This window comes from Streptomyces sp. NPDC088725 (assembly GCF_044751305.1).
Taxonomy (GTDB): domain Bacteria; phylum Actinomycetota; class Actinomycetes; order Streptomycetales; family Streptomycetaceae; genus Streptomyces.
Window position 1 is genome coordinate 170,279 of record NZ_JBIVLO010000002.1, and the last position, 115,343, is coordinate 285,621.

Annotated in this window: 96 protein-coding genes, 1 tRNA gene and 5 pseudogenes (2 of these 102 running past the window's edge); 36 read left to right on the top strand and 66 right to left on the bottom strand. The window is 70.6% G+C overall.

The genetic code is table 11. The features are described from left to right. The 4 genes from coaE to rpsA form a co-directional block, all read right to left on the bottom strand. Window positions 1-538: the 5' portion of a dephospho-CoA kinase gene (gene coaE, locus ACIP6N_RS04665; protein WP_401812873.1), read on the bottom strand. Its footprint begins 77 nt before the window's first position; 538 of the gene's 615 nt are visible here — the first part of the coding sequence; its start codon is at window positions 536-538; the stop codon falls past the left edge of the window. Window positions 539-642: 104 nt separating this feature from the next. Then, window positions 643-1,587, bottom strand: coding sequence for a PAC2 family protein (locus ACIP6N_RS04670; protein ID WP_401812875.1), 945 nt, complete (start codon window positions 1,585-1,587; stop codon window positions 643-645). An 88-nt stretch (window positions 1,588-1,675) separates the two neighbouring features. Continuing rightward, complete coding sequence (locus ACIP6N_RS04675) at window positions 1,676-3,199, bottom strand: flavin monoamine oxidase family protein (protein WP_401813491.1); 1,524 nt, start codon at window positions 3,197-3,199, stop codon at window positions 1,676-1,678. 391 nt (window positions 3,200-3,590) lie between these two features. Further along, window positions 3,591-5,108, bottom strand: a complete 1,518-nt coding sequence (rpsA, locus tag ACIP6N_RS04680; protein WP_401812877.1) for a 30S ribosomal protein S1 — start codon at window positions 5,106-5,108, stop codon at window positions 3,591-3,593. Between the two features lie 339 nt (window positions 5,109-5,447). Here rpsA and ACIP6N_RS04685 point away from each other — a divergent pair, with 339 nt between their 5' ends. Both ACIP6N_RS04685 and hrpB read left to right on the top strand, forming a co-directional pair. Continuing rightward, the gene (locus ACIP6N_RS04685; protein WP_401812878.1) at window positions 5,448-6,299 is read left to right on the top strand and encodes a class I SAM-dependent methyltransferase; all 852 of its coding nucleotides are present in this window, start codon (window positions 5,448-5,450) and stop codon (window positions 6,297-6,299) included. 78 nt (window positions 6,300-6,377) lie between these two features. Further along, on the top strand, window positions 6,378-8,891 hold the full coding sequence (gene hrpB, locus ACIP6N_RS04690) for an ATP-dependent helicase HrpB (protein WP_401812879.1): 2,514 nt from the start codon (window positions 6,378-6,380) through the stop codon (window positions 8,889-8,891). A 91-nt stretch (window positions 8,892-8,982) separates the two neighbouring features. Here the strand turns inward: hrpB and ACIP6N_RS04695 are convergent, their stop codons facing one another. Further along, window positions 8,983-10,737 carry a lytic transglycosylase gene (locus ACIP6N_RS04695; RefSeq protein ID WP_401812881.1) on the bottom strand — a complete coding sequence of 585 codons (1,755 nt, stop codon included), beginning with the start codon at window positions 10,735-10,737 and terminating at the stop codon, window positions 8,983-8,985. A gap of 287 nt (window positions 10,738-11,024) precedes the next feature. Beyond that, on the bottom strand, window positions 11,025-13,736 hold the full coding sequence (gene polA, locus ACIP6N_RS04700; protein ID WP_401812882.1) for a DNA polymerase I: 2,712 nt from the start codon (window positions 13,734-13,736) through the stop codon (window positions 11,025-11,027). Window positions 13,737-13,937: 201 nt separating this feature from the next. Between polA and ACIP6N_RS04705 the strand changes: the two genes are divergently transcribed. From ACIP6N_RS04705 to ACIP6N_RS04745, 9 genes are all read left to right on the top strand, one after another. After that, window positions 13,938-16,235 carry an FdhF/YdeP family oxidoreductase gene (locus ACIP6N_RS04705; protein ID WP_401812883.1) on the top strand — a complete coding sequence of 766 codons (2,298 nt, stop codon included), beginning with the start codon at window positions 13,938-13,940 and terminating at the stop codon, window positions 16,233-16,235. A 113-nt stretch (window positions 16,236-16,348) separates the two neighbouring features. Continuing rightward, window positions 16,349-16,813, top strand: coding sequence for a hotdog fold thioesterase (locus ACIP6N_RS04710; RefSeq protein WP_401812885.1), 465 nt, complete (start codon window positions 16,349-16,351; stop codon window positions 16,811-16,813). A 533-nt stretch (window positions 16,814-17,346) separates the two neighbouring features. Next, complete coding sequence (locus ACIP6N_RS04715; protein ID WP_401812886.1) at window positions 17,347-18,576, top strand: branched-chain amino acid ABC transporter substrate-binding protein; 1,230 nt, start codon at window positions 17,347-17,349, stop codon at window positions 18,574-18,576. A gap of 248 nt (window positions 18,577-18,824) precedes the next feature. After that, complete coding sequence (locus ACIP6N_RS04720) at window positions 18,825-19,754, top strand: branched-chain amino acid ABC transporter permease (RefSeq protein ID WP_401812888.1); 930 nt, start codon at window positions 18,825-18,827, stop codon at window positions 19,752-19,754. A gap of 5 nt (window positions 19,755-19,759) precedes the next feature. Beyond that, window positions 19,760-21,529: a branched-chain amino acid ABC transporter permease gene (locus ACIP6N_RS04725; RefSeq protein WP_401812889.1), complete on the top strand. Its 1,770-nt coding sequence runs from the start codon at window positions 19,760-19,762 to the stop codon at window positions 21,527-21,529. Between the two features lie 5 nt (window positions 21,530-21,534). After that, on the top strand, window positions 21,535-22,428 hold the full coding sequence (locus ACIP6N_RS04730; RefSeq protein WP_401812891.1) for an ABC transporter ATP-binding protein: 894 nt from the start codon (window positions 21,535-21,537) through the stop codon (window positions 22,426-22,428). Beyond that, window positions 22,425-23,141, top strand: coding sequence for an ABC transporter ATP-binding protein (locus tag ACIP6N_RS04735; RefSeq protein WP_401812893.1), 717 nt, complete (start codon window positions 22,425-22,427; stop codon window positions 23,139-23,141). The genes ACIP6N_RS04730 and ACIP6N_RS04735 overlap by 4 nt, the downstream gene beginning before the upstream one ends. A gap of 243 nt (window positions 23,142-23,384) precedes the next feature. After that, a complete protein-coding gene (locus ACIP6N_RS04740) occupies window positions 23,385-25,397 on the top strand; it encodes a GTP-binding protein (protein WP_401812894.1) in 2,013 nt (670 codons plus the stop codon). 119 nt (window positions 25,398-25,516) lie between these two features. Further along, window positions 25,517-26,770: an alpha/beta hydrolase family protein gene (locus ACIP6N_RS04745; RefSeq protein WP_401812896.1), complete on the top strand. Its 1,254-nt coding sequence runs from the start codon at window positions 25,517-25,519 to the stop codon at window positions 26,768-26,770. Between the two features lie 176 nt (window positions 26,771-26,946). On the opposite strand, the gene ACIP6N_RS04750 is transcribed toward ACIP6N_RS04745, so the two are convergent. Next, the gene (locus tag ACIP6N_RS04750) at window positions 26,947-27,600 is read right to left on the bottom strand and encodes an ANTAR domain-containing response regulator (protein WP_401812897.1); all 654 of its coding nucleotides are present in this window, start codon (window positions 27,598-27,600) and stop codon (window positions 26,947-26,949) included. Between the two features lie 100 nt (window positions 27,601-27,700). On the opposite strand from ACIP6N_RS04750, the gene ACIP6N_RS04755 reads away from it, so the two are divergent. Next, window positions 27,701-27,773, top strand: a tRNA-Leu gene (locus ACIP6N_RS04755). A 109-nt stretch (window positions 27,774-27,882) separates the two neighbouring features. Then, window positions 27,883-28,629, top strand: a complete 747-nt coding sequence (locus ACIP6N_RS04760) for a helix-turn-helix domain-containing protein (RefSeq protein WP_401812899.1) — start codon at window positions 27,883-27,885, stop codon at window positions 28,627-28,629. A 7-nt stretch (window positions 28,630-28,636) separates the two neighbouring features. Here the strand turns inward: ACIP6N_RS04760 and pyk are convergent, their stop codons facing one another. Both pyk and ACIP6N_RS04770 read right to left on the bottom strand, forming a co-directional pair. Then, window positions 28,637-30,070, bottom strand: coding sequence for a pyruvate kinase (pyk, locus tag ACIP6N_RS04765; RefSeq protein WP_401812900.1), 1,434 nt, complete (start codon window positions 30,068-30,070; stop codon window positions 28,637-28,639). A 185-nt stretch (window positions 30,071-30,255) separates the two neighbouring features. Next, window positions 30,256-31,023, bottom strand: a complete 768-nt coding sequence (locus ACIP6N_RS04770) for an SIMPL domain-containing protein (protein ID WP_401812901.1) — start codon at window positions 31,021-31,023, stop codon at window positions 30,256-30,258. A gap of 221 nt (window positions 31,024-31,244) precedes the next feature. Between ACIP6N_RS04770 and ACIP6N_RS04775 the strand changes: the two genes are divergently transcribed. Continuing rightward, complete coding sequence (locus ACIP6N_RS04775; protein WP_401812903.1) at window positions 31,245-33,068, top strand: bifunctional metallophosphatase/5'-nucleotidase; 1,824 nt, start codon at window positions 31,245-31,247, stop codon at window positions 33,066-33,068. 49 nt (window positions 33,069-33,117) lie between these two features. Here ACIP6N_RS04775 and ACIP6N_RS04780 read toward each other — a convergent pair whose 3' ends face one another. The 6 genes from ACIP6N_RS04780 to ACIP6N_RS04805 form a co-directional block, all read right to left on the bottom strand. Beyond that, window positions 33,118-34,563, bottom strand: a complete 1,446-nt coding sequence (locus ACIP6N_RS04780) for a lysine N(6)-hydroxylase/L-ornithine N(5)-oxygenase family protein (protein WP_401812904.1) — start codon at window positions 34,561-34,563, stop codon at window positions 33,118-33,120. Between the two features lie 335 nt (window positions 34,564-34,898). After that, on the bottom strand, window positions 34,899-37,403 hold the full coding sequence (gene pepN / locus ACIP6N_RS04785) for an aminopeptidase N (RefSeq protein WP_401812905.1): 2,505 nt from the start codon (window positions 37,401-37,403) through the stop codon (window positions 34,899-34,901). A 740-nt stretch (window positions 37,404-38,143) separates the two neighbouring features. Beyond that, the gene (locus tag ACIP6N_RS04790) at window positions 38,144-38,347 is read right to left on the bottom strand and encodes a hypothetical protein (RefSeq protein ID WP_401812906.1); all 204 of its coding nucleotides are present in this window, start codon (window positions 38,345-38,347) and stop codon (window positions 38,144-38,146) included. A 368-nt stretch (window positions 38,348-38,715) separates the two neighbouring features. After that, window positions 38,716-39,558 (bottom strand): helix-turn-helix domain-containing protein, encoded by an 843-nt coding sequence (locus tag ACIP6N_RS04795; protein ID WP_401812908.1) that lies wholly within the window; start codon window positions 39,556-39,558, stop codon window positions 38,716-38,718. After that, on the bottom strand, window positions 39,555-40,091 hold the full coding sequence (locus tag ACIP6N_RS04800; RefSeq protein ID WP_401812910.1) for a DUF6879 family protein: 537 nt from the start codon (window positions 40,089-40,091) through the stop codon (window positions 39,555-39,557). Before ACIP6N_RS04800 ends, ACIP6N_RS04795 begins: the two co-directional genes overlap by 4 nt. A 1-nt stretch (window position 40,092) precedes the next feature. After that, complete coding sequence (locus ACIP6N_RS04805; RefSeq protein WP_401812912.1) at window positions 40,093-40,296, bottom strand: hypothetical protein; 204 nt, start codon at window positions 40,294-40,296, stop codon at window positions 40,093-40,095. A gap of 211 nt (window positions 40,297-40,507) precedes the next feature. On the opposite strand from ACIP6N_RS04805, the gene ACIP6N_RS04810 reads away from it, so the two are divergent. Both ACIP6N_RS04810 and ACIP6N_RS04815 read left to right on the top strand, forming a co-directional pair. Continuing rightward, complete coding sequence (locus tag ACIP6N_RS04810; protein ID WP_401812914.1) at window positions 40,508-40,690, top strand: hypothetical protein; 183 nt, start codon at window positions 40,508-40,510, stop codon at window positions 40,688-40,690. After that, window positions 40,645-41,010 carry a GNAT family N-acetyltransferase gene (locus ACIP6N_RS04815; RefSeq protein WP_401812916.1) on the top strand — a complete coding sequence of 122 codons (366 nt, stop codon included), beginning with the start codon at window positions 40,645-40,647 and terminating at the stop codon, window positions 41,008-41,010. Before ACIP6N_RS04810 ends, ACIP6N_RS04815 begins: the two co-directional genes overlap by 46 nt. A 22-nt stretch (window positions 41,011-41,032) precedes the next feature. Here the strand turns inward: ACIP6N_RS04815 and ACIP6N_RS04820 are convergent, their stop codons facing one another. Beyond that, the gene (locus ACIP6N_RS04820) at window positions 41,033-41,377 is read right to left on the bottom strand and encodes a chorismate mutase (protein ID WP_401812918.1); all 345 of its coding nucleotides are present in this window, start codon (window positions 41,375-41,377) and stop codon (window positions 41,033-41,035) included. 241 nt (window positions 41,378-41,618) lie between these two features. Continuing rightward, complete coding sequence (locus ACIP6N_RS04825) at window positions 41,619-42,452, bottom strand: trypsin-like serine protease (RefSeq protein ID WP_401812919.1); 834 nt, start codon at window positions 42,450-42,452, stop codon at window positions 41,619-41,621. 320 nt (window positions 42,453-42,772) lie between these two features. On the opposite strand from ACIP6N_RS04825, the gene ACIP6N_RS04830 reads away from it, so the two are divergent. Further along, window positions 42,773-43,690 (top strand): hypothetical protein, encoded by a 918-nt coding sequence (locus ACIP6N_RS04830; protein ID WP_401812921.1) that lies wholly within the window; start codon window positions 42,773-42,775, stop codon window positions 43,688-43,690. A 53-nt stretch (window positions 43,691-43,743) separates the two neighbouring features. Here ACIP6N_RS04830 and ACIP6N_RS04835 read toward each other — a convergent pair whose 3' ends face one another. From ACIP6N_RS04835 to ACIP6N_RS04870, 8 genes are all read right to left on the bottom strand, one after another. Beyond that, a complete protein-coding gene (locus tag ACIP6N_RS04835) occupies window positions 43,744-44,130 on the bottom strand; it encodes a barstar family protein (protein ID WP_401812923.1) in 387 nt (128 codons plus the stop codon). Window positions 44,131-44,162: 32 nt separating this feature from the next. After that, window positions 44,163-44,558 carry a ribonuclease domain-containing protein gene (locus tag ACIP6N_RS04840; RefSeq protein WP_401812924.1) on the bottom strand — a complete coding sequence of 132 codons (396 nt, stop codon included), beginning with the start codon at window positions 44,556-44,558 and terminating at the stop codon, window positions 44,163-44,165. Window positions 44,559-44,762: 204 nt separating this feature from the next. Beyond that, window positions 44,763-46,301, bottom strand: a complete 1,539-nt coding sequence (locus ACIP6N_RS04845) for a DEAD/DEAH box helicase (protein ID WP_401812925.1) — start codon at window positions 46,299-46,301, stop codon at window positions 44,763-44,765. A 93-nt stretch (window positions 46,302-46,394) separates the two neighbouring features. After that, entirely contained in the window at window positions 46,395-46,598 is a 204-nt protein-coding gene (locus ACIP6N_RS04850; protein ID WP_015607926.1) for a cold-shock protein, read from the bottom strand. Between the two features lie 266 nt (window positions 46,599-46,864). Next, window positions 46,865-47,347 carry a pyridoxamine 5'-phosphate oxidase family protein gene (locus ACIP6N_RS04855; RefSeq protein ID WP_401812927.1) on the bottom strand — a complete coding sequence of 161 codons (483 nt, stop codon included), beginning with the start codon at window positions 47,345-47,347 and terminating at the stop codon, window positions 46,865-46,867. Between the two features lie 263 nt (window positions 47,348-47,610). Next, window positions 47,611-49,071 carry a glutamate synthase subunit beta gene (locus tag ACIP6N_RS04860; protein WP_401812929.1) on the bottom strand — a complete coding sequence of 487 codons (1,461 nt, stop codon included), beginning with the start codon at window positions 49,069-49,071 and terminating at the stop codon, window positions 47,611-47,613. Beyond that, the gene (gene gltB, locus ACIP6N_RS04865; RefSeq protein WP_401812931.1) at window positions 49,064-53,623 is read right to left on the bottom strand and encodes a glutamate synthase large subunit; all 4,560 of its coding nucleotides are present in this window, start codon (window positions 53,621-53,623) and stop codon (window positions 49,064-49,066) included. The genes ACIP6N_RS04860 and gltB overlap by 8 nt, the downstream gene beginning before the upstream one ends. A 518-nt stretch (window positions 53,624-54,141) precedes the next feature. Further along, window positions 54,142-54,870, bottom strand: a complete 729-nt coding sequence (locus ACIP6N_RS04870; RefSeq protein WP_401812933.1) for a VIT1/CCC1 transporter family protein — start codon at window positions 54,868-54,870, stop codon at window positions 54,142-54,144. Between the two features lie 402 nt (window positions 54,871-55,272). On the opposite strand from ACIP6N_RS04870, the pseudogene ACIP6N_RS04875 reads away from it, so the two are divergent. From ACIP6N_RS04875 to ACIP6N_RS04900, 6 genes and pseudogenes are all read left to right on the top strand, one after another. Then, window positions 55,273-55,548 (top strand): annotated as a pseudogene (locus ACIP6N_RS04875) (hypothetical protein); the annotation flags it as partial. After that, window positions 55,445-56,863: an ADP-ribosylglycohydrolase family protein gene (locus ACIP6N_RS04880; RefSeq protein ID WP_401812935.1), complete on the top strand. Its 1,419-nt coding sequence runs from the start codon at window positions 55,445-55,447 to the stop codon at window positions 56,861-56,863. The pseudogene ACIP6N_RS04875 and the gene ACIP6N_RS04880, both read left to right, overlap by 104 nt. Next, window positions 56,860-58,287: pseudogene (locus tag ACIP6N_RS04885) on the top strand (ADP-ribosylglycohydrolase family protein). Before ACIP6N_RS04880 ends, ACIP6N_RS04885 begins: the two are co-directional and overlap by 4 nt. Continuing rightward, window positions 58,284-59,168 carry a ribokinase gene (rbsK, locus tag ACIP6N_RS04890; protein ID WP_401812936.1) on the top strand — a complete coding sequence of 295 codons (885 nt, stop codon included), beginning with the start codon at window positions 58,284-58,286 and terminating at the stop codon, window positions 59,166-59,168. The pseudogene ACIP6N_RS04885 and the gene rbsK overlap by 4 nt, the downstream one beginning before the upstream one ends. Window positions 59,169-59,212: 44 nt before the next feature. After that, window positions 59,213-60,062: pseudogene (locus ACIP6N_RS04895) on the top strand (CaiB/BaiF CoA transferase family protein); the annotation flags it as partial. A 1-nt stretch (window position 60,063) separates the two neighbouring features. Then, window positions 60,064-60,497: pseudogene (locus tag ACIP6N_RS04900) on the top strand (aldolase/citrate lyase family protein); the annotation flags it as partial. 63 nt (window positions 60,498-60,560) lie between these two features. Here ACIP6N_RS04900 and lgt read toward each other — a convergent pair. The 11 genes from lgt to hisI all read right to left on the bottom strand — a co-directional run bounded on the left by lgt (window position 60,561) and on the right by hisI (window position 69,696). After that, complete coding sequence (gene lgt / locus ACIP6N_RS04905) at window positions 60,561-61,520, bottom strand: prolipoprotein diacylglyceryl transferase (protein WP_401812937.1); 960 nt, start codon at window positions 61,518-61,520, stop codon at window positions 60,561-60,563. 70 nt (window positions 61,521-61,590) lie between these two features. Continuing rightward, window positions 61,591-62,421 carry a DsbA family protein gene (locus ACIP6N_RS04910; protein ID WP_401812938.1) on the bottom strand — a complete coding sequence of 277 codons (831 nt, stop codon included), beginning with the start codon at window positions 62,419-62,421 and terminating at the stop codon, window positions 61,591-61,593. 76 nt (window positions 62,422-62,497) lie between these two features. Continuing rightward, window positions 62,498-63,310, bottom strand: coding sequence for a tryptophan synthase subunit alpha (trpA, locus tag ACIP6N_RS04915; RefSeq protein WP_401812939.1), 813 nt, complete (start codon window positions 63,308-63,310; stop codon window positions 62,498-62,500). Then, window positions 63,307-64,551: a tryptophan synthase subunit beta gene (gene trpB, locus ACIP6N_RS04920; RefSeq protein ID WP_401813492.1), complete on the bottom strand. Its 1,245-nt coding sequence runs from the start codon at window positions 64,549-64,551 to the stop codon at window positions 63,307-63,309. Before trpB ends, trpA begins: the two co-directional genes overlap by 4 nt. 131 nt (window positions 64,552-64,682) lie before the next feature. Further along, a complete protein-coding gene (trpM, locus tag ACIP6N_RS04925) occupies window positions 64,683-64,859 on the bottom strand; it encodes a tryptophan biosynthesis modulator TrpM (RefSeq protein WP_401812940.1) in 177 nt (58 codons plus the stop codon). A 7-nt stretch (window positions 64,860-64,866) separates the two neighbouring features. Continuing rightward, window positions 64,867-65,676 (bottom strand): indole-3-glycerol phosphate synthase TrpC, encoded by an 810-nt coding sequence (gene trpC / locus ACIP6N_RS04930; protein ID WP_401812941.1) that lies wholly within the window; start codon window positions 65,674-65,676, stop codon window positions 64,867-64,869. Window positions 65,677-65,889: 213 nt separating this feature from the next. Further along, window positions 65,890-66,435 carry a DUF2752 domain-containing protein gene (locus ACIP6N_RS04935; protein WP_401812942.1) on the bottom strand — a complete coding sequence of 182 codons (546 nt, stop codon included), beginning with the start codon at window positions 66,433-66,435 and terminating at the stop codon, window positions 65,890-65,892. Window positions 66,436-66,565: 130 nt separating this feature from the next. Further along, window positions 66,566-66,865: an HGxxPAAW family protein gene (locus ACIP6N_RS04940; RefSeq protein WP_401812944.1), complete on the bottom strand. Its 300-nt coding sequence runs from the start codon at window positions 66,863-66,865 to the stop codon at window positions 66,566-66,568. A 121-nt stretch (window positions 66,866-66,986) separates the two neighbouring features. Continuing rightward, a complete protein-coding gene (locus ACIP6N_RS04945) occupies window positions 66,987-67,664 on the bottom strand; it encodes a TIGR02234 family membrane protein (protein WP_401812946.1) in 678 nt (225 codons plus the stop codon). Window positions 67,665-67,774: 110 nt separating this feature from the next. Continuing rightward, a complete protein-coding gene (locus ACIP6N_RS04950; protein ID WP_401812947.1) occupies window positions 67,775-69,280 on the bottom strand; it encodes an anthranilate synthase component I in 1,506 nt (501 codons plus the stop codon). A gap of 11 nt (window positions 69,281-69,291) precedes the next feature. Next, window positions 69,292-69,696: a phosphoribosyl-AMP cyclohydrolase gene (hisI, locus tag ACIP6N_RS04955; RefSeq protein WP_401812948.1), complete on the bottom strand. Its 405-nt coding sequence runs from the start codon at window positions 69,694-69,696 to the stop codon at window positions 69,292-69,294. Between the two features lie 83 nt (window positions 69,697-69,779). Here hisI and ACIP6N_RS04960 point away from each other — a divergent pair, with 83 nt between their 5' ends. Continuing rightward, window positions 69,780-70,412, top strand: a complete 633-nt coding sequence (locus tag ACIP6N_RS04960) for a TIGR03085 family metal-binding protein (RefSeq protein ID WP_401812950.1) — start codon at window positions 69,780-69,782, stop codon at window positions 70,410-70,412. Between the two features lie 209 nt (window positions 70,413-70,621). On the opposite strand, the pseudogene ACIP6N_RS04965 reads toward ACIP6N_RS04960, so the two are convergent. Beyond that, window positions 70,622-71,318 (bottom strand): annotated as a pseudogene (locus ACIP6N_RS04965) (class I SAM-dependent methyltransferase). 234 nt (window positions 71,319-71,552) lie between these two features. Here ACIP6N_RS04965 and ACIP6N_RS04970 point away from each other — a divergent pair. After that, the gene (locus ACIP6N_RS04970) at window positions 71,553-72,644 is read left to right on the top strand and encodes a DUF3533 domain-containing protein (RefSeq protein WP_401812951.1); all 1,092 of its coding nucleotides are present in this window, start codon (window positions 71,553-71,555) and stop codon (window positions 72,642-72,644) included. An 82-nt stretch (window positions 72,645-72,726) separates the two neighbouring features. Here ACIP6N_RS04970 and hisF read toward each other — a convergent pair whose 3' ends face one another. Genes hisF through hisD form a run of 8 tightly spaced genes read right to left on the bottom strand, consistent with a single transcriptional unit; the run spans window position 72,727 to window position 78,500 of the window. After that, entirely contained in the window at window positions 72,727-73,482 is a 756-nt protein-coding gene (gene hisF, locus ACIP6N_RS04975; RefSeq protein ID WP_401812952.1) for an imidazole glycerol phosphate synthase subunit HisF, read from the bottom strand. Further along, entirely contained in the window at window positions 73,479-73,940 is a 462-nt protein-coding gene (locus ACIP6N_RS04980; RefSeq protein WP_401812953.1) for a RidA family protein, read from the bottom strand. The genes hisF and ACIP6N_RS04980 overlap by 4 nt, the downstream gene beginning before the upstream one ends. Then, on the bottom strand, window positions 73,937-74,662 hold the full coding sequence (gene priA, locus ACIP6N_RS04985; protein ID WP_401813493.1) for a bifunctional 1-(5-phosphoribosyl)-5-((5-phosphoribosylamino)methylideneamino)imidazole-4-carboxamide isomerase/phosphoribosylanthranilate isomerase PriA: 726 nt from the start codon (window positions 74,660-74,662) through the stop codon (window positions 73,937-73,939). The genes ACIP6N_RS04980 and priA overlap by 4 nt, the downstream gene beginning before the upstream one ends. 9 nt (window positions 74,663-74,671) lie before the next feature. After that, window positions 74,672-75,307, bottom strand: a complete 636-nt coding sequence (gene hisH, locus ACIP6N_RS04990; RefSeq protein WP_401812954.1) for an imidazole glycerol phosphate synthase subunit HisH — start codon at window positions 75,305-75,307, stop codon at window positions 74,672-74,674. A 4-nt stretch (window positions 75,308-75,311) separates the two neighbouring features. Further along, the gene (locus tag ACIP6N_RS04995; RefSeq protein WP_401812956.1) at window positions 75,312-75,479 is read right to left on the bottom strand and encodes a hypothetical protein; all 168 of its coding nucleotides are present in this window, start codon (window positions 75,477-75,479) and stop codon (window positions 75,312-75,314) included. After that, a complete protein-coding gene (hisB, locus tag ACIP6N_RS05000; protein ID WP_401812958.1) occupies window positions 75,476-76,069 on the bottom strand; it encodes an imidazoleglycerol-phosphate dehydratase HisB in 594 nt (197 codons plus the stop codon). Before hisB ends, ACIP6N_RS04995 begins: the two co-directional genes overlap by 4 nt. Then, the gene (locus ACIP6N_RS05005; RefSeq protein ID WP_401812960.1) at window positions 76,066-77,172 is read right to left on the bottom strand and encodes a histidinol-phosphate transaminase; all 1,107 of its coding nucleotides are present in this window, start codon (window positions 77,170-77,172) and stop codon (window positions 76,066-76,068) included. The genes hisB and ACIP6N_RS05005 overlap by 4 nt, the downstream gene beginning before the upstream one ends. Further along, window positions 77,169-78,500 (bottom strand): histidinol dehydrogenase, encoded by a 1,332-nt coding sequence (hisD, locus tag ACIP6N_RS05010; RefSeq protein ID WP_401812962.1) that lies wholly within the window; start codon window positions 78,498-78,500, stop codon window positions 77,169-77,171. The genes ACIP6N_RS05005 and hisD overlap by 4 nt, the downstream gene beginning before the upstream one ends. 225 nt (window positions 78,501-78,725) lie before the next feature. Here hisD and ACIP6N_RS05015 point away from each other — a divergent pair, with 225 nt between their 5' ends. The 4 genes from ACIP6N_RS05015 (at window position 78,726) to ybaK (ending at window position 82,846) form a co-directional block, all read left to right on the top strand. After that, window positions 78,726-80,327 (top strand): oxidoreductase, encoded by a 1,602-nt coding sequence (locus ACIP6N_RS05015; RefSeq protein ID WP_401812963.1) that lies wholly within the window; start codon window positions 78,726-78,728, stop codon window positions 80,325-80,327. A 135-nt stretch (window positions 80,328-80,462) separates the two neighbouring features. After that, a complete protein-coding gene (locus tag ACIP6N_RS05020; RefSeq protein ID WP_401812965.1) occupies window positions 80,463-81,491 on the top strand; it encodes a hypothetical protein in 1,029 nt (342 codons plus the stop codon). Between the two features lie 61 nt (window positions 81,492-81,552). Beyond that, on the top strand, window positions 81,553-82,293 hold the full coding sequence (locus tag ACIP6N_RS05025) for an LON peptidase substrate-binding domain-containing protein (RefSeq protein ID WP_401812966.1): 741 nt from the start codon (window positions 81,553-81,555) through the stop codon (window positions 82,291-82,293). A 52-nt stretch (window positions 82,294-82,345) separates the two neighbouring features. Next, entirely contained in the window at window positions 82,346-82,846 is a 501-nt protein-coding gene (gene ybaK / locus ACIP6N_RS05030) for a Cys-tRNA(Pro) deacylase (RefSeq protein WP_401812967.1), read from the top strand. Window positions 82,847-82,864: 18 nt separating this feature from the next. On the opposite strand, the gene ACIP6N_RS05035 is transcribed toward ybaK, so the two are convergent. The 4 genes from ACIP6N_RS05035 to ACIP6N_RS05050 form a co-directional block, all read right to left on the bottom strand. Continuing rightward, window positions 82,865-83,560, bottom strand: coding sequence for a DUF2567 domain-containing protein (locus ACIP6N_RS05035; RefSeq protein ID WP_401812969.1), 696 nt, complete (start codon window positions 83,558-83,560; stop codon window positions 82,865-82,867). Between the two features lie 34 nt (window positions 83,561-83,594). Continuing rightward, window positions 83,595-84,443, bottom strand: coding sequence for an ABC transporter permease (locus tag ACIP6N_RS05040; protein ID WP_401813494.1), 849 nt, complete (start codon window positions 84,441-84,443; stop codon window positions 83,595-83,597). A gap of 151 nt (window positions 84,444-84,594) precedes the next feature. Continuing rightward, window positions 84,595-85,575: an ABC transporter ATP-binding protein gene (locus ACIP6N_RS05045; RefSeq protein ID WP_401813495.1), complete on the bottom strand. Its 981-nt coding sequence runs from the start codon at window positions 85,573-85,575 to the stop codon at window positions 84,595-84,597. A 20-nt stretch (window positions 85,576-85,595) separates the two neighbouring features. Continuing rightward, entirely contained in the window at window positions 85,596-86,900 is a 1,305-nt protein-coding gene (locus ACIP6N_RS05050) for an NYN domain-containing protein (RefSeq protein WP_401812970.1), read from the bottom strand. Between the two features lie 234 nt (window positions 86,901-87,134). Between ACIP6N_RS05050 and ACIP6N_RS05055 the strand changes: the two genes are divergently transcribed. After that, window positions 87,135-87,314: a hypothetical protein gene (locus tag ACIP6N_RS05055; protein ID WP_401812971.1), complete on the top strand. Its 180-nt coding sequence runs from the start codon at window positions 87,135-87,137 to the stop codon at window positions 87,312-87,314. Between the two features lie 81 nt (window positions 87,315-87,395). On the opposite strand, the gene dnaE is transcribed toward ACIP6N_RS05055, so the two are convergent. After that, entirely contained in the window at window positions 87,396-90,935 is a 3,540-nt protein-coding gene (gene dnaE, locus ACIP6N_RS05060) for a DNA polymerase III subunit alpha (protein WP_401812972.1), read from the bottom strand. A gap of 209 nt (window positions 90,936-91,144) precedes the next feature. Between dnaE and ACIP6N_RS05065 the strand changes: the two genes are divergently transcribed. From ACIP6N_RS05065 to ACIP6N_RS05075, 3 genes are all read left to right on the top strand, one after another. Further along, complete coding sequence (locus ACIP6N_RS05065) at window positions 91,145-92,485, top strand: DUF2252 domain-containing protein (protein WP_401812973.1); 1,341 nt, start codon at window positions 91,145-91,147, stop codon at window positions 92,483-92,485. A gap of 140 nt (window positions 92,486-92,625) precedes the next feature. Beyond that, window positions 92,626-93,309, top strand: coding sequence for a hypothetical protein (locus ACIP6N_RS05070; RefSeq protein ID WP_401812974.1), 684 nt, complete (start codon window positions 92,626-92,628; stop codon window positions 93,307-93,309). 57 nt (window positions 93,310-93,366) lie between these two features. Next, the gene (locus ACIP6N_RS05075; protein WP_401812975.1) at window positions 93,367-94,182 is read left to right on the top strand and encodes a DsbA family protein; all 816 of its coding nucleotides are present in this window, start codon (window positions 93,367-93,369) and stop codon (window positions 94,180-94,182) included. Between the two features lie 116 nt (window positions 94,183-94,298). On the opposite strand, the gene ACIP6N_RS05080 is transcribed toward ACIP6N_RS05075, so the two are convergent. Beyond that, on the bottom strand, window positions 94,299-94,868 hold the full coding sequence (locus ACIP6N_RS05080; RefSeq protein WP_401812977.1) for a dienelactone hydrolase family protein: 570 nt from the start codon (window positions 94,866-94,868) through the stop codon (window positions 94,299-94,301). Between the two features lie 44 nt (window positions 94,869-94,912). Here ACIP6N_RS05080 and ACIP6N_RS05085 point away from each other — a divergent pair, with 44 nt between their 5' ends. Next, window positions 94,913-96,121: a mechanosensitive ion channel family protein gene (locus tag ACIP6N_RS05085; protein WP_401812978.1), complete on the top strand. Its 1,209-nt coding sequence runs from the start codon at window positions 94,913-94,915 to the stop codon at window positions 96,119-96,121. Between the two features lie 100 nt (window positions 96,122-96,221). On the opposite strand, the gene ACIP6N_RS05090 is transcribed toward ACIP6N_RS05085, so the two are convergent. Beyond that, a complete protein-coding gene (locus ACIP6N_RS05090) occupies window positions 96,222-96,917 on the bottom strand; it encodes an SDR family NAD(P)-dependent oxidoreductase (protein WP_401812979.1) in 696 nt (231 codons plus the stop codon). A gap of 102 nt (window positions 96,918-97,019) precedes the next feature. On the opposite strand from ACIP6N_RS05090, the gene ACIP6N_RS05095 reads away from it, so the two are divergent. After that, window positions 97,020-97,889 (top strand): helix-turn-helix transcriptional regulator, encoded by an 870-nt coding sequence (locus ACIP6N_RS05095; protein ID WP_401812981.1) that lies wholly within the window; start codon window positions 97,020-97,022, stop codon window positions 97,887-97,889. A 65-nt stretch (window positions 97,890-97,954) separates the two neighbouring features. On the opposite strand, the gene ACIP6N_RS05100 is transcribed toward ACIP6N_RS05095, so the two are convergent. From ACIP6N_RS05100 to ACIP6N_RS05120, 5 genes are all read right to left on the bottom strand, one after another. Further along, the gene (locus ACIP6N_RS05100; RefSeq protein ID WP_401812983.1) at window positions 97,955-99,541 is read right to left on the bottom strand and encodes a Na+/H+ antiporter; all 1,587 of its coding nucleotides are present in this window, start codon (window positions 99,539-99,541) and stop codon (window positions 97,955-97,957) included. A 151-nt stretch (window positions 99,542-99,692) separates the two neighbouring features. Further along, window positions 99,693-100,178 (bottom strand): GNAT family N-acetyltransferase, encoded by a 486-nt coding sequence (locus ACIP6N_RS05105; protein WP_401812984.1) that lies wholly within the window; start codon window positions 100,176-100,178, stop codon window positions 99,693-99,695. Continuing rightward, window positions 100,175-101,116 carry an RluA family pseudouridine synthase gene (locus tag ACIP6N_RS05110; protein WP_401812986.1) on the bottom strand — a complete coding sequence of 314 codons (942 nt, stop codon included), beginning with the start codon at window positions 101,114-101,116 and terminating at the stop codon, window positions 100,175-100,177. The genes ACIP6N_RS05105 and ACIP6N_RS05110 overlap by 4 nt, the downstream gene beginning before the upstream one ends. A 111-nt stretch (window positions 101,117-101,227) precedes the next feature. After that, the gene (lspA, locus tag ACIP6N_RS05115; protein ID WP_401812988.1) at window positions 101,228-101,788 is read right to left on the bottom strand and encodes a signal peptidase II; all 561 of its coding nucleotides are present in this window, start codon (window positions 101,786-101,788) and stop codon (window positions 101,228-101,230) included. Between the two features lie 71 nt (window positions 101,789-101,859). Next, window positions 101,860-102,582, bottom strand: a complete 723-nt coding sequence (locus tag ACIP6N_RS05120; RefSeq protein WP_401812990.1) for a TraR/DksA family transcriptional regulator — start codon at window positions 102,580-102,582, stop codon at window positions 101,860-101,862. A 591-nt stretch (window positions 102,583-103,173) separates the two neighbouring features. Here ACIP6N_RS05120 and ileS point away from each other — a divergent pair. Then, window positions 103,174-106,326, top strand: coding sequence for an isoleucine--tRNA ligase (ileS, locus tag ACIP6N_RS05125; protein WP_401813496.1), 3,153 nt, complete (start codon window positions 103,174-103,176; stop codon window positions 106,324-106,326). An 854-nt stretch (window positions 106,327-107,180) separates the two neighbouring features. Here the strand turns inward: ileS and ACIP6N_RS05130 are convergent. The 9 genes from ACIP6N_RS05130 to ftsW form a co-directional block, all read right to left on the bottom strand. Continuing rightward, window positions 107,181-108,485: a DivIVA domain-containing protein gene (locus ACIP6N_RS05130; RefSeq protein WP_401812991.1), complete on the bottom strand. Its 1,305-nt coding sequence runs from the start codon at window positions 108,483-108,485 to the stop codon at window positions 107,181-107,183. A gap of 49 nt (window positions 108,486-108,534) precedes the next feature. Beyond that, complete coding sequence (locus ACIP6N_RS05135) at window positions 108,535-108,831, bottom strand: YggT family protein (protein ID WP_401812992.1); 297 nt, start codon at window positions 108,829-108,831, stop codon at window positions 108,535-108,537. Between the two features lie 69 nt (window positions 108,832-108,900). Beyond that, entirely contained in the window at window positions 108,901-109,509 is a 609-nt protein-coding gene (locus ACIP6N_RS05140) for a cell division protein SepF (RefSeq protein WP_401812994.1), read from the bottom strand. Between the two features lie 124 nt (window positions 109,510-109,633). Beyond that, on the bottom strand, window positions 109,634-110,353 hold the full coding sequence (locus ACIP6N_RS05145) for a YggS family pyridoxal phosphate-dependent enzyme (RefSeq protein ID WP_401812996.1): 720 nt from the start codon (window positions 110,351-110,353) through the stop codon (window positions 109,634-109,636). A gap of 6 nt (window positions 110,354-110,359) precedes the next feature. After that, on the bottom strand, window positions 110,360-111,097 hold the full coding sequence (pgeF, locus tag ACIP6N_RS05150; RefSeq protein ID WP_401812997.1) for a peptidoglycan editing factor PgeF: 738 nt from the start codon (window positions 111,095-111,097) through the stop codon (window positions 110,360-110,362). Then, window positions 111,094-112,305, bottom strand: coding sequence for a cell division protein FtsZ (gene ftsZ, locus ACIP6N_RS05155; RefSeq protein ID WP_401812998.1), 1,212 nt, complete (start codon window positions 112,303-112,305; stop codon window positions 111,094-111,096). The genes pgeF and ftsZ overlap by 4 nt, the downstream gene beginning before the upstream one ends. A 276-nt stretch (window positions 112,306-112,581) precedes the next feature. Next, window positions 112,582-113,370 carry a cell division protein FtsQ/DivIB gene (locus tag ACIP6N_RS05160; protein ID WP_401812999.1) on the bottom strand — a complete coding sequence of 263 codons (789 nt, stop codon included), beginning with the start codon at window positions 113,368-113,370 and terminating at the stop codon, window positions 112,582-112,584. Between the two features lie 28 nt (window positions 113,371-113,398). Further along, entirely contained in the window at window positions 113,399-114,493 is a 1,095-nt protein-coding gene (murG, locus tag ACIP6N_RS05165) for an undecaprenyldiphospho-muramoylpentapeptide beta-N-acetylglucosaminyltransferase (RefSeq protein ID WP_401813000.1), read from the bottom strand. Window positions 114,494-114,499: 6 nt separating this feature from the next. Beyond that, a protein-coding gene (gene ftsW / locus ACIP6N_RS05170) for a putative lipid II flippase FtsW (protein ID WP_401813001.1) crosses the window boundary here: on the bottom strand, window positions 114,500-115,343 show its 3' portion. 635 nt of this gene lie beyond the right edge of the window; the window shows 844 of its 1,479 coding nt (coding positions 636-1,479); its start codon lies off the right edge, out of view; its stop codon occupies window positions 114,500-114,502.

Sequence of the window (115,343 nt, forward strand, 5' to 3'; positions counted from 1 at the left end):
CCAGTGGTCCGTCGTTGTCGATGACGAAGTCCGCGACCGCCAGCCGCTCCGCACGCTCCGCCTGCGCGGCCATCCGGCTGCGCGCCTCCTCCGGCGCCATGCCCCTGGTCCGTACGAGCCGGTCGAGCCGGGTCTCCGCCGACGCGTCGACGACCAGGACGAGGTCGTACAGGGAGGCCATGCCGTTCTCCACGAGCAGTGGTACGTCGTGGACGACGATCGCGTCCGGCTGCGCGCCCGCCTCCAGTTCGGCGGAGCGCGCGCGCACCAGCGGATGCACGATCCCGTTCAGCGCCCGAAGGCGCTCCTGGTCGCCGAAGACGATCCCGCCGAGCTTCGGGCGGTCCAGGGCGCCGTCCGCCGTCAGCACCCCGGGCCCGAACTCGGCCACCACCGCCGCCAGTCCCCGCGTGCCCGGCTCGACCACCTCGCGGGCGATCCGGTCGGAGTCGATGAGCACCGCTCCGTACGCCGTGAACAGGCGCGCCACCTCGCTCTTGCCCGCGCCGATTCCGCCTGTCAGTCCGAGCCTCACCATGGGCTCAGCCTAGAGGTCCGCCCCGCGCGGCGGAACGGAGCCCGGGAGCGGATCCCGGCATCCCGCACCTGCCGGCCGGGGCGGACCGGCCGTGCCCGGGGGGCTCAGGCGCCCGACTCGCCCTCGCGCTCGGCGAGGAACTTCTCGAATTCGAGCCCGATCTCGTCGGCCGACGGCAGTTCGGACGGCTCCGCGACCAGATTGCCGCGCGTCTCGGCGCCCGCGACCGCGTCGTACTGGTGCTCGAGCCCCTGCACCATCGAGACCAGCTCCTCGTCGCCCTCGCCGAGTTGCCGCTCGATCTCGGTCTGGGTGCGCTGGGCTTCCGTACGCAGCGAGTGCGCGACGCTCGGCAGCACCAGGCCCGTCGCCGCCGTGATCGCCTCCAGGGCGGTCAGCGCGGCGTCCGGGTACGAGGACCGCGCGACGTAGTGCGGGACGTGGGCGGCGACGCCGAGCACGTCGTGGCCGGACTCCATCAGCCGCAGTTCGACCAGCGATTCCGCGCTGCCGGGGATCTGCGCCTCGTCGAAGGGGCTGCTGTGACCCGGCATGAGGTCCGTGCGGTTGCCGTGCGGGGTAATGCCGACGGGACGGGTGTGCGGAACACCCATCGGGATGCCGTGGAAGTTCACCGAGAGCCGCACCCCGAGCCGGTCCACGATCTGCCCCACGGCCGCCGCGAAACGCTCCCACTCCACGTCCGGTTCGGGCCCGGACAGCAGCAGGAACGGCGCGCCCGTGGCGTCCTGGACGAGCCGGACCTCCAGGGTCGGCGTCTCGTACTCGGTGAAGCGATCGCGCCGGAAGGTCAGCAACGGGCGCCTCGCGCGGTAGTCGACCAGTCTGTCGTGGTCGAAACGGGCCACCACCTGGTGGGGCAGCGCCTCCAGGAGATTCTCGACGATCTGGTCGCCGGTCTCCCCCGCGTCGATGTAGCCGTCGAAGTGGTAAAGCATGACAAGGCCCGCCGACTCCTGCGCGAGCGCCACGTCGACGACTCCCAGGCCCTTCGGCTCCCATGCGTACAAACCCTGCGGATCAAGCACGATTTCCGCTCCTCCTCGTGTTCGTAGGGAAGAACGCACCGCGGGGCGCGGGCATTCCCCCGCCCGCGCCCCACCGAAGCGGCCCCCGTCAGGCGAGGACGCGCTCGTGCAGGGTGGTCACGGCCTTGCGGGCGGAGCTGAAGGCGCCATGCTGCCAGGCATCGGCGTACGAGAGGTAGTCGCCCGCGAAGTACACGTGCCCCGCAGCCTTGTTGAGGGGAGCGTACGCCGGAGCATCGGGGCCTCCCGACATGGTGTGCCAGGCGCCTTCCAGGTGCGGAATCTGCCGCCAGTGGTGCGAGAAGGACGAGGCCAGTTCCGTACGGTACTTCTCGCCGTGGATCTTCACGCCCTGGGCGACGGCCCGCCTCTCCCGCTCGGCGGGGCTGAGCAGCGCGTACGCGTCGGCGTTCGCACCGGTGTTGTAGTAGCCGACGATCAGACCGCGCTTGGCGTGGAAGCCGTACGACGGGTACCAGATGTGGCTGAGGTCCATATCGGTCTCGGTGATGCCCCCGTAGATCCGGTGGTCGCTCTCCCACCAGCGGTTGCGGTACTCCAGGCCGATCTTGCCCGCGGAGGACGGCTTGACCGCCTCCAGCGCGGTCTGGACCGCCGAACCCAGGTTGTGGGCGGTCTTCGCGAGGATGTGCGGTGGGAGCGCCGCGATGCAGTAGTCCGCGTCGATGGTGCGGGTACGGCCGTCCTGGGTGTACCGCACGGTGACGCCGTGCGCGGTGTCGGTGATCTCCTGCACGACCGCGCCGGTGCGTATCCTCCGCCCGCCGATCGCCTTCGTCAGCGCGGCGGGTATCCGGTCCATGCCGCCGACCGGCTGGAACATCAGCATCGCCTGGTCGTAGCCGAACTCGAACGAGAAGTACCTGCCCACTCCGCTGGCGAAGACCTCGGACGCGGAGGGCACTTCGCCCAGTTCGACGCCCGGGGTGCCCGCGGCGGCCGGATCGGTGGTGAAGCCGCGGTGCTCGCTGCCGGTGTACTTCAGCTCGCTGCCGATGTCCCCGAAGTCCTTGAGGAATTCGAGCAGCCGCTCCCTGTCGTCGGCGGTGAGATCCCCGTCGAGGGCACCCAAGTCCGTTGCTTTGGCCAGCAGTTCGGAGACATAGCCGTATGTGTCGGCCTTGGCGGTGCGGTAGCGCACCGGGGCTGTCATGCCGGCCTTCTCGTTGTAGATGTACGCGCTGGCGTTGCTGTTGGTGAACACCTCTATGGGTACGCCGAGTTCGCGACAGTAGTCCATGGTGATCATCCACTGCGGGATTCGGCCGGGCCCCGCGTTCATGTACTGGCCCTCACTGAAGCGTGCCGTCTGGCGGTTGCCGTACAGGTCGAGGGTGGTGTCACCGCCGCGTACGGTAAAGTTCCGGCCGCCGGTGCGGTCCCTGGCCTCCAGGATCGTGCAGTCGTAGCCGGCCTTGCCCAGCTCGTAGGCGGAGGCCAGGCCGGCGATGCCGCCACCCACGACGACGACCTTGGCCGCGCCCCGCCCCTTCAGCGTGAAGTCACCGGATCTGGGCGCGCGGAAGACCGGCTCGCGGCTCGCGGCCCCGGCGGTGGGAGCCAGTCCGAGCGCCCCCATGGTGGCGAGCATGGCGCCCGCACCTCCGGTGGCGCCTACCTGGCGGAGGAAGCGGCGGCGGCTGGTTCCCGTGGTGGTGTGCGGCGCATGGCTCATGTCCCGGTACCCCTTCTGAGCTTCAGGTGTGCCGGGATCCTGGCAAGGGCGTGTTACGGACTGGGGAATGCCCGTGTATCTCGCACGTTGCTCTCCCCTCACCGGCTGTCCTTCGGCCTCTCCCCTCCGAAGCTTGGCCGCGCAGCTCCAAAGCCGTTGACTCGCTTGGCCGCCGGCCCCAGCGAGCACCCCTGGACGAAGGGTTTCCCGCACGCGAAGGCCTCCGCATACGCGAAAGGCCCGCTCCCCCGAGGGGAAGCGGGCCTCACGTACACGCTATCTACGTACCACCTGCGAGGTCAGAGCGTCAGCTCTGGCCGCCCGCCAGCTTCTCGCGAAGCGCGGCAAGGGCCTCGTCCGACGCCAGGGCGCCGGAGTTGTCGTCGGACTCCGAGGAGTACGAACCGCCGCCACTGCCACCGGAGGCAGCCGGGGCGTTTCCACCGCCGGCGGGGGCGGCAGCGCCCTCGGCGGCAGCGGCCTCGTCGGCCTCGCGGGACTTGATGACCTGGGCCTGGTGCTGCTCGAAGCGCGTCTGCGCCTCGGCGTACTGCGTCTCCCAGACCTCACGCTGCGCTTCGAAGCCCTCGAGCCAGTCGTTGGTCTCGGGGTCGAAGCCCTCGGGGTAGATGTAGTTGCCCTGGTCGTCGTAGGACGCGGCCATGCCGTACAGCGTCGGGTCGAACTCGACCGCGGCCGGGTCGCCACCGAACGCCTCGTTGGCCTGCTTCAGCGAGAGGCTGATGCGACGGCGCTCGAGGTCGATGTCGATGACCTTGACGAAGATCTCGTCGTTGACCTGGACGACCTGCTCCGGGATCTCCACGTGGCGCTCGGCCAGCTCGGAGATGTGGACCAGGCCCTCGATGCCCTCGTCCACACGGACGAACGCACCGAACGGAACGAGCTTGGTGACCTTGCCGGGGACGACCTGACCGATCTGGTGCGTCCTGGCGAACTGCTGCCACGGGTCTTCCTGCGTCGCCTTGAGCGACAGGGAGACACGCTCGCGGTCCATGTCCACGTCGAGAACCTCGACGGTGACTTCCTGGCCGACCTCGACAACCTCGGAGGGGTGGTCGATGTGCTTCCAGGACAGCTCGGAGACGTGCACGAGACCGTCGACGCCGCCGAGGTCCACGAACGCACCGAAGTTGACGATCGAGGAAACGACGCCGGAGCGGACCTGGCCCTTCTGCAGGGTCGTGAGGAAGGTCTGGCGGACCTCGCTCTGGGTCTGCTCCAGCCAGGCACGGCGGGACAGGACCACGTTGTTGCGGTTCTTGTCCAGCTCGATGATCTTGGCTTCGAGCTCCTTGCCCACGTAGGGCTGGAGGTCGCGGACGCGGCGCATCTCGACGAGGGAAGCCGGCAGGAAGCCACGGAGGCCGATGTCGAGGATGAGACCACCCTTGACCACCTCGATGACGGTGCCGGTGACGATTCCGTCCTCTTCCTTGATCTTCTCGATGGTGCCCCAGGCGCGCTCGTACTGGGCGCGCTTCTTCGAGAGGATCAGGCGGCCTTCCTTGTCCTCCTTCTGGAGAACAAGGGCTTCGATCTCGTCGCCGACCTTGACGACCTCATTGGGGTCGACGTCGTGCTTGATCGAAAGCTCGCGAGACGGGATGACGCCTTCGGTCTTGTAACCGATGTCGAGCAGGACCTCGTCCCGGTCGACTTTCACGATGACGCCGTCGACGATGTCGCCGTCGTTGAAGTACTTGATCGTCTCGTCGATCGCGGCGAGGAAGGCTTCCTCGTTACCGATGTCGTTGACCGCAACCTGAGGGGTGGTGGCGGTGGTCTCGGTGCTGCTCGTCATGTGGGTTAGGGCTCCGGTGCGGACAGTGAGTCGTAGGTACTGCTACGCCGGGAGCCCTTATCGCTTCTGCCGAAGCCGGACAGCCTAGGAAGCGCCGATCCCCTACAACGGGATAAGCGCCTCGACAACCGAGGGGGCATACAACAGTCGCGAGCGCGGCTGCTACGTCTGAGGCGCGCAAGCCCGCAGCGCAACCTTTAGCATACGGGGGCAGCCGGGCACGGTCAATGCGCGAAGGCGCACACCCGGGGCGGAACGTCACAAAACCGGCACAACGAGCGTTCGATGAGGCCAGAAGAGCCCCATGGCGACTCCCCGCACACTACGACGACGGACACGATGATCCAAGAGATCCAAGACCAAGAGCCGGAAGCGACCCGTCGCGACACCGGTGACACGGAGAGCAGCCGGGCCAACCGGGGCTGGTGGGACCGCAACGCGGACGACTACCAGATCGAGCACGGCACCTTCCTCGGCGACGACCGGTTCGTCTGGTGCCCGGAAGGGCTCGACGAGGTGGAGGCCGAGCTGCTGGGCCCGCCGGATTCGCTGCGCGGCCTCGACATCCTGGAGATCGGGGCGGGCGCGGCGCAGTGCTCGCGCTGGCTGGCGGGACAGGGCGCGCGTCCGGTGGCGCTGGACCTCTCGCACCGCCAGCTCCAGCACGCGCTGCGGATCGGCCAGGACCGCAAGGCCGCCGCGGACGCGCCCGAGGGCTCGGCGGCCCTGCCGCTCGTGACGGCGGACGCCGGCGCGCTGCCCTTCCTGGACGGCTCGTTCGACATGGCGTGCTCCGCGTACGGCGCGATCCCCTTCGTGGCCGACCCGGTGAAGGTGTTCCGCGAGGTGCACCGCGTGCTGCGGCCGGGAGGACGCTGGGTCTTCAGCGTCACGCACCCCGTCCGCTGGGCGTTCCCGGACGAGCCGGGGCCCGAAGGGCTGACGGCGGCGTCCTCCTACTTCGACCGCACGCCGTACGTGGAGCAGGACGCGGAGGGCAACGCGGTCTACGTCGAGCACCACAGGACGCTCGGCGACCGGGTGCGCGACGTGATCGCGGGCGGCTTCCGGCTGGTCGACCTCGTCGAGCCGGAATGGCCCGCCTGGAACAGCCAGGAGTGGGGCGGCTGGTCCCCGCTGCGCGGCGCGCTGATCCCGGGAACGGCGATCTTCGTCTGCGAGCGGGACTGACGTAGCCGAACGGACCGGCGTACGGGACGGGGGCGTACCCGGACCGGCGTACGGGACGGGGCGTACGAGACTGAGGGGGTGATCCGAACCGACGCCCTCGACCGCCTTCCCGTACGTACCGCCGTGCCCGCGCTGGAGCGGGCCCTCGACGGCCCCGGCTGCGCGGTGCTGTGCGCGCCGCCGGGGACGGGCAAGACGACGCTCGTACCGCTGGCGCTCGCCGGACTGCTCGCCGCAGACGGCCGTCCCGTACGGCGGGTGGTCGTCGCCGAGCCGCGGCGGATCGCGGCCCGCGCGGCGGCCCGGCGGATGGCCTGGCTGCTCGGCGAGCAGGTCGGCGGGCGTGTCGGGTTCACCGTGCGCGGCGAGCGGGCGGCCGGGCCAGAGACCGTCGTGGAGGTCGTCACCACCGGTGTCCTCCTCCAGCGCCTGCAGCGCGATCAGGAGCTGGCCGGGGTCGATGTGGTGATCATCGACGAGTGCCACGAGCGCCATCTGGACGCGGACACGGTCGCGGCCTTCCTGCTGGACGTACGCGCGGCCCTGCGGCCCGGGCTGCGGCTCGTCGCTGCCTCGGCGACGACCGACGCGGAGGGCTGGGCGCGGCTGCTGGGGGACGCCCCGGTGGTCGAGGCGCAGGGCGTGTCCCATCCGGTGGAGGTGGTGTGGGCGCCGCCCGCGACAGCGGTGCGGCCCCCGCACGGGATGCGGGTCGATCCCGTCCTGCTCACGCATGTGGCGTCGGTGGTGCGGCGCGCGCTGGCCGAGCGGCCGGGCGATGTGCTCTGTTTCCTGCCCGGGGTGGGGGAGATCAGCAGGGTGGCGGGCCAGTTGGGGGACGTCGGCGCCGAGGTGCTCCAGGTCCACGGCCGGGCTCCGGCCGCCGTGCAGGACGCGGTTCTCGCCGGGTCTTCGGGCAACCGCAGGGTCGTCCTGGCCACGGCGGTCGCCGAATCGTCCCTGACGGTGCCGGGCGTGCGGACCGTGGTGGACGCGGGCCTCGCGCGCGAACCGCGTACCGACCACGCGCGCGGGCTGAGCGCGCTCACCACCGTACGGGTGTCCCAGGCGGGCTCCCGGCAGCGCGCGGGACGTGCGGGGCGTGAGGCGCCCGGTACGGTCTACCGCTGCTGGACGGAGGCCGAGGACACCCGGCTCGTACGGTTCCCCTCCCCGGAGATCAAGGTGGCGGACCTCGCCGCGTTCGCGCTCCAGGCCGCGTGCTGGGGCGATCCCGGCGCCTCCGGTCTCGCGCTGCTCGACGCGCCGCCCGCGGGGGCGCTGGCGGCCGCGCGTGCCGTCCTCGCCGCGATCGGCGCGGTGGACGCGGCGGGCAGGGCGACGGAGCGCGGTGTACGGATGGCGAGGCTCGGCCTGCACCCGCGGCTCGCGCGTGCCCTGCTCGACGGCGCCCGGCAGGTGGGCGCGCGCAGGGCCGCCGAGGTGGTGGCGCTGCTGAGCGAGGAGCCGCCCCGGTCGTACGGGGACGATCTGGCGGCGGCCTGGCGGACGGCGCGCCGGGGTGCGGACGCGTACGCCGCCCGCTGGAAGCAGGAGGCCCGGCGGCTGCACTCCGCGGCGGGCGGCGATTCGGCGGCCGGGAAGACTTCCGGCGGACAGCTCACGGACGACATGGCCGCCGGGCTCGTCGCCGCGCTGGCCTTTCCCGAGCGCGTGGCGCGGGCCCGCGCGGAGAGCACGTACCTGATGGTGTCCGGCACCGGTGCCGAGACGGCCGACGGTTCGGCTCTGCGCCGCGCGCCCTGGCTCGCGGTGGCGGTGGCGGACCGTCCCGCCACCGCGGTCGCCGCGCGCGTACGGCTGGCCGCCGTCATCGACGAGGACACGGCGCTGGCCGCGGCCGGCCCGCTGCGCTCGTCCGGCGAGGAGGTGCGCTGGGAGAACGGCGATGTCGTCGCGCGCCGGGTCGAACGGCTCGGCGCGGTCGAGCTGTCCGTTCGCCCGCTGAAGAAGCCCGACCCGTCGCTCGTGCGCGCGGCGCTGCTCGACGGGCTGCGCGCGGAGGGACCCGGGCTGCTGCACTGGAGCCGCGACGCACAGGGGCTGCGTGAGCGGATCGCCTTCCTGCACCGGGCAGTGGGCGGCGGCTGGCCGGAGGTGACGGACGCCGCGCTGCTGGAACGCGCCGGCGACTGGCTGGAGCCCGAACTGTCCAGGGCCGGGCGCAGGGCGGACCTGGCCCGGCTGGACGCGGGGCAGGCGCTGCGCCGGCTGCTGCCCTGGGCGACCGGCGAGGCGGGGCGGCTCGACGAGCTGGCCCCGGAGCGCGTCGAGGTGCCGACGGGGTCGCGGATACGGGTGGACTACAGCGGCGAGCAGCCCGTACTGGCCGTGAAACTGCAGGAGTTGTTCGGGCTGCGGGAGACTCCGAGGGTGGCGGGCGTGCCGGTGCTCGTGCATCTCCTCTCCCCGGCCGGGCGCCCCGCGGCGGTCACGGCGGACCTGGCGTCGTTCTGGCGGGAGGGGTACCGCGCGGTGCGTGCGGAGCTGCGCGGCCGCTATCCGCGCCACCCCTGGCCGGAGGATCCGTCGACGGCGGAGCCGACCAGGCGGCTGAACAACCGCCGCTGAAATAGGTGGACTTACGCGACAGAGCCCTTCCCGCCGATGGCCGGCGGGAAGGGCTCTGTCGTGGTGCTCGCATGCGGAGCCGGGGTGCGCGTTACTGCTGCGGCGCCGGTGCCTCGACGGTGAGTTCCACGGTCAGCGTCGCGCCGCCCGCGGTTTCGAGGCGGAGCAGGAAGGTGCCGGTCGCGTCGTCCGCGAAGATCTTCGGGAGGCGCAGCACACCGTTGGCGTCGGTCGTGAGACCCGTCAGGCTGCGGGTCCGGTTGCCGAACAGGTCGGTGAAGTAGGGCCCCTTGCCGGGCACGGTGGTGTCGGTGGCCGACGTGACCATGGAGGCGGTCACGGCGACGTCCGGCGCGATCGCGCCCCGGAAGGTGGCCTGGACCTCGACGCGTTGGGCGAACCGCGCGCCCGGCGCGGCCGTCAGCGGGGTGCCGGAGGTCCTGACGATTCCATCGGCCTGACGTTCCGTCACGGTCGCCGCGTAGTCGACGGCCGCGACGCCCTCGGCGCCGGTGGTGGCACGGACGGTGAAGTCGCCCGTCCGCTCACCCGCCTGGACGGCCGGGGCGCTCGCCGTGCCGTCGTCTCCGGTGACGACGGTGACCACGGACGCTCCGCCTTCGAAGCGGGCGTCGGTCGCGCCGACGATCTGGAAGCGCACCTTCACCCCGGCGACGGGCTTGCCGTCGGCGTCCTCGGCCCGTACGACGGCGTGGTCCTCGAACAGGGCGCCCGCGACGGCGGTGAGGAGGTCCCCGCCGGCCTTCGTGAGCTGCTTGACGACCGGGGGCGCCGGAGGCGCCGGCGTACCGGGCTCGTCACCGCCCGGCGGGGGTGAGGTGGGGCCGCCCGGCTGGGACGGGGGCGTGGCCGGATCGGAGGGCTTCGTCGGCTTGGACGGCTTCGACGGGTCGTCCGGCTTGGGCGTCGACGGGGCGCCGCCCGTGCTGGGCGAACCGCTCGGCTTCGGGGAGGGCGTGGTGCCGGGGCCCGGGGTGGGGCGGGGCGACGGGCTCGGGTTCACGGCGCCGGGGCTGGTGGGCAGTACACCGCTGCCGTTCGGGACCTCGTGCGTGCCGTTGCGGTAGAACTCCAGCCAGGACAGGACCGTGTCCAGGTATTCCTGGGAGTGGTTGTAGCCGAGGATCGACTGGTGGAGGTCCGCCTCGACCGACAGGTCACGGTCGCCCGCGCAGAGGTACATCCCGGCGGCCAGCGCCGCGTCGTAGATGTTGTTGGGGTCCTTAGCGCCGTCACCGTTGGCGTCCTGGCCCCAGGTGGCCCACGTCGACGGGATGAACTGCATCGGGCCGATCGCCCGGTCGTGGATCGCGTCACCGTCGTACTGGCCGCCGTCGGTGTCCGAGATGTCGGCGAAACCGACACCGTTGAGGACCGGGCCGAGGATCGGGGCGATGGTGGTGCCGTTCGCGTCGACGTTGCCGCCGCGCGCCTGGCCCGACTCGACCTTGCCGATGGCGGCGAGCAGCTCCCACGGGAGGTTGCAGCCGGGCTTGGTATCGGCGAGTGTCCGCTCGGCCTGCTTGTACGCGGCGAGTACCGACGCGGGTATGCCCGCTTCCGGGGTGCCCTCCTCGGGCAGACCTATCGAAGTCCCGGGCTTGTCCGGGGTTTTCAGCGGCGGCAGCTCCGTGTGGTACGGAGAATCGCCGCTGACCGCGGTGTCGGACGACGGCGGTACGGTCGTGTCCGCCGACTGGCCGCCCGCGGCCGTGCTGGGTACGACGGCGGGTGCTCCCGAGGCGGAGAGCGCCGCGATGGCGGCGGCGGCCACCGCGGTGGTGGTCGCTCCTCTGCGCAGTCGACGGCCGAATCGCGCTGCCATACGCTGGTCCCTCCCCATAAACAGACACCGCGCTCCCCGCGCGAAGACTCAGCGACCCTACGTCAAGTCCCCCGCCCGGCAAACCAGTAGGTGCCGGTTTTCACCAATTCGCCACCTGCCGGCCCCCCGGCCTTCGGACCGCCGCTTCCCGGCGGGGAAGGGCGGGCCGGTGGACGGAGGACCAAGGGAGGCCCGGGTCCCGGCACTTCGGGCTGCCGGGCGGTGTCGCCCGAGCAGCGGGCCGCCCGGTCGGTGAACCGCCGGGCCGGTGGGCCCGGTCCGCCCGGTCAGTGCGCCGCCGACTCCCAGTCCGAGCCCACTCCCACCGAGACGTCCAGCGGAGCGCGCAGCTCGGCCGCGCCCGCCATCTCGCGCCGGAGCAGCTCCTCCACCCGCTCGCGCTCGCCCGAAGCGATCTCCAGGACGATTTCGTCGTGGACCTGGAGGAGCATCCGGGAGGTGAGACCCGCCTGCTTGAGCGCACGGTCGACGTTGAGCATCGCGACCTTGACGATGTCGGCGGCGGTGCCCTGGATGGGGGCGTTGAGCGCCATCCGCTCCGCCATCTCCCGGCGCTGCCGGTTGTCGCTGTTGAGGTCGGGGAGATAGCGTCGGCGGCCGAGCATCGTCTCCGTGTAGCCCGTGGCCCTGGCTTCCACGACGGCCCGCTGGAGGTAGTCGCGGACGCCGCCGAAGCGCTCGAAGAAGGTGTCCATCAGCCCGCGCGCCTCGGCGGCCTCGATGTTCAGCTGCTGGGAGAGGCCGAACGCGGAAAGCCCGTAGGCCAGGCCGTACGACATCGCCTTGATCTTGCGGCGCATCTCCGGATCGACCGCGGACTTCTCCACGCCGAACACCTGAGAGGCGACCGTCGTGTGCAGGTCCTCGCCGGAGGTGAACGCCTCGATGAGACCGGCGTCCTCGGAGAGGTGGGCCATCACGCGCAGCTCGATCTGGCTGTAGTCGGCGGTCATCAGTGACTCGTAGCCCTCACCGACGACGAAGCCGCGGCGGATCGCGCGGCCCTCGTCGGTGCGGACCGGGATGTTCTGCAGGTTGGGCTCGGTGGACGAGAGCCGTCCCGTCGCCGCCACCGTCTGGTTGAAGGTGGTGTGGATCCGGCCGTCGGCGGCGATCGACTTGATCAGCCCTTCGACCGTGACCCGGAGCTTCGCCTGCTCGCGGTGGCGCAGCATGATGACCGGCAGTTCGTGCTCGGTCTGCGCGGCGAGCCAGGCCAGCGCGTCGGCGTCCGTCGTAAAACCGGTCTTGGTCTTCTTCGTCCTGGGCAGACCCAGCTCGCCGAAGAGGACTTCCTGGAGTTGCTTGGGCGAGCCGAGGTTGAACTCGTGGCCCACCGCGGCATGGGCCTCCTTCACCGCCTGCTGCACGGCGCCCGCGAACTGCGCCTCCATGGCCTCCAGATGAGCGCGGTCGGCGGCGATGCCGTGCCGCTCCAGCCGGGCCAGCAGCTCCGAGGTGGGCAGCTCGACGTCGTCGAGCAGGCCGACGGCGCCGACCTCGCCCAGCCGCTGGGTGAACGCGTCGCCCAGATCGAGGACGGCGCGGGCCTGCGTCATCAGCGCGTCCGCCTCCGCCTGTTCGTCGCCGCCGAACGCGAGCTGCCCGTCGGCGGCGGCCGCGGGCGCCAGCTCGCGGCCCAGATACTCGATGGCCAGCGCGTCCAGCGCGAAGGAGCGGCGGCCCGGCTTGACCAGATACGCGGCGAGCGCGGTGTCCATCGTGACGCCGCCGACCCGCCAGCCGTGCTCCGGCGCCACCCGCATCGCACCCTTGGCGTTGTGCATGACCTTGGGGCGCTCGGCGTCGGCGAGCCAGGCCGCGAACGCCTGCTCGTCGGGCTCGTCCAGCTGCGTCGTGTCGAACCAGGCAGCAGCGCCTCCGGCGGCGGCGAGCGCGATCTCCGTGATGCTTCCGGTGCCCAGCGCCCAGGTGTCGACCGTGGCGACACCGAGCGGCCGCACGCCGTGCTCGGCCAGCCAGGGAGCCAGCTCGCCCGGTCCCAGGACCGTGCCGTCCAGCTCCACGCCGGCGGCGGGCGCCGGCGCCTCGTCCTCCACCGCGCCCGGATCGACGGCGAGCAGCCGCTCGCGCAGGCTCGGATTGCGGATCTCCAGGACGTCGAGCACGCCCTTCACCGCCGCACGGTCGTACGCGGCGCGCTCCAGCTCCTGGGGCGTCTTGGGCAGCTCGACGTCACGCACCATCTCCGTGAGCCGGCGGTTGAGCTTCACCGACTCCAGATGGTCGCGGAAATTCTGCCCGGCCTTGCCCTTGACCTCCTCGGCGCGCGCGATCAGCTCGTCGAAGGACCCGAACTGATTGATCCACTTCGTGGCGGTCTTCTCACCGACCCCGGGGATGCCGGGGAGATTGTCGGACGGGTCGCCGCGCAGGGCCGCGAAGTCCGGATACTGCGCCGGGGTCAGTCCGTACTTCTCCTGGACCTTCTCCGGGGTGAATCGGGTCAGCTCGGAGACGCCCTTGGTCGGATACAGGACCGTGGTGTGCTCGCTGACCAGCTGGAACGAGTCACGGTCGCCGGTGACGATCAACACCTCGAAGCCGGCGGCCTCCGCCTGGGTGGCGAGCGTCGCGATGATGTCGTCCGCCTCGAACCCGTCGACCGCGAACCGGTCGGCGTGCATCGCGTCCAGCAGCTCGCCGATCAGCTCGACCTGCCCCTTGAACTCGTCGGGGGTCTTGGAGCGGTTCGCCTTGTACTCGGGGAACTCCTCCGCGCGCCATGTCTTGCGGGACACGTCGAAGGCGACGGCGAAATGCGTGGGCGCCTCGTCGCGCAGCGTGTTGGCCAGCATCGACGCGAAGCCGTAGATGGCGTTCGTCGGCTGCCCTGTCGCGGTCGTGAAATTCTCCGCGGGCAGCGCGAAGAACGCACGGTACGCCAGGGAGTGCCCGTCCATGAGGAGCAGGCGGGGACGGATGTCTGCGGTCTTCTTCGATGCTGTCTCAGCCACATCCACGATCCTGCCACGTCGCACTGACAATCCCCGACGCGCGGACAGCTCCCGCCGTCCCGCCGGACCGTCTCCCGCCGTCCCGCCGCTACGCGCGGCACGCGGAGCGCGGCCCCGGGACGGGTGGCGGCCGTACCGTAGCCACCAGCCCCAGTTCCAGTTCCAGCCCAGAGGTTCGCCCCCGTACCGAAGGAGAGCGCGATGGCCGGCAACCCGCCCGCAGGTGATCCCGCCCAGGACGACCCGCACGTCACCGCACCCCTGCACAGCGCGGCCGGCATCCCCGCCGTCGCGCATTCTCTCCTCGTCTCGCAGCGGCAGATGGGGGTGGCACGCACCGCGAGAACCCTCCTCAAGGTCAACCAGAAGAACGGCTTCGACTGCCCCGGCTGCGCCTGGCCGGAAGGGGACCACCGGCACACCGCGGAATTCTGCGAGAACGGCGCGAAGGCCGTCGCGGAGGAGGCGACCGTACGCCGGGTGACTCCCGCCTTCTTCGCCGAGCACTCGGTCTCCGACCTGGCGGACCGCAGCGGCTACTGGCTCGGCCAGCAGGGCCGGATCACCGAGCCCATGCTGCTGGAGGCCGGCGCGTCACCGGACGGCGAGGACCACTACCGGGCCGTGAGCTGGGAAAAGGCGTTCGCGATCATCGCGGAGGAGCTGACCGCGCTCGGCTCCCCCGACGAAGCCCTCTTCTACACCTCGGGACGCACCAGCAACGAGGCCGCGTTCCTGCTCCAGCTCTTCGCCCGTGAATTCGGCACGAACAACCTGCCCGACTGCTCCAACATGTGCCACGAGTCGTCGGGTTCCGCGCTCACCGAGACGCTGGGCGTCGGCAAGGGCAGCGTCTCCCTGGAGGACCTGCACCAGGCGGATCTGATCATCGTGGCCGGCCAGAACCCGGGCACCAACCACCCCCGGATGCTCTCCGCCCTGGAGAAGGCCAAGTCCGCCGGCGCGAAGATCATCTCGGTCAACCCACTGCCCGAAGCCGGTCTCGAACGGTTCAAGAACCCGCAGTCTCCCCTGGGCATGGTCAAGGGCGTCCCGCTCACCGACCTCTTCCTCCAGATCCGCATCGGCGGCGACCAGGCCCTCTTCCGCCTGCTGAACAAACTGATCCTGGAGACGCCCGGCGCCGTCGACGAGGCCTTCGTGGCCGAACACACCCACGGGTACGAGGAGTTCACGGCGGCCGCGCGCGCCGCCGACTGGGACGAGACGCTCACCGCCACCGGTCTCGAACGCGCCGGGATCGAAGAGGCCCTGGCCATGGCCCTCGCCTCGAAACGCACCATCGTCTGCTGGGCGATGGGCCTGACCCAGCACAAGCACTCCGTGCCCACCATTCGTGAGGTCGTCAACTTCCTTCTGCTGCGCGGCAATGTGGGCCGCCCGGGGGCCGGCGTCTGTCCCGTGCGCGGTCACTCCAACGTGCAGGGCGACCGCACGATGGGTATCTTCGAACGGCCTGCCCCGGCCTTCCTCGACGCCCTGGACCGCGAGTTCGGCATCACCTCGCCCCGCCGTCACGGCTATGACGTGGTGCGGTCCATCGAAGCGCTGCGCGACGGCAGGGCCTCGGTGTTCTTCGCGATGGGCGGCAACTTCGTCGGCGCGAGCCCCGACACCGCCGTCACCGAGGCGGCGATGCGCAACGCCCGTCTCACCGTCCACGTATCGACCAAACTCAACCGCTCGCACGCCGTGCACGGCGCGCGCGCCCTGATCCTGCCCACCCTCGGCCGCACCGACAAGGACGTCCAGGACAGCGTCAGGCAGGTCGTCACCGTCGAGGACTCCATGGGCATGGTGCACGCCTCCCGCGGCAACCTCGCCCCGGCGAGCCCGCACCTGCTCTCCGAGCCGGCCATCATCGCCCGCCTGGCACGCGCCGTACTCGGCCCGGCGTCCCGCACACCCTGGGAGCGGTTCGAGCGGGACTACGCGCGGATCCGCGACAGCATCGCGCGGGTCGTCCCCGGCTTCGAGAACTTCAACGAGCGCGTGGCGCGCCCCGGCGGCTTCACGCTCCCGCACGCCCCACGCGACGAACGCCGCTTCCCCACCGCCACCGGAAAGGCCAACTTCACCGCCGCGCCGGTGGAGTTCCCGCAACTGCCGCCGGGACGGCTGCTGTTGCAGACCATGCGCTCGCACGACCAGTACAACACCACCATCTACGGCCTCGACGACCGTTATCGCGGCATCAAGGGCGGCCGCCGCGTCGTCATGGTCAACCCGGACGACGCACGTGAACTGGGCCTCGCCGACGGCGCGTACACCGACCTGGTCAGCGAATGGAAGGACGGCGCCGAACGCCGCGCCCCGGGCTTCCGCGTGGTCCATTACCCCACCGCGCGCGGCTGCGCGGCCGCCTACTACCCGGAGACCAACGTCCTGGTCCCCCTCGGCGCCACGGCCGACACCAGCAACACCCCGGCGAGCAAGTCCGTCGTGGTGCGCTTCGAACCGGCCACGTCCGACTCCTGATCCCACCCCTGGAAGACACACGCGCTAAGCGTTCGCTCAGGCATCTGGTAAGTAAGAGGTGCGCGGCCGCGCACGCGCCGCGCGCCACACGCAGACGATCGGAGCCGGGTTCCATGGGTGAACAGTCCACAGTGAAGCTGCCGCAGGACATCGTCGACGAGTACGCGGCCCTCGGCACCGACCTGCCCGCCCTCTTCTCCGCCGGACACCTCGGCGAGCGCATGGGCGTGCAGCTGGTCGAGGCGACCGTGGAGCGGGTCGTCGGCACCATGCCTGTCGAGGGCAACACCCAGCCGTACGGGCTGCTGCACGGCGGTGCCTCCGCCGTGCTCGCCGAAACCCTCGGTTCCGTCGGCGCGATGCTGCACGGCCGCAGCACCAGACTCGCCGTCGGTGTCGACCTCAACTGCACCCACCACCGGGGCGTCAGGGACGGGTCGGTGACCGGTGTGGCGACTCCGGTCCATCTCGGACGCTCCACCGCCACGTACGAGATCGTCATCACCGACGAGGCCGGCAAGCGCGTCTGCACCGCACGGCTGACCTGCCTGCTGCGCGACGCCCCGGCGCAGAACTGACGCGCTCTCACGAGCACCACGAACGACAAGCAGGGCCCGGACCGTTGAGCTGCTGTTGAGCTGTCCGGGCCCTTCGCCGTGTCACCGATGGTGACGGTCCGGCTTTCCCGTTCGTAACACCGCGTAACAAGTACGCAATACGGAAAGGGCCTTTCGCCCCGAGTTGCGCCCGCGCCCATCCCTACCGGAAAAAGTCACAGGTTCCGTGGAAGGCGTCGGCATGTTTCGCAGGCCGTCAGGAGCATGATCGGCCCAAGCCCCTTAGCGGAACTGGGAGTTCTCACTATGTGGGCATGTGGAGGGCGGACATAAACACCCCATCTGTCCACACTGCGACCGCCGGTTCTCCTCATTGGCATAACAAGACAGTCACATCCTGTCCCTCTCCGGTCCTCCATCGCGTCAACTCGCTTAGAGTCACGCCCAGTCACCGCGCCGCCGGGCGCGTCCACTGCATGGCCAGCAGCATCCGTACGGCCCGGCGAGACACACGGCACCTCAGCAGAGGGGCCGCGCCAGGGAGAGGACCCATCGTGCGACAGCGTTCGTTGCTCATACTCACCACAGTGCTGACCACCGGAGCACTGACACTCACCGCGTGCGGTTCGCGCGACGACAAGGGTGGCAGCGACAGCGGCGGCGGCAACGCCACCGTGATCATCGGTGTCGACGCCCCCCTCACCGGCCCCAACTCCGCGACCGGTCTCGGCCTCCAGTACGGCGTCCAGATAGCCGTCGACGACGCCAACGAGAAGAAGACCGTCCCCGGCGTCACCTTCAAGGTCCAGGCCCTCGACGACAAGGCGCTGCCGGCCACCGGCCAGCAGAACGCCAGTGCGTTCGTCGCCAACGACGACGTGCTCGGTGTCGTCGGACCGCTCAACTCCGGTGTCGCGACGTCCATGCAGAAGACGTTCGCCAGCGCCGACCTGGTGGAGATCTCCCCGGCCAACACCGCGCCGGAACTCACCCAGGGCAAGAACTGGAACAGCGGCACCAAGAAGCGCGACTACGACACGTACTTCCGCACCGCCACCACCGACGCCCTCCAGGGCGGTTTCGCGTCGCAGTACGCGTACCAGACCCTGAAGAAGAAGAACGTCTTCGTCGTCGACGACAAGCAGACCTACGGCGCCGGTCTCGCCAAGCTCTTCAAGGCGGGCTTCCTCAAGGAAGGCGGCAAGGTCGCGGGCGAGGACCACGTCAACACCGGCGACAAGGACTTCTCCACCCTCGTCACCAAGATCAAGAGCTCCGGCGCCGACATCCTCTACTACGGCGGCCAGTACGACGAGTCCGAGATCCTCACCAAGCAGCTCAAGGACGCGGGCGCCAAGATCCCCCTCATGGGCGGCGACGGCATGTTCACCCCGACCTACATCCAGACCGCCGGCAAGGCCTCGGAGGGCGACCTCGCCACCTCCGTCGGCACGCCCGTCGACACCCTGCCCGCCGCCAAGGACTTCATCGCCAAGTACAAGGCCAAGAAGTACCCCGGTGACTACGGCACTTACGGTGGCTACTCCTACGACGCCGCGACCGCCATCATCAAGGCCGTCGGCAACGTCGTGAAGGACGGCAAGGTTCCCGACGACGCGCGCAAGCAGATCGTCGCCGAGGTCCAGAAGTCCAACTTCGAGGGCATCGCGGGTCCCGTCTCGTTCGACGAGTACGGCGACACCACCAACAAGCAGCTCACCGTCTACCAGGTCGTCAACGGCGCCTGGAAGGCCGTCAAGAGCGGTACGTACGACGCCGGCTGAGCCACCGGCCGCACCGCACGACCCGCGACCCCGCACGACCGCTCGACCCGCACCACGCAGCACCCGCAGCGCCCGTCCGGCAGCGCGTCCGACCGCGCTGCCGGACAACACCGGCCCTCAGACACCGGTACGAGAGCGACCCGTCGCCGTCCGCAGCCGCACAGCACCACCGTGACACCGGCAGCCACCGCGGCGGGTCGCCCGCTTTCCTCCCCCGTTCACCACCCCGACCACATGGAGGCCATGCGGTGAACACCCTGCCGCAGCAGCTGGCCAACGGGCTGTTCCTCGGCTCGATGTACGGGCTGATCGCCATCGGATACACGATGGTGTACGGCATCGTCCAGCTCATCAACTTCGCCCACGGCGAGATCTTCATGACCGGCGGCTTCGGAGCCCTCACGGTCTATCTCGTCCTGCCCGACGGCATATCCATGTGGATAGCCCTACCCGCGATGCTGATAGGCGGCGCGCTCGTCGCCGTCCTCATCGCCGTCGGAGCGGAGCGCTTCGCGTACAGACCCCTGCGCGGCGCGCCACGCCTGGCGCCCCTCATCACCGCAATCGGGCTGTCCCTCGCGCTCCAGCAGGTCGTCTTCAACCTCTACCCGGACGCCAGGACATCGCGGGTCTTCCCGCAGCTGCCCTTCGGTCCGTTCCACCTGGGGTCGGTCAACATCCAGAGCGGCGACGTCTTCCTCGTCATCGCGGCCTTCCTCTGCATGACGGCCCTCGCCTTCTTCATCCGGACCTCGCGCACCGGCCGCGCCATGCAGGCCACCGCGCAGGACCCGGACACCGCGCAGCTCATGGGCATCGACACCAACCGCATCATCGTGATCGCCTTCGCCATCGGCGGTCTCTTCGCGGCCGTCGCCGGTGTCGCCTACGGCCTCAAGTACGGCAGCATCGACTACTCCATGGGCTTCCAGGCCGGCCTCAAGGCGTTCACCGCCGCCGTCCTCGGCGGTATCGGCAACATCTACGGCGCCATGCTCGGCGGCATCGTCCTCGGCCTCGCCGAGGCCATGGCGACCGCCTACATCGCCGACATCCCCGGTATGGAGCAGTTCGGCGGCCAGGGCTGGGCGTCCGTGTGGGCCTTCATCCTCCTCATCCTCGTACTGCTGCTGAGGCCACAAGGCCTGCTCGGCGAACGCGTCGCGGACAGGGCGTGAGCACCATGACCACCACCACACAGCACACCGACCGCGGCATCGTCCCGCTTCCCGGCGCCACCGCCCGACTCCTCGTCGTCATCGGCGCCGTCGTCACCATCGCCAGCGCCTTCATGTCCTGGACCTGGACCTCGGAGTTCCCCGGCGACCTCACGGTCTACGGCTATCCGGCCGGGCTCCAGATCCTCGCGCTCATCGCCGGCCTGCTCACCCTGCTCCTCGGCCTCACCCGCTGGGAGATCCGCGGACTGCGCTGGCTGAACCCGGCCGGCGCCACCAACCCCGTACTCCTCGCGGCTCTCTCGGCGTTCGCGGTCACCTGGTTCACCGCGATCGCCATCGCGATCGACCTCGGCGGCCTCGCGAACCTCGACCCCGGCGCGTACGTCGCGGTCGTCGGCGGAGCGCTGCCCGTCCTCGGCGCGCTCGCCCTGCCGCACTCCGGTTCCTCCGTACGGGAGTACCTCGCGAAGCCGGAGCGGCTGCCCCGGGCGGCCGAACAGCCCGCCTGGGTCCAGCGGATCGTCATCACCCTGGTCACCGCCGTCGGCCTCGCCGCCTTCAGCTACGGCATCGGCATCGACAACGAGGAGAGCGAGACCTTCGTCGGGTTCATCCTCCTCGTCGTCCTCGGCGCCATGGCGTTCTTCAGCGCGGGACTCGTCGAGCGGTTCTCCGAACTCAACGGCCGGCACAAGGGATTCGCCACCTCCATGGCGTTCCTCGCGGCGGCGCTCTTCCCGTTCACCCAGAGCAACGACCACAACGCCAACCTCGGCGTGAACATCCTGATCTTCGGCACCGTCGCCCTCGGCCTCAACATCGTCGTCGGCCTCACCGGGCTCCTCGACCTCGGGTACGTCGCCTTCCTCGGCGTCGGTGCCTACGCGGCCGCCCTGGTCTCGGGATCCGAGTTCTCCCGCTTCTCCGGCGTCCAGTTCCCGTTCTGGGCCGCCGCGCTGACCGGCATGGCCGCCTCGCTCGTCTTCGGCGTCCTGATCGGCGCACCCACCCTGCGGCTGCGCGGCGACTACCTCGCCATCGTGACCCTCGGGTTCGGAGAGATCTTCCGTATCGCCGTCAACAACCTCGACGGCTCCTCAGGCCCCAACGTCACCAACGGTCCCAACGGTATCCCGAGCATCCCCGACCTCAATCTCTTCGGGTTCGACTTCGGTAATCCGCACGACATCGGCGGCTTCACGATCGGCCGTTTCGCCAACTACTTCTTCCTGATGCTGCTGATCACCGGCTTGGTCGTGCTGGTGTTCAACCGCGCGGCGGACTCCCGTATCGGCCGTTCCTGGATCGCCATCCGTGAGGACGAGACCGCCGCGACCGCCATGGGCATCAACGGCTTCCGGGTCAAGCTCATCGCCTTCGCGCTCGGCGCCACCCTGGCCGGTCTCGCGGGCACCGTCAGCGCCCACGTCACGTACAGCGTCGTGCCGAGCCCGTACCAGTTCGCCGGCGCGGCGCCGCCCAACTCGGCCTTCCTGCTCGCCGCGGTCGTCCTCGGCGGCATGGGCACCGTCGGCGGTCCCATCCTCGGCGCGACCCTGCTCTACCTCATCCCCGAGAAGCTGGGCTTCCTCAAGGAGTACGAACTCCTCGCCTTCGGCATCGCGCTCATCGTCCTGATGCGCTTCCGCCCCGAGGGCATCATCGCCAACCGGCGGAGCCAGCTCGAATTCCACGAAACCGGCCAGCTCGACGTACCACCGGACGACGGCCTGTCCGCCGCCACCGTCGGCGTCACCAAGGCGGGGGCGTAACCACGATGACGACCGCGACCACCACCGCGACCACCACCTCCGCCGTCCTCGAAGCGTCCGGCGTCACCATGCGCTTCGGCGGACTCACCGCCGTACGCTCCGTCGACCTCACCGTCAACAGCGGTGAGATCGTCGGGCTCATCGGCCCCAACGGCGCCGGCAAGACCACCTTCTTCAACTGCCTCACCGGCCTGTACGTGCCCACCGAGGGCCAGGTCAGCTACAAGGGCACGGTCCTGCCGCCCAAGCCCCACCTCGTCACCAGCGCGGGGATCGCCCGTACCTTCCAGAACATCAGGCTCTTCGCCAACATGACCGTCCTGGAGAACGTCCTCGTCGGACGCCACACCAGGACCAAGGAAGGCCTCTGGTCCGCCATCCTGCGCGGCCCCGGCTTCCGGAAGGCCGAGGCGGCCTCCCGGGAACGCGCCATGGAACTCCTCGCGTTCATCGGCCTGGACCACAAGGCGGACCACCTCTCGCGCAACCTCCCCTACGGCGAACAGCGCAAGCTGGAGATCGCCAGGGCCCTCGCCAGCGAACCGGGCCTGCTCCTCCTGGACGAGCCCACCGCGGGCATGAATCCGCAGGAGACCCGCGCCACCGAAGAACTGGTCTTCGCCATCCGTGACCAGGGCATCGCCGTTCTCGTCATCGAGCACGACATGCGCTTCATCTTCAACCTCTCCGACCGCGTCGCCTGCCTCGTCCAGGGCGAGAAGCTCGTCGAAGGCACCGCCGAGGTCGTCCAGAGCGACGAACGCGTCATCGCCGCCTACCTCGGAACACCCTTCGAGGGCGCACCCGGTGGCGAAGAAGTCGCCGAAGTCGAGGCGGCGGAAGCCGCAGGCAACACCAGCACCACCGGCACCACGGGTCCGGAAGGGGAAGCGAAGTGACCGCACTCCTCGAGGTCGAGGACCTCAAGGTCGCCTACGGCAAGATCGAGGCCGTCAAGGGCATCTCCTTCAGCGTCGAAGCCGGCCAGGTCGTCACTCTCATCGGCACCAACGGCGCGGGCAAGACCACCACCCTGCGCACCCTCTCCGGGCTCCTCAAGCCGGTGTCGGGGCGCGTCACCTTCGACGGGAAGCCGCTGAGCGGAGTCCCCGCGCACAAGATCGTGTCGCTGGGCCTCGCCCACTCCCCCGAAGGCCGCCACATCTTTCCCCGGCTCACCATCGAGGAGAACCTCCAGCTCGGAGCGTTCCTCCGCAGCGACAAGGCCGGCATCGAGAAGGACATCCAGCGCGCCTACGACCTGTTCCCCATCCTGGGCGAACGCCGGAAGCAGGCGGCAGGCACCCTCTCGGGCGGCGAGCAGCAGATGCTCGCCATGGGACGCGCCCTGATGTCGCAGCCCAAGCTGCTCATGCTGGACGAACCGTCGATGGGCCTCTCCCCGATCATGATGCAGAAGATCATGGAGACCATCGTCGAGCTGAAGGCGGCGGGAACCACCATCCTGCTGGTCGAGCAGAACGCACAGGCAGCGCTGTCGCTCGCCGACCAGGGCCATGTGATGGAAATCGGCAAAATCGTGCTGTCGGGTACGGGTCAAGACCTGCTGCACGACGAGTCCGTACGGAAGGCGTACCTGGGCGAGGACTGAGCCCCTTACGCGCCTTTACCCATATGGGCGTACGCACACGGAAAAGGCCCGCACCCCGCAATGCCGGGGTGCGGGCCATTTCCTTGTGCCACGTCCCTTTTAATCGGTTGTCCGCGAAACGGCTCTCTGATCCACTGTCCGACGACAGCGACAGCCGAACAGTCAGGAGCGGGAACATGCGCGAAGCGTTCATGCACACCACGAAGGTAATCACCATCACCTGTTCGAGGGACATGACGCTCTGTGCACACGCTGAACCTGGGAATCCTGGCACACGTCGACGCCGGTAAGACAAGCCTGACCGAACGGCTTCTGCACACCGCGGGAGCCATCGACACCATCGGCAGCGTCGACGACGGCAACACGCTGACCGACTCCATGGCATTGGAACGGCAACGCGGCATCACCATCAAATCCGCCGTCGTCTCCTTCGCCGTCGACGACATCACCGTCAACCTGATCGACACCCCCGGCCACCCGGACTTCATCGCCGAAGTGGAACGGGTCCTCGGCGTGCTCGACGGCGCCGTACTCGTCATCTCCGCCGTCGAAGGCGTCCAGGCGCAGACCCGCGTACTGATGCGCACGCTCCAGCGGCTGCGCATCCCCACCCTCGTCTTCGTCAACAAGATCGACCGGCGCGGCGCGCGCCACGCGTCCCTCCTGCGGGACATCGCGGAAAAACTCACCCCGGCCGTGCTCCCCATGGGATCCACCGGCGGCCTGGGCACCCGCGACGCCCACAGCACCCCGTACGCCGCGGCCGACACCGAGTTCACCGCGCGCATGACCGACCTGCTCACCGCGCACGACGACGCACTCCTCGCCACGTACGTGCACGACGAGAAAGCCCTCACGTACGGCCGCCTCCACGACGAACTCGCGGCCCAGACCGGCCGGGCCCGCGTCCACCCGGTGTTCTTCGGCTCCGCCATCACGGGCGCGGGCATCGACGCCCTGACCACCGGCATCCGCGAACTGCTGCCCGCCACCGAAGGCGCTCCCGAAGGGCCCGTCTCCGGCACCGTGTTCAAGATCGAACGAGGCCCGGCGGGAGAGAAGATCGCCTACGTCCGGATGTTCTCCGGCACGGTACGCACCCGGGACCTGCTGCCGTTCGGTACCGGCGGAGGAAAAACCGACGGAGGAAAGGCCGACGAAGGAAAAGTCACCGCCATCAGCGTCTTCGACAACGGCTCGTCCGACCGGCGCGACCACGTCGGCGCAGGACAGATCGCCCGGCTCTGGGGACTCGGCGACATCCGCGTCGGCGACCCGGTGGGCACCCCGCGCGACACGGCGGACACCCACCACTTCTCACCGCCGACCCTGGAAACCGTCATCTCCCCCTGCCGCCCCGCCGACAGAGGGGCGTTGCACAGCGCACTCGTCCAACTCGCCGAACAAGACCCGCTGATCAACCTCCGCCAGGACGAAATCCGGCAGGAAACCGCCGTATCGCTCTACGGCGAAGTACAGAAAGAAGTCATCGAAGCAACACTGGCGGACGAATACGGCCTCGACGTCACCTTCCGCGAAACCACGACCATCTGCGTCGAACGACCCCAAGGCAGCGGCGCGGCCGTGGAATTCATGGGCAAAGACCCCAACCCCTTCCTCGCCACCATCGGACTGCGCATCGATCCCGCACCCGTCGGCACCGGCGTGGAATTCCGGCTGGAAGTCGAACTCGGATCCATGCCGTACGCGTTCTTCGCTGCCGTCGAGGACACCGTGAAGGAAACACTGACCCAAGGCCTCCACGGCTGGCAGGTCACCGACTGCACGGTCACGATGACGCACTCCGGCTACGCGCCGCGCCAGAGCAGCGCCCACGGCGGCTTCGACAAGAACATGTCCAGCACCGGCGCCGACTTCCGCCTGCTGACGCCCCTGGTCCTGATGAACGCGCTGGAACAGGCCGGCAGCCAGGTCCACGAGCCGATGCACCGCTTCCGCCTCGACATCCCGGCAGACACCTACGGCTCCGTACTGCCCGTCCTGTCCCGGCTGCGCGGCGTCGCACACACGGCGGTGCCGCAGGGCGCCTCGTACCTGCTGGAAGGCGACATCCCGGCGGCCGAGGTACACGCGCTGGAACAGCGCCTGCCCACTCTCACCAGCGGCGAAGGCGTACTGGAAGCCGCCTTCGACCACTACCAACCGGTCCGCGACGCCTTCCCCACCCGCCCCCGCACGAACCACAACCCACTCAACCGCAAGGAGTACCTGCTGCACGTCGTACGCCGCGTGTAAGGCCGCGACCGGCCGCTCGCGGCGAAAATGTCCGGAGCATCTTCCATCCTCTTTGACATGATGACGCCATGACCTCAACTACCCATGAAAGCAAAGGCGTTGGCCCAATCTCCCGCCGCTTGGTCCTCGGGGCTCTCACCGCCACGGCTGCCGGTCTCGCGCTGCCCGTCGCGGCCCGGGCCGCGACGGGCACCGATGCCGGGCTCTTCCGCTGCGACCTGGCCGAGCCCACCGGGCCGAACCCCGTGAGCACCGTCGACCTGCACCTCGTCGACCACGAACGAAGAGACCCCTGGGCCGAGGGAGAGCTCCGGCCCAGAGAATTGATGATCACCATCTGGTATCCGGCAGACCGGAACGACGAAACGCAGGTCGCGCCGTACGCCACACCGGGTCTCGGCCCGGCCCTCGACACCTTCGCCGCTTCCCTCGGCGTCCCCGGCCGCTCCGTCGACTGGACCGGCATCGGCACGCATGCGACCGTCGGCGCTCCCGTAGCGGCCCGGCCCGGCGGACTGCCCGTCGTCCTGTACACGCCCGGTCGGCTCAGCCCGCGCTTCCTCGACACCACCATGGCCACCGACCTGGCCAGTCACGGGTACGCCGTCGTGGCCGTCGACCACACCTACGAAGCGCTCGCTGTCGAGTTCCCGGACGGCCGCGTCCTCACTCCCGTCGCCTCCCTGGCCGGCGGCGTGCTCCCACCGCAGGTCATGAAGGCGGCGGTGGACTGCAGGGTGGCCGACCTGCGCTTCGTACTGGACCAGTTGCGGCTGCTCGCGGGCGGCGGTAACCCCGACGCCGCCGGCCGCGCCCTTCCTGCCGGACTCGGCGCGGCGCTCGACCTGTCGTCAGTCGGCGTGTTCGGGCACTCGCTGGGCGGTACGGCCGCCGCGGAGGCGATGCGACTGGACCACCGTATCGGCGCCGGCGCGGTCCTGGAGGGGCCCCTCGGCTACGGTCCTGACGACCCGGAACTGTTCGCACCGGTCACACGTACGGGGCTGCGGAAACCCTTCCTGCTGGCAGGTAGCTGGTACGCGCCCGACATCCCGTTCACCCACACCGACGTACCCACCTGGCAGGCTCTGTGGGAGAACTCCTCCGGCTGGAAGCGCGACCTGTGGATCACCGGAGCACGTCACCAGTCCTACTGCGATTACCAGACGCTCCTGCCCGCACTCGCCGCCCGCTTCGGGACCCCGCCGCCCGCTGACGTGGCGGCCCTGATCGGGGACATCGACCCGGTCCGCTTCACCGGCGCCCGCCGCGTCTATCTCACTGCTTTCTTCGACCACGCACTGAAAAACCGCCGACGCCCTCTCCTCGACGGACCCTCACCGCGCTTTCCCGAGGTCGCCTTCATCGACTGAGCCGTGTCCGAGGGAACAGACGGACGCCGGGCCCTGCCGCATGACGACCCGGACATGACGACCCGGACTTCGTCGCGGCCGGCCCGACGGCCTCGGCGAAGAACCACGTCCACCGCGCGGCCGGCGGTGAGCGGGGACCGATGAACAGGAGAACGGGAGTCGATGAGCGGAGGCCGCTACTGCCCCTTCGCGGCCTTCTTCTCGTCGGCGTCCTGGATGACGGCCTCCGCCACCTGCTGCATCGACAGCCGGCGGTCCATCGACGTCTTCTGAATCCACCGGAACGCGGCGGGCTCGGTCAGGCCGTACTGCGTCTGGAGCACCGACTTCGCGCGGTCGACCAGCTTTCGTGTCTCCAGGCGCTGCGTCAGGTCGGCGACCTCGCCCTCCAGCGTCTTCAGCTCCGAGAAACGCGACACCGCCATCTCGATGGCCGGCACCACGTCGCTCTTGCTGAACGGCTTCACGAGATACGCCATGGCCCCGGCGTCCCTCGCACGCTCGACGAGATCGCGCTGCGAGAAGGCGGTGAGCATGAGGACGGGGGCGATGGACTCGGCGGCGATCTGTTCGGCGGCGGAGATCCCGTCCAGGACGGGCATCTTCACATCGAGGATCACCAGATCGGGCTGGTGCTCCCGAGCCAGCTCGACGGCCCGCTGCCCGTCGCCGGCCTCGCCGACTACGGAGTAGCCCTCTTCTTCGAGCATCTCTTTGAGATCGAGACGGATCAGCGCCTCGTCCTCGGCGATGACGACGCGGGTCGTCAGCGGCGGGACGTGCGACTTGTCGTCGTCTTCGGCGGGCTGGGGTGACTCGGGGGTGGTCACGGGGCTCCTCGTTCCAGGCAGGGTGCTGCTTCCCAAGAGCCTACCTAGCTACGGTATGGTTGGAGCACGGAGGGTCCTTGCCTTCCTTCGTTTCGAAGGAGCCCCGGTAGCCCAGCGGAAGAGGCCATGGATTCAAAACCCATACAGCGTCGGTTCGAATCCGACTCGGGGCACTCTCCCTTCATTTCCATGGTTGATCACTAGCCACTGATCTTCACCCGCAACGGTGAACATGAGCGCGATGATGCACATGGCTTCAGAGCTGCGGCCAGGCTCGCAGTCATGTACGACCTCGAGACGCGCCGACAGGCTCTCGCCCTCGTTGAACAAGGCCGCAGCCTCAACGCCGTGAGCAAGCAGACCGGTGTATCGCGGGCGACGATCCGCCAGTGGCAGATCCGTATCGAGCCGCTGCCCCGCGTGGCGCTCCGCTCCTGCCCCGGTGTACCGGCCGACTCCGCTTCGTACGCGTACCTCCTTGGCCTTTACCTGGGCGACGGCTGTGTCAGTCCGCACCCCCATGGCGGTTTCTACCTGCGTATCGCGTGCGCAGACAGCTGGCCGGGACTCATCGAGTTGTGCCGCGCGGCCGTCACAGCCGTCCGGCCCGAAGCCGCGCTGTCAGTCCTCAAGAAGGAGGGGTGCGTGATGGTGAGCAGTCACGATCGCCACTGGCCATGCCTGTTCCCGCAGCACGGCCCTGGCAAGAAGCACGAGCGGACCATCGAACTCACCACCTGGCAGCAGGAGATCGTCGCCGACCACCCCTGGGAGCTCATCCGTGGGTTCATCCATTCCGACGGCTGCCGGACCATCAACTGGACCACACGCGTCGTCGCGGGCGAGAAGAAGCGGTACGAGTACCCCCGGTATTTCTTCACCAACATGTCCGCCGACATCATGCGCCTCTATACGGACACTCTGGACAGGCTCGGCGTCGCTTGGCGGCGGAGTAATGCGCGCACCGTCTCCGTCGCCAAGCGCGCGTCCGTCGCGCTGATGGACGCCCACGTCGGCCCGAAGTACTGACCCGCGGCTACTTCGGGCTGTCGTCCTCGCCGACGTGGTGCACGCGCACCAGGTTCGTGGAACCCGGTACTCCCGGCGGGGAGCCCGCCGTGATCACCACGACGTCGCCCTTCCGGCAGCGTCCGGTCCGCAGCAGGATTTCGTCGACCTGGTCGACCATCGCGTCCGTCGAGTCGACGTACGGCCCGAGGAACGTCTCCACGCCCCAGGTCAGGTTCAGCTGTGAGCGCGTCGACGCGTCCGGGGTGAACGCCAGGAGCGGTATCGGGGAGCGGTAGCGGGAGAGGCGTTTGGCGGTGTCGCCGGACTGGGTGAAGGCGACCAGGAACTTCGCCGCCAGGAAGTCGCCCATCTCGGCCGCGGCGCGGGCCACCGCGCCGCCCTGGGTGCGGGGCTTGCTGCTCTCCGTCAGTTCCGGGAGGCCCTTCGCGAGGAGGTCCTCCTCCGCGGCCTCTACGATGCGGCCCATCGTGGTGACGGTCTCGACGGGGTATTTGCCGACGCTCGTCTCACCGGACAGCATCACCGCGTCCGTGCCGTCGATGACGGCGTTGGCGACGTCGGATGCTTCGGCGCGGGTGGGACGGGAGTTCTCGATCATCGAGTCGAGCATCTGCGTGGCGACGATGACCGGTTTGGCGTTGCGCCTGGCGAGCTTGACGGCGCGTTTCTGCACCATCGGCACCTGTTCGAGGGGCATTTCCACACCGAGGTCGCCGCGCGCGACCATGACGCCGTCGAATGCGGCGACGATGTCGGCGAGGTTCTCGACGGCCTGCGGCTTCTCGATCTTGGCGATGACGGGGAGCCTGACGCCCTCCTCGTCCATGACCCGGTGGATGTCCTCGATGTCGTTCCCGCTGCGTACGAAGGACGCGGCGATGACGTCGGCGCCGGTGCGCAGGGCCCAGCGGAGGTCTTCGACGTCCTTCTCGGAGAGGGCGGGGACGGAGACCGCGACGCCGGGGAGGTTGAGGCCCTTGTGGTCGGAGACCATGCCGCCCTCAAGGACGATCGTGCGGACGCGGGGGCCTTCGACCGAGGTGACTTCGAGGGCCACCTTGCCGTCGTCCACGAGGATGCGCTCGCCGATGGTGACGTCGTCCGCGAGCCCTTCGTAGGTCGTGCCGCAGATGTCGCGGTCGCCTTCGAGGGGTTCGACGGTGATGGTGAAGGTGTCGCCGCGTTCAAGCAGTACGGGGCCTTCGCGGAAGCGGCCGAGCCGGATCTTCGGGCCTTGAAGATCTGCCAGGATTCCGACGCTGCGGCCCGACTCGTCGGCGGCTTTGCGCACCCGCCGGTAGCGTTCCTCGTGTTCGGCGTGGGTGCCGTGGCTGAGGTTGAGTCGGGCGACGTCCATTCCGGCTTCGACCAGGGCTTTGATCTGGTCGTAGGAGTCGGTGGCAGGCCCCAGGGTGCAGACGATTTTGGCTCGGCGCATAATTCGAGCGTAGACCTTACCGACCGGTAGAGAATTGGTCGTGCATGACCGCTCAACAACCTTTGCGTGAAGGGTTGTTGTCACCCGTCGAATTGTGCGCGGGGGCGCTCCTATGAGCGTCCGGCATTCCATGACGGCCCCCTTCCGTGAGCCTGTTCCGGGTCTTTTCCTGGCAGCTGGTCCGGTTACGCGGTGAGGTCGGGCGGTGTCATGGTGAAGCGGGCGTTGACGTGTGCGCAGACCGTCTGGCGCTGCGGTTCGAGATCGAGGGCGGGTGCCTCCTCGCCAGGTCCGTTTCCGTACGCGACCCGGCTGCGCATGGCGCCCGGGGGCACGGGTGCGGGGTATCCGCCGGCGTTCTCCGCGCCGCTGTCCGCCAGCTCGACCAGGGCGGCGAGGTCCGCGCCGAGCGCCCCGGCGTATTCGCGGGCGCGCTTGACCGCTTCCCGTACGGCTTGACGGCGGGCTTCGCCGTGCGCGGGCGAGTGGGGGCGCAGCGCCCACCAGGGTCCTGTGACGTCGGTGAGTTCGAGGTCGGCGAGGCGGGTGGTGAGTTCTCCGAGGGCGGTGAAGTCGGAGAGTTCGGCGGTGATGTGGACGCGGCCGTGATAGGCGCGGATCCGTTCGCCGCGGCCGCGTTTGGTGAGTTCCGGGCTGATGGAGAAGGCGCCGGTTTCCAGTTTTTCGACGGCGTCGCCGTAGCTTTTGATCAGGGCGAGGACGTCCGCGTTGCGGCGGGTGAGGTCGTCGAGCGCGGTGCGCCTGTCGGTGCCCCGGGCGTTGACGGCGACGGAGATCCTGGCGATTTCGGGGTCGACTTCGAGGCGCGCTTCGCCCCGGACGGCGACCCTGGGGATTTCGGGGGTGCCGTAGGGCGCGGCGTGGGTGGACGCGGCGTGGGCGGGTCCGGTGTCGGCGGATGCCGCGGCGGCGGGTGCGTCGGCGTTGGTCATGGGGCGTCGGCTCCTTCGTGGGACAGGCGGCGTGCGGGCGCCGTTCCGTCGCGTACGCCACCGCGACCGCGGCGGTGTCGCGTCGTACGAACACTGTCGCATTCGGGTCTGACAGTCGGCGGTCACCTGATCGCAACCTGGCGGGGGTGTTGCCGCGGGGTGGCTCCGAGCCAGAATCTACGCGCGTTGTTCGAGGATCGAGATGGACAGAAGGAGCACAAATGCCGCTGGACAGAAGGACGTTCCTGGGCACCTCCGCGGCGGCCGGCGCGAGCGCCGCGCTGGTGGGCGGGCTCGCGGTGCCGGCCGAGGCGACGGGTCACGGCCACGGGGGTCACGGCCAGGGAGACCACGGGCGTCCGCCGCAGCGGTACTCGTTCACCGTGATGGGCACGACCGACATGCACGGGAATGTCTTCAACTGGGACTATTTCACGGACAAGGAGTACGACGACGCCGCGCACAACGACGTCGGGCTCGCGAAGATCTCGACGCTGGTCGACCAGGTCCGCCGGGAGAAGGGCCGTCACAACACGCTGCTGATAGACGCGGGTGACACGATCCAGGGCACGCAGTTGTCGTACTACTACGCGAAGATCGACCCGATCACGGCGAAGCGCGGCCCTGTGCACCCGATGGCGCAGGCGATGAACGCGATCGGTTATGACGCGGCGGCCCTCGGCAATCACGAGTTCAACTACGGCATTCCGCTGCTGCGGAAGTTCGAGGAGCAGCTGCGTTTCCCGTTGCTGGGCGCGAACGCGCTGGACGCGAAGACGCTGAAGCCCGCCTTCCAGCCCTACGTCATCAAGAAGCTGCGTACGCCGCACGGGCATGAGGTGCGGGTCGCGGTTCTGGGGCTGACGAATCCGGGCATCGCGATCTGGGACAGGGCGAATGTCCAGGGGAAGATGACCTTCCCGGGCCTGGAGGAGCAGGCGGCCACGTGGGTGCCGAAGCTGCGCTCGATGGGCGCGGACGTGGTGATCGTGTCGGCGCATTCGGGTACGGACGGCACGTCTTCGTACGGGGATCAGGTGCCGTACGTGGAGAACGCGGCGACGCTGGTGGCGGAGCGGGTGCCGGGCATCGACGCGATCCTGGTCGGGCACGCGCATGTGGAGATTCCCGAGCGCCGGGTCGTCAACAAGAAGACCGGCAAGGACGTGGTGCTGTCCGAGCCGCTGCTGTGGGGCCAGCGGCTGACGCTGTTCGACATCGATCTGGTGTGGGAGCGGGGTTCCTGGCAGGTCGCGCGGGTCGGTTCGCGGCTTCTGAACTCGAACACGGTGGCCGAGGACCCGAAGATCACGCGCATGCTCGCGGACGAGCACCGCAAGGTCGTGGCGTATGTGAATCAGGTCATCGGTACGGCGACGGTCGCCATGACCACGGTGGACGCGCCGTGGAAGGACGAGCCGATCATCGATCTGATCAACCACGTCCAGACGGAGACGGTGAAGGCCGCGCTGGCGGGCGGCGAGTGGGCGGCGCTGCCCGTGCTGTCGCAGGCGTCGTGTTTCTCGCGTACGGCGAAGATCCCGGCGGGCGAGGTGACGCTCAAGGACGCGGCGGGGCTCTATCCGTTCGAGAACACCCTGGAGGCGCGTCTGGTGACCGGTGCGCAGCTCAAGGAGTATCTGGAGTTCTCGGCGGCGTACTACGTGCAGACGGCGGCGGGTGCGCCGGTGGACACGTCGAAGCTGACGAACGCGGGCAACACTCCGGACTACAACTATGACGTGGTGTCGGGTGTGACGTACGAGATCGACATCGCGAAGCCCGTGGGTGCGCGGATCACGGATCTGCGCTTCGAGGGTGCGGCAGTCGATCCCGCGGCCCGGTTCGTGCTGGCGGTGAACAACTACCGCGCGAGCGGCGGCGGCAACTTCCCGCATGTCGCCACCGCTCAGCAGCTGTGGGCCAATTCGGACGAGATCCGCAACACGATCATCGAGTGGGTGCGGTCGGCGGGGACGGTGGATCCTGCACAGTTCGCGTCGGTGGACTGGAAGCTGACGCGCGAGGGCACGCCGGTCTTCTAGGTCCTGTCTTCGGGCGGCCCGGAGTGAGCCGCCCGGAATCCGGCCGCTCTCAGCGGACTTCGGTGAGGGGGACCAGGCCCGTCGGTGCGGGTGCCCGATGGGCCTGGTTCTGGTTGTCGAGGCCGAAGCTGGTGAAGGCGGTGCGCCGGGGCAGCGGGTAGACGTCGGTGCCCGTGAGGTGGTTGAGGATGGAGGCGCTGCGCCAGGCGGCGAGGCCGAGGTCGGGTGCGCCGACGCCGTGGGTGTGCCGTTCGGCGTTCTGTACGTAGACGGAGCCGGTGACGGACGGGTCGAGGACGAGCCGGTGGTGTACGTCGATACGGGGGCGTTCGGCGCTGTCGCGGCGGACGTACGGTTCGAGGCCGGCGAGGATCCGGTCGACGGGGCGTTCACGGTAGCCGGTGGCGAGGACGACGGCGTCGGTGGTGAGCCGGCTGCGGCCGGCCTGCTGGGCGTGTTCCAGGTGCAGTTCGACTCTGGTGGTGGCGACGCGTCCCGCCGTTCGTACGGTGACGCCGGGGGTGAGGACGGCGTCGGGCCAGCCGCCCCGCAGGCTGCGGCGGTACAGCTCGTCGTGGATGGCGGAGATGGTGCCGGCGTCGATGCCTTTGTGGAGCTGCCACTGGCGGGGCAGGAGATCGCCGCGTACGTGTTCCGGCAGGGCGTGGAAGTAGTGGGCGTAGTCGGGGGTGAAGTGTTCGAGGCCGAGCTTGGAGTACTCCATGGGCGCGAAGGCCTCGGTGCGGGCGAGCCAGTGGATTTTCTCGGCTCCGGCGGGGCGGGCGCGGAGCAGGTCGAGGAAGATCTCGGCGCCCGACTGCCCTGAGCCGATGACGGTGATGTGCCCCGCGTCGAGGAGCTGTTCGCGGTGGTGGAGGTAGTCCGCGGAGTGGATGACGGGGGCGCCGGGTGCTTCGGCGAGGGGTTTGAGCGGGTCGGGGACGTAGGGCTCGGTGCCGACGCCAAGGACGATGTTGCGGGCGTGGGCGCGGCCGAGTGCCTGGGCTTCGCCGTCGGCGTCGAGCTGGGTGAAGTCGACCTCGAACAGCGCGCGTTCGGGGTTCCAGCGGACGGCGTCGATCTGGTGGCCGAAGTGGAGTCCGGGGAGTTGTTCGCTGACCCAGCGGCAGTAGGCGTCGTATTCGGTGCGCTGGATGTGGAAACGCTCGGCGATGTAGAAGGGGTAGAGGCGGTCGCGGGCTCTGAGGTAGTTCAGGAAGGACCAGGGGCTGGCGGGGTCGGCGAGGGTCACCAGGTCTGCCAGGAAGGGGACTTGGAGGGTGGTGCCTTCGATGAGCAGTCCGGGGTGCCAGTGGAAGGCGGGGCGCTGCTCGTAGAAGGCGGTGGCGAGGCCGCCATGGCCCGCACGGTCGCCGTGGCCCGCACGATCGTCGGGGATGCCGTCGGCGAGCGCGGCCAGGGAGAGGTTGAACGGGCCGATGCCGATGCCCACCAGGTCGTGGGGAGTGTCGAAGTCGGTTGGCTGGGCGGTCATCGGCGGGGCTGCCTTCCACGAAAGTGAGGAGTGTGTCGCGGCACGCGGAGCCCGTACGGATCACCTGTACGGGCGGTGTGCGCCGCGGCATGCTCGCAGGGTCCTTCTGATCCGCGCGGGCAGAAGCGCACAGGTGCACGCGGACACACCGGAGGGTCCCGGGGCTCGGTCCCGGCGCCCGTGCAGCACAACGACGGGGACACGGAAGCGGCACTGCGGTGCGGTGGCGGACAGATGGTTTCGCGCCGATGTGGAAGACGGCTCGGCCCGGGGCGATCGTACGTACAGACGTACGGGCCCCGGGCCCCGGAACAACGGGCGGCCGGCCCGGCGGATCAGGCCGCGCGGCTCCTCAACACCCGCCGCAGGTCGTCCAGTTGGTCAATGAGCCTGCGGCGCAGGGCGGGGAGGAGTTCGGTGCCGTCCAGACATTCCTCGCCGAGCGCCAGCGCGTGCTGGTCGATCGCGTACACGGGGAAGGCGTAACGCCCCGCGGCGGCGGCGATGGCCGGTCCCCGGCGGGCTGCCAGGGCCACCGCCTCGGGGTAGTAGCGGACGACGTACTCGTTGACGAGATCGGCTTGTTCCGGCTGCCAGAAGCCCTGGGCAGTGGCGGTGAAGAGGTAGTTGGAGAGGGTTTCGGAGGCGAAGAGGCTGTCCCACGCGGCGGCTTTCGCCGCGGGGTCGGGCAGGGCCGCCCGGCAGCGAGCGGCGCCCTCCTGGCCGGTGGCGCTGGGGTCGCGGCGCAGTTCGGCGGCGATGGCGGGCTCGTCGGCCGCGCCGAGGACGGCGAGGCGGGTGAGGATGCGCCAGCGCAGTTCCGGGTCGACTTCGGGCCCGCCGGGGATGTCGCCCGAGGTCAGCCAGTCCTGGATGCCGTCGGGCTGGGTGGCCGCGTCGATGTAGTGGCGTACGGCGGTGAGGCGCAGGCCGGGGTTGCTGCCGTCCTCGGTGCGGCGGATGAGGTCGCGGCAGATCGCGGCGAGGGTGGCGAGCGCCGCGGGCCTCTCGTCGGCGGGCAGGTACCGGTCGGCGATCTCTCCCGCCGCGAAGGCGAGGACGCCCTGGGCGACGGCGAGGTCCTGTTCGTACGGCAGGTGGGCGCGGGCCGCGTCGAGGTAGACACCGGGGGCCAGTTCACCGTCGCGGACCATGTCGCGTGCGGCGTTCCAGAGGACGGCGCGGGTGAGGGCGTCGGGGACCCCGGAGAGCGAGTCGAGGACGGTTTTCCAGGACTCGGCGTCCAGGCGGGTCTTGGCGTACGTCAGGTCCTGGTCGTTGATGACGACGAGGGCGGGCCTGCTGCCCGGGCGTGCCAGGGCGTCGCCGGTCCCCGGCAGGTCGAGTTCGAGCAGGTCGCGCCGTACGAGCCGGGTCGGGTCGACCACGTCGCGGTCGTATGTCCCGACGGCGATACGGTGCGGACGGCTGCCTTCGCGGGCGACGTCGAGGGTCCAGCCGCGCCCGGTCTCCGTGACGGTGCCGGTGACCTCGGCGGTGAGAGTGTCGACGCCGGAGGTGCTCAGCCACTGTGCGGCCCAGGCGTGTACGTCGCGGTCGGTGGCCTGGGCGAGGGAGTCGAGGAAGTCGGCGAGGGTGGCGTTGGCGAATTTGTGCCGGGCGAAGTGGACGTTGATACCCGCCAGGAAGTCCTTCTCGCCGAGCCACGCGACGAGTTGGCGCAGGGCCGAGGCGCCCTTGGCGTAGGAGATGCCGTCGAAGTTGAGCATCGCCGCCTCGGCGTCGGGGACGTCCTCGGGGGCGGGCGCGACGGGGTGGGTGGAGGGCCGCTGGTCGGCGTCGTATCCCCAGGCTTTGCGTCCGATGGCGAAGTCGACCCAGGTCTCGGTGAAGCGGGTGGCTTCGGTGAGGGTCTGGTAGCCCATGTACTCGGCGAAGGACTCGTTCAGCCAGATGTCGTCCCACCAGGCGAGGGTGACGAGGTCGCCGAACCACATGTGGGCCATCTCATGGGCGATGACCATGGCGCGGGTCTGCCGCTCGGTGTCGGTGACGGCGGAGCGGTAGACGAATTCGTCGCGGAAGGTGACGAGCCCGGGGTTCTCCATGGCGCCCGCGTTGAACTCGGGGACGAACGCCTGGTCGTAGGAGTCGAAGGGGTACGGTTCCTCGAACTTCTCGTGGTAACGGTCGTAGCAGGCGCGGGTGATGCCGAGAATCTCTTCCGCGTCGGTGTCCAGGTAGGGGGCGAGGGAGCGCCGGCAGTGGATTCCGAAGGGAATGCCGGCGTGTTCGGTGCGTACGGAGTGCCAGGGGCCCGCCGCGACGGCGACGAGGTAGGTCGAGATGGGCGGGGTGGGGGCGAAGGTCCAGTGTCCTTCACCGGTGTGGGTGGCGATGCCGTTGCCGAGGACGGTCCAGGCTTCGGGGGCGGCGACAGCCAGTTCGAAGACGGACTTGAGGTCGGGCTGGTCGAAGGCGGGGAAGACGCGCTGGACGTCTTCCATGGACAGCTGGGTGTAGAGGTACGTCTCGCCGTCGGCGGGGTCGGTGAAGCGGTGCATGCCTTCGCCGGTACGGGAGTAGCGCATGTCGGCCTCGACCCGCAGCTCGTGCTCCCCGGCGCCGAGGCCGGTGAGCGCGAGCCGGTTGTCGTCGAGCGCGGCGGGGTCGAGGGGGCGGCCGTCGAGGGTGACGGAGCGCAGCGTCGCGGGCTTCAGCTCGACGAAGGTGTCTCCGGCCGCCCGGGTGGTGAAGTGGATGACGGTGCGGGAGTCGAAGGTGTCCTCGCCGGTGGTCAGATCGAGAGCGACCGTGTAGCGGTGAACGTCGAGGAGCTGGGCTCGGGTCTGCGCTTCGTCGCGCGTCAGTACGGACATGGTGGCCATGCTGCCTGATGGACGGGGCCCGGCGCAGGGGGGTACGGCGCCTGTACGCCCGGCGGGCCCGGATCCGGACGGCTGGGGCGGGGCGGCGGGCGGGCCGGAGCCCGGCCGGGGCGGTCGGCCGAGCGATCGGCCCGGGCGGTCGGCCGGGGCCGTCGGTCGGGGCCGTCGGTCGGGGCCGTCGGTCGGGGCCGTCGGTCGGGGCGATCAGCCGAAGCGGGCGGCCGAGGCGATCGGCCGAAGCGGGCGGCCGAGGCGATCGGCCGAAGCGGGCGACAGGGGCCGTTGGCCGAGGTAGTCATCCGGAGCGACCAGCCGGGCGATGAGCCGGGGCGGTCGGCCGAGGTGGTCGGCCGAAGCGGTCGGCCGGAGCAGTCAGCCGGAACCCGGCCGAAGCGGTCGGCCGGAGCAGTCAGCCGGAACCCGGCCGGAGCGGTCAGCCGGGGTGATCAGCCGGGACAGGGCTCCGGGCGCCCGAACCGGCGGTTCAGGCGCGGGGGGGGGGAGGGCGTCGGGCCGCCCGGGTCGGGGTGGTGCCGGGCACGTACGTGTGTGGACTCCGGTCGGCGGCCCGCAGGTTGCGGCGCGTGCGCGTATGCCCCCGGTCGGCGGTCCGCAACGGGGACGGTGCGTACGGCGCCGGTCGGGCGGACGCCCGCTCCCCCGGCCACGTGGTCACTCCGGTCACGCGGTCGCTCCGCCCCCGCGGCACTCCGATCACGCGGTCACTCCGGTCACGACCCGCCGCCCTCGGCGCAGCGCGGGTGCGCGCGGGGGAACCAGGACACCTGGAGGCCGAATACCCGCCTCTTCCGCTGTCCGAGGTCCCTGACTTCTTCCCGCGACACGGCGAGACCGCAGAACACACAGTCGGCGCCGCGCAGTTGACGCTCGCTCAACGTCTCGACGGCCGGCATCCGGCTGATTTCCGTGGTCATCCGGGGACCTCCGCGGAACCTCCGGCCCGACCGCCCGGACGCCGGGCGTCACAGCACCGGCGGGCGTCGCACGACCGGCCGTCATCGCAGGCACGGCCGTCATCGCAGGCACGGCCGTCATCCCACGAGCGGCGGACATCGCACGGCCGGCCGGTGCCCCACGACCCGCGGACACCGCACGCGCGGGCTCTTCGCCCCGGGCTCTGCGCTCTGAGCGCGAGCCGTTCCTCCCCGGCTGAGGCTATGTGCGCGGTACCCGTGGCGTGTGTCCCGTTGGCCATGGCCAGCACGTTAACCGCGCCGGCCGCGCGATCGCCGGGCGATTGCGCCGGATTGCGCGTGCCGCCCGGGCGCGTGGGAGCAGTCGTTCAGGGAACGGCGAGCGCGGCTCGCGCGCGGCCGATGAGCCGGCGCGCCTGGGGCCCCTGAACCGCTGATTCGAGGAGCCAGTCCCAGGCACGGCCGTACGTTTCCACGCTGTCGGTGTCCTCCAGCCACATCTCCGTGTCGATCGTCTCGACGATGACGAGCCGCTGGTCGTATATCCAGAAGCCGTGAGCCGGTGTACGGCGCAGCTGCGTGCCGAACGGGATGACGCGGAGATCGACGGTGTCCAGGGCGATGAGGCCGGCGAGCCGGTCGAGTTGAGCCGCCATCACGTCCCGGGGGCACACCATCATGTGCAGCGCGCCCTCCCATATCAGGAACCGGAACTGGCGGCCCGGTTCGTTCAGCGCGTCCTGGCGGCGCATCCTGGCCCGTACCGCTTCGTCGATGTCCCGGGGCATCTGCCGGAATTCGGCGTTCACCGAGAACATGTACCGCGCGTAGTCCGCCGTCTGGAACAGGCCCGGGACACGGGAGACTTCCAGGCCGCGGATGACGCGCGTGGCGGCGGTCTCGACGAGCGCCAGTTCCTGCCGGGCCCGGTGGCCGCTCGCGAGCTGCCTGCGCCAGGACCGGTAGCGCGTCTCCAGTCCCGCGAGCCGCCCGGTCAGCTCCGCGGCGACATCCGGTCGTCCGACCGCCTCGGCCCAGGCGGTCAGGTCCGCGGTGGTCGGGGTCTGTTTGCCTGTCTCGAGACGGCTGACCTTCGAGCGCTGCCAGTCCAGTGCCCGCGCGATTCCCTTTCCGTCGAGGCCCGCTTCGGTACGCAGTTCACGCAGCCGCGCACCGAGGGCGATTCGGGCGCTCTGGAAGTCTGTGCTCACACCGTCGAACGTACCCGGGCCCACACCTGGGCCGTGGGTGTGGCCCGGCACCAGGCGGCGTCGCGGGCCCGGCGGATGCGCAGGACCCTCGCCGGATCGTCGGTCACCTCGACACCGAGCGTCGCGTCCGCGCCGTCGTGGTGGATGCGGACCAGGATCCGTGAGTCGAAGAGCCACACGTCATGTCCGGGCAGGCCGAGACGGCGGGCCTCGTCCCGCGCCAGGATCCGGATGTCCTCGCCCGCCTCGACGTTGGCGGCGGCCGTGGCGAGGAGGAACCGCTGGCCGTCCGTGGGCGGATCGTCGATGATCCGTACGCGTGCGAACCGTTTGCCCAGCCGGGTCTGCGCCCTGACGTTGACGTTCCACGGATGATCCGGCTCCGGTCGTGGCTGAACGCCGCGCAGGAACATCTGGAACCGGGCCCCTTGCCGGTCGGAGGCGTAGCCCTGACGGGTCTCCAGTCGCCAGGCGGTGTGCTCGAACTCGGTGAACAGGTGCCCGACCTCGGCGAACGGGATCAGGTGCGGCACGTCACCCCTTGGGCGCGAAGCGAGTGAGCAGTTCCCGGGGGATGACGACGAAGGTCTCGGACTCCTTTACGTCACGGAGTTGTTCAAGATGCTCGGGATCGGTGAGCCGGTCACCCTGGACGACGATGTCGCCTGTCTCTTCCACCTCGTACAGGGTGGGGCAGTCGCCGTGCTCGGAGGTGGTACCGATGAAGCGCAGCGTCATGGTGTCGCCCTCTCTGGATGGTTGGAGATCCAGGATGCGCCGGGCCGCAGCAATCCGTCCGGGGAATGCGGCAGATCACTCTCCGTGGCACGGGCGGCCGGGCGCCCGCACAGGTCCCCGACCGCGTGATGCGACGCAACTCACGGCCGGTGCGGGCACGCCACACCCCGCAATGGACGGGGCGCGCGGCCCGCGCCCCTATCCTGGCTGTATGTCCCTCACCCCCAACACGCCTGGTTCCGTGCGGTCACCGGCCGCCGTGAACGCGGACATCCGCGCGCTCTGGACACGCGCCGGGGGAACGCTCTCACTCGCCGAGCAGGAGCGGTACCACCAGCTCCTGGTGGAATGGGCGACGGCGATACAGACCGAGATCACCGCGGCGGCGGCCTGAGGGAACGGCGTTCGGCAAGCACCTCCAGGGACACCTGGGGCGGCCCCCGACGCCCCGTCAACGCCCCCGCTCCCGTGACTCGTCAGCCGGACGACCCGTCATGCGGGGCGCTCAGAAAAGAGCTGTACGCAAGGGAGTTCGTTCGGCGTCGTGGCGTCGCGCGGGCATTCATGGGTGAGTTGGAGACGGTGGCGGCCGGGGCCGGGTGCTCGCGTATCGAGTGGACCGCGGACACGGACAATCCTCCCGCCCTCGCGTTCTACGAGGCCCTTGGAGCGGCGCCGCGTGGCGGGAAGGTCCTTTACCGGCTCGGGCCGTAGCCGGCGCCGTGGCCGGGTGAGTTCAGGCGTTCTCGGTTCCGGTGTCCGGCGCCGTGCCGTCGGCGATCTGCTCGTGGTGGCGGATCACTTCGGCGATGATGAAGTTGAGGAGCTTCTCGGCGAAGGCCGGGTCCAGTTTGGCGTTCTCCGCGAGCTGGCGCAGGCGGGTGATCTGGTTGGCCTCGCGGGCCGGGTCTGCCGGGGGCAGCTGGTGTTCGGCCTTGAGGAGGCCGACCTGCTGGGTGCATTTGAAGCGTTCGGCGAGCATGTGGACAACGGCGGCATCGATGTTGTCGATGCTGTCGCGGAGGCGGTTCAACTCGGCGCGTACGGGCTCGTCGATGCCCTGACTGTTGCTCGTGGTCATGGTCGGGCAGCTTAGACGGCGCCGGTCAGGAAGGTCGGCCGGTGATCAGGATGCGGGATCCCGATGCGGGGTGCGGAAACAGCGCGAGCGGGCGCCGGGCCCGGACCACCGGGAGAGGCGGCACGCGGGGCCCCGCGAACCCCGCAGGGCCCCCGTGTCCCGAAGGGCCGGGCTCAGGGCGTGGAATGCGGAAGGGGCAGGCGCCGGTTCGTACGGCGCCTGCCCCTCCTCCGGGCTCACGTCACAGCGACGCCGCCGCCGACGCGATGTCCGAGGCGAAGGTCGAGACCTCGGTGTAGACGCCGGGGTAGCCGGGCCGCGCGCAGCCGTTGCCCCAGCTGACTATGCCGACCTGGATGAACTCGCCGGCGTTGTCCTTGCGGAACATCGGGCCGCCGGAGTCGCCCTGGCAGGTGTCCGTGCCGCCCTCGTCGAAGCCGGCGCAGATCTCCTCGTCGGCGATGACCTCACCGTCGTACGCCGTGTTGCAGGCACTGTCGGAGACGAACGGGACGGTCGCCTTGAGCAGGTAGCGCTCCTGGCCGCCGCCCTCGGTCGCCGCGCCCCAGCCGGCGATGGTGAAGTCGCCGGAGTTGTACGCCGTGGTGGTGGCGATCTTCAGGGTGGGCTGGTCGATGGGCTCGGCGAGCTTGATGAGCGCCCAGTCCTTGCCCGCTCCGTCGTAGCCGGGAGCCTGGAGCACCTCGGTGGACTTGACGGTGACGGCGTCCGGGCTGTTGAGGTCGACGACGCCCGCGGTGGCGGTGATGCTGGTGTCGCTGCCGGATCCGTCCACGCAGTGCGCGGCGGTCAGGACGATGTCCTCGGCGTAGAGCGCGCCGCCGCAGCCCATGGAGAGCCGGACCATGAAGGGGAACTCGCCCTGCGTGGCACGGGAACCGCCGACGACCGGCGGTGCGACCGGAGCGGCGTCGCGGACCGCGGAGGTCACCGGGGAGGGGGCTCGGTCCTGGGCGGGTGCGGCGGAGGCGGACGAGGGCTGGAGGCTGATGGCGGCGAGCAGGACCGCGCTGGTGGCGGCGCCCCTCTTGAGGGCGCGCAGAAGCTGGCTCATGGGTCTGGCCTTTCACGGCGGGGGGGGGTGGCCATGTGTGGGGGGGACGCGCACGCGGACCGGAAGCTGTCCGACGGGCGCGGTGTACGAAGTCGACCCGTACAGACACGTTTTTGTCATGCGCTCGACAAAACGTGATCAGGATTATGCGGAGGCATTCGGCCACGCCACAAGTGGCTACTTTTCGCCACGCGCGCCGGTGTTTTCCGGCCATCGGGCCACACGTACCCGTCGCGACCTGCTCGTATTACCGCCCCGATCAGATCCCGACCGCCGTAGAGTTGACTCCGGCTGACCGTCCTTTCAGGGGGTGTCCGGACGTGACGAACGGCAGCGAGGTCGTCCACGGCTATCCACAGCTGGACACCGTGCGGGCGGCCGTCACCGCGCTCTACAGACGGCTGACGCCCGACGGCATCCGCTCATACGCACCCAGCGTCGCTCCGGCCGACGTCGCGTTCAGCGATCTGGACGATCTTCATCTCGGCGCGCAGCGGGTCGCACACGCGCTGGTCCGGCAACTGCGCCTGCCGGACGCGCACATGATCATCAGCTTCCGCGAGATGGAGCACGCGGCGAACGTCGAACTGGCCGCGGGCCCGGAGTACTTCATCGAGCTGAACAACCGATTCCGCACCCACCGGCGGGACATCGGCGCCGCCCTCGCCCACGAGATCACCCACGTCCTGCTGCACCGGCTCGGCCTGAGCTTCCCCGGCACCCGCGCCAACGAGATCCTGACCGACACCGCGACGACCTACCTCGGCGCCGGCTGGCTGCTGCTCGACGCGTACCGCGAGGACCGCGACTCCAGTCAGAAGCTCGGCTATCTCACGCCCGAGGAGTTCGGTTACGTACTCGCCAAGCGGGCGCTCGTCTTCGACGAGGACCCTCGGATCTGGTTCACCAGCCCGCAGGGCTACACCGCGTACACCAAGGGCCGGGCGCAGGCGCTGCGCGACGAGCAGCAGCCGCCGCTGACCACCGCGGGCCGACTGGGCCGGCTCCGGTACGCCAAGGACCGCCGCTACGCACTCGACCACGCGGACACGCCCACCGGCTCCGACGCCGACCACGCCCCCGGCCCCGGCTCTCCGTACGTCTTCGAGCGGATGCCGGACGGTCTGCGCGTCGCCTTCGCCTGCCCGACCTGCCACCAGCGCATCCGGATACCCGTCCGAGGGCGCGTGCGGGCCCGGTGCGGGCTGTGCGGCACGGTGCTGGAGTGCGACACCTGACCGAACGGGACCGACAACCCCCGGAGGCCTCGGCCGGACCCCGGCACGCCCGGTCACCTCAGCCGCAGTACCCCCGGGGCTTCTTCCTCGAAGAGGCCCGTCAGTTCGTCGAAGATCGTGGGGCCCAGGCCGGCCTCCGCCTCCGCCAGTCGCGTGCTCAGCGCGGCCCTGTTGCCGGGGTGGGCTCGGGCCAGCCTCCGGCGGAGTTCGCGGGCGGTCTCCTCGTGTCCGAGTGCCTGGCGGGAGAGGTCGTGGGCGCGCCACTCGATGACGTAGTCGCCGTCGTCCGGGGTGCCGAATCCGCCGTGCAGGCAGTCCGCGAGCGCGTCGAGGTTGCGGCCGAAATAGCCGTCGGGGCCGTTCACGGCGGCGCCGATCACCTGCCAGAAGCGGTCGAGGCCGGTGACCTCCGCCCCGTCGATCACATACGTCATCGTCATGGGGCGGAGGTTACCCTCCTGCTGAGCGGGTCTCAGCAGCCGAAGTCGACGAGCGAGAACGACTCGTAGTGGTCGGCCGTGTAGTAGTCCTCGTCGGTCTTGCTGCCGGTGATGATGCGGCGGGCGCCGCGGTCCGGGGAGCCCGGGGTCACGACGGTGTACTCGTGGTAGTAGCTGCTGGACTGGATCGGCAGCAGCTGCTCCCGGTTCTGGAAGACGACGCCGTCCTGGTCGTACGGGAACGGGCCGCCCGCGTCGATCAGGTCGAGCGTGTCGTGGGCCTGGGACGGCAGGCTTCCGTAGCAGATGCTGCCGACGGCGGTGGGGGCGGCCGTGGCGGTGGCGGTGACTCCGCCGACGAGGAGCGTGGAGACGAGGGCGGCCAGGCCGCCGAGCGCGGCGATGCGCGTACGTGGGGGAATTCGCATGCCTCATGATGACGCGCGTAGACAGGGACACGTCAATCCCAACTCCATGGAATTTCCCGGAAGTTAACCGGTCGGGCCGAGACCTTCCCCTGCCGTGCACGGACGCGACAGCCCCCGTACGCGCACACAGAAACGCCCGGTCCCGCGCTCAGTGCGCGGGGCCGGGCGTTGCCGTACAAGCGGGCGTTTCCGCCGGTCGGAGCCTCAGGCCGCGGTGCGGCGGCCGCCCTGGGCGCCACTGCCGCCCGGGCGTCCGCGCCGGCCGCGGCTGCCGCGTGAGGGGGCACCGCCGATGCGGGCGCCGCCACCGTTCGCGTTGCCGCCCGAGCCGCCGCGCGCGGGCCGCGCCGTACGCGGCTTCTGCTTCGGCGGTACCGCCTGCTGCGGCACCTCGATGGTGACGGCGACGCCGGAGGGCTCCCGCGCACCGGTGAGCTGCGTCAGTTCCTCGTCGGTCGACTTGATCCTGGCGGACCTGGGGTCGATGCCGGCGTCCGACATCAGCCGGGTCATCTCGCGCCGCTGCTCGGGCAGCACCAGCGTCACCACACTGCCGGACTCCCCCGCGCGTGCGGTGCGTCCGCCGCGGTGCAGGTAGTCCTTGTGGTCGACGGGCGGATCGACGTTGACCACGAGGTCGAGGTCGTCGACGTGAATGCCGCGCGCCGCGACGTTGGTCGCGACGAGCGCGGTGACCTGCCCGGTCTTGAACTGCTCAAGGGTCCTGTTGCGCTGCGGCTGGGAGCGGCCGCCGTGCAGGCCCGCCGCCCGTACGCCGCTGGCGAGCAGCCGCTTGACCAGCCGGTCCACGGACCGCTTGGTGTCGAGGAAGAGCAGCACCCGGCCGTCGCGGGCCGCGATGCGGATGGTGACGGCCTTCTTGTCGGTCTCGTCCAGCACGTACAGCACGTGGTGTTCCATCGTGGTGACCGCGCCCTGGGACGGGTCGACGGAGTGGACCACGGGGTCCGTCAGGTACTGGCGGACGAGCCGGTCGATGTTCTTGTCCAGGGTCGCCGAGAACAGCATCCGCTGGCCGTCGGCGCGCACCTGCTTGAGGAGCGCGGTGACCTGCGGCATGAAGCCCATGTCGGCCATCTGGTCGGCCTCGTCGAGCACGGTGATCTCGACCTGGTCGAGGCGGCAGTCGCCGCGCTCGATGAGGTCCTTCAGCCGTCCCGGTGTGGCGACCAGGACCTCGGCGCCGCGGCGGAGCTGGGCCGCCTGCTTGCTGATGGAGAGGCCGCCGACGACCGTCGCGAGCTTGAGGTTCACGGCGGTGGCGTACGGGGTGAGCGCGTCGGTCACCTGCTGCGCCAGCTCGCGCGTCGGGACCAGCACCATGACGAGGGGTGCGCGGGGCTCGGCGCGGCGGCCCGCGGTGCGGGCGAGGAGCGCGAGGCCGAAGGCGAGGGTCTTGCCGGAGCCGGTACGGCCGCGGCCGAGGATGTCGCGGCCCGCGAGCGAGTTCGGCAGGGTCGCGCCCTGGATGGGGAAAGGTTCTGTCACACCCTGGGCGGTGAGGGTCTTCAGCAGCCCTGCGGGCATGTCCAGCTCGTCGAACGCCTCGACGGCGGGCAGTGCGGGGGTGATGGTCTCCGGCAGCGTGAATTCCTGCGGACGTGCGGCGGAGCGGCGGGCGGGTGCCTTCGCCGAGCCCCTCGAAGATCCGTTGGAACGGGAATTCACCGGGCGCTTACCGGCTGATCTGACAGCACGGTCCTGGCGTTCGGGTCGAGTCATGACGGGAAATGCCTTCCTGGGCCTGAGGACAGCGCGAGCCGGGACCCGCACCGTGCAGGTGCGGGCCCCGGCTGCGAGGTACGCGTCCGGAAATTAGGCCGGGACGATGTTCTCCGCCTGCGGGCCCTTCTGGCCCTGCGTGACGTCGAACGAGACCTTCTGGCCCTCCTGGAGCTCACGGAAGCCCTGGGTGGCGATGTTCGAGTAGTGGGCGAAGACGTCGGCGCCGCCGCCGTCCTGCTCAATGAAGCCGAAGCCCTTTTCCGAGTTGAACCACTTCACGGTGCCAGTTGCCATGTCATTCTCCTAAAACAGGTGCAGAGCCGGAAATCCGCACTTCACGGATTCCTCGTCGCCGCATTGAGCCCCATCCGGAGAAGCCGGCAAAAACATATGTGCGCCTGAGGAAGCATTCCCGTCAGGCGCACATAAAGTTCATGGGTACCAAAACTGCAACACAGTCAGCCTAGCATGCCCTCGCGGCGAACCCGGAGCCGGACACGCCCATGATCGAGGGATGTGCGAGCGGGCCGGCTCACACGTCCCGGCAGGCGGGGCCTGCCCTAGCTGCCCCGCCGTACGGTGCGGGCCGGACGTCCCGGGGACCAGCGCCGCAGGACCAGCTCCACCCCGTCCACCTGGGTTTCCACCACCTCGGTCAGCTCGGCGCGGAAGAGGTCGAAGCGGAGCGTGGTGCCGGTGGCCTCGGCGTAGCGCGCGATCACCGCCGCGTCGGTCACCGCGACCGCCCGTCCGGCGATACGGACGTCTCCGTCGGCCATCCGGTCGTCGCCGCCGGGGTTCGCGTGCAGTGCGAAACGCGGGTCGCGCAGCAGATCCCGGCCTTTGCGTGAGTTCGGCATCATTCCGCACCAGAGTTCGCCGTCGACGAAAGCGACTCCCAGTCCTGAGAGCCTCGGGGAGCCGTCCCCGCGTACGGTCGCGAGGACGTGGTGGGCGTACTTCTCGAAGCGCCGCCGCGCGAAAGCGGCGAAGGCCGGTTCGGCCGCGTGGAAATCCGTCCAGGTGGACGTGATGGCTGTCATGGCATCCATCCAACGGGCAATACCGGACATCCTCTGTCACCGGCGGAACACGGGATGCGGAACCCAGGAGCCGGACGCGCCGGATTCCGGAACGCGTTGGCGGCCCGAACGCGCCGGATGCCGGACGCGGCCACATGCCACGGCGCCCGCCAACGGTCCGGTCGGGGACTGGGGGCAGGCGCCGTGTCTTGCGGAGGGTCCGGGGGCACGCCCCCGGACCGACACCGCCCGTACGCCGTTGTACGGGACGTCTATGGGGTTGTTCAGACCGTCAGTGCGCGGTCCGTCGGCCGGATCGGGGCGTGCAGTTCGCTCGCACCCGTCAGGTGACGGTCCACACCGCGCGCCGCCGAGCGGCCCTCGGCGATCGCCCAGACGATCAGGGACTGGCCGCGGCCCGCGTCCCCGGCGACGTACACGCCGGGCACATTGGTCGCGAAGTCCTCGTCGCGGGCGATGTTGCCACGCTCGTCGAGTTCGAGGCCGAACTGCTCGACCAGACCGTTCGCCTGGTCGGTGCCGGTGAAGCCCATGGCGAGCGTCACCAGCTGAGCCGGGATCTTACGCTCGGTCCCGGGCTTCGACTCCAGCTTGCCGTCCTTGAACTCCACCTCGGTGAGGTGCAGGAACTGTACGTTGCCGTCCTCGTCGCCCTCGAAGTGGGTGGTGGAAACAGCGTAGACGCGCTCCCCGCCCTCCTCGTGCGCGGTGGTGACCTTGTAGAGCATCGGGAACGTCGGCCACGGCTGGTGCTCCGCGCGTTCGTCGCCGGGCCTCGGCATGATCTCCAGCTGGGTGACGGACGCGGCGCCCTGCCGGTGGGCCGTACCGACGCAGTCCGCGCCGGTGTCGCCGCCGCCGATGACCACGACGTGCTTGCCCGCGGCGGAGATCGGGGAGACCGTGAGGTCGCCCTCCTGCACCTTGTTGGACAGCGGCAGGTACTCCATCGCGAAGTGCACGCCGTTCAGCTCACGGCCGGGGACGGGCAGGTCGCGCGAGACGGTGGCGCCGGCGGCGATGACGACAGCGTCGTAGCGCTTGCGCAGCTTCTTCGCGTCGAGGTCGCGGCCGACCTCCACCTCGGTGCGGAACTTGGTCCCCTCCGCGCGCATCTGCTCGATGCGGCGGTTGATGTGGACCTTCTCCATCTTGAAGGCGGGGATGCCGTAGCGCAGGAGGCCACCGATGCGGTCGGCGCGCTCGAACACCACGACGGTGTGGCCCGCCCGGGTCAGCTGCTGGGCCGCGGCCAGGCCCGCCGGGCCCGAGCCGATGACGGCGACGGTCTTGCCGGACAGCCGCTCGGGCGGCTGCGGGGTGACGTCGCCGCTGTCCCACGCCTTGTCGATGATGGTGACTTCGACGTTCTTGATGGTGACGGGCGGCTGGTTGATGCCGAGCACGCACGAGGCCTCGCACGGGGCGGGGCACAGCCGCCCGGTGAACTCCGGGAAGTTGTTCGTGGCGTGCAGCCGCTCGATCGCGGCCTTCCAGTCGTCGCGGTACGCGTAGTCGTTCCACTCGGGGATGAGGTTTCCGAGCGGACAGCCGCTGTGGCAGAACGGGATGCCGCAGTCCATGCAGCGTCCGGCCTGCTTGCTGATGATCGGGAGCAGCGAACCGGGAACGTAGACCTCGTTCCAGTCCTTGACGCGCTCCTCCACCGGCCGGGTTTCGGCGACCTCGCGCCCGGTGGTGAGAAAGCCCTTCGGGTCAGCCATTGGTCGCCGCCTCCATCATCTTCTCGGTGGTCTCGGTCTCGGAGAGTCCGGCCAGCTCGGCGGCGTCCTTGGCGGCGAGCACTGCCTTGTACGTGGTGGGGATGATCTTGCTGAAGCGGTCCGCTGCGGTGTCCCACTCGGCGAGCAGCTTGGCGGCGACGGTGGAGCCCGTCTCCTCCTGGTGGCGGCGCACGGCGCCGTGCAGCCACTTCCTGTCGGTGTCGTCGAGGGGTTCGACGGCGGACAGGTTCCCGGCGTTGACGTTGTCCGGGTCGAGGTCGAGGACGTAGGCGATGCCGCCGGACATGCCGGCCGCGAAGTTGCGTCCCGTCTCGCCGAGGACGACGGCGTGGCCGCCGGTCATGTACTCGCAGCCGTGGTCGCCGACGCCTTCGGAGACGACGGTCGCGCCGGAGTTGCGCACGCAGAAGCGTTCGCCGGTGCGGCCGCGCAGGTACAGCTCGCCGGCGGTGGCGCCGTAGGCGATGGTGTTGCCCGCGATGGTGGAGTACTCCGCGAGGTGTTCGGCGCCGCGGTCGGGCCGTACGACGAGGCGTCCGCCGGAGAGGCCCTTGCCGACGTAGTCGTTGGCGTCGCCCTCCAGGCGCAGGGTCACACCGCGCGGCAGGAACGCGCCGAAGGACTGGCCCGCGGAGCCGGTGAAGGTGATGTCGACGGTGTCGTCGGGCAGTCCTTCGCCACCGAACTTCTTCGTCACCTCGTTGCCGAGCATGGTGCCGACGGTGCGGTTGATGTTGCGGATGCCGATCTGGGCACGCACCGGCTGGGCGCTCTCGGCGCTCTCGGCCTTCAGGGCGTCGGCGGCGAGCTTGATCAGCTCGTTGTCGAGCGCCTTGGCGAGGCCGTGGTCCTGCTCGACGACGCGGTGCCGTGCGGCGCCTTCCGGCAGGTCGGGTACGTGGAACAGCGGCTGGAGGTCGAGGCCTTGGGCCTTCCAGTGGTTCACGGCCCGCTCGGTGTCGAGCAGTTCGGCGTGGCCGACGGCCTCTTCGAGCGTACGGAAGCCCAGTTCGGCGAGGAGTTCGCGGACTTCTTCCGCGATGAACTGGAAGAAGTTGACGACGTATTCGGCCTTGCCGGAGAACCGTTCGCGCAGCACCGGGTTCTGGGTGGCGATGCCGACCGGACAGGTGTCGAGGTGACAGACGCGCATCATGACGCAGCCCGAGACGACGAGCGGCGCGGTCGCGAAACCGAACTCCTCGGCGCCGAGCAGCGCGGCGATGACGACGTCACGGCCGGTCTTGAGCTGTCCGTCGGTCTGGACGACGATGCGGTCGCGCAGCCCGTTGAGCAGCAGCGTCTGCTGGGTCTCGGCGAGGCCCAGCTCCCAGGGGCCGCCCGCGTGCTTGAGCGAGGTGAGCGGCGAGGCGCCCGTACCGCCGTCGTGTCCCGAGATCAGGACGACATCGGCGTGGGCCTTGGAGACGCCCGCGGCGACGGTGCCGACGCCGACCTCGGAGACCAGCTTCACGTGGATGCGGGCCTTCGGGTTGGCGTTCTTCAGATCGTGGATCAGCTGGGCGAGATCCTCGATGGAGTAGATGTCGTGGTGCGGCGGCGGGGAGATCAGGCCGACGCCCGGGGTGGAGTGCCGGGTCTTGGCGACCCACGGGTAGACCTTGTGGCCGGGCAGCTGGCCGCCCTCGCCGGGCTTGGCGCCCTGGGCCATCTTGATCTGGATGTCGTCGGCGTTGACGAGGTATTCGCTGGTGACGCCGAAGCGGCCGGAGGCGACCTGCTTGATCGAGGAGCGCAGCGCCGGGTCGTACAGCCTGCGCGCGTCCTCGCCGCCCTCGCCGGTGTTGGACTTGCCGCCGAGCTGGTTCATGGCGACGGCGAGCGTTTCGTGCGCTTCGAGGGAGATCGAGCCGTACGACATGGCGCCGGTGGAGAAGCGCTTGACGATCTCGGAGGCGGGCTCGACCTCGTCGATGGAGATCGGGTCGCGTCCGGAGGCGAAGTTGAACAGGCCGCGCAGCGTCATCAGGCGCTCGGACTGCTCGTTCACCCGGCTCGTGTACTTCTTGAAGATGTCGTAGCGGCGGGAGCGCGTGGCGTGCTGGAGCCGGAAGACGGTCTCCGGGTCGAAGAGGTGCGGCTCGCCCTCGCGGCGCCACTGGTACTCGCCGCCGATCTCCAGCTTGCGGTGGCTCGCGGAGATCCCGGAGGCGGGGTAGCCCTTGGCGTGCCGGGCCGCGACCTCCTGGGCGACGATGTCGAGTCCGGCGCCGCCGATCTTGGTGGCGGTGCCGCTGAAGTACTTCTCGACGAAGGCCTCGTCCAGGCCGACGGCCTCGAAGACCTGGGCGCCCCGGTAGGAGGCGACGGTGGAGATGCCCATCTTGGACATCACCTTGAGGACGCCCTTGCCGAGCGCGTAGATCAGGTTGCGGATCGCCTGCTCGGGCTCCAGGCCCTCGATGAACGTGCCCGCGCGGACCAGGTCCTCGACGGACTCCATCGCGAGGTACGGGTTGACGGCGGCGGCGCCGTAGCCGATGAGCAGTGCGACGTGGTGCACCTCGCGTACGTCGCCGGCCTCGACCAGCAGGCCCACCTGGGTGCGCTGCTTGGTGCGGATGAGGTGGTGGTGGACGGCCGCGGTGAGCAGCAGCGAGGGGATCGGGGCCTGCTCGGCGTCGGAGTGCCGGTCGGAGAGCACGATGATCCGGGCGCCGCTCTCCAGAGCGGCGTCGGTCTCGGCGCAGATCTCTTCGATCCGGGCGGCCAGCGCCTCGCCGCCGCCGCTGACACGGTAGAGGCCGGAGAGCGTGGCGGCCTTCATGCCGGGCATGTCGCCGTCCGCGTTTATGTGGACGAGCTTGGCCAGTTCATCGTTGTCGATGACCGGGAAGGGCAGGGTGACGCTGCGGCAGGACGCGGCGGTCGGCTCCAGCAGGTTGCCCTGCGGGCCGAGCGAGGAGCGCAGCGAGGTGACCAGTTCTTCCCGGATGGCGTCCAGCGGCGGGTTGGTGACCTGCGCGAACAGCTGGGTGAAGTAGTCGAAGAGCAGCCGGGGCCGGGCGGAGAGCGCGGCGATCGGGGAGTCGGTGCCCATGGAGCCGATGGGCTCCGTGCCGGCGCGGGCCATGGGCGCGAGCAGGACGCGCAGCTCTTCCTCGGTGTAGCCGAAGGTCTGCTGGCGGCGGGTGACCGAGGCGTGGGTGTGCACGATGTGCTCACGCTCGGGCAGGTCCTCCAGCTCGATCTCGCCGGTCTCCAGCCATTCCTGGTACGGCTGTTCGGCGGCGAGGGACGCCTTGATCTCGTCGTCCTCGATGATGCGGTGTTCGGCGGTGTCGACGAGGAACATCCGGCCGGGCTGGAGGCGTCCCTTGCGGACGACCTTGGCCGGGTCGATGTCGAGGACGCCGACCTCGGAGGAGAGGACGACGAGGCCGTCGTCGGTCACCCAGTAGCGGCCGGGGCGCAGGCCGTTGCGGTCGAGGACCGCGCCGACCTGGGTGCCGTCGGTGAAGGTGACGCAGGCCGGGCCGTCCCAGGGCTCCATCATCGTGGCGTGGAACTGGTAGAAGGCGCGGCGCTCCGGGTCCATCGAGTCGTGGTTCTCCCACGCCTCGGGGACCATCATCAGCACGGAGTGCGGCAGCGAGCGGCCGCCGAGGTGCAGCAGTTCGAGGACTTCGTCGAAGGACGCGGAGTCGGAGGCGTCCGGCGTGCAGAGCGGGAAGATCCGCTCCAGCTTGTCGGCGCCGAAGAGGTCGGAGCCGAGCTGGGACTCGCGGGCCTTCATCCAGTTGCGGTTGCCCTTGACCGTGTTGATCTCGCCGTTGTGCGCGACGAAGCGGTACGGGTGGGCGAGCGGCCAGCTCGGGAACGTGTTGGTGGAGAACCGCGAGTGGACCAGCGCGACGGCGGTCGCGAAACGGGGGTCGGAGAGGTCGGGGAAGAACGGCTCCAGCTGGCCGGTGGTGAGCATTCCCTTGTAGACGATCGTGCGCGCGGAGAGGGACGGGAAGTAGATCCCGGCCTCGCGCTCGGCGCGCTTGCGCAGCAAAAAGGCTTTACGGTCGAGAGCGATGCCCGTGCTCGTACCGTCCGCGACGAACAGCTGGCGGAAGGCCGGCATCGTGCCGCGCGCGGTGGCACCGAGCAGTTCGGGGGCGACGGGGACGTCGCGCCAGCCGAGAACGGTCAGGCCTTCCTCGGCGGCGATGGCCTCGATGCGCGAGACCGCGCCGGTGGCTTCCCCGGCGGGCAGGAAGCCGGTGCCGACGGCGTACGAGCCGGCTTCCGGAAGGGTGAAATCGGTGACCTCGCGGAGGAAGGCGTCCGGAACCTGGAGCAGGATCCCGGCGCCGTCGCCGGAGTCGGGCTCGGAACCGGTGGCGCCTCGGTGTTCGAGATTGCGCAGTACGGTCAGCGCCTGCTCCACCAGCGCGTGGCTGGGTACACCGGTGAGGGTGGCCACGAACCCGACACCACAGGCGTCGTGTTCGTTACGGGGGTCGTACAGCCCCTGGGGGGCGGGGCGACCGTCCATGGGCGACCAGGCGTGGATGCGCATCGGCTCTCCCGTCGTCGTCGTGGCATATGCGATAACCGAGGGACGACGTTGGCCCTCCGAAAAATTTCGAGCAGATTACATGATGGGGTGCTTCTCACAAAGCGGATAGTTCATTTCAACATGCGGACACCACTCGTACGGTGCATGCGGGTCACAGGAGGACAGATCAACGTCCGCCCGGCCGTAGAAGGTGATGCGGCGAGAGGCTTCGTTGCCGACGGCGCCTACGGCTCATGCCCGGTCGTTAAGCGCTCGAAACCGCCGGGTAACGGGGGACATGCGGCGGCGTCTTCTGAAGTCTCTCACCCTGGGTACGGAATCAGCCAGGGTGGGGCCGAAAATCGTGTTACAGCAGGTGGCGGGCGGACGGCTGCCACGTCACCGGCCGCCGGAGCGGTGTCAGCGGCCGGTCGGACCGGGGCCAGCGGGCCGTCCGCGCAGCGTCAGCGGCCCGTCAGACCGGAGTCAGCGGCCCGACCGCGCGGAGCCGGACGGCCCGCCGGAGCAAGGCCGGCGGCTCAGATCGTCGCGCCGAACAGTGCGCCCAGTCCGTAGGTGAGCGCGGCGGCGACCCCGCCGAGCACCAGCTGCCGCAGCCCGCTGTACCACCAGCTGCGGGCCGTCACCCTGGCCACCAGCGCCCCGCAGGCGAAGAGTCCGGCCAGCGCGAGCATCAGGGCGGGCCACAGCGTGGTGGCGCCGAGCAGGTAGGGCAGGACGGGCAGCAGGGCGCCCAGCGCGAAGGAGACGAACGACGATCCGGCGGCGACGGTCGGGGACGGCAGATCATCCGGGTCGATGCCCAGTTCCTCGCGCGCGTGAATCTCCAGCGCCTGCTCCGGGTCCCTCGACAACTGCATGGCCACTTCGCGGGCGAGCGCGGGCTCGACGCCGCGTGACACGTAGAGAGCGGCCAGCTCCTCCATCTCGTCCGCGGGGTGTTTACGCAGCTCAGCGCGTTCCACATCCAGCTCGGCCTCGACCAGCTCGCGCTGTGAGGCCACCGAGGTGTACTCACCGGCAGCCATCGAGAAGGCGCCCGCCGCGAGGCCGGCGAGCCCGGTGATCACGATGGTGTGCTGGGAGACCGCGCCGCCCGCGACTCCCGTCATCAGCGCGAGGTTGGAGACAAGGCCGTCCATCGCACCGAACACGGCCGGGCGCAGCCAGCCGCCGTTCACATCGCGGTGCGTGTGGTTGTCCCGGTGCGAATCGTGCAGTGTCGCTTCGGTCTCGATGATGGCCACGGTGCTCACTCCCCTTGTGCGGCAGCCGCTCCCAGCCCGTGTGCGAGCCGGCGGCCACCCTTCCCAGGACTCGAAAATACGCACGAAAAAGCGCTCCCGCCAGCAAGGCAGGCCGTACTTACCAGCGCTCTTGTACGGCGTAAGAGAGTGCTTTGGGACGTCCACCCGGGCGCCCCGGACCTCCACCCGGGTGTCCGGAGCGCCACCCCGGTGACAGGAAGGTTTCACAGGCTCCGCAGGTGTTCCGCGTGGCACAGATGGCAGGAACAGGCTCGTTGGGCACGGAAGGGCGGCCGGCCGATGGCGTTGATCGCATGCGATCCACCTCCCGAAGAGAGCGCGGTGCTGCGCGACCGCGCCTCGGGCGCGCCGCTCGGCCCCGCGGCCGGTGACGCGCTCGGAGCGCCCGCGCTGACCGGCGCACTCGGCGGCGACACCGTACCGGCCACCTGGCGGGACGCCTGCCGCGTCCTCGCGGGGTGCGCGCTGCCCCGGCTCCCCGGTACCGATCTGGTGGAACTCGCCGGGCTGCTCGCAGACACGGAACTGGCCACCCTGGGTGGACAATTCCGACATGACGACGCTCAGTGTCCCCTCGACGCCCGGCAGCCATCCGACGCCCGGCACGCCTCTGACGCCCCGTACGCCCCTGACGTCCGGCGCGCTCACGCTCGATGACCGGATCAACGGCTGTCTGATCGGCGCCGCCGTCGGTGACGCGCTCGGCGGCCCGGTCGAGGGCTACTCCCCCGAGCAGATCGTGGAGCGGCACGGCGGCCGCGTGTCCGGCGTCGTCGGCCCGTGGCACGAGGACTGGCGCACCGCCCGCCCGCTCGCCCCGTACCACAAGGGTGACGGGCACGTCACCGACGACACCCTGATGACGCACGCGCTGATCCGGGTGTACGAAGCCGTACGCGGCCACCTCGACGCGTACGCGGTCGCCGACCACCTGGTCCCCGAGCTGATCTCGCACCCGCGCTGGATCCCCGAGCTGGAGGCCGAGGCGCTGCCGCTCCAGCGGATCTTCCTGGCGGAGAAGTGGATCGTCGCCCGGCTGCACTACGGGCATGTCGACCCGCGCGAGGCGGGCACCGGGAACATCGTCAACTGCGGCGCCGCGATGTACATGGCGCCGGTGGGGCTGGTCAACGCGGCGCATCCGCAGGCCGCTTACGCCGAGGCCATCGATGTCGCGGGCGCGCACCAGTCGTCGTACGGACGTGAGGCGGCCGGGGTGTTCGCGGCCGCGGTCGCGGCGGCGTGCCTCCCGGACGCCACGCCCGCCTCGGTGATCGAGACGTGTCTCGGCCTCGCCAAGGACGGCACGCGCGCCGCGATCAAGGCAGTGTGCGAGGTGGCGTCCCGGCACCGCGACGCGGAGTCGGCGGTACGCGGACTGCGCGAGGCGGTCGCCCCGTTCGACACGGTGGGCCCGGACTACCGCGCTCCTTCGCTCGGCGCCCGGCGCCCCTCCCGGCTGCACGCGATCGAGGAACTGCCGGTGGCGCTGGGCATGTTGCTGATCGGCGGGGGTGACTTCCGCCGTACGGTGCTCGGTTCGGTCAACTACGGCAGGGACTGCGACTCGATCGCCACGATGAGCGGCGCGCTCGCGGGAGCGCTGGGCGGCGAGGCCGCCGTGCCGGCCGAATGGGCGGACCGCGTGGCCGAGGCGAGCCGCCTCGACCTGCACGCGCCGGCGCGGGCGCTGACGCGGGTGGCGTACGAGGTCTTCGCCCGCGACACGGAACGGCGCCGCGCACACGAGAACGCGTTCGCCTCACTGATGGCGGGAGCTTCCCCGGCCGCCGGGGCTTCCCTCTCTGCCGGGGCTTCCCTCTCTGCCGGGGCTTCCACCGTGGCCACGCATTCCCCGACGGCCGAACCCGCCCCCGCAGCCAGGGCTTCCAGGGCTGCCGAAGTCTCCCCAACGCCCGGGACTTCCACCACCGCAGCCCCCACCGCAACCTCCGCCCCCTCCGCACGATGACAGCGGCGCTGCGGCTCAGCCGGGTCCAGCCCGAGGACCTGCTCGGCCACGAGCTGCGCCAGGCGTCCGAGGACGGCGGCGACGCCACGGACCTCGCCCGCCGCCGGCACGCCGCAGGCGGCCACCCGGCCCCGGCACGCGCGGGTGCATCGCCGGGCCCGGTGTGCCCGGAGCTGCGCGCGCTCGCGGAGACCCCGCTCGGCGAACTCGCCGCGCGGCCCTCCCCGTTGGCCGCGGACGAGCCGACGGACCTGCCCGCGATCGCCGCCGCGTGCGCCAACCGGCCGCCCGCCAAAGGCCCGGCGGACCCGACGCGCTCGAAAGGCCCGGCGGACCCGACCCGCTCGACGGGACTCGGCGGGCTGCCCGCTCACCGTCGATCAGCTGCACGCCGCCTCGCTCGGCCGGGCCGTCGGGTGCCTGCTCGGGAAGCCCGTCGAGAAGCTTCCGCTCGCCGGGATCGGGGCCCTCGCGCGCGCCACCGGCAACTGGCCGTTGCGCGGCTGGTTCACCGCCCGGGAACTGCCTCAGGACCTCGCCCGCGCCCACCCCTGGAACCGCCGCTCCGCGCCGGCCTCGCTCGCCGAGAACATCGACGGCATGCCCGAGGACGACGACCTCGACTACCCGCTGCTGAACCTGCTTCTGCTCCAGCGGCACGGCCGGCACTTCACCACCGCGCAGGTCGCCGGTGTCTGGCTGAACCAGCTGCCCGCGGGGCGTACGTTCACCGCCGAGCGGATCGCGTACCGCAATCTGCTGTCGGGCATCGAGCCGCCGGACACCGCCCGCCACCACAACCCGTTCCGGGAGTGGATCGGCGCGGCGATCCGCGCCGACGTGCACGGCTGGACGCACCCCGGCGACCCCGCCTGCGCCGCCCGGCAGGCGCACCGCGACGCCGGGCTCACGCACACCGCCAACGGTGTGCGGCGCGATGTTCGTCGCGGCCACCATCGCCGCGGCGGCCGGAGCGGGCACCGGCGTGCACCGCTGTCCGCGCGCCGGTCTCGCGGTCGCCCCGCCACGCTCCCGGCTGGCCGAGGCCGTCCGTACCGGCGTCAGGACCGCCCGCGCCCACGCGCGATTCGAGACCGTGGCCGATGTCCTGCACGCGTCCCCCCGGGCACCACCACTGGGTCCACGCCGTCCCCAACGCCGCGCTGCTCGCCGCCGCCCTCACCCATGCAGACGGCGACTTCAGCGGCTCCATCTGCCGTGCCGTGTCCGGAGGTTGGGACACCGACTCGAACGGCGCGAGCGCCGGTTCCGTCGCCGGACTGCTCGCCGGGCATCCGGCAAGGATCCCCGGGGAGTGGACCGCGCCGCTCAAGAACCGGCCGGCCACGTCCGTCGGCGGTTTCGACGGCGTCGGCTTCGGCACACTCGCGGAACTGACTCACAGAGAGGCGTCGCGCCCATGACAGACATCGTCGTGCTCGGCAGTACCAACATGGATCTCGTCGCCTATGTCGCACGGGCCCCGCACCGCGGGGAGACCGTCACGGGCCGGGAGTTCCGTACGGTTCCCGGCGGCAAGGGCGCCAACCAGGCCATCGCCGCCGCCCGCGCGGGAGGCACCGTGGCGATGATCGGGGCGGTCGGCTCCGACGACTTCGGGGCGCGGCTGCGGAGCACGCTCGCCGCCTCGGGGGTCGACACCGATCTGCTGCGCACGGCGGACGGCGCTTCAGGTACCGCCCATATCGTCGTCGACGACGAGGGCGGCAACGCCATCGTCGTGATTCCCGGCGCCAACGGCCAGGTCACGGACCTCGTTCCGGGCGACGAGGCCGTCATCGCGGCGGCCGACGCGCTGCTCCTTCAGCTCGAACTCCCGCTGAGCGCCGTGCTCGCCGGCGCGGAGGCGGCCCGCCGCCACGGCGTACGTACGGTACTGACCCCGGCCCCCGCCCAGCCCCTTCCGCCCGAGCTGCTCGCCGCCGTAGACCTGTTGGTACCCAACGAACACGAAGCGGCGGCCCTCTCCGGGATCGCCGACCCGTACGCGGCCGCCGAGTCCCTGCTCCGGCAGGTCCCGGAGGTCGTGATCACGCTCGGCGCCGCCGGAAGCCTCTACGCGGCCCGGGACACCAAGCCCTTCACCGTCCCCGCCCCCCGGGTCAGGGCCGTGGACACGACCGCGGCGGGCGACACCTTCGTGGGCGCGCTCGCCGTCGCGTTCGGTGAGGGCCGCCCGATGGAAGAGGCGATGAGCTGGGCATCGGCGGCGGCCTCGCTCTGTGTGCAGCGCACCGGGGCGTCCAGCTCCATGCCGTGCCGCTCCGAGATCGAGGACGCGTGAACACACCTGCCCCACCGGAACAGCCGGCCCCGGCGCTCACCGGAATGCGTCCTCGACCTCGCGGCTCTCTTCGCCGGTCCCCTCGCGGCCACCATGCTCGGTGACTTCGGCGCGGAGGTCATCAAGGTCGAGCACCCCACCCGCCCGGGTCCCTCACGCGGCCACGGCCCCGCCCAGGACGGCGTCGGCCTCTGGTGGAAGCTGCTCGGCCGCGACAAGCGCGCCATCACCCTCGATCTCTCCTCCCCCGGCGGCCGGGACGTCCTGCTCCGCCTCGCCGCGGGCGCCAATGTGATCATCGAGAACTTCCGGCCGGGCACCCTGGAGAAGTGGGGCCCCGGCTGGGACGAACTGTTTCTCGCCAATCCCGGTCTGGTCCTCACGAGGGTCACCGGCTTCGGCCAGTTCGGCCCGTACTCGCACCGTCCCGGCTTCGGCACGCTCGCCGAGGCGATGAGCGGTTTCGCCGCCGTCACGGGCGAACCGGACGGCCCGCCCACGCTCCCGCCGTTCGGCCTCGCCGACCCGATCGCCGCGCTGGCCACCGCGTACGCCGTGATGACCGCGCCGCACGGCCGCCGGGCGACGGGCCGGGGCCAGGTGGTGGACCTGGCGATCATCGAGCCGATCCTGACGGTCCTCGGGGCGCAGCCGCTCTGGTACGACCAGCTCGGTTACGTCCAGCCCCGTACCGGCAACCGGTCCAGGAACAACGCCCCGCGCCACACCTACCGCACCGCCGACGGCTCCTGGCTCGCCGTGTCCACCTCCGCGCAGTCCGTCGCCGAACGCGTGATGCGGCTGGTCGGCCGCCCCGAGCTGATCGCCGAGCCGTGGTTCGCGACCGGCGGCGGCCGGGCCTGCCACGCGGACGTGCTGGACGAGGCCGTGGGCGGCTGAAGCGACGGCACATCCCGCCGTCCGGGGCATCGCGCTCGGCGAGGCGGACCTGCGCGCCGATCTGGGGGTACGGGACGACGCGGGCCTCGACTGGCCGCGCAGCCGGGTCGTGGTGGCCGCCCGCGCGGCGGGCCTCGCACCGCCCGTCCAGTCGGTGTTCCCCGACGTGCGGGACCTGGACGGGCTCCCCGCGTCCTGTGCGCACGGCCGGTCGCTCGGATTCCTCGGCCGTACGGCGATCCACCCGCGCCAGCTGCCGGTCATCGAGACGCGTACCGGCCCACCGCGCAGGAGGTCGGGGCGGCCGAGGAGATCGTGGTGGCCGCCGCCGGGGAGGAAGGGGCGCTCGCGCTGCCCGACGGCCGCTTCGTGGACGCGGCGATCGTGGCGGCGGCCCGCCGCACGCTCGCGCTGGCGGCCCGGCGCTGAGAACGGCGGAGCCGCCGGACCCTCACAGGGATCCGGCGGCTCCACACGTCTTCGCGGGCGCGGTCAGCTCTTTCCCGCGGCCTCGGTGTCGGGCGCGGTGTCGCTCTTCTCACTCTCCGCGGACTTCCCGTCCGCGGCGCCGTCCGTGACCTTCGTCAGGCCGACGGCGGCAGTCTTCTCAGCCGTCGCCTTCTCTGCCGTCGTCCCGGCCGTCTCCGGCTCCACGATCTCCTCGCGTCCCGGCCGTACCCGCGACGAGACGACGATGTAGGTGACCGCGAGGACGAAGACGATGCCCGCCGTCCAGTCGTTCAGGCGCAGCCCCGCGATGTGGTGGGCCTCGTCGACCCGCAGGTACTCGATCCAGCCCCGGCCGACGCAGTACGCGGCGACGTACAGCGCGAAGGCGCGCCCGTGTCCGAGCTTGAAGCGGCGGTCGGCCCAGATGACGAGCAGCGCCACCAGCACGCACCACAGCGACTCGTACAGGAACGTCGGGTGGTAGAGACCAGCGGCTCTGTTCGGCCCCTCGCTGATCTTCACCGCCCACGGCAGGGTCGTCTCCTTGCCGTACAGCTCCTGGTTGAACCAGTTGCCCCAGCGGCCGATGGCCTGGGCGAAGGCGATGGCGGGCGCGAGGGCGTCCGCCCAGGCGGGCAGCGGGATCCCCCGGCGGCGGCAGCCGATCCAGGCGCCGACCGCGCCGAAGGCGATCGCACCCCAGATGCCGAGACCGCCCTGCCAGATCTTGAAGGCGTCGACCCAGTTCTCGCCGTCGCTGAAGTACAGCTGGTAGTCGGTGATCACGTGGTAGAGCCGGCCACCGACCAGGCCGAAGGGCACGGCCCAGACGGCGATGTCGGCCACGGTGCCGGCTTTGCCGCCCCGGGCGACCCAGCGCTTGCCGCCGTACCAGACGGCGACGAAGACACCGATGATGATGCAGAACGCGTAGCCGCGCAGCGGAAGTGGTCCGAGATGGAGCACTCCGGTCGACGGGCTCGGAATGTAGGCAAGTTCCATGGCAGAACCGACGCTACCGCGCCGGGCGCGGCCCGCGGCGGCCTACCCGGCAACGTGTGCGTAACGAGACTTAGCTCACAGGGGCGGTCTCGGGCGGTGCGGTGCCCGGTTTCTTACCCTTGTTCGCCTCCATGACCCACTTCTTCAGGTTCGCCGGGGTGATGTTCTCCGTGCCCTTCTGGGGCAGCACCGACTCGCCGTTGAGCAGGATCGTCGGCGTGCCGCTGAAGCCGCCCGTCTTGAACTTGTCCGCCGACTTGGCCACCCACTCGTTGTGCAGCCCGCTCTGCACGCACTGGCTGAAGCCGGGGGCCGACTTCAGCCCGGGGACCTTGTCCGCCAGCTCCAGCAGCCTGCTGTCCTTGGCGAAGGCGTCGTCGGTCTCCTGCGGCTGGTTGTCGTACAGCGCGTCGTGGTACGCGGCGAACTTGCCGACGTCCTGGGCGCAGGCCGCCGCGTTGGCCGCGTGCCGGGATCCGCTGCCGCTCATGTTGCCGTCGATGATGGTGGCCAGGTGGTACTCGACCTTGATCTGGCCGGCTTTCTCCAGCCCCTGGATGGCCGAGCGGTAGTTGCTTTCGAACAGGCCGCAGGACGGACAGCGGAAGTCCTCCCACACCGTGAGCGTGGACGGCGCGTCGGGCGCGCCGACCGGGATCGCCAGCTCGTCCTTGCCCTGCGCGCCGGACGGCGCGAGCACGGGCCCCGCCGCGTCCGCCGCCTTGTCCTTGCCGATGCCGGCGGCGATCATCCCGATGCCCGCGGCCGCGGCGAGCACGCCCGCCACCACCCCGGACACGATCAGGACGCGCTTGCGCTTCTCACGTGACTGGTGCGCTTCACGTTCTTGCTGGAGCCGCTCTCTCGCGCTCCGGTTTGCCTCACGGATCTTCTCGCTCACGCCCACAGCAACGAACCGGGGAGGCGACTGCGCACCTCCCCGGTCCCAGGTCCACCCGTACGAGTTACCTCGTGCCTCAGCGCTTACGCACGCCCGCGGCCAGCTCTCCGGCCAGCGCGCGCACGGCGTCGAGCCCCGCGGCCTCGTCCGGCGCGTCCAGCAGCCGCTGGACGAAGGCGGAGCCGACGATGACCCCGTCGGCGAACCCGGCGACCTCGGCCGCCTGCTCGGCGTTGGAGACGCCGAGCCCGACGCACACCGGCAGTTCGGTGGTCGCGCGGGTCCTGTTGACGAGGTCCTGGGCCTGGAGGCCCACCGACTGGCGCGTACCGGTCACGCCCATCAGGGAGGCCGCGTAGACGAATCCGCTGCCGGCCGCCGTGATCGTGGCCAGCCGTGCGTCCTTGCTGCTGGGCGCCACCACGAAGACGGTCGCCAGACCGTGCTTCCCGGCGTGTTCGCGCCATACGGCGGACTCCTGCACCGGCAGGTCGGGCAGGATGCACCCGGCGCCGCCCGCCTCGGCCAGTTCGGCGGTGAACCGCTCGATCCCGTAGCGGTCGATGGGGTTCCAGTACGTCATGACCAGCACCGGCTTGCCGGTCGCCTCGTACGCCTCGCGGACCGTGCGCATCACGTCGGCGATCTTCACGCCGCCCTTGAGCGCGATGTCGTCGGCGGTCTGGATGACGGGCCCGTCGAGCACCGGGTCGCTGTGCGGCAGGCCGACCTCCACCACGTCGGCGCCTCCGTCGAAGGCGGCCTTGACGGCCGCGATGCCGCCGTCGACGGTCGGGAAACCGGCGGGCAGGTACGCGATCAGCGCGGCCCGGTTCTCGCTCCTGGCGCCGGCCAGCGTGTCACTCAACAGCTGGATGTTGCCGCTCACTTGGTGCCCTCGCCGTCGTACAGCCCGAAGTAGCGGGCGGCTGTGTCCATGTCCTTGTCGCCGCGTCCTGAGAGATTGACGAGGATGAGCCCGTCCTTCCCCAGTTCCCGTCCCAGCTCCAGCGCACCGGCCAGCGCGTGCGCGCTCTCGATGGCCGGGATGATGCCCTCCGTGCGCGACAGGAGCAGCAGCGACTGCATCGCCGCGTCGTCCGTGACGGCGCGGTACTCGCCGCGTCCGCTGTCCTTGAGGTGCGCGTGCTCGGGGCCGATGCCCGGGTAGTCGAGGCCGGCCGAGATCGAGTAGGGCTCGGTGATCTGGCCCTCCTCGTCCTGGAGTACGTACGAACGAGAGCCGTGCAGGATGCCGGGTTCGCCCGCGGTCAGGGTGGCCGCGTGCTCCCCGCTCTCGATCCCGTGTCCGGCGGGCTCGCAGCCCACCAGCCGTACGCCGTCGTCGGGGATGAACGCGTGGAAGAGGCCGATCGCGTTGGACCCGCCGCCCACGCACGCGACAGCGGCGTCGGGGAGCCGTCCCGCGCGCTCCAGGATCTGCCGCCTGGCCTCGACCCCGATCACCCGGTGGAAGTCCCGGACCATGGCGGGGAAGGGGTGCGGTCCCGCGACCGTCCCGAACAGGTAGTGCGTACGGTCCACGTTGGCGACCCAGTCGCGGAACGCCTCGTTGATGGCGTCCTTGAGCGTGCGGCTGCCGGACGCGACCGGTACGACTTCGGCGCCGAGCATCCGCATCCTGGCGACGTTCAGGGCCTGGCGCTCGGTGTCGATCTCGCCCATGTAGATGGTGCATTCGAGGCCGAACAGGGCGCAGGCGGTCGCGGTCGCGACCCCGTGCTGTCCCGCGCCGGTCTCGGCGATGACGCGGGTCTTGCCCATCCGCTTGGTCAGCAGCGCCTGCCCCAGCACGTTGTTGATCTTGTGGGAACCGGTGTGGTTCAGGTCTTCCCGCTTGAGGAAGATCCGGGCACCCCCGGCATGCTCGGCGAAGCGCGGAACTTCGGTCAACGCACTCGGCCGGCCGGTGTAGTTGACCATCAGTTCGTTCAGTTCGGCGGCGAAGGCGGGATCACCCTTCGCCTTCTCGTACTCGACGGCCACCTCGTCGACCGCGGCGACGAGCGCCTCGGGGATGAACTTGCCGCCGAAGGCGCCGAAGTACCCCTCCGCGCTGGGCGAGAGGCCTTCGGGATCAGGAACAAAGAATTTCGACACGTCGGACACATCGGACACAGAAGAACGACTCCTCCGGAAGCAACGGAACAGAGAGCACCGTATGCGCCATGAACGAGGCAGCCCCGCACCCGGCGCCGTACGCGCGAACGCGCGGGCACCGCGGACGGTTCATGACGCGGTCAGGCGCGCCATCGCATTCCGTTGACCTGACCGGGCTCGTCGCCGATCACGTACCGGACCCGCCGGCCGTGCACCCGCCTCGCCGGCGCCCGGCAGCCGCGCGGCCGGCACCCGCGCGCCAGCGGCGCGTGGGGCAGCGGCAGCACACGGGTGCGGGCGGCGACGGCGAGGGTCATGGTGGGGTCAGTCCCGTCCGTGGCGCAGCGCGGGGTGGGCTCCGGCGGCCACCAGGTCCGCCACCGCGGTCCTGGGGTCCCGGCCGGTCACGAGCGTTTCGCCGACCAGCACCGCGTCGGCGCCGGCGTTGGCGTACGCGATCAGGTCGTGCGGACCGCGCACCCCCGACTCGGCGATCTTCACGATGCCCGCCGGGATCTCCGGGGCGACCCGCTCGAACGTGTCGCGGTCCACCTCCAGGGTCTTCAGGTTGCGCGCGTTGACGCCGATGATCTTCGCTCCGGCGTCCACCGCGCGCGCGACCTCGACCTCGTCGTGCACCTCGACGAGCGGCGTGAGACCGATCGACTCGGCCCGCTCGATCAGCGAGACGAGCGCGGACTGCTCCAGCGCCGAGACGATCAGCAGGACGACGTCGGCGCCGTACGCGCGGGCCTCCCACAGCTGGTACGACGTGACGATGAAGTCCTTGCGCAGCACCGGGATGTCGACGGCGGCGCGGACGGCCTCCAGGTCGGCCAGCGAGCCGCCGAAGCGCCGCTGCTCGGTCAGTACGGAGATGATGGCGGCGCCGCCCGCCTCGTAGTCGGCCGCGAGGGCGGCGGGGTCGGCGATCGTGGCGAGCGCGCCCTTCGACGGGCTGGAGCGCTTGACCTCGCAGATCACGCTGACGCCCTCGCCGCGCAGCGCGGCGAGGCCGTTCTTGGCCTCCGGCGCCCTGGCCGCGCGCTGCTTCAGCTCGTCGAGGCCGACGCGCGCCTGCCGCTCTGCGAGGTCGGCGCGTACGCCGTCGATGATCTCGTCGAGCACACTCACGCGAGCGGCCCCCTTCCGGGACATTGATGGTGCGTGCTTCGGGGTGGTACGTGGTTCATGGTGGTGCGTGGATCAGGGATGGTACTCAGATCAGGACCAGCCACATCGATGCTATCCGGAAGTGCCCGCGGGATTCGCATCCGGCCTGCCGTGCGTCCAGGGACTGGACGGCGGGTCCTGCCACGGTCCCGCTCCGGGTCCCGCCGCACGCCGTCAGGGCGCGAGCGAGCCTCCGAAAGGCAGGTTCCGCGCCACGGTGAAGGCCAGGACGAGCGCGCCGAGCGCCCACCACCACGGACGGGCCAGAGTGATGCGCCCCGGCCGTCCCTGCCAGGCCCGTAGCACCCACACCGCCCACACCACGGCGAAGAGCGCGTATCCGGCGACGGCGAGCGCGTTGGCACCGAAGGCGCCCGCCAGGTCGCCGTGGGCGACTGCGTGGGCGCTGCGCAGCCCGCCGCAGCCGGGGCAGTACACGCCGGTGATGCCGTAGAGCGGACAGACGGGGTAGTGGCCGTTTTCGTTCGGGTCGACCAGGCCCACGTAGGTGAAGGCGGCAGCGACGCCCGCGAGCGCGGTGAGCGGCGGAAGGAGCCGCCGGACGGGCGGAACCCCGGGCGCGGGCTCCCCGGGACCGTGAGGCACGGCGGGGCTGGTCCTGACCGTCTCCGTGACGACAGCACCCGGCTCGGCGGGGCTGGGTTCGGCGGTGTTCGGCCTGACGGTGTCCGGCCTGACGGTGTTCGGTTCTGCGTCCACGCGGTGATTCTCCCTGCCGCCGGGAAAGGCCGCAGCCGATGACGCGATAATACGGAAAGACGCAGCCGGCCCGAGAGCCTGGCTGCGTCTGCGATCGGAGCGGGGTCCGGTCGGTCGGAGCGGAGTCCGGTCAGGACTGCGTCTGCTTCTCCCGCACGCGCTCCTCTTCCACCTGCGTGTACGGCCGGCCCTGCGCGCGCCCGGCCTCGGCCCGCGCCAGCGCCAGCTCCGAGGACTCCTTGGGCATGCCCTTGCCCATGGCCTTCATGCCGAGGCCGACGAGACCGCCCAGCAGGACGACGCCGATACCGGCCCAGAAACCGGCCGTGTTCGCCGCCACCACAAAGACTCCGCCGATGCAGAACCCGATGAAGGCGATGGTGACACCGGTCCAGGCCGCCGGGGTGTGTCCGTGGCTGCTGCCCGCCATGAGTTGCTCCTCGTTGCTGTGGCGCCGTGTAGATGCTGGTGCGCGGTGTGCGTCCTGGTCACGCGTGAGCCGGACGCTCACTCATATTGTCCCGCATGCGAGGCAGGCGCGCGCCACGGGGTCAGACCTCACGCGTCGGATCCTCGCCGCGGTCCAGGGCCTTCCACAGATCCTCGGGACGGTTCGGGTCCACGACGGGCGCCCGCCGCGCCTGGCGTCCCCGCACCGGGCCGCGCGGGCCCTGGGCACCGGTCCGCTCGTAGCGTCCCGACATCGCGGGCCAGCGCCTGCCGTAACCGAGGGCGAGCAGCCCCGCGAGCAGGATCAGCACACTGCCCACGGCGGTCACGTACGGCCAGGCGGTGTGCGTCAGGGCGTCGACGGTGGCGGCCGCGTCGCCGGTGGTCGTCGCGGCCTTCTCGTCCAGGGCCGCGCTGTCGGCGGCACCGAGGAAGGCGGCCGCCGCCGCGCCCGCGCCGCTGAGCGCGAGCAGCAGGGAGACCAGCAGCCGGCCCGCCCTGCGGACGGCGAACACGGCGACAAGCGCGGCGAGTCCGACGACCGCGAGGGCCGCGGGCACGCCGGTGACGTCACGTCCGCCCGCTTCGAGCGGTACGGAGCCGCCGCCGACCGCGGCGGTGCCCTCGGCCCAGGTCTGGCCGGAGGCGATCAGCACCACGGCGGCGCCGACGGCGCCCAGCAGCAGGGCCGCGCCGAGGCTGCGGCGGCTGCTGGGGGCGTCCGGCGCGAGGGCGGCGGCACGGGGCTGGGGTACGGGTACGGCACTCACGTACCCCACTATCCCCTACGGCGCCACCCGGCGTTCAGGCGGTGCGCCACGCGGCGTTCAAGTGGTCCGCCCCGCGCGGCGCGGACGCGTGAGGCCGGTGCGCCGCGCGGATCCGTACCTCAGGCTTCCGCGCCGAGCCGGTTGGCGGTGTGCACGGCGCGGAGCACGGCCGCCGCCTTGTTGCGGCATTCCGTGTCCTCGGAGACCGGGTCCGAGTCGGCGACGATGCCCGCTCCCGCCTGGACGTACGCCGTGCCGCCGCGCAGCAGCGCCGTACGGATGGCGATGGCGGTGTCGGAGTCCCCCGCGAAGTCGAGGTAGCCGACGCAACCTCCGTACACACCGCGCCTGGTGGGCTCCACCTCGTCGATGATCTGGAGCGCGCGCGGCTTCGGGGCGCCGGAGAGGGTGCCCGCCGGGAAGCAGGCGGTCAGGACGTCGAAGGCGCTCCGGCCCTCGGCGACCCGTCCCGTGACGGTCGAGACGATGTGCATGACGTGGGAGTACCGCTCGACGGACATGAAGTCGACCACCTCGACACTGCCCGGTTCGCAGACCCGGCCGAGGTCGTTGCGGCCGAGGTCGACCAGCATCAGGTGCTCGGCGCGTTCCTTGGGGTCGGCGAGGAGTTCGTCGCCGAGTGTCTGGTCCTCGCGCGGGGTGGCGCCGCGCGGCCGGGTGCCCGCGATCGGGTGAACCATCGCACGCCCGTCCTCGACCTTGACCAGCGCCTCGGGGCTGGATCCGACGACGTCGAAGGGCTCGCCGTCCTCGGAGGGGAAGCGGAAGAGGTACATGTACGGGCTGGGATTGGTGGCGCGCAGCACCCGGTAGACGTCCAGGGCGCTCGCCGTGCAGGGGGTCTCGAACCGCTGGGAGGGGACCACCTGGAAGGCCTCGCCCGCCCTGATGCGCTCCTTGATGTCCTCGACCACGGCCTGGAACTCCGTACCGCCCCAGCGCGCGGTGTACTCGGGAAGCTCGGAGGCGGGCAGCGCGGTGGGTCCGGAGTCGACGGGGCGGGCGAGGTCGGCGGCCATGGTGTCGAGGCGGGCGACGGCGTCCGCATACGCCTCGTCCACGCCCGTGTCCGTGTCGTTGTGGTTGATCGCGTTGGCGATCAGCAGGACCGTGTTGTCCCAGTGGTCGAGCACGGCGAGGTCCGAGGTGAGCAGCATGGTCAGCTCGGGCAGGCGCAGGTCGTCCTCGGCGTGGTCGCCGATCTTCTCCAGGCGGCGGACGATGTCGAACCCGAGGAAGCCGACCATGCCGCCGGTGAACGGCGGCATGCGGACGGAGAGGTCCCTGGGCGTGTGCAGGGTCTCCACCGTGGCGCGCAGGGCGGCCAGCGGGTCGCCCTCGACGGGGACACCGACGGGCGGGGTGCCGAGCCAGTGGGTGGCGCCGTCCCGCTCGGTGAGCGTGGCGGCCGACCGTACGCCGATGAAGGAGTAGCGGGACCAGGAGCGGCCGTTCTCGGCGGACTCCAGCAGGAACGTCCCCGGCCGTTCGGCGGCGAGCTTGCGGTACAGGCCGACCGGGGTGTCGCCGTCCGCGAGGAGCCGCCTGCTGACGGGGATGACACGGCGGTCCACCGCCAGCTTGCGGAAGGTCTCAAGATCCATGGCCGCTGACCCTACTGGTTGGGCCGCGGCTGCCCGAGCGGCAGGACGTCGGCGTCGAAGCAGGTCCGGTCCCCGGTGTGGCAGGCGGCGCCCACCTGGTCGACCTGGACCAGCACGGTGTCGGCGTCGCAGTCGAGGGCGACGGACTTGACGTGCTGGACATGGCCGGAGGTGTCGCCCTTGACCCAGTACTCCCCGCGGCTGCGGGACCAGTACGTGCAGCGGCCGGTGGTCAGGGTGCGGTGCAGGGCCTCGTCGTCCATCCAGCCGAGCATCAGCACCTCCCCGGTGTCGTACTGCTGCGCGATGGCGGGGATCAGTCCGTCGGCGCTGCGCTTGAGGCGGGCGGCGATGGCGGTGTCGAGGCCGCCTGCCGGACCGCCGGCCGGTTCTGGGGCCGCGGGCGTGCTGGTCATACGGCCATTGTGCCGCGCCGGACCGCCCGTACGGTCCGCGAGTCCACTGGGCGGACGGCCGGGAGCGCCGTACGCTTGCGGACATGTCGACCCATGCGCAGCGTGAACGGCTTCTGCTCGCCGATCTGTTGGAAGCGGCGGGCCCCGAAGCGCCGACCCTCTGCGAGGGCTGGCTGACCAGGGACCTGGCGGCCCATGTGGTGGTGCGCGAGCGCCGCCCCGACGCCTCGGGCGGGATGATGGTGCCCGCGCTGAGGAACCGCCTGGAGCGGGTGCAGAGCGAGTACGTGGCGAAACCGTACGCGGAGCTGCTCCAGCTGATCCGTACGGGACCGCCGCGGATGTCCCCGTTCGGCATCAAACAGGTCGACGAGGCGGCGAACACCGCGGAGTTCTACATCCACTCCGAGGACGTACGGCGGGCACAGGCCGACTGGACCCCGCGCGAGCTGGACCGCGTCTTCGCCGACTCGCTGTGGTCCCGCCTGGAGAAGGGCGCACGGATGATGGGCCGCAAGTCCCCGGTGGGCCTGGTCCTGCGCCGCGCGGACGGACGCACGGCGGTGGCGCATCGCGGCATCCCGGTGGTGACGGTGACCGGCGAGCCCGGCGAGCTGATGCTGTTCCTGTCGGGCCGGCAGGGCACGGCGGACGTGGAGCTGGAGGGCGACAAGACGGCGATCGCGCAGCTGATGGAAGCGAAGCTGGGGATCTGACGCGGGCGGGCTGTTCGGCCTTTCAGCGCGACGGGCGTCCGGCCCGGCGGGGCCGGGTCGCCCCGGCCAGGGCCTGTCTGGCAAATAGCGCCGTCCGCCCGAAGGGTGAGAATTGTCAGACAGGCCCTAGCAGCCGGAACAGTGTGGGATCGGTCGTACCTGCCCTCGCGGGCCTCGATGCCGAGCACGCCGGGAAGCCGTCCGTCTGATCAGGCCGCCGCGAGACCCGCCCGCACCCATGTCCCGTCCTCCGTGAGGTACGCGGCCACACGCAGACCCGCCTCGGCGAGCGCGGCCTCGAACTGCTCCTTCGTCAGCGGCCTGTTCAGGAATGTCTGCGTCCATGTGGCATCGGGGAACTCGAACTCCGCGTGCACCGAGTTCACCCCCTCACCCGCCGGCTCCGCCGATACGATCCGCACCCGGTAACCGCTGGGGTCGACGCGCTCTCGTGGCAGGCTCGTGTACCAGCCCTGGCCCTCTCGCTCGATCAGCGCACCGCCGCCCTCCGCGAGGTGCCGGACGCAGGTGCGCGGCAGCGCGCGCCGCGCGTCGATGTCTCCGGCGTACACGAGGAACGAACCCAGCATCACCACGGGGAACTTTCTCGCCGAGGTCGAGGTCTTCGATCGGGCTGCGTACAGCGCGTGCCCCGCGAACCCGGTCGAGCATCTTCCGCGACTCGTCCACAGCGGTCACCGTGAAACCCCGTTCAACGAGCGCATGGGTCACGCGCCCCACTCCACAGCCCAGCTCCAGGATGTGCGCGCCCGACGGCACGGCCGCGGCGACGATGTCCGGCTCGGTTCCGACCGGCAGCCGCGCGTACCACGCGACCGCGCAGCCGTCCGGGGTGATCGCCCCGGGCCCGGTTCCCTGATGTCCCGCTCGCCTGTTCAGCGCCATGCCCGTCCAACGGTGCGGGCCGGACCCCCGTTCCCCTGCCCCACCGTTTCCCTCGGCTCTCTCGACCCGGAGATACGTTCGATGATGTGGCGCGGTCCAACTCCGTCTCGCCGTACGCTCCTTGACGGGCCGTATGCCGCGCGGTCCGCGGGTTCGGTGCTGGTGCGGCGGGTGGGATGATCTTGCGGCTGCCCCCACCGCCCTCGGGCGCGCGTAACGAAAGGTCCCGTCCCCATGTCCTCCACACCTCTCTCCCCACCCGGCTCAGAACCCGAGCCCCCCGAGACCGGAGGCCCGGCTCCGCACGGTTTCCTCGCCGAGCTGCGCGACGCGGTGAGTGCGCGCGCGGTGCTCATGGTTGTGGGCGTCTTCGTCCTGCAACTGGGCTTCGTGCTCTCGTACATCGGCGCGTTCCACGCGCCGACCCCGCACCGCATCCCCGTCGCCGTGGCCGCCCCCACGCCCGTCGCCGACAAGGTCGCCGCGCAGCTGAACGGTCTGGCCGGCGATCCCGTGAAGGCCCGTACCGCCACCGACGAGAAGCAGGCGCGCGCGCTGATCCTCGACCGCACGGTGGACGCGGCGATCATCGTCGATCCGCGCGGCGGCACGGACACCCTGCTGGTGGCCTCGGCGGGCGGGCCCGCCGTCTCCACCGCCGTGACGCAGATCGCGGAGAAGGTCGAGGCCACGCAGCACCGCCAGGTCAAGGTCACCGACATCCGTCCGCCCGCCGGTGGCGACGGGCGCGGGCTGTCGTCGTTCTACCTGGTCCTCGGCTGGATCGTCGGCGGTTATCTGGCCGCCGCGATACTCGGCACCGCCGGTGGAGCCAGGCCCGCCAACCAGCACCGCACCCTCATCCGGCTGGGCGCCCTCGCCGTGTACGCGGCGCTGTCCGGCATCGGCGGCGCGCTCATCGCGGGCCCGCTGCTGGGCGCGCTGCCTGGTGACGTGCCTCAACTGTGGGCGATCGGCAGTCTGGTGGTCTTCGCCGCCGGGGCCACGACCGTGGCGTTCCAGGCGCTGCTGGGCACGGTCGGTATCGGCGTGACCATCCTGGTCTTCGTCGTACTGGGCAACCCCAGTGCCGGTGGCGCCTATCCGACGTCCCTGCTGCCGCCGTTCTGGCGCACCATCGGGCCGTGGCTGCCGCCGGGCGCGGGCACCGCCGTCGTCCGCAACACAGCGTATTTCTCCGGCAACGCCACCTCGGGTCCGCTGTGGGTGCTGGGCGCCTACGCGGTCGGCGGCGCCGTGATCGCCGTCGTCGCGGGCACGGTCCGCGGCAGGCGCGCGCGGGCCGGCTTGCCCGTCCTCGCCTGAAACGCGGCCCCGGCCGCCACATCTGTGGCGGCCGGGGCCTCAGGCCGGGTCTCAAGCCGGTGTCTCAACCGGACCGCAGGGATTACCTGACCGGGTGGCCCGACTCGCGCAGCGCGTTCTTCACTTCGGAGATCCGCAGGTCGCCGAAGTGGAAGACCGAAGCGGCCAGGACCGCGTCCGCGCCCGCCCCGACGGCGGGCGGGAAGTCGGTGAGACGGCCCGCGCCGCCGGACGCGATGACCGGGACCGTGACGTGCGCGCGCACCGCCGCGATCATCCCGGTGTCGTAGCCGTCCTTCGTCCCGTCGGCGTCCATCGAGTTGAGCAGGATCTCGCCCGCGCCCAACTCGGCTGCCTCGTGCGCCCATTCGACGGCGTCGATGCCGGTGCCCCGGCGTCCGCCGTGCGTGGTGACCTCGAAGGACCCGGACTCCGTGCGCCGCGCGTCCACCGAGAGCACCAGCACCTGACGGCCGAACCGTTCGGCGATCTCGCGGATCAGCTCGGGCCTGGCGATCGCCGCCGTGTTCACGCCGACCTTGTCGGCGCCCGCCCGCAGCAGCTTGTCGACGTCCTCCGGGGTACGGACTCCGCCGCCGACCGTGAGCGGGATGAAGACCTGCTCGGCGGTGCGACGCACCACGTCGTACGTGGTCTCGCGGTCGCCGGAGGACGCGGTGATGTCGAGGAAGGTCAGCTCGTCGGCGCCCTCGGCGTCGTACAGTCTGGCCATCTCCACGGGGTCGCCCGCATCCCGCAGGTTCTGGAAGTTGACGCCCTTGACGACCCGGCCGTTGTCCACGTCCAGGCAGGGGATGACACGGACCGCCAGCGTCATTCGGGGACTCCGGCAGGGGCGGCGGGAGCGGAGGCGGCGGCGGACGCGGATGCGGCGCGGGCGGAGGCCGCGGGGTCGCGGAAGGCTTCGACCTCCACCTCCACGACCAGGCTCGGGTCGATGAAGCCGGACACGACGAGCATCGACGCGGCCGGGCGCACGGCGTGGAACAGCTCCTTGTGGGCGCGGCCGACGTCGTCGGCGTCGCGGGCGTGCGTGAGGTACATCCGCGTACGCACCACGTCCTCCGCTTCGAGCCCCAGCTCCCGCAGCGCGGCGATCGCGACACCGAAGGCGGTCTTCGTCTGCTCGTACGGGCTGCCCTCGGCGATCCTGCCGCCGATCACCGACGTGCAACCGGACACCAGGACAAGGCCGTTGGGGAGCTGAACCGCGCGCGAGTAGCCGTAGGACTCTTCCCAGGGGCCGCCGGACGTGATTTTCCGTACGCCACTCATCGGGACACCGCCTCCAGTGCTTCTTCGAGTGTGAACGCCTTGGCGTACAGCGCCTTCCCGACGATCGCGCCCTCGACACCCTCGGGCACGAGCGTCGCGAGGGCCCGCAGGTCGTCCAGCGAGGAGACTCCGCCGGAGGCGACGACCGGCTTGTCGGTCGCGGCGCAGACGTTCTTCAGCAGGTCCAGATTGGGGCCCTGGAGCGTGCCGTCCTTGGCGATGTCGGTGACGACGTAGCGCGCGCAGCCCTCGGCGTCGAGGCGGGCCAGGGTCTCGTAGAGGTCGCCGCCGTCGCGGGTCCAGCCGCGGCCGCGCAGGGTGGTGCCGCGTACGTCGAGGCCGACCGCGATCTGGTCACCGTGCTCGGCGATGATCTTCGCGACCCACTCCGGGGTCTCCAGCGCGGCCGTGCCGAGGTTGACCCGTGTGCAGCCGGTGGCGAGGGCCGCGGCGAGCGAGGCGTCGTCGCGGATACCGCCGGACAGCTCGACCTTGATGTCCATCGCGCCGGCGACCTCGGCGATCAGCGCGCGGTTGTCACCGGTGCCGAAGGCCGCGTCGAGGTCGACCAGATGCAGCCACTCGGCGCCGGAGCGCTGCCAGGCGAGGGCCGCCTCCAGGGGCGAGCCGTACGAGGTCTCCGACCCGGACTCGCCGTGGACGAGGCGTACGGCCTGGCCGTCGCGGACGTCGACGGCGGGGAGGAGTTCGAGCTTCGGCACAGAGGACATTCAGAGGGTTCCGATCCAGTTGGTCAGCAGCTGGGCGCCGGCGTCGCCGGACTTCTCGGGGTGGAACTGGGTGGCCCACAGCGCGCCGTTCTCCACGGCGGCCACGAACGGCTCGCCGTGGCTGGCCCAGGAGACCCGGGGCGCGCGGATGTGGGCGTTGGTGACTTCGAGGGTCCAGTCGTGCACGGCGTACGAGTGGACGAAGTAGTAGCGGGCATCGGCGTCCAGTCCGGCGAACAGCTCGCTGCCCTCCGGCGCCTCGACGGTGTTCCAGCCCATGTGGGGGACGACCGGGGCCTTGAGCGGCGCGACCGTGCCCGGCCACTCGTCGAGCCCTTCGGTCTCCACGCCGTGCTCGACACCGCGCTCGAAGAGGATCTGCATGCCGACGCAGATGCCCATGACCGGGCGGCCGCCCGCGAGCCTGCGGCCGACGATCCAGTCGCCGCGCGCGGCCTTGAGCCCGGCCATACAGGCGGAGAAGGCGCCGACGCCGGGGACGAGCAGTCCGTCGGCGTTCATCGCCCGGTCGAAGTCGCGGGTGATCTCTACGTCCGCCCCGGCGCGCGCGAGGGCGCGTTCCGCGGAGCGGACGTTGCCGAAGCCGTAGTCGAAGACGACGACGTTCTTGGTCATCGCGTCACGCCCACAGACCCTGGACGCGCAGCAGACCGGCGGCCAGGCAGAACAGCGAGCAGATACCGAGCAGTACGACCACGCCCATCGGCTGCTTCTGCTTGGCGAAGGAGTAGACGCCTCCGGCGAGGAACAGCCCCAGCAGGATGAGGATGGTGTTCAGCCCTGTCACAGCGCGCCCTTGGTAGAAGGAAGGATCCCGGCCGCGCGCGGGTCGCGCTCCGAGGCGTACCTCAGGGCGCGGGCGAGGGCCTTGAACTGGCACTCCACGATGTGGTGCGCGTTACGCCCGTACGGGACGTGCACGTGCAGCGCGATGCGTGCCTGTGCGACGAACGACTCCAGGATGTGCCGGGTCATCGTCGTGTCGTAGCTGCCGATCATCGGCGCCATGTTCTCGGGCTCGGTGTGCACGAGGTACGGGCGCCCCGAGAGGTCCACGGTCACCTGCGCGAGCGATTCGTCCAGCGGCACGGTGCAGTTGCCGAAGCGGTAGATGCCGACCTTGTCGCCGAGGGCCTGCCGGAAGGCGGCGCCGAGCGCGAGGGCGGTGTCCTCGATGGTGTGGTGCGAGTCGATGTGGAGGTCGCCCTCGGTCTTCACCGTGAGGTCGAACAGGCCGTGCCTGCCGAGCTGGTCGAGCATGTGGTCGTAGAAGCCGACCCCGGTCGACACGTCGACCATGCCCCTGCCGTCGAGGTCGATCTCCACGACGACGGACGTCTCTTTCGTACTGCGTTCCACGCGGCCGATGCGGCTCATGCGCTCTGCTCCTTCTTCATTTTCTCCACCGCGTCGAGGAACGCGTCGTTCTCGGACGGGGTGCCCGCGGTCACCCGCAGCCGGCCGGGTACGCCGTTGTCCCGGACCAGGACGCCCTGGTCGAGAATCCCCTGCCAGGCCGCGTGCGCGTCCTCGAAGCGGCCGAACTGTACGAAGTTCGCGTCCGAGTCGGTGACCTCGAAACCGAGTGCCCTCAGCGCGGCGACCAGGCGGTCGCGCTCGGCCTTCAGCTGTGCGACGTACCCCAGCAGCGTATCGGTGTGTTCGAGCGCGGCGAGCGCGGTGGCCTGGGTGACGGCCGACAGGTGGTACGGCAGCCGCACCAGCTGGACGGCGTCGACCACCGCGGGGTCGGCGGCGAGGTAGCCGAGGCGCAGTCCCGCCGCTCCGAAGGCCTTGGACATCGTGCGGGAGACGACGAGGTGGGGCCGGTCCTCCAGGAGCGGGAGCAGCGAGGGGCTGTGGCTGAATTCGACGTACGCCTCGTCCACCACGACCAGGGACGGTTTGGCCGCCTGGGCCGCGTCGTACAGCGCGCGGACGGTGTCGGCGCCGACCGCCGTGCCGGTCGGGTTGTTGGGCGAGGTGATGAAGACGACATCGGGGCGGTGCTCGGCGATGGCCGCGGTGGCCGCCGCGATGTCGATGGTGAAGTCGTCGGAGCGCGGGCCCGAGAGCCAGCCGGTGCCGGTGCCGCGTGCGATGAGGCCGTGCATCGAGTACGAGGGCTCGAAGCCGATGGCGGTGCGGCCGGGGCCGCCGAAGGTCTGGAGCAGCTGCTGGATGACCTCGTTGGAGCCGTTGGCCGCCCAGACGTTCGCCGTGGTCAGCGGGTGCTTTCCGGTACGGGTGAGGTAGCGGGCCAGTTCGGTGCGCAGCTGGATCGCGTCCCGGTCCGGGTACCGGTTGAGGCCGCGCGCGGCCTCCCGGACCCGTTCGGTGATCCGCTCCACCAGCTCCTCGGGCAACGGGTACGGGTTCTCGTTGGTGTTCAGCTGTACGGGGACGTCCAACTGGGGCGCGCCGTAGGGGGACTTGCCGCGCAGCTCGTCCCGTACGGGCAGGTCGTCGATGCCGGTCATGCGCGCGGGACCTTCCAGCCGAAGCGGGCCTTCAGCGCGGCGCCGTGCGCCGGCAGGTCCTCCGCCTCCGCGAGGGTCACCACGTGGTGGGCGACCTCGGCGAGCGCGTCGCGGGTGTAGTCCACGAGGTGGATGCCGCGCAGGAAGGACTGGACGGACAGGCCCGAGGAGTGGCAGGCGCAACCGCCGGTCGGCAGGACGTGGTTGGAGCCCGCGCAGTAGTCGCCGAGCGAGACGGGGGCGTACGGGCCGACGAAGATCGCGCCCGCGTTGCGGACCCGGTCGGCGACGGCGGCGGCGTCGGCGGTCTGGATCTCCAGGTGCTCGGCGCCGTAGGCGTCGACCACGCGCAGTCCGTCGTCCAGCGAGTCGACCAGCACGATCGCGGACTGATTGCCGGCCAGCGCGGGCGCGACCCGGTCCTCGATGTGCTTGGTGGCGGCGACCTGCGGTACCAGCTCCTTCTCGACCGCGTCGGCCAGCTCCGCCGAGTCGGTGACGAGGACGGCGGCGGCCAGCGGGTCGTGTTCGGCCTGGCTGATCAGGTCGGCGGCGACGTGCACGGGGTCGGCCGTCGCGTCCGCGAGGACCGCGATCTCGGTCGGGCCGGCCTCGGTGTCGATGCCGATGCGTCCGGTGAAGTAGCGCTTGGCGGCGGCCACCCAGATGTTGCCGGGGCCGGTGACCATGTTCGCCGGCGGACAGCCGTCGGGGCCCGGGACGCCGTACGCGAACATCGCGACGGCCTGGGCGCCGCCCGCCGCGTACACCTCGTCCACACCGAGCAGCGCGCAGGCGGCGAGGATCGTGGGGTGCGGCAGGCCGCCGAAGTCCTTCTGGGGCGGCGAGGCGAGGGCGATCGACCCGACGCCCGCTTCCTGCGCCGGTACCACGTTCATGATCACGGAGGAGGGGTAGACCGACCGGCCGCCCGGCGCGTACAGACCGACCCGCTCGACGGGCACCCACTTCTCGGTGACCGTGCCGCCCGGCACCACCTGGGTGGTGTGCGGGGAGCGGCGCTGCGCGCGGTGGACCAGCCTGGCGCGCCTGACCGACTCCTCCAGGGCGGCCCGTACGGCGGGGTCGAGCTGTTCCAGGGCTGCGGTCAGGGCCTCCGCGGGCACCCGGACGCGCTCCAGCCGTACTCCGTCGAACTTCTCCGCGTACTCGATCAGTGCCGCTGTGCCGCGATGGCGGACGTCCTCGCAGATGGGCCGCACCTTCTCCAGGGCGGCCGCCACGTCGAACTCGGCTCGGGGCAGCAGGTCCCGCAGGGTGGCGCCCTCGGGGAGGGTGTCACCGCGCAGATCGATTCGTGAGATCACGGGGTCAATTCTCGCAGACCGGTTCAGGCCGCCGGTCGTCCGTATCACTGGCTGATACATATCCGGTCCGTCAAACATGACCCGACGCGACCATTAGCGTTCAGCGCGTCACTGAGCGGGAAGACAAGTCCTGAGAACCGTCTGTACGGATGACCCGAGGTACGTGATCTGCGTACATCGGGTACGTACATGACGGACAGAACCACGGGGAAGCGGAGGGCGGCCGTGACCGAGCCGCAGGAAATCGATACTCCCGATTGGCTCAGCTCGGCGGAGCTGGGGATGTGGCAGGCATTTCGCAATGGCAGTACGTACGACCTGTCCACCCCGGATCTCCTCCAAAACGATCCTTTTTCGGCCCGTCCCTGGAGTCCGGATCGCAGCGTTCGCGCGCGTGTGGTCGCCCTGCTGCTGCTGGACGGGCCGCCGGCGCTGCCGGGCCGGGTCGCGGCGCTCAAGCTCAGGGGTGTGCAGATCAGCGGGACGCTCACCCTCGCGGGCGGGAATGTCGCGCCGTACGTGGAGCTGAACCACTGCCGCTTCGAGAACGAAGTGGTGCTGCCCGAGGCGCACTTCACCACGCTCCGGCTGGTGGGCTGCGCGCTGCCGCGGCTGGAGGCGGCCCGGCTGCGCACGGAAGGCGATCTGCACCTGCCGCGCTGCCGGGTGAAGCACGGCATCCGGCTGACGGACGCGCAGATCGGGACAGATCTGATGATCAACCAGCTCCATGTGGGTGCGGACCGGCTCGGCCGGGCCATCACCGCGGACGGACTGTCCGTCGGCCAGGACTTCCAGGCCGATCAGATCGAGACATACGGCGAGGTGAGTCTGCGCGGCGCGAAAATCGGTGTGTCGCTGAGCCTGCGCGGCAGCAGGCTGCACGGCACACCGGGCGCGCGACGGGCGCTCAACGCGCCGCAGCTGACGGTGGAGCGAACGCTCTACATGACGAGCGCGTGGGTCAGCGAGGACACCGGCGTGCCCGGGTCCACGCCCCCGTTCGGCGTCGGGTACGTGGCGACGCCCGCCTTCGGCACCCGGGAGGAGCCCTTCGAGTGTCACGGCGGGGTCCGGCTGGACGACGGCCGGTTCGGTGACGCGGTCGACCTCGGGCAGGCGCGGTTCCTGATGGGGCCGGAGGACGAGCTGTCGCTGCGCCGCATCGTCGCGCCCGAGCTGCGCTTCCGGTGCGAGCGTCCGGAGGAGGGCCGGGTCGTGCTGAGCGGCGCGAAGATCGTCACGCTGGTCGACATGTCGACCAGCTGGCCGGGGCCCGGCGGTCTGGCGATGGGCGGTTTCCTGTACGAGAACCTCGTCCCGTACGGGCTCTTCCCGCTCGACCGGCGGCTGGAGTGGGTGACGGCGGCGACGCCGGAGTACGCGCCGGAGCCGTACGAGCGCCTGGCGCAGGTGCTCCGCAACAGCGGCGAGGACGCGGACGCGCGCGAGGTGCTGCTCGCCAAGCAGCGCCGCCGGCGCGAGACGCTGCCGCTCGCGGGCAAGGCATGGGGGTACCTCCAGGACTGGACGGTGGCGTACGGCTACCGTCCGGGCCGCGCGGCGCTGTGGATGGCCGTGTTGTGGGCGGCGGGCGCGATCGCCTTCTCCCGCTACGCGCCGCCCGCGCTCCAGCCCGACCATCCGGCGTGGAACCCCTCGCTCTACGCCCTGGACCTGCTGGTACCGGTGATCGATCTGGGCCAGGACGGCTACTGGCGGCTCGAAGGCGGCTGGCAGTGGGGCGCGGCGGCGCTGATCGCGCTCGGCTGGATCCTCGCCACGACCGTCGCGGCAGGCGCCTCACGTCTCCTGCGGCGCAGCTGACGGCTCCCGCGCCGCGGCCGGCATCGCGGCCAACTCGCTTTCTTTACGTTCCCTTGACTCCGGGCAGAACAACCTTTCCTCCCGTACGAAAGCTTCACAGCTGTCCTCTGGCGCGGGCGCGACCTGCGGTTTTCAATGGTCCGCACCATGTCTTTGCTTCGTGCCCTGATCAGCACCGCGCGTATGGTCCTGCACACCCCGCAGCTCGCCGCGGGGCTGTCGCCGGACGACGCCGTGCTGCTCGACGCCCCTGACGAACAGCTCGGCCCCGCACTGGTCTCCGCCGCTCACGGCGGGTACGAGCCCGCGGCCAAGCTGCTCGCCACCACCCGGGGCGCGGCCGAGTGGGAGAACCGTGACCGTTATGTGACGAGGCTCGCCGCCTTCGCACACGGCCGTGACACCTGGCTCACCGACTGGCTGCGCGCCGCTCCCCGCGACCCGGACGCGCTCGTCGTCAAGGCCGAACTGGCCGTCCGCAGGGCGTGGGAGTCACCGGCCCGCGCCGAACGGCTGCGCGAGACGGGACCGCTGATCGACGCGGCGGCCGAGGCCGATCCGCGTGATCCGGTGCCCTGGCGCATCGCACTGGACCACGCGCGGGGTACGCACGCCACGCACACGGCCTTCGAATCGCTGTGGGAGCAGGCCGTACGGCGCTCCTCGCACCACTACGGCTGCCATGTGGCCGCTCTCCAGTACCTCTCCGCCCACTGGTACGGGTCGCACCGCGAATGCTTCGACTTCGCCGAGCAGGCCGCGCAGGACGCGCTGCCCGGGTCGCTGGTGCAGACGCTGCCGCTGCGTGCCGCGTTCACCCAGCTGCTGAGCGGCGAGCCCACCCCCGTACAGGCGGACCGGATCGACCGGGCGGCCGATCTCGCCGTCGCGGTCTCCGCGCGGTACGAGGCCGGGGACCCCTGGGCTTCCGAGGTGCGCAATCTGCTGGCCTGCGTGCTGGTGAGGCGCGGGCGTTGGGGCGCGGCGCTGGAACAGTTCCGGCTGATCGGCCCGTACGCCAGCTCGTTCCCCTGGACCTCTTTCGCGGACGATCCGCTCGGTCAGTTCCTCGAAACACGGGACGGTGTACGGCTCCAGGTGGCCTCCGCGATGCCTTTGCGCGTACGGGCCGACCGGAGACGCGCCCGCGGCCATTACGCTTAGGCCCTGTCCGGCCGACCCTTGCCGGACCCGGACAAGATCGACCGGACAGGACCCAGCCGCTGTGACCACCGCACGCCTGCCCCTCTTCCCGCTGAACGCGGTGCTGTTTCCCGGCCTCGTCCTGCCCCTGAACGTGTTCGAAGAGCGGTATCGCGCCATGATGCGCGAACTGCTGAAGACGGACGACTCGGAGCCGCGGCGCTTCGCCGTGGTCGCCATCCGCGACGGGCACGAGGTCGCGGCCTCGGCACCCGGGATGCCGGACCGGACGGCCCTCGCCGACCGCGGCCCCGCCGCCGGCTTCGGCGCGGAGCCGCTGGCGGCGTTCCACCCCGTGGGCTGCGTCGCCGACGCGGCGACGATCCGCGAGCGCCAGGACGGCAGCTTCGAGGTGGTGGCCACCGGCACCACCCGTGTCCGGCTGCTGTCCGTGGACACGAGCGGCCCGTATCTGACGGCGGAGCTGGAAGAGCTGCCCGAGGAGACGGGCGAGGAGGCCGGTTCCCTGGCCGAGGTAGTCCTGCGGGCCTTCCGCGGTTACCAGAAGCGGCTGGCGGGGGCGCGCGAACGCTCGCTGTCCGCGCCGGCCGACCTGCCTGACGAACCGTCCGTCGTCTCGTATCTGGTCGCCGCGGCGGCGATCCTGGACACCGCGTCCAAGCAGCGCCTCCTCGAAGCCCCGGACGCGGCGGCGCGCCTGCGGCAGGAGCTGAAGCTGCTGCGCTCGGAGACGGCGGTCATCCGCCACCTCCCGTCGGTGCCCATGGTGGAGCTGACGCACGAGCCGAACAGCCCCAACTGAGCCGCACGCCGACGGCGGCCGCCACCGACGAGAAGGACAGACTCCAGCGGTCATGGCGAAGAAGTCCAAGAAGCAGCAGTCCGGCGGCACGCCCGCGACCGTGGCCCTGACGCAGGCGGGTACTCCGTACACCCTGCACGCGTACGAGCACGACCCCGCCTCCCCGTCCTACGGCGAGGAGGCCGCGCAGGCGCTCGGCGTGTCCCCGGACCGGGTCTTCAAGACCCTGGTCGCGGACGTGGACGGCGAGCTGACGGTCGCGGTCGTCCCGGTGGCGGGCTCCCTGGACCTCAAGGCCCTGGCTGCTGCGGTCGGCGGCAAGCGCGCGGCGATGGCGGACCCGGCGGCGGCCGAGCGCACGACGGGGTACGTACGGGGCGGCATCTCGCCGCTGGGGCAGCGCAAACGGCTGCGTACGGTGCTGGACGCCTCGGCGCGGGCCCATGCGACCATCTGTGTCTCGGCCGGCCGCCGCGGCCTGGAGGTCGAGCTGTCCCCGGACGACCTGGCCGCGCTCACGGCGGCGACCGTCGCACCGGTCGCCCGGCCCTGACACCGGTCCGCGCGCGGCTTACTTCTCCGGTGCGCCCCAGGGCTGCTGCCCGGCGTACGGCGCTGCCTGGTCCCCGTGCCCGGGCTCCGGGTCGCGCGGGCCGAACAGGCCTGTCAGGGCCAGGTGGACCACCATCGCCGCGACCGGCCAGGCCAGCAGCGCGCCCTTCATGTTCAGTTGCAGCGGCGCGTCGAAGGTGACGCCCTTGCCGACCGCCTTCGCGTGCGCCACCACGTCGCTCGTCGGGCCGAGCCAGCCGCCGAGCTTCCAGGCCAGGACCGAACCCAGCAGTCCGCCGATCGCAAGACCCAGCACCAGCGGGACCCCGCCGCGCCTGCGGAACAGGAACACCGCCGCCGCGCTGACCAGCCCGAAGGCGAGCGCGAGCAGGACGAACGTGCCGTCCGCGCCGATCGCCTCCTCACCTTCCGTGTCCTTCAGGAAGACCGCGGACGAGTCGGAGACCAGCGGGATGCGCGGCGCCAGCCACAGCCACAGCAGCCCCAGCACCACGCCGGACACGGTGACGGCCAGCAGCACCACCAGGGCCTGGCGCAGCTCGGTGTTCCTGCCGGGGCCCGTGTCGGCGCCGGGCCGGGAGCCGGAATACGGTCCGGACCCGGAACCGGAGTACGGCGACGAGCCCCCCGGGGGCGTCTGCCAGGGGTTCTGGTCGGACGGCGGTTGGTGCGGCGGCGTCAGGGGTGCGGTCACCCCGCCATCGTGCCAGGCGGGCCCGCGAGCCGCCTCACCGGACCGCCGCCCGGCGGTACGCCCAGGTGGCGACGGCCAGCGAGGCGACGCCGACGGCCGCACAGACGCCCAGGTCGACCGCGACGGCGGCCCAGTCGGGATGTGCGTCGAACGTACGGGCGAGCGCCTCGACGCCGTATGTGGACGGCAGCAGGTCGCGCGCCCACCCGATCGGCTCCGGCAGCCGGTCCGCGGGAAGGACGCCGAGCAGCAGCGCCGCCGACATGCCGAGCTGGCCGAGCAGCGTGGCCAGTTCCTGGCGGGGCGCGAGCAGGCCCAGCGCCGCGCCGAGACCGGCCAGCGCCGCTCCGGCCAGCGGGATCACCGCGATCAGCACCCACAGATGTGTCAGCGGCAGCTGGAAGAGCACGCTGCCCGCCACCGCCGTGACCGCCGTGCCCGGCACCGTGAAGGAGGCGTACGCGCCCGCGGCGCCGAGCACCACCGAGGCGGGCGGCACCGGCAGCGTCGCGTAGTGGTCGAGGCCGCCGCCGGCCCGCAACTGGCCGAAGTACTGCGCGAGCAGGTTGAGCGCCACGAACGCGACGACCAGCACGCTGGACCCGGCGACGACCGCCCTGGCCTCGTTCCCGCCATCCACCACGCCCCGCATCAGGATCATGATCCCGACGGACTGGAAGGTCGCCACGAACAGCAGCGGGATCCGGGCGACCCGGGCCCTGGACAACTGCGCCCGGTACACGGCGGCGAGCGACGGCAGCAGCCTCGCCCGGGGCGCGAGAGGCGCGGGCTCCGGCGCGTCCGGGGACGCCCCGGTGGGAGTCTCGCGGGCCGTCCGGACTCTGCTGGTCCCGGACACGGCCTCCGCAGGCACGATGGTCACCCGGCGCTGCTCCTGTTCGCTGCGGTCCACATGATCTGCTCCCGTACGGTCGGTACGGTGCGCGTCCGCGCGACGGACGCGCGGGAGACGGCGGTCCAGCCTGTCACGGCCGGCGGGGGCGCGGGACGCGCCCCCGTACCCGTACCGCCGTTCACGCTTTCACCAGCCCCTTCGGGCCGCTCGTCCGGCCGCCGAGCGCCAGGTAGACGTCCTCCAGGCTCGGCGTCGCCAGCGAGAAGTCGTCCAGCGCGGCGAAGGCGGCGCCGCCCGTCACGGCCGCGACGGCCGCCCGCGCCTCCTCGGGGGCGAGCCTGAGCACCCAGCGGCGGCCGGACTCCTGGGCGCTGGGACGCAGGGCCGCGACCTCGGGCACGTCGAGCGGGGCGCGCTCGCGCCACACCAGCTCGACCCTGACCTCGCCCGCGATCTGCTCCTTGAGCCCGGAGGGGGTGTCGCAGGCGATGACCTTGCCGCGTTCCAGCACGGCGACGCGGTCGAGGACGGTCTCGGCCTCGATGACGTTGTGGGTGACGAGCAGGACGGTCACGCCGTGCTCGGCGCGCCTGCGGTCCACGGCCGCCCACACAGCGCGCCGGGCGACGGGGTCCATGCCGGTGGTGGGCTCGTCCAGGACCAGTACGGGCCGCTCCCCCACCAGCGCCGAGGCGAAGCAGGCCAGCCGTCGCTGCCCGCCGGACAGCTTCTTCAGGGGGCGCCCGGCGATCTCGGTGAGGCCCAGCTCCGCGAGGACGGCGTCACGCTCGGCGCGCGCGGCCCGGGCGGTGAGACCGCGCAGCCTGCCGGTGGTCTCCGCGGCGAGCGAGACGGTCAGCTCGTCGAGCGCGGTGGACTCCTGGCCGAGGTAGCCGATGAGCCGGGAGGCGCGCTCCGGATGGCGCACCAGATCGTGTCCGAGGAGTTCGACGCTGCCGGAATCGGGGCGCATCAGGCCGGTGAGCTGCCGCACGAGGGTGGACTTGCCCGCGCCGTTGGGCCCGAGCAGGCCGAAGATCTCGCCGCCCCGCACGTCGAGGGAGACACCGTCCGTGGCGCGCACCTCCGGTGTCCCCGGGGCGCCGCGCCCGCCGCGCGCGGCGGGGTACGTCTTGACCAGATCGCGCACCACGCACACCGTACTCACGAGATACGACCCTACGTGGTCGGACCGGGATGCCCTTTTTCGGGGGGCATCGCTCCGTGCTCGGCCGCAGCCCTGACGTCGATCTCGCGCCAGAATCCCGCCCGGATCGCGTACCGGTCGTGCTCGTCGATCTGGTCGTCCTTGTGCGCGAGCAGGCCGAAGCGTGCCGCGTAGCGCAGCAGCTCACCGTCGATGCGGTGCGGGATGCGCGGGTACATCACGGACAGCTTCTGGACGTGGCCCGCCTCCGGGAGCCGTTCCATCCAGCGGCGGGCGAAGACCTGCCCTACCTCGAAAGGGTCACCGCCGACCGTCGTGATGTCCTCCTCCCGGTCGGCCCAGCGCTGCTCGGCGCTGGTGAGCTGGGCCAGGGTGGGGAGCGAGGCGGTCTCGGGCGGTTCGCCGACCGCGCCGCCGCCGGGACGTTCGACCCAGCCCTTGTCGGAGGACCAGCGGAGTGTCGCGCCCGGCTGGCTCTGCCCCGGGCCCACCGGCTGCGGGGCCGGGGCCGGGGTGCCGGGACCGCGCAGGCCCGCCAGGTCCTTGGGCGTCGGGACGCCCTTGCCGGCCGCAGGGGCGGCTTCGGTCTCCGGGCCGTGCTGCGCGGGCGGGGCCGCGGAGCCGTTGCGTACGACGGTGGCCTGTGACTCGGCCGCGCGGTCCGCGGACGCGGCCAGCGCGGAATCCGGCAGCGGCGCGGAGAGGATCGCGGTGATCTCGGGACGCGGCACGGGAGGCGGCGGGCAGCCGCCGCCGAGGTCCTTGGCGCGTACGGCCTTGGTGATCCAGGCCCGGTCGAGCACCCGGCGCTCGTCGGCCTCCGCGACCAGGTCCTCCGACTGGTTGTAGTCGCCGTCGGCGGCCTGTACGGCCCAGAGGTGTACGGCGACGCCGTGCTCCTTGGCGGACATCAGGCCGGGCAGCAGGTCGCCGTCGCCGGTCACCAGGACGATGTCCGAGCAGGCGCGGTTTCTGGCCAGTTCGGTCAGCTCGGCGTGCATGGCCGCGTCGACGCCCTTCTGCGCCCAGCGGCCGTCACTGCGGGTCAGCGCGCCGAGCCTGACCGTGACACGTGACATGACGCGCAGCCGCCGGTGCTCCGGCTGGGGGACGCGGTCGGGCGCGCCGTCGAACCAGTAGATACGCAACAGCGGCTGTTCCGTATCGGCTTCCGCCCGTTCGCGCAGGCCCTGGATGAGGGCGGCGTGGTCGACGGTGATGCGGGAGCGGGCCGGTTCTCCGGCGAGGAGACTCGCGGCGGCGCCCAGCAGATAGCCGGCGTCCACCAGGACGACGCAGCGGTCCACGTGTTCCACCCTCTTTCGGGAACCTCGGGATCGGAAGTTCGGTAGTTACTGCGGGGTTTGCTTCGAGTCTGCCCGACCGAAACAGGGTTGACGTCCGGAACTCGATCATCGGCGTGGCGTATCGCCCGCCGGCCCCGTGACAAGGCACCACTACACACGGCAATGATCCAAAATGCGGAGGTATGTTCGGTATGTGAGTCTGAACGCGGCCCTGGCCCCGAGACCCTCACAGGAGGCAGCACCATGGCCAAGAACAAGAACCGAGATCGCGGTCATCAGCCGGACCGTTCGAGTTCCGCGCGCGGTAACGAGGACGCGAAGTCCTCGTCGGCGGAGGACCGTGCGGAGCAGGTGGAGTCGAGGATCGGCTCGTCTTCGGAAATCCCCCACAAGGGCAAGCAGAAGCGCTTCGGCCACAACTGAGCCGCTTGTGCGCGCACGCGCGTGAGGGGCACACCCGGTCGTACGGGTGTGCCCCTCAGGCGCGTGATTCCGCGGTGATCCCTATCCGGCCAGGCAGGACGGCCCGAGCAGCACCTTCAGGTCCCCGAACAGGGCGGGATCGGGCTGGACGCGGTGCCGGTCGAGCCGGAGCACCGTCGTCTTGCGGGCACCCTGGAGCTTGATCCGGACCTCGGAGTTGCCCCGGTGGTGACCCAGGATCTCGCCGAGCCTGGCGACCATCGGGGGCGTGACCTTCACCGTGGGGATGGTGATGGTGACGGGCGCGTTGGTACCGGAGGACGACAGGTCCGGCACGGCCAGCTCCATCGCCACCAGCCGCGGGACGTCCTCGCGCTTGTCGAGCCGCCCCTTGACGAAGACGACGGTGTCCTCGACCAGCTGCGTGGAGACCAGCTGATACGTGGCGGGGAAGAACATGCACTCGATGGAGCCCGCGAGGTCCTCCACGGTCGCGATGGCCCACGCGTTGCCCTGCTTGGTCATCTTGCGCTGGAGCCCGGAGATGATGCCGCCGATGGTGACCACCGCCCCGTCCGCGTGCTCACCGGCCGTGAGCTGCGAGATCGCCGCGTCGGACTTGTCGGACAGCACGTGTTCGATGCCGAAGAGAGGGTGGTCGGAGACGTACAGGCCGAGCATCTCCCGCTCCTGCGCGAGCAGATACGACTTCTCCCACTCGATGTCGGAGAACTCGACATCCAGACCGAAGCCCGGCTCCGAGGTCTCCTCCTCGCCCATGCCGCCGAAGAGGTCGAACTGCCCCTCGGCCTCCTTGCGCTTGACCGCGACCACGTTGTCGATCATCGGTTCGTGGTGCGCGACCAGGCCCTTGCGGGTGTGGCCCATCTCGTCGAAGGCGCCGGCCTTGATGAGCGATTCCACCGTCCGCTTGTTGCAGACGACCGCCTCGACCTTGTCGAGGAAATCGGGGAACGTGGCGTATTTCCCCTTGGACTTGCGGCAGCGGATGATCGAGTCCACGACGTTCGTCCCGACGTTCCTGACCGCCGTCAGGCCGAAGAGGATCACATCACTGCCCTGCGCGGCGAAGTTCGGCTGCGACTCGTTCACGCTGGGCGGCAGCACCTTGATGCCCATACGCCGGCACTCGTTGAGATAAACCGCCGACTTGTCCTTGTCGTCCTTGACCGACGTCAGCAGCGCCGCCATGTACTCGGCGGGGTAGTTCGCCTTGAGGTACGCCGTCCAGTACGTGACCAGGCCGTACGCGGAGGAGTGCGCCTTGTTGAACGCGTAGCCGGCGAACGGCACCAGGACGTCCCACAGGGCCTGGATCGCCTCGTCCGAGTAGCCGTTCTTCTTGGCGCCCGCCTGGAAGAGGACGAAGTTCTTCGCCAGCTCGTCGGCCTTCTTCTTGCCCATCACGCGGCGGAGGATGTCGGCCTCGCCCAGGGAGTACCCGGCGATGATCTGGGCGGCCTTCTGCACCTGCTCCTGGTACACGATCAGGCCGTGGGTGAGGCCGAGGACCTCCCTCAGAGGCTCCTCCAGCTCCGGGTGGATCGGCGTGATCTCCTGCTGGCCGTTCTTGCGCAGCGCGTAGTTCGTGTGCGAGTTCATGCCCATCGGGCCAGGCCGGTACAGGGCCGAGACGGCGGAAATGTCCTCGAAGTTGTCGGGCTTCATCAGCCGCAGCAGCGAACGCATCGGCCCGCCGTCGAACTGGAAGACGCCGAGCGTGTCACCGCGGCAGAGCAGTTCGTACGTCTTCGGGTCGTCCAGCGGCAGCGAGAGCAGTTCGAGGTCGATGCCCTTGTTGCTCTTCACCATCTTGACGGCGTCGTCCATGATCGTGAGGTTGCGCAGCCCGAGGAAGTCCATCTTCAGCAGGCCGAGCGATTCACAACTCGGATAGTCCCACTGCGTGATCGTCACATTGTCGGAGTGCCGAACCCAGACCGGGACATGGTCGGTGATCGTCTCGCTGGACATGATCACGCCGGCCGCGTGCACGCCCATCTGACGCACCAGGCCCTCGACGCCCTTCGCGGTGTCGATGACCTTCTTGACGTCCGGCTCGTTCTCGTACATCCCCCGGATCTCGCCCGCCTCGCTGTAGCGCGGGTGCTTCGGGTCGGTGATGCCGTTGAGGTCGATGCCCTTGCCGAGGACGTCCGCGGGCATGGCCTTCGTGAGGCGGTCGCCCATCGCGTACGGGTAGCCGAGCACCCGCGCGGAGTCCTTGATCGCGTTCTTGGCCTTGATCTTGCCGTACGTGCCGATCATGGCGACCTTGTCGGCGCCGTACTTCTCCGTCACGTACCTGATGACCTCGCCACGCCGGCGTTCGTCGAAGTCGATGTCGACGTCGGGCATCGAGATGCGCTCGGGGTTGAGGAACCGCTCGAAGATCAGGCCGTGCTCGATCGGGTCGAGGTCGGTGATGCCCATCGCGTACGAGACGATCGAACCGGCCGCGGAACCACGGCCCGGGCCGACCGCGATGCCGTTGTTCTTGGCCCACATGATGAAGTCGGCGACCACCAGGAAGTACCCGGGGAAGCCCATCTCGATGATGATGCCCATCTCGTACTCGACCTGCTTGAGCCGGTCGTCCGGGATGCCGTTCGGGAAGCGGCGGGCCATGCCGCGCATGGTCTCCTCGCGGAACCAGGTCACCTCGGTGAAGCCGTCGGGCACGTCGAACCTGGGCATCAGGTTCCGCTCCTGGAACATGCCCTCGGTGCTGATCTGCTCGGCGACCAGCAGCGTGTTGGCGCAGCCCTGCTGCCAGGCGTCGGAGGAGTCCACCGCGTACATCTCGTCGGTGGACTTGAGGTAGTAGCCGGTGCCGTCGAAGCGGAAGCGGTCCGGGTCCGAGAGGTTCTTGCCGGTCTGGATGCACAGGAGCGCGTCGTGGGCCGAGGCCTCGTGTGCGTACGTGTAGTGCGAGTCGTTGGTGACCAGCGGCGGGATGTCGAGCTTCCTGCCGATCTCCAGCAGCCCGTCACGGACCCGGCGCTCGATCTCGATGCCGTGGTCCATCAGCTCCAGGAAGTACTTCCCCTTGCCGAAGATGTCCTGGTACTCGGAGGCCGCCTTCAGCGCCTCGTCGAACTGGCCGAGCCGCAGCCGGGTCTGCACCTCGCCCGAGGGGCAGCCGGTGGAGGCGATCAGGCCCTCCGACCACTTGGCGATGGTCTCCTTGTCCATCCGGGGCCACTTCGTCAGCCAGCCCTCCGCGTACGCGTCGGAGGACAGCCGGAAGATGTTGTGCAGCCCCGTCTCGTTCGACGCCCAGATCGTCTTGTGCGTGTATCCGCCGGAACCGGAGACGTCGTCGCGCTTCTGGTGCGGCTGGCCCCACTGGATCTTGCGCTTGTTGCGGCGCGACTCCGGCGCCACATACGCCTCGATCCCGATGATCGGCGTCACCCCCGCCTTCTTCGCCTGATGGAAGAAGTCGTACGCCCCGTGCAGGTTGCCGTGGTCCGTCATCGCGATGTGCGACATGCCCATGTCCTTGCAGGCGTTGAACATGTCGCCGAGCCGCGCGGCACCGTCCAGCAGCGAGTACTGGGTGTGAACGTGCAGGTGCGTGAACGGCGGCTTGGCCACGGCGGGGACTCCAGCGGACGGAAAGGGCGGACGGGTGGCCCCCTGCGGTGTTGGTGGGGACAGCGTGGAAGTCTACGACTCCCCACCGACAGTCGGCGGGCACTCACGCGCGGGACCACGCGTTGCTCATGACGAGGCGCGCCTGCTCCCGCGGAGGCGCCCGACGCGCAGATCAACGTCCCGACCCAAGGCCCAGGAGGCACCCAGCGATGTCGCTCCCGCGACCCGTTGAAGCAGCTGACGAGCAGCGCGGCGAGGAGATCCTCGCCGTTTTCGACACCGCGTTCGGTCAGCTCCTCGCGGCTGATCCGGCCGCGTTCCAGGTGAAGTTCCGGAAGATGGCCGCCTCGGCCTTCGCCTTCTACCGCGGTACCGCGTGCCTGTTCTACCGCGACCTGGAGCAGGACCGCGCCGGGTCGAGAGCGGGTGGCCCGTTCCTCGACGAGCGTACGGAGCGGGTGTGGATCCACGGCGATCTGCACGCGGAGAACTTCGGCACGTACATGGACGCGAACGGCCGGCTGATCTTCAACGTCAACGACTTCGACGAGGCCTACATCGGCCCGTTCACCTGGGACCTGAAGCGTTTCGCCGCCTCCCTGGCCCTGCTCGGCTACACCAAGGCGCTCAGCGACGAGCAGATCACCGAGCTGGTCGAGATCTACGCGGGCGCCTACCGCGAGCGGATCCACGCGCTCGCCACCGGTGCGAAGAACGACGAGGTGCCGCCCTTCACCCTGGACACCGCCCAGGGCCCGCTGCTCGGCGCGCTGCGCTCGGCCCGTTCGCTGACCAGGTTCGGCCTGCTGGACTCGATGACCGAGATCCGCGAGTGGGAGCGGCGCTTCAAGCCGGGCGGCGGCTCGGTCGAGCTGGACGCGGCCACCCGCTACAAGATCCTGGCGGCGTTCGACGGCTATCTGGAGACCCTGCCCGAGTCCAGCCTGGCCCGCCCCGACTCCTACCGCGTGAAGGACGTCGTCGGCCGGCGCGGCATCGGCATCGGATCCGCCGGGCTCCCCTCGTACAACATCCTGCTGGAGGGCAACAGCGACGCCCTGGAGAACGACGTCGTGATCTACATGAAGCAGGCGCAGGTCCCCGCGGTCTCCCGGCACATCACGGACCGCGCCGTCCGGGAGTACTTCCAGCACGAGGGCCACCGTACGGTCATCTCGCAGCGCGCGCTCCAGGCACACGCCGACCCGTGGCTCGGCTGGACGGAGCTGGACGGCGCCGGCCAGCTGGTGGCGGAGATCTCGCCGTACGCGGTAGATCTCGACTGGTCGGATCTGGACGACCCGGAGGAGATCGCGGCGGTCGTCGCGGACCTCGGCAGGGCCACGGCCACGATGCACGCGGCGGCGGACGAGCAGAGCGGTCACTCCCTGGTGCCGTTCTCCACGGAGCGCGCCATCGACGCGGCCATCGCGGGTGACGAGGAGGGCTTCAGCGGACTGCTGGTCGACTTCGCTCACACGTACGGGGCACGGGCCCGCGCCGATCATCAGATCTTCGTCGACCTGTTCCGTAACGGACAGCTCGGTTAACTCCGGTACGAACGGCTCGGTCAAAGCGCTCAGCCATGGCACTCCGCACGCTCGCATCCGGGGACGTACCGGGTGCGAGCGTGCGTACTGCCCCCGTCCTTAAGACCCTCTTACGGGCCGGCATGGCACACTCGGCGATAATGGACATATCCGGGACGCGGCTCAGGGCGGCGCGGGCAGCACTCTTCACGGCGCTCGTCGTGACGCTGTCCGCGGGCTCGCACGTGCTGCTGTCCCGGTCCCCGCTGCCGCTGAGCGTGGTCCTCGCGCTCAGCGTCGCGGTGTTCGCCCTCGCCTACGCGCTGGCGGGCCGCGAGCGCGGCTTCTGGCGGATCGCCGCCTTCCTCGTGCCGCTCGAACTGGCCGCGGACACCGTCTTCACCACCGGCCAGCGGCTCTGCTACGGCCCGGCGGGCGGGCCCGTCACGGGATCGCTGCGCGCCGTCGGCTTCGATTTCCTGTGCGGGGGCGGCGTCGGCACACCGCTGCCGGGAGTCGGCTCCCCCGGGTCCGGCGCGGCCGCCCTGCTCAACTCCCCCGCCCCGGCGCTGCCCTGGCTGTTGCTCGGCGCGCATGTCTCGGTCGGACTGCTCGCTGCGCTCTGGCTGCGGCGCGGCGAGGCCGCGCTGTCCGCCCTGGTGCGGGCCGTGGCCACCTCGGCGTTCCGCCCGCTGCTGTTCGCGGTCACCGCCGCGGGGACGGTACGCCGCGCCGTACGGCGCGCGGCGCTGCCCTTCGGCCGCCCCCGCCCGGCACCCACCCGCCTTCTCGTGCACTCCGTAGGACGGCGCGGGCCACCGCTCCCGGTTCTCAGCGCTGTCTGAGCACCGGCACCGGCAGGCCCCTTTTCGTTCCTCGTCACCACCCGGAGTGATTTCCCCATGAGCACACGCAACAGCCAGTCCAACAAAGCCGCGGCCCGCGAGCGGCTGCGCGAGGAGCGCGAGCGCGACGTACGGAAGGCCAAGGTCCGCCGGCAGTTCACCGTCGCGGGAGCGGCCGTCGTGGTCCTCGCGATAGCCGGCGGTGTGAGCTACGCCGTCGTCCAGTCCAACAAGCCCTCCGAGTGGCAGGCGGCGAAGGACGCGACGACCGTCGTGGCGCCGAAGAACACCTCGGGACAGGACGGCACGACCGTGATCATCGGCAAGGCGAGCGCCAAGAAGACGCTGGTCGAGTACGAGGACTCGCGCTGCCCGGTCTGCGCCCAGTTCGAGCAGACGGTCGGCCCCACGGTCCAGAAGGACCTCGACGCCGGCACGTTCAAGCTCCAGTACGTCGGCGCCACGTTCCTCGACAACTCCGACAACGGCTCGGGCTCGAAGAACGCCCTCTCCGCGCTGGGCGCCGCGCTCAACGTGAGCCCCGAGGCGTTCCTCCAGTACAAGTCCGCGCTCTACTCGGCGCAGTTCCACCCCGAGGAGAGCGCCGACAAGTTCGCCAAGGACGATTACCTCTTCAAGGTGGCCGACTCGGTGCCCGCGCTCAAGGGCAACGCCGCGTTCCAGAAGGCCGTCAAGGACGGTACGTACGACGCCTGGGCCATGAAGATGTCCGCCGCCTTCGACAAGAGCGGCGTCCAGGGCACCCCCACGTTCAAGATGGACGGCAAGACACTCACCGCGCAGGGCAGCGAGAACCCGCCCATGACGGTGGCCGAGTTCAGCTCCGCGCTGAGCACGGCGCTGAAGGGTTAGCCCCCAGCACTCCCTGCTCGTCGCCGAACTGCCCCCGCGCGTGGTCCACGCGCGGGGGCAGTTCACGTTTTGCGCGAGCCGGGCTCAGAGCAAGCCGGGCTCACAACGGGTCGGGCTCAGAGCGAGTCGATGAAGGCGAGCCCGGTCCGCCAGGTCTGCTCGGCGGCCGACGCGTCGTAGTCCGGCAGCTCCGGGTCGGTGTAGAGATGCCCGGCCCCCTGGTAGCCGTAGACCTCCACGTCCGCGCCCACCTGCCCCATCCGCAGATACCAGGCGCTGAGCCAGTCGTGCGACTCGAAGGGGTCGGGGTCCGCCACGTGGAGCTGCACGGGCAGCTCGTCCACGGACGCGTTCTCCGCGATGTCGGACGTCCCGTGCATCAGCAGCAGCCCGCGCGCCTTCGCGTCGCCCAGCGCCAGGGTCTGCGCGATGGAGCCGCCGATCGAGAAGCCCGCGTACACCAGACCGCGCTCGGAGTGGGGCGCGGCGGCCAGGATCGCGCGGCGCAGCAGTTCGTCCTTGCCGATCTTGTCCTTGAGCGCGACGCCCTCCTCCACGCTGTCGGCGGTTTGTCCGTCGAAGAGGTCGGGAACGTGCACGTGGTGCCCGGCGGCGCGCAGCCGGTCCGCGCCCGCGTGCACGGCCGGGCGCAGACCGTACATCGAGTGGAAGAGGATGATGTCCATCCCGCCATTTTGCCAGCCGTAGCCACCCGATGATCGAGGGAGCCATGGAGAACGTACTGCGCCCAGTGTCCGTGTTCGGCGGTTCTGTGCTACTGACGCTGCTGCTCGTCTGGGGCGTCGACATCCTGCTGCGCCGCGCGGACGGCCGCCACCACGAGACCCCGCTGTGGGGACTGCTGCGCCGCTGCCGGCTGCCGCTCCAGGTGGTTCTGCTCACGGCGCTGCTGCGCGGGTCCTTCCGCGCGGTCGACTGGCCGTTCCTGGAGAACCACGAGGTCACGATCGGCCGGGTGCTCTCCCTGATCCTGATCGCGGCCGGCGCCTGGCTGGTGATCCGGATGGTGTCCGCCGCAGTGGAGTCGTCGTTCGCGCGCTACGCGAACACGACCCGCGACGCCGCCCGGGTACGCCGGGTCCGTACACAGGTGACGCTGATGATGCGGATCGTCACCGCGGTCGTCGTGGTCGTGGCCGTCGCCGCGATCCTGCTCACCTTCCCCGACATGCGCACGCTCGGCACGTCGATGCTGGCCTCGGCGGGCATCATCGGCATCGTGGCCGGTGTGGCCGCGCAGTCCACGCTCGGCAACCTCTTCGCCGGCTTCCAGATCGCCTTCGGCGACATGGTGCGTATCGGCGACACGGTCGTGGTGGACGGCGAGTGGGGTGTCGTCGAGGAGGTCACGCTGACCTTCCTCGCCGTACGGACCTGGGACGAGCGGCGCATCACGATGCCGGTGTCGTACTTCACCGGCAAGCCCTTCGAGAACTGGTCGCGCGGTGGCGTCCAGATGACCGGATCCGTCTTCTTCCAGCTGGATCACGCGGCGCCGGTCGGGCTGATGCGCGAGAAGCTGCACGCGATCCTGCTGGAGTGCTCGGCCTGGGACGGCCGCGACTGGAGCCTGGCCGTCACGGACAGCACACCGACCTCGATGGAGGTACGCGCGGTCGTCACGGCGAAGGACGCCGACGACCTCTGGACGGTGCGGTGCACCGTGCGCGAGCAGGTGATCGGCTGGCTGGCGCGGGAGCACGCGTACGCGCTGCCGCGCGTCTCGACGGCCCCGGCACCCACGTCGGGTCCGGACGGCGGCGAACAGAGCGCCCCGCCCGCCCTGACCCCGCCCCGGGTCCCGGAGGCCCGGGACGGCGAGGACGAGAGTGACGGTGACGGTGTGAGCGGGGCCGCGGGGCCTGTCGAGGAGTCCCGCGAGAACGAGAGGCTCCGCACCGGGCGCGGCCGGTCGTAGCCCTTGATCAGGACTTTCGGAGCGCGGCCCGCTCCTCACCAGGCGGCCTCCTCACCAGGCGGCCTCCTCACCGGCCGACCTCGTCACCCGGCGGTCTCCCTCACCAGGCAACAGGGCCGAACCGGTCGATGAAGCGGCCGGTGCCCGCGCCGGGACTCTCCGTCGCGAGGGTGACGATCGCGTCGGTCCCCTCGGTCACGGTCTGGGTGCCGCTGTGGCCGTTGAGGTCGGTGGCGGTGTAACCGGGGTCCGCGGCGTTCACGCGGACATCCGGCAGCGCCTTCGCGTACTGGGTGGTGAGCATCGTCACCGCGGCCTTGGACGCGGTGTACAGCGGCGAGACGACCCGCGACTCGACCCGCTCCGGGTCGTGCGTGAGGGCCTGCGACCCCATACCGCTGCTGACGTTGATCACGGCCGGGTTCGGCGAGGTGCGCAGCAGGGGCAGGAACGCCGTCGTGACGCGGACGATGCTGACCACATTGGTCTGGAAGACCTCGCCGGCCTCGGCCGCGGTGAGTTCGCCGGCGGGAGCGGCGCTTCCCAGGACCCCGGCGTTGTTGATCAGGGTGTCGATACGGCCTTCGCGGCTCCGGATGTCGGCGGCTGCCGAGGCGACGGAGGCGTCGTCGGTGACGTCGATCCGGACGAAGCGGGCGCCGATCCGGTCGGCGGACGCCTGACCGCGTTCGGGGTCACGAGCGCCGAGAATCACGGTCTGGCCCAGTTCGGCGAGGCGGCGGGCGGTCTCGTGGCCGAGACCCTTGTTGGCTCCGGTGATGAAGGTAATAGTCATGAATCCACTGTCACCGCGTCCCGTGCCGACAGCCAGAGATGGCTCTTCGGTAGGAAAAGCAGTACCACCCCCGGACGCGGTGTCCGGCGCACACTGGATCGCATGACCACAGACGAGACGGGCCTCGGAGTAACGATCCGCTCCTGGCGCGACCGGCTCACCCCGGCGGCCGTCGGACTGCCCACGGGCCGGACACGCCGGGCCGCAGGACTGCGCCGCGAGGAACTGGCCGAGCTGGCCGGGGTGTCGGTCGACTACGTCGTACGTCTGGAGCAGGGCCGGTCCACCACCCCGTCGCCGCAGGTCGCCGGCGCGCTCGCCCGGGCGCTGCGGCTGAACCGCGAAGAGCGCGACCACCTCTACCGGCTGGCCGGTCTGCGCCCGCCCGACGACCGCCTGATCAGCGATCACATCCCGCCCGGCATGCGGCGCGTCCTCCAGGGGCTCGGCGACGCCCCGGCGGGCGTGTTCGCCGCGGACTGGCGACTGCTGTGGTGGAACGCCGGCTGGGCGGCGCTCCTCGGCGACCCCGCGACGATCGCGCCGGACGAGCGGAGCCTCGTACGCTCACGCTTCCCGACCCCGGCGGGCCCCGGGTGCGTCTCCCTGTGGCGCGTCGTGCCGGAGAACCTTGACGCCTCCGACCGCGCGATCGTCGCCGACCTCCGCCAGGCGTCCGCGCGGTACCCCGCCGACCCGCGGCTGACGGAGCTGATCCGCCGCACGCTGGAAGGGAATGCACGGTTCGCCGCGCTGTGGCACGCGGGTGCCGTCGGCACGCACGCCGAGGACCGCAAGACCGTCCACCACCCCACGGCCGGTGAGATCACCGTCAACTGCGACGTACTCGCCAACAGCGACGCCGACCTCAAGATCGTCATCTACACCACGGAACCCGGCAGCGAGGACGAGACCAGGCTCGGCCTCGCGCGGGCGGCGGGTGTCACCGAGGTCTCCTCGGAGGCCGTCTGACGACTGCGCGCGGGCCCGAGGCGTTTTCGATCCTCAACCTCAGGTGGAGCCTGCCGGTTGCCGGGTCAGTGCATGCTGCGGACGTCCAGGTGCCGCAGCACCCGGTCGACCACCTCCGGGTCCGAGCCGGCCTCGTTGCGGGCCGACAGGACCTCGTGGCGGGCCGCCGACATCATTTCCCGCTGGATGCGCTGGAGGGTCTTGATCCGTTCCGTCCGCTTGGCGAACCAGTCGCGCCGCTCCTCGTCCACCACGAACGGGCTGATCCGCGCCCCGATGTCGAAGGCCCCGCGCGTCAGCCGCTCGCTGATCTCGTCCGGCAGGTCCTCGACGTCCTCGATCTCCTTGAGCCTGCGCCGCGCCGCCTTGGCCGCGCGGACCGCGAGCGAGTGTTCCAGATCCCGTTCCGCGCCCGCGTCCGCCCGCACACCGAGCTTGCGCACCAGCCAGGGCAGCGTGAGTCCCTGGAAGACCAGGGTGGTGATGATGACCGCGAAGGCGATGAAGATGATCTCCTCGCGGCCGGGGAAGGCCTCTCCGCTGTCGGTTTCGAGCGGGATGGCCAGCACCAGCGCGACCGAGGCCACCCCGCGCATCCCGGCCCACCACATCACCACGGTCTCGCGCCAGCTGACCGGGATCTCCTCCTCGATGTCGCGCAGCCTGTGCATCTTCTTGGCGAGCCAGGTGGCGGGGAGCAGATACAGCAGGCGTACGCCGACGACGACCACCACGACGGCCGCGCCCCAGCCGATCATCTCGTCGAGCCGGCCGCCGGCCGAGCCGAAGGCGTTGTGGAGTTCAAGGCCGATGAGGCCGAAGGCGACACCGGTGACGAGCATGTCGACGATCTCCCAGAAGGCGTTGCCCGCGAGCCGTCCCATGACGTCGTCCGCGTCCGCGGTGTGCTCGGCGAGGAAGAGCGCCGTGGTGAGGACCGCGAGCACGCCGGAGCCGTGCAGTTCCTCCGCGAGTACGTAGCTGACGAACGGGACCAGCAGGGTCAGGCCGATCTGCAGGGTCGCGTCCCCGAGCCGGGTCATCAGCTTGTTGGTGACCCAGCCGAGCGCGAGGCCTATCGCCACGGCCACCACCGCGGACAGCACGAGCTGTCCGGCCGCGTGCGGCCAGGAGAACGTTCCGCTGACGACCGCGGCGATCGCCACGTGGTAGAGCACGATCGCCGTGACGTCGTTGAACAGCCCCTCGCCCTCCAGGATCGACACCAGCCGGCGCGGCAGCCCGAGCGCGCCCGCGACGGCGGTCGCCGCCACCGGGTCGGGCGGGGCGACGAGCGCTCCGAGGGCGACGGCGGCGGCGATCGGCAGTCCGGGGACGACGGAGTTGGCGACGGCGGCGACCGCGGCGGTCGTCACGAAGACCAGCGCGACCGCGAGCAGGAAGATGGGACGGCGGTTGGCCGCGAACTGCCGCCACGAGGTGCGCTGCACGGCGGCGTAGAGCAGCGGGGGCAGCAGCAGCGGGAGGATGAACTCCGGCGGCACCTCGACGTTCGGTACGAACGGCAGCAGCGCGAGCACGATGCCCAGGAGCGTCATCAGCACCGGCGAGGGCAGTCCGAGCCGTGTCCCGAGCGGGACTGTGACCACTGCTCCCAACAACAGCGCGATCAGCAGTGCCAACTGGTCCACGGTGAGCCCTCCCGCGATCGAAACGTCGGCGGTCAGACAGGCCGGACGCCGGTGATCAAGGACTCAAGACTGCCACGCGGCCTTCCGGGGGCCACACAGCGCCCCTCGGCTCAACTGGTATCAATACGGCTCAGAGCGCCGCGCCCACGACTCAGAGCGCCCGCCGCATGGACCTGTGCTCGATCCCCGCGTCCAGGAACTCCGGCCCGTACGCGTCGTATCCGAGCCGCTCGTAGAAGCCCAGGGCGTGGGTCTGCGCGTGCAGGTCCACCGCCAGGAGCCCCGCCTCGCGGGCCGCTTCCTCGATGGCCCTGACCAGCGCGGCTCCGAGGCCCTGGCCGCGTGCCTCCTTGCTGACCGCGAGCCGCCCCAGCGCGCCGACGGTCGGGTCGCCGCCGGTCCTGTCCGCCGCTTCCGGTCCGTACAGCAGCCGGCCCGTGCCCAGGGGCAGGCCGTCGTCACGGACGGCGAGCACCTGGATCGCCGTCTCGTCGCGGCCGTCGTACTCCAGGTCCTCGGGCACCCGCTGTTCGACGACGAAGACCTCCTTGCGGACCGCGAAGCACGCCTCGCGGTCGGCCAGGTCCGCCACCACCCGGATCCGGTATCCGGGCCCGCCGGTCACTGCCGTGCTCATCCGTTGCTCTCCGCCCTCACGGTGTCCAGCGCGCCCTGCAGGTCGGCCGGGTACTCGCTGGAGAACTCCACCCAGCGGCCGTCCGACGGGTGTTCGAAGCCGAGGCGCATCGCGTGCAGCCACTGCCGGGTCAGGCCGAGGCGCTTGGCGAGGGTCGGGTCGGCGCCGTACGTCAGGTCACCCACACAGGGGTGGCGGTGGGCCGACATGTGCACCCGGATCTGGTGCGTACGGCCCGTCTCCAGCTTGATGTCCAGCAGCGACGCGGACCGGAACGCCTCGATCAGGTCGTAGTGGGTCACCGACGGTTTGCCCTCGGCGGTGACGGCCCACTTGTAGTCGTGGTTGGGATGACGGCCGATCGGGGCGTCGATGGTCCCGCTCATCGGGTCCGGGTGTCCCTGCACGAGCGCGTGGTAGCGCTTGTCGACGACCCGCTCCTTGAACTGCGCCTTGAGCAGGGTGTACGCGCGCTCCGACTTGGCCACGACCATCAGCCCGGACGTACCGACGTCGAGCCGGTGCACGATGCCCTGGCGCTCCGCGGCGCCGGAGGTCGAGATGCGGTAGCCGGCGGCGGCGAGACCGCCGATGACAGTGGTTCCGGTCCAGCCGGGGCTGGGGTGCGCGGCCACACCGACCGGCTTGACGATCACCACGATGTCGTCGTCGTCGTGGACGATCTCCATGCCCTCGACATGTTCGGCCACGACCTGTACGGGCACGGCGGCCGGAGGCATCTCGACCTCGAGCCAGGCCCCGCCGTTCACCCGCTCCGACTTCCCGACGACGGCGCCGTCGACCTGGACCTTCCCGGAGGCGGCGAGGTCCGCCGCCTTCGTACGGGAGAAGCCGAACATACGGGCGATGGCGGCGTCGACACGCTCGCCCTCCAGGCCGTCGGGCACGGGCAGCGTTCTGATCTCGGGAAAGCTCACCTGTCGAGTATGCCTTGTCGGTCCGGTGGACCGGTCCGCGTCCGTCCTCACGGGGACGGACGCGGAGCGGCGGAGACCAGTACGGCGGTCCTCACGGAACGGTGTGCCCGGTCAGTCCTTGTGGACCGTTCCGTCCGGGTCGAGACCGCGGAAGGACAGCAGGACGATGAGCACACCGCCGCAGCAGATCGCGGAGTCCGCGAGGTTGAACACCGCGAAGTGCGCCGGCGCGATGAAGTCGACCACAGCGCCCTGGAAGGCTCCCGGGGACCGGAAGATCCTGTCCGTGAGGTTGCCGAGCGCACCGCCGAGGAGCAGGCCGAGCGCGATCGCCCAGGGCAGGCTGTACAGCTTGCGCGCCAGCCGGGCGATCACCACGATCACGCTCGCCGCGATGATGGTGAAGATGACCGTGAAGGCCTCGCCGATGCCGAAGGCCGCCCCGGCGTTCCTGATCACCTCGAACTGCAGCGCGTCCCCGATGATCCGGATGGACTGCCGGTGCTCCAGCTGGGCCACCACGAGCAGCTTGCTGCCGAGGTCCAGCAGGTACGCCAGGACGGCGACGACGAAGAGCGCGGCGATCTTGCGCTTACCCTTGGGCCGCTCGGCGGGAGCCGCGGCCTCGCCGTCGACATCCGGCGTACCGATGATGCGTTCCGCCTCTGCCACGTGAGTCCCTCAACCTAGGTGCCTGACTGAGGACGAGAGTACGGCACACCCCCGTGCCGCGGGCCGTGACCTCAGCCTCGGCGTTCCTGTTTCTGCTTGTCCTCGACACAGAGCGTGGCCCGCGGGAACGCCTGCATACGGGCCTTGCCGATGGGCTTGCCGCAGATCTCGCAGAGTCCGTACGTACCGGCGTCCAGGCGGTGCAGCGCCCGCTCGGTCTGTTCCAGCACCTCCCTCGCGCTGGCCGAGAGCGCCATCTCGTGCTCCCGCGTGATGTTCTTCGTACCGGTGTCCGCGTCGTCGTCGCCCGCGCCGTCACCGGAGTCCCGCATCAGGCCGGCCAGCGCCTGCTCCGACGAGGCGATCTCGGCCGTCAGCCTGGCGACCTCGCCCTCCAGCTCGGCGCGTGCCTCCGCGACCTCCTCCGGGGTCCAGGGGTCCTCGCCGGGACGGACCGCCAGCTCTCCCGGCGATGTCCCGGCGGTGACGGCCGCACCCGCGTCCTCGGTTCCGCCGCCTGTGGTTGTCTTCGCTCCCACGGTCTTCGCTCCCACCGTTCTGGTTCCCGTCTGTTCCGCGGCCTGCGCCGCCCCCTCGGCCGCCGCAGCGGCCTTCTTCGCAGCTGGCTTGCTCGCCGGCGCCTTCTTCGCAGCCGCCTTCTTCGCCGGTGCGGGTGTATCGGGTGTTGCCGGCGCGTCCTCGGGCGCCCCGGATTTCGCCGTGGTCCTGGCGGCGCTCTTCGCCGCGGAGGTGTCCGCGGTCGTTTTCTTCGCGGCGGACTTCTTCGCCACCATGGCCGCGGCCCCTTCACATTTTGTGATCTTGCGCGCGAATCGTGCTGGGACGATAAATCGACATCAGCCCCGCAGCAACGGGGCACGCCGCCGTGTGGCCCTCCCGCACCGTGCGACAAGGCGGGCCAACAAGCGTTGTGCCCAGCTCCCCGCCCGGTAATCCGCCGCGCGGGCGCCGCAGGAAGCCACCGGGGACCCGCGGTGAGGCGCGGGCAGCACGATCACCCTTCGGGTCACGGGACTCGGCCGTACGGCGGCGGCCGGAAAACCGGTCGGCCGCGCGCGGTACAGGCCCGTACACTGGGCGCAGCGAGAGGCGTGGATGGGGACGAGTAGCCCCGTGAGCGGCCATGAGCGACCCGGGGACGGTGAGAGCCCGGGGGCAAGCGCGGAGCGAAGGATCACCCCGGAGCCGCCGGAAGAAAGCACCGGTGCACGCCGGCGTGAGTAGAACCGGCAGCGCGACCCCAATGAGGGGGCCGCGGGCGGAGTGCCGCCCGGGGCCAAGAAGGGTGGTACCGCGGGGGCCCAGCTCTCGTCCCTTCGACGGAGATGCCGCAGTTCCGCCGGAGGAAGCCGCCCATGACACCCGTGACACCGCCCCAGTACCACCAGGTGCCCGCCCAGGTCGACCTGCCCGCCCTCGAGCACGCCGTGCTCGACTTCTGGCGCGAGGCCAAGGTCTTCGACAAGACGCTCGCCCAGTCCGAGGGCCGTCCCGAGTGGGTCTTCTACGAGGGCCCGCCGACCGCGAACGGCATGCCGGGCGCCCACCACATCGAGGCCCGCGTCTTCAAGGACGTCTTCCCGCGCTTTCGCACCATGCGCGGTTACCACGTCGCGCGGAAGGCCGGCTGGGACTGCCACGGCCTGCCCGTCGAGCTGGCTGTCGAGAAGGAACTCGGCTTCACCGGCAAGAAGGACATCGAGGCGTACGGCATCGCCGCGTTCAACGCCAAGTGCCGCGAGTCGGTGACCAGGCACACGGACGCCTTCGCCGAGCTGACGACCCGCATGGGCTACTGGACCGATCTGGACAACGCGTACCGGACGATGGATCCGCAGTACGTCGACTCCGTCTGGTGGTCGCTGAAGGAGATCTTCGGCAAGGGCCTGCTCGTCCAGGACCACCGCGTGGCGCCCTGGTGCCCGCGCGACGAGACCGGCCTCTCGGACCACGAGCTGGCCCAGGGGTACGAGACGATCGTCGACCCCTCGGTCTTCGTGCGCTTCCCGCTGACCTCGGGCCCGCTCGCGGGCGAGGCGGCGCTGCTGGTGTGGACGACGACCCCCTGGACGCTGGTCTCCAACACCGCCGTCGCCACGCACCCGGACGTCCGCTACGTCGTCGCGACGAACGGCGAGGAGAAGCTCGTCGTCGCGGAGCCGCTGCTGGAGAAGGCGCTCGGCGAGGGCTGGGAGCCGACCGGCGCGTCGTTCACCGGCCGCGAGATGGAGCGCTGGACGTACGAACGCCCCTTCGCGCTCATCGACTTCCCCGAGGACGCCCCCGCGCACTACGTGGTCAACGCGGAGTACGTGACCACGGAGGACGGTACGGGCCTGGTCCACCAGTCCCCCGCCTTCGGTGAGGACGACCTCAGGGTGTGCCGCGCGTACGGCCTGCCCGTCGTCAACCCGGTGCGCCCCAATGGCACGTTCGAGGAGGACGTCCCGCTGGTCGGCGGCGTCTTCTTCAAGAAGGCCGACGAGGCGCTGACGGAGGATCTGCGGGAGCGCGGGCTGCTGTTCCGTCATGTCCCTTACGAGCACAGTTACCCGCACTGCTGGCGCTGCCACACCGCGCTCCTCTACTACGCGCAGCCGTCCTGGTACATCCGTACGACGGCCGTCAAGGACCGGCTGATCGAGGAGAACGAGGGGACCAACTGGTTCCCGGACTCGGTCAAGCACGGCCGGTTCGGCGACTGGCTGAACAACAACGTCGACTGGGCGCTGTCCCGCAACCGCTACTGGGGCACCCCGCTGCCCATCTGGCGCTGCGAGGACAACCACCTGACGTGCGTGGGCTCGCGCGCCGAGCTGACCGAACTGACCGGCACGGACCAGTCGTCGCTGGACCCGCACCGCCCCTACATCGACGAGGTCACCTTCGGCTGCCCGACCTGCGGGCAGACCGCGACGCGCGTGCCCGAGGTCATCGACGCCTGGTACGACTCGGGTTCGATGCCGTTCGCGCAGTGGGGCTACCCGTACCAGAACAAGGATCTCTTCGAGAAGCGCTATCCGGCGCAGTTCATCTCGGAGGCGATCGACCAGACGCGCGGCTGGTTCTACACGCTGATGGCCGTCGGCACGCTGGTCTTCGACAAGTCGAGCTACGAGAACGTCGTGTGCCTGGGCCACATCCTGGCCGAGGACGGCAGGAAGATGTCCAAGCACCTGGGCAACATCCTCCAGCCGATCCCGCTGATGGACCAGCACGGCGCGGACGCGGTGCGCTGGTTCATGGCGGCCGGCGGGTCGCCGTGGGCGGCGCGGCGGGTCGGGCACGGCACGATCCAGGAGGTCGTGCGCAAGACCCTGCTGACGTACTGGAACACGGTCGCCTTCCAGGCGCTGTACGCCCGTACGTCGGCCTGGGCCCCCAGCGAGGCCGACCCGGCGCCCGCCGACCGGCCGCTGCTCGACCGCTGGCTGCTGAGCGAACTGCACGCGCTGGTCGACCAGTCGACGCAGGCGATGGAGGCGTACGACACCCAGCGCGCCGGCAAGCTGCTCTCGGCGTTCGTCGACGACCTGTCCAACTGGTACGTGCGCCGCTCCCGCCGCCGCTTCTGGCAGGGCGACAAGGCGGCGCTGCGCACGCTGCACGAGGTGGTCGAGACCGTCACGCGGCTGATGGCCCCGCTGACACCGTTCATCACGGAGCGGGTCTGGCAGGACATGGTCGTACCGGTGACGGCGGACGCCCCGGAGTCGGTGCACCTGTCGACCTGGCCCGAGGCCGACCTGTCGGCCATCGACCCGACGCTCTCCCAGCAGATGCTGCTGGTACGGCGATTGGTGGAGCTGGGCCGCGCGACGCGCGCCGAGTCGGGTGTGAAGACCCGCCAGCCGCTGTCGCGCGCCCTGATCGCGGCGACGGGCTTCGAGGCGCTGTCGCCCGAGCTGCGCGCGCAGATCACCGAGGAGCTGAACGTCGAGGCGCTGGCGACGCTCTCGGAGGTCGGCGGCTCGCTGGTCGACACGACGGCGAAGGCCAACTTCCGCGCGCTGGGCAAGCGTTTCGGCAAGGGTGTGCAGGCGGTGGCCAAGGCGGTCGCGGAAGCGGACGCGGCGGCGCTGTCCGCCGCGCTGCGCGACGGCAAGGCGTCGGTCACCGTGGACGGTGAGACGGTCTCGCTGGCCCCCGACGAGGTGATCATCACAGAAACGCCGCGCGAGGGCTGGTCGGTCGCCTCCGACTCGGGCGCGACGGTCGCGCTGGACCTGGAGATCACCCCGGAACTGCGCCTGGCGGGCCTCGCGCGCGACGCGATCCGGCTGATCCAGGAGGCCCGCAAGAACAGCGGCCTGGACGTGGCGGACCGTATCGCGGTGCGCTGGACGTCGACGGACGCGACCACGTCGGACGCGCTGCGGGAGCACGCGGCGCTGATCGCGGACGAGGTCCTGGCCACGGACTTCGCCACGACGGACCCGGCCGCCGAACACCCCGGGTTCGGAACCCCGTTCACGGACGAGGGCCTGGCCCTCGAGTTCCGCCTCCGCAAGGCATAACGCCCCACGTCCGCGGCCCGGCCCCTTCGCCACGCGAGGGGGCCGGGCCGCTCGCTTCGGTCGGCCCCGCAGAGGGGAAGGACCGCCACGGGCCACCCACCGGACATCAGAAGTTCCACGGCGCTTCACGCGGACGAAGCCCAACAGATCGGGCCGGGCCCGCAGTCCGTCCCGCCCGCGCAGCGCAGCGGAGCCACGCGCACCGACCGGGACAGAGGCCCGAGGCCGCACGGCGCTTCACGCGGACGAAGCCCACGACCCGGTGCCGGACCACAACCCGCCCCACACACGCCAGGCGCGCCCGGCGCTTCTCGGGCTGAGGAAGCCCGTCGGCCCCGGTCCGGGCCAGCAACCCGCCCCGCCCGCGCGGCGCGTCAGGAACGGGAGCCCGGGGCCCGCTCCCGGTTTCGGGAAAGGGCGGGGAGAGGACAGGCGGGGAGGGGACAGCCCCGCGCAGCGGAACCCGCGCACCGCCACCGGGACGGAAACCCGAGGGCCCGCAGCACACATCCCGCGGGCAGAGTTCGGCTACCAGCCTCAAGGGACCTGGGACAGAGCCCCGAAGTCCGAGCCCCGACGCGGCGATGAGCGGAAGCCGGAGGGCGGGCCACTTGCTGCGGGCGAAGCCAGTCGCCCCGGTCCCGGACCACGAGCCCGCCCAGCCCGCGCAGTGCGGCGCCTCCAGGGGCCATGGCCCACGCCGCCGATTTCGGGAAAGGGCGGGGAGGGGGACAGCCCCGCGCAGCGGAACCGACGCACCCCCACCGCACGCAAAGAACCGGGCCCGGGGTTCGAAACCCCGGGCCCGGCCCTTGGACTGCCGACTGCTGCGCGCTCTTACACGCGCAGACCCGTCAGTTGTCGTCCTCGTCGATCAGGAAGCCGCGCATCGGCGAAGGCGCCTGCTGCATCGGCTGCGGAGCCTGCGGCCTCACCGGCGCCATCGGCTGGGTCATCGCCGGTGACATCTGCTGCTGCGCGCCGTACGACGGTCCCGCCGAAGGTCCGCCGTGGTTGCCCATCGGGTTGCCCATGGACGGGTTGCCCCCCATGGTGTGACCACCCATCCCGCCCGCGCCGGCCGGAGCCATCGAGGGCGACGGCGGCAGGGAGGCGGCGGAGGGGCTGCGCGGCGGCGCCAGGGAGTCGTCGGCCTGGGTCTCCAGCTGACGGAGCTGGCTCTCCAGGTAGGACTTCAGCCGCGTGCGGTACTCGCGCTCGAAGCCGCGCAGGTCCTCGACCTTGCGCTCGAGCGTCGCGCGCGCCGACTCCAGCGAGCCCATCGCCACGCGGTGCTTCTCCTGCGCGTCCCGCTCCAGGGCGTCCGCCTTGGCCCGGGCGTCGCGCTCCAGACCCTCGGCGCGGCTGCGTGCCTCACCGACGATCTTGTTCGCTTCGGAACGTGCCTCGGCGATCGCCTGGTCCGCGGTCTGCTGCGCCAGCGAGAGCACCCGGGCGGCGCTGTCGCCGCCGGGGCCCTGACCGGGCTGCGGCATCTGCGGGCCATGACCGCCCATGGGGCCGCCCATCGGTCCACCGAGGGGACCGCCCTGCATGGGACCGCCCTGGCCCATCGGACCACCCTGCATCGGGCCGCCCTGCTGCTGCTGTTGCTGCTGCTGGCCCATCGGACCACCCTGCATGGGACCGCCCTGGCCCATGGGGCCACCCTGCATCGGGCCGCCCTGCATGGGACCGTGCTGACCCTGCGGACCGGGGCCGTGCTGACCCTGCGGTCCCGGACCGTGCTGACCCTGCGGACCCGGGCCGTGCTGGCCCTGCGGTCCCTGACCGTGCTGACCCTGCTGGCCGTGGCCGCTCGGGCCCGCCGGAAGCTGCGGAGCGCCACCGGGCAGCTGGGGCGGACCCATCTGCGGGGGCTGCTGCTGCTGAGGCGGTCCGGATATGGCCGCGGGCACGGGACCCTGACGGTCCTGCTGCTCGGGCGGCTTGCGCATACCCTGCTGCTGCTGGTTCTGCGCGGCGGCACGCGTGGCGGCGGCCAGCTTGGCGCGCAGGTCCTCGTTCTCGCGGAGCAGGCGCGTCAGTTCGGCCTCGACCTCGTCGAGAAAGGCATCGACCTCGTCCTCGTCATAGCCTTCTCGGAGGCGGACGGTCGTGAACTGCTTGTTCCGCACGTCCTCGGGGGTCAACGGCATCTCTTCTTCACCTCTACGTAGTCGTCGGCAGTCGGCAAGACCGTATCGTTCACACGCTGCTCGCAAAGTGGCTCACGATGCTGATCAGGATGTAGACGATGATCATCAGAACGAAGAAGGACAGGTCGAGTGCCACGCCCCCGAGACGCAACGGCGGGATGAACCGCCGAAGAAGCTTGAGCGGTGGATCGGTGACAGTGTAGGTGGCCTCAAGAACGACCACCATCGCCTTCCCAGGTTGCCATGAACGGGCGAACTGGAAGACGTAGTCCATGACCAGCCGGAAAATCAGCACGATGAGGAAGCACACCAGCACGATGTAGACCACCTGTAGTGCTACGCCCATCCCGCGCTTCCCTCTCCCCTGGATCTCTCTGCTCCGGCCTCACGGCCGGGTCGTTCTGTTGTCGTGTTCTCAGCTTTGGTTGAAGAATCCGCCTTCTGCGATGCGAGCCTTGTCCTCCGCCGTGACATCGACGTTAGCAGGCGACAACAGGAACACCTTCTGCGTCACGCGCTCAATGCTGCCATGGAGACCGAAGACGAGTCCTGCGGCAAAGTCGACAAGTCGCTTCGCGTCGGTGTCGTCCATCTCGGTCAAGTTCATGATCACCGGAGTGCCTTCGCGGAAGTGTTCCCCGATGGTACGGGCCTCGTTGTAGGTCCGCGGGTGCAGCGTGGTGATGCGATAAGGCTCCCGCTCGGACACGACCTTAGGCATGATCACTGGTGCGTTCTTCTCCAGGCTCGGGCGTTCAGGTGTGATGGATGCCACGGGGGCGATTCGCGCCGGACGTCCGCTTTCTGCCGTTAGTGACACCGCCTCCCGCTCGCGCTGCGCGGGTGGTTGGACCATGCGCACCGGTTCTTCCCGCTCCTGGTGCGCGGGCTGGTGGCGCCGGTGTTCCCGCTCGGGTTCGGGCTCGGGTTCGAAGTCGTCATCGGGGTCAAAACCCCGGCCGTCGTACCCATCGTCCTCCACGAGGCCGAGGTAGACCGCCATCTTGCGCATCGCGCCGGCCATGCTCTGAGTCCTCCGCTCTGTGGTGGATCGGCCTCGTCACCAAGTGCCCGCGATCCACTCGGTCAGCCCGTCTCTCGGCGGAAATGACCATATTTTCTGCTGTGGTCCGACTTGCTTCGCGACGTTACCCGAGCCTGGGTCGGTCTCCGAGTACCGCCGTACCGACGCGTACATGTGTCGCTCCGGCCGTCACTGCTTCCTCGAGGTCCGCACTCATCCCTGCTGACACCATGTTCGCAGCCGGATGGTCCGCGCGCAGGCGGGATGAGAATTCCAATAGCCGCTCGAACGCCGCCTGTTGCCGCCCCGCGTACGGCCCGGCCAGCGGCGCCACGGTCATCAGACCACCGAGTCGCAGCCCCGGTGCGCCGGCCACCCGGGCGGCCAACTCCTCGATCCCGTCCGGCGCCACGCCGCCCCGCGCCCCGCGTTCGCCGGACTCGGCGTCGAGCGCGACCTGGACCAGACAGTTGAGTTCGCGCTCCGCGCTCTCCGCGGCCGCGGAGAGGGCGGAGACCAGCTTGGGCCGGTCGACAGATTGCACGACATGGGCGTAACTGACCACAGAACGCACCTTGTTCGTCTGCAATTGCCCCACGAAGTGCCACGTCAGTGACAAATCCGCGCATGCGGCGGCCTTCGGCGCCGCGTCCTGGTCGCGGTTCTCGGCGACGTGCCGCACCCCCAGTTCATGAAGGAGGCGTACATCACTCGCCGGGTAGGTCTTGGTGACCACGATCAGGGTCAGGTCCTCCCGCTCGCGGCCGGCCGCGGCGCAGGCGGAAGTGATGCGGCTCTCGACCGTGGCGAGATTCCGGGCGAGTTGGTCCCTGCGGTCCGTCATGCGGTATCAGTCCAGCCAGACATAGGCGGCGAGGCGCCCGGTGGTGCGATCGCGGCGGTACGAAAAATGATCGTCAGACTCCAAGGTGCAGACCTCGGAGGCATGCCGGTCGGTGATCCCGAGCGCGGCGAGCTGGGCGTGCACTCCCGCCGTCACGTCGACGGCCGGGGTGGCCCAACTGGTCTCGGACCAGGCCTCGGGAACGACCGCGGCGACCTCGTCGCGCATCGCGGCCGGAACCTCGTAGCAGCGCCCGCAGACGGCGGGTCCGGTACGGGCCGTGATCCTGGAGGGCTGTGCGCCGAGCGCGGTCATCGCCTCGACAGCGGCCGGCACGACGCCCGCCACCATCCCCGGGCGCCCGGCGTGCGCCGCCGCCACGACCCCGGCGACCGGATCGGCCAGCAGGACCGGGACGCAGTCCGCGGTCAGTACGGCGAGGGCGAGCCCCCCGCGTCCGGTGACGACGGCGTCCACCGCCGGGATGTCGGCCGAGCCCCAGGGACCGTCGACCACCGCCACGTCACGGCCGTGCACCTGGTTCATCCAGACCACCGAAACGGGGTCGAGCCCCAGGGACTTCGCCGCGATGTCCCGGTTGGCGAGAACGGCGGCCGGGTCGTCACCCACCGCACCGCCGAGGTTGAGCTGCCCATACGGAGCGGCGCTCACCCCGCCCCACCTGTCGGTGAAGGCGAAGTGCGCGCCGCTCGTGGAGCCCGCCGCTGCCTGCTGGACTATCACTTCAAGAAGTCCGGGACATCCAGCTCTTCGGCCTGGCTGTCCTGGTACGGACGGGCCGTCGGAACGTGCGCCGGGCTCACCGGCGGGAGCGGCTTCTCACTGGCCGCGGGGGCGGGCTCGGCCGGCGCCGGGCTCTCCTCGCGCGGGGGTACGGTGCCGAGGCCGCTGGTGGAGCGGCCGCTGTCCGAGGAGCGGGCCGCGCCCGTGTGTTCGTCCCGCTTGCCCGAAGCGCCGAGCACGGTCTCGCGGCGGGCCGGCGGCTGTCCGCCGTCGAAGCCCGCGGCGATGACGGTGACCCGCACCTCGTCGCCCAGGGCGTCGTCGATGACGGCGCCGAAGATGATGTTGGCCTCGGGGTGGGCCGCCTCGCTCACCAGCTGCGCCGCCTCGTTGATCTCGAAGAGACCGAGGTCGGAACCGCCGGAGATGGAGAGCAGCACCCCGCGGGCGCCGTCGATGGACGCTTCGAGCAGCGGCGAGGAGATCGCCATCTCGGCAGCGGCCACCGCGCGGTCGTCGCCGCGTGCCGAGCCGATGCCCATGAGTGCCGAGCCGGCCTCCGACATCACGGACTTGACGTCGGCGAAGTCGAGGTTGATCAGACCGGGGGTGGTGATGAGGTCGGTGATGCCCTGGACGCCCGAAAGCAGGACCTGGTCGGCGGACTTGAACGCGTCGAGCACGCTGACCTGGCGGTCCGAGATGGACAGCAGCCGGTCGTTGGGGATGACGATGAGGGTGTCGACCTCTTCGCGGAGTTCCGCGATGCCGTCCTCCGCCTGGTTCGCCCTGCGGCGGCCCTCGAAGGTGAACGGCCGGGTGACGACGCCGATCGTGAGCGCGCCGAGCGAGCGCGCGATGCCCGCCACGACGGGCGCGCCGCCGGTGCCGGTGCCGCCGCCCTCGCCCGCGGTGACGAAGACCATGTCGGCCCCCTTGAGGACCTCCTCGATCTCCTCGCGGTGATCCTCGGCCGCCTTGCGGCCGACCGCCGGATTGGCCCCGGCGCCGAGACCCCGGGTGAGTTCACGGCCGACGTCCAGCTTGACGTCGGCGTCGCTCATCAACAGGGCTTGCGCGTCCGTGTTGATGGCGATGAACTCGACGCCCTTGAGACCGACTTCGATCATCCGGTTGATGGCATTGACACCACCGCCGCCGACACCGATGACCTTGATGACTGCGAGGTAGTTCTGCGGTGCTGCCACGTCGAAGGCCTCTCGCCTCGAGTTACGTGTCTTCGCGGCGCTGTTGGTGCGCTGCGACGACTGATGCCGATGGGACGGTTCGAAACGCCGACCCAAACCCTAACGTTGAAGTTTAGGGTTATCAGTGTGTCCACTTCTTGGACTCTTCCGAACAGGACACTAAGTCGACAAGTGGCGCACGTTCAACGAACACGCCGAACCACCCGTTTTTCTTTTCACCCTATGTGATCACCCATAGCGCTGACCAACCAGGGTGGTGGCCAGCGGGTATGAGCGTCAACTCCCGGACGCGGCAGGAGCGGTGGGCGCGCTCACATCGAACTGATTCGCGTCAGGAACGGCCTTCATGAGCGCGGTGAGCGCACGCGCCTTGGCCGGCCCGTCCTCGGCGCTTCCCCACATGACCGTACGGCCGCCGCGCAGCTCCAGCGTGATCGAGTCGTACGAGCGGACCCGGACGGCCTTGGTGTCCTTGGCGATTCCACCAGGGAGTTCACGGCGCACCCGAACTGCTTCGAGCGCCAGACGGTCATTTCCGAAACGGCGCAGACTCGGTGAGTGATCCGCCGTCAGCTTCAGCAGCGGCACACCCCGGGGGGCATCCCCGACCGTGGCGAAACGGACCCCCTTGGAGTCCACTTCAATGAAGTCCGTGCCCTTCTCGATCAGCAGAACCGGTTTTCTTTCAGCCACTTTCAGGCCGATTCCATGCGGCCAGGAACGCACCACGTCGATCGAGTCGATACGCGGCAGCTTCCGCAGAACCCGGGCCTCAATCGCCCGGGTGTCGACGGAGATCAGCGGCGATCCGACCGGGACGGCCGCGGCCGCCTCCACCTGATCGCGGGTCAGCACGTCGGTGCCCGACGTGCTGACCCGTTTCACCCGCAGCCAGTTCGAGCCGTACAGCACCCACATGCCGGACCCGACGAACATCACCACGATGATCAATACGATCAACAGACGACCGCCAGGAAGTCGGAACCTACGAGCCGACGGACCTTCAGCACGGCCGGATTTCGCCCGCAGCCCCGCGTCACGCTCGGCGGTAGTCGGTCCGGCCATGCGCCCTGCCTCCCTGTAAAGGCCCGCCCTACGCCTGACGGCGTGCGGCGATCGCCTCGTAGACCATGCCGACAAGCAGGTCGTCGGCGTCCCTGCGGCCGAACTCGGAGGCCGCGCGGGACATCTCGTACAGCCGGTGCGGATCGGCGAGCACCGGGAGCACGTGGCTCTGCACCCACTCGGGAGTGAGTTCGGCGTCATCGACCAGCAGTCCGCCGCCCGCCTTCACCACCGGCTGGGCGTTGAGCCGCTGTTCGCCGTTGCCGATCGGCAGCGGCACGTACGCGGCGGGCAGCCCGACGGCGGAGAGTTCGGCGACGGTCATGGCGCCCGCGCGGCAGAGCATCATGTCGGCCGCGGCGTACGCGAGATCCATCCGGTCCACGTACGGTACCGGGATATAGGGCGGCATACCGGGCATGTTGTCCACGCGCGGCATTTCGTTCTTCGGTCCGACCGCGTGCAGGATCTGGATTCCGGAGCGCTGGAGCACCGGCGCGACCTGCTGGACCACCTCGTTGAGCCGGCGCGCGCCCTGCGAGCCGCCGGACACCAGCAGCGTCGGCAGGTTGGGGTCGAGACCGAAGGCGGCGCGCGCCTCGGGACGGACCTTGGCACGGTCCAGGAGGGCGATCGTGCGGCGCAGCGGGATGCCGATGTACCTGGCGTCCCGGAGCTTGCTGTCCGGGGTGGAGACGGCCACACCGGCCGCGTAGCGCGATCCGATCTTGTTGGCCAGTCCCGGCCGCGCGTTGGCCTCGTGGACGATGATCGGCACCCCGAGCCGCTTGGCCGCGAGATAGCCGGGCAGCGCCACGTAACCGCCGAAGCCGACGACGCAGTCGGCCTTCGTGCGCTCCAGGATCTGCTCGGCCGCCTTGATGGTGCCCCGAAGCCGTCCTGGGACGGTGATCAGTTCAGGTGTGGGCCTGCGCGGCAGGGGTACGGCGGGGATCAGTCCCAGCTCGTACCCGCGCTCGGGTACGAGCCTGGTCTCCAGACCGCGCTCCGTGCCGAGGGCCGTGATCCCCACGCTGGGGTCCTGCCTCCGCAGGGCGTCCGCGAGGGCGAGCGCCGGCTCGATGTGGCCGGCGGTCCCCCCGCCGGCGAGTACGACATGCACCGAAATTCACCGCTCTCCGGACGGACGCTTCTTGACGCGCCGTCTCATCGTCTTCCATCTCACCCCGGGCCTTCGCATGGCCAGGGCGCCTTTCGCCGCGGGATCCTCCCGCGCGAAAGCGATCAGCAGCCCGACAGCGAACATCGTGGGCAGCAGGGCCGACCCCCCGTAGGAGAACAGCGGGAGCGGGACTCCGGCGATCGGCAGAAGACCGAGCACCGCACCGATGTTGATCACGGCCTGCGCCGTGATCCAGGTGGTCACACCTCCCGCTGCGTACCTCACGAAGGGGTCCTCCGTGCGTCCGGCCACGCGGATACCCGCATAGCCTAGAGCCGCGAAGAGGGCGAGTACCGACAGCGTCCCCGCCAGGCCCAGTTCCTCCCCGGTGACGGCGAAAATGAAGTCGGTGTGCGGTTCGGGGAGTTGACCCCACTTTTCCACACTCGCGCCCAGCCCGGAACCGAACAGTCCGCCGGAAGCCAGAGCATAGATCCCGTGGACCGCCTGGAAGCACTCGCCGTTGGGGCCGAGTTCGATCGCCCCGACGCAGGCGAAGCGCGAGAGCCGGTTCTGGTTCGTGCTGATGAGCGTGAACCCGACCAGTCCCGCGACGGCGAGCACACCGGCGAAGAGCCGGGTGGGCGCCCCCGCCATCCAGAGGAGACCGAACAGGATCGCGGTGAGAATGATCGCCGTACCGAGGTCGCCGCCGAGCATGATCAGCCCGAGGACCATGAAGGTCACGGGGACCAGCGGCACGAGCAGATGCTTCCACTGGGCCAGCAGGCCCTTCTCCTGTTTGCGGGCGAGCAGGTCCGCGCCCCACAGGATCAGCGCCAGCTTGCCG

Coding starts and splice junctions, on each gene's coding strand:
- ACIP6N_RS04705 (WP_401812883.1), top strand. CDS start 13,938: ATGGCCGGCAACCCGCCCGCAGGTGATCCCGCCCAGGACGACCCGCAC.
- ybaK (WP_401812967.1), top strand. CDS start 82,346: ATGGCGAAGAAGTCCAAGAAGCAGCAGTCCGGCGGCACGCCCGCGACC.
- pepN (WP_401812905.1), bottom strand. CDS start 37,403: ATGTCCGTACTGACGCGCGACGAAGCGCAGACCCGAGCCCAGCTCCTC.
- hisH (WP_401812954.1), bottom strand. CDS start 75,307: ATGACCAAGAACGTCGTCGTCTTCGACTACGGCTTCGGCAACGTCCGC.
- ACIP6N_RS05075 (WP_401812975.1), top strand. CDS start 93,367: ATGAGCACACGCAACAGCCAGTCCAACAAAGCCGCGGCCCGCGAGCGG.
- lgt (WP_401812937.1), bottom strand. CDS start 61,520: ATGGAACTTGCCTACATTCCGAGCCCGTCGACCGGAGTGCTCCATCTC.
- ACIP6N_RS04775 (WP_401812903.1), top strand. CDS start 31,245: ATGCCGCTGGACAGAAGGACGTTCCTGGGCACCTCCGCGGCGGCCGGC.
- ACIP6N_RS04950 (WP_401812947.1), bottom strand. CDS start 69,280: ATGGATCTTGAGACCTTCCGCAAGCTGGCGGTGGACCGCCGTGTCATC.
- ACIP6N_RS04940 (WP_401812944.1), bottom strand. CDS start 66,865: ATGGCGGGCAGCAGCCACGGACACACCCCGGCGGCCTGGACCGGTGTC.
- ACIP6N_RS04710 (WP_401812885.1), top strand. CDS start 16,349: ATGGGTGAACAGTCCACAGTGAAGCTGCCGCAGGACATCGTCGACGAG.
- rpsA (WP_401812877.1), bottom strand. CDS start 5,108: ATGACGAGCAGCACCGAGACCACCGCCACCACCCCTCAGGTTGCGGTC.
- ACIP6N_RS05120 (WP_401812990.1), bottom strand. CDS start 102,582: ATGGTGGCGAAGAAGTCCGCCGCGAAGAAAACGACCGCGGACACCTCC.
- ACIP6N_RS04805 (WP_401812912.1), bottom strand. CDS start 40,296: ATGACGCTGCGCTTCATCGGTACCACCTCCGAGCACGGCGACTGCCCC.
- ACIP6N_RS04850 (WP_015607926.1), bottom strand. CDS start 46,598: ATGGCAACTGGCACCGTGAAGTGGTTCAACTCGGAAAAGGGCTTCGGC.
- pyk (WP_401812900.1), bottom strand. CDS start 30,070: ATGCGCCGAGCCAAAATCGTCTGCACCCTGGGGCCTGCCACCGACTCC.
- ACIP6N_RS05020 (WP_401812965.1), top strand. CDS start 80,463: ATGGTCCGCACCATGTCTTTGCTTCGTGCCCTGATCAGCACCGCGCGT.
- ACIP6N_RS04840 (WP_401812924.1), bottom strand. CDS start 44,558: ATGCGAATTCCCCCACGTACGCGCATCGCCGCGCTCGGCGGCCTGGCC.
- rbsK (WP_401812936.1), top strand. CDS start 58,284: ATGACAGACATCGTCGTGCTCGGCAGTACCAACATGGATCTCGTCGCC.
- ACIP6N_RS05055 (WP_401812971.1), top strand. CDS start 87,135: ATGGCCAAGAACAAGAACCGAGATCGCGGTCATCAGCCGGACCGTTCG.
- ACIP6N_RS05145 (WP_401812996.1), bottom strand. CDS start 110,353: ATGACGGACCGCAGGGACCAACTCGCCCGGAATCTCGCCACGGTCGAG.
- ACIP6N_RS04770 (WP_401812901.1), bottom strand. CDS start 31,023: ATGACCAACGCCGACGCACCCGCCGCCGCGGCATCCGCCGACACCGGA.
- ACIP6N_RS05105 (WP_401812984.1), bottom strand. CDS start 100,178: ATGAGCACGGCAGTGACCGGCGGGCCCGGATACCGGATCCGGGTGGTG.
- ACIP6N_RS04970 (WP_401812951.1), top strand. CDS start 71,553: ATGTCCTCCACACCTCTCTCCCCACCCGGCTCAGAACCCGAGCCCCCC.
- ACIP6N_RS04980 (WP_401812953.1), bottom strand. CDS start 73,940: ATGAGTGGCGTACGGAAAATCACGTCCGGCGGCCCCTGGGAAGAGTCC.
- ACIP6N_RS04835 (WP_401812923.1), bottom strand. CDS start 44,130: ATGACGATGACGTATGTGATCGACGGGGCGGAGGTCACCGGCCTCGAC.
- ACIP6N_RS04845 (WP_401812925.1), bottom strand. CDS start 46,301: ATGACTCGACCCGAACGCCAGGACCGTGCTGTCAGATCAGCCGGTAAG.
- hisF (WP_401812952.1), bottom strand. CDS start 73,482: ATGACGCTGGCGGTCCGTGTCATCCCCTGCCTGGACGTGGACAACGGC.
- ACIP6N_RS04820 (WP_401812918.1), bottom strand. CDS start 41,377: ATGACCACGAGCAACAGTCAGGGCATCGACGAGCCCGTACGCGCCGAG.
- ACIP6N_RS05065 (WP_401812973.1), top strand. CDS start 91,145: ATGTCGCTCCCGCGACCCGTTGAAGCAGCTGACGAGCAGCGCGGCGAG.
- trpM (WP_401812940.1), bottom strand. CDS start 64,859: ATGACCCTCGCCGTCGCCGCCCGCACCCGTGTGCTGCCGCTGCCCCAC.
- ACIP6N_RS05070 (WP_401812974.1), top strand. CDS start 92,626: ATGGACATATCCGGGACGCGGCTCAGGGCGGCGCGGGCAGCACTCTTC.
- ACIP6N_RS04790 (WP_401812906.1), bottom strand. CDS start 38,347: ATGACCACGGAAATCAGCCGGATGCCGGCCGTCGAGACGTTGAGCGAG.
- ACIP6N_RS04730 (WP_401812891.1), top strand. CDS start 21,535: ATGACGACCGCGACCACCACCGCGACCACCACCTCCGCCGTCCTCGAA.
- ACIP6N_RS05080 (WP_401812977.1), bottom strand. CDS start 94,868: ATGGACATCATCCTCTTCCACTCGATGTACGGTCTGCGCCCGGCCGTG.
- hisI (WP_401812948.1), bottom strand. CDS start 69,696: ATGACCAGCACGCCCGCGGCCCCAGAACCGGCCGGCGGTCCGGCAGGC.
- ACIP6N_RS04960 (WP_401812950.1), top strand. CDS start 69,780: ATGTCGACCCATGCGCAGCGTGAACGGCTTCTGCTCGCCGATCTGTTG.
- ACIP6N_RS05140 (WP_401812994.1), bottom strand. CDS start 109,509: ATGGCCGGCGCGATGCGCAAGATGGCGGTCTACCTCGGCCTCGTGGAG.
- ACIP6N_RS05130 (WP_401812991.1), bottom strand. CDS start 108,485: ATGCCGTTGACCCCCGAGGACGTGCGGAACAAGCAGTTCACGACCGTC.
- ACIP6N_RS04825 (WP_401812919.1), bottom strand. CDS start 42,452: ATGAGCCAGCTTCTGCGCGCCCTCAAGAGGGGCGCCGCCACCAGCGCG.
- ACIP6N_RS04880 (WP_401812935.1), top strand. CDS start 55,445: ATGACGACGCTCAGTGTCCCCTCGACGCCCGGCAGCCATCCGACGCCC.
- ACIP6N_RS05135 (WP_401812992.1), bottom strand. CDS start 108,831: ATGGGCGTAGCACTACAGGTGGTCTACATCGTGCTGGTGTGCTTCCTC.
- ACIP6N_RS04815 (WP_401812916.1), top strand. CDS start 40,645: ATGGGCGACGGCGATACAGACCGAGATCACCGCGGCGGCGGCCTGAGG.
- ACIP6N_RS04675 (WP_401813491.1), bottom strand. CDS start 3,199: ATGCTCGCCACCATGGGGGCGCTCGGACTGGCTCCCACCGCCGGGGCC.
- ACIP6N_RS04810 (WP_401812914.1), top strand. CDS start 40,508: ATGTCCCTCACCCCCAACACGCCTGGTTCCGTGCGGTCACCGGCCGCC.
- ACIP6N_RS05005 (WP_401812960.1), bottom strand. CDS start 77,172: ATGACCGGCATCGACGACCTGCCCGTACGGGACGAGCTGCGCGGCAAG.
- ACIP6N_RS05095 (WP_401812981.1), top strand. CDS start 97,020: ATGACCACAGACGAGACGGGCCTCGGAGTAACGATCCGCTCCTGGCGC.
- ACIP6N_RS05085 (WP_401812978.1), top strand. CDS start 94,913: ATGGAGAACGTACTGCGCCCAGTGTCCGTGTTCGGCGGTTCTGTGCTA.
- ACIP6N_RS04725 (WP_401812889.1), top strand. CDS start 19,760: ATGACCACCACCACACAGCACACCGACCGCGGCATCGTCCCGCTTCCC.
- hisB (WP_401812958.1), bottom strand. CDS start 76,069: ATGAGCCGCATCGGCCGCGTGGAACGCAGTACGAAAGAGACGTCCGTC.
- ACIP6N_RS04780 (WP_401812904.1), bottom strand. CDS start 34,563: ATGACCGCCCAGCCAACCGACTTCGACACTCCCCACGACCTGGTGGGC.
- ACIP6N_RS04695 (WP_401812881.1), bottom strand. CDS start 10,737: ATGGCAGCGCGATTCGGCCGTCGACTGCGCAGAGGAGCGACCACCACC.
- ACIP6N_RS04685 (WP_401812878.1), top strand. CDS start 5,448: ATGATCCAAGAGATCCAAGACCAAGAGCCGGAAGCGACCCGTCGCGAC.
- ACIP6N_RS04860 (WP_401812929.1), bottom strand. CDS start 49,071: ATGGCTGACCCGAAGGGCTTTCTCACCACCGGGCGCGAGGTCGCCGAA.
- ACIP6N_RS05160 (WP_401812999.1), bottom strand. CDS start 113,370: ATGGCCGGACCGACTACCGCCGAGCGTGACGCGGGGCTGCGGGCGAAA.
- gltB (WP_401812931.1), bottom strand. CDS start 53,623: ATGCGCATCCACGCCTGGTCGCCCATGGACGGTCGCCCCGCCCCCCAG.
- ACIP6N_RS04760 (WP_401812899.1), top strand. CDS start 27,883: ATGTACGACCTCGAGACGCGCCGACAGGCTCTCGCCCTCGTTGAACAA.
- ACIP6N_RS05090 (WP_401812979.1), bottom strand. CDS start 96,917: ATGACTATTACCTTCATCACCGGAGCCAACAAGGGTCTCGGCCACGAG.
- ACIP6N_RS04855 (WP_401812927.1), bottom strand. CDS start 47,347: ATGACAGCCATCACGTCCACCTGGACGGATTTCCACGCGGCCGAACCG.